This window comes from Terrimonas ginsenosidimutans (genome assembly GCF_022012415.1).
Lineage (GTDB): Bacteria > Bacteroidota > Bacteroidia > Chitinophagales > Chitinophagaceae > Terrimonas_A > Terrimonas_A ginsenosidimutans.
Genome location: NZ_JAKLTR010000023.1, coordinates 1 through 91,015, shown reverse-complemented (window position 1 = coordinate 91,015; position 91,015 = coordinate 1). Strand labels below are relative to the sequence as shown.

The following is a 91,015-nucleotide window of genomic DNA, read 5'->3' as shown; positions in this document are numbered from 1 at the left end:
TCAACGCCCCCGGCCTTGGAAAAAATGGCGTTAAGAAAATGGGAGGCTGGCACCGTCTGAGCCACACCTAAGGTGTGCGAAGGCGCCAAAAACTGTTTGAGCCCAACACGCCAATCAATCCTAAACCTGGACGGGCGAGTTTTTTTGGTGCAGGTGACATCCTCCCATTTTTAGCCAGTTTTTCCCAGCCTTGATCTTTTTTTGTTACTTTTTTTGCATCAAGGCAAAAAAAGTAAACAGAGTCTTTCGACCTCCCGTCGAAAAATAGCGCCCTTGCCCGCCCGGCAAAATGCAAACAGTTCCTTCAACCCTAATCTCCTTAAAGAAAGGGCATAAGCTTAAACTAACTGGCCCCGGATAACATTCCGGGGCCAGTCAATTTAAACTTCTGTCCTTCTTCTTTTGAACTTGTCCATCAGCGTTTTCCCTGACGAAGTCAGCCTGTTATGAGAAGTGAGATAATGTATTACTTTGTGCTCCACCCAATGGTGCAACGGCAATAGCAGCGCCGCCAGCGCGATCATGAACATGAGATCTTTCCAGGGTTCTCCTTCGGTGATATAAGCAATATTTTTCTTGAATATGAGAAAGATGAACTCGAAGAACATCAGGAAGGTAAAGAATCCGATCATCTTGATCGTCGCGGCAGATACTTTGAACATACCCATCATCACCAGCACGATCAATAAAGTGGCAATGCCGATGGTGATCGCCAGGTACTGGATATTGTAACGCTTTCTTTTTAATTCAAGTCGTTCTTTTTCCAGTTGCGCTTCGCGCTGTTGTTCTTCTGCAATCTCTACCTGGCTGATCTCTTTCTCTTTGTTGACAGTCTCTAAACTGTCTTTATATTGATGGTAAATACTGTTATAAACACTTGCCTGCTGATAATCACCCTTTCTTCTGTATAAAGAATCCAGGCTCTGCACAGCTTTTTTTGAAACCTCCAGCTGTCCCACCTTATCAGCGGATTCCCTTGCTTTCCTGAAGAGTTCAATAGCCTTATCCAGCTGGTTGATCTGTGAATAATAATCGGCAAATTGAGAAAAGAAAGTTGCTTTTGAAAAATCGCTGGCGGTCTTTTCATAATAGGGCGCTGCTCTTTCGAAATAGATCTTTGCTGAATCGTACTGGCGAAGCTGGTGATAAATATAACCATACCCCTTATCCACCTCACCACTGAATCCGAAATTTGCGAGGTATTGCTTCAGTTCAATCCCTTCAGCTGAATTGAAATATTCCAGGGCCTTTTGAGGCTCATTCATCCGCAGGTATTCATTCAGCAGACTTGAATACCCGGGAACTTTCAGCGTAGTGAATTTGAGGGAATCGGCTATCTGCACCGATTTTCTGAAATACTTGATCGCCATATCGTGGTTCCCTTTCTGCGCGTACAGGTTCCCTATATAATTCTGATCCATCGCGTTGACGTAAGGCGTATTTTTCTCTTTCATCGATGAAAGCTTTTTGTTTGCTTTCATATAGTAATCGATGGCCTGGTCAAAGTCGCCGACACTGCTGTAGAACACAGACAGGTTGATCATGCTGCTTCTCTCAAGGACCGGTATCTTCAATTGCTCTGCAATACGTGCAGCGGTAAAGTAATTCCGCAATGCGATGATCTTTTCATTTCTTGAAATATAAACATCGCCATACAGGTTGTAAGCTTCAGCTTTCAGTGAGTCATTGTTCAATGTAGATACAAGGGAGAATCCCTGGTTGGCAAGATTCAGGGCTTTGTCGTTATCAGGAACTGCAAGGTAGATATGACTTAGCCGGAGGAGAATGCCGGCAGTCTTGTCATCCATTTTATTCTGACGGGCAATAGCCAGCGCCTTGTCGTAGAAACCGATCGATCGTTTTACATATTCTGTATTGCCTGGTTGGTAGGAGCATCTTACGCCATTGGACGTATAGGCCCTGATCATCAATTTCCGGTCGCGGGACTCTTCAGCAACATCGATCAGTTGCTGACCATAATCATCAGCCTGTTTCAGGTCGACGTTCATCAGGGTGCGGGACAGGAAGTCAAGCCAGTATATTTTGTCTTCTGTCGTCTTGGCTTTTGCCAGCTCTCTTTTCATCGAATCGACAGCGGCTGCCTGCTGAGCGTGTGCTGAAGTGAAAATCAGTAAAAAAATCAGGGATAACACCAGGTATCTCATATCAAGTATGGTTGCGGGGTCAAGATAGGGCGATTTTATGAAACCATAAGGAGAGGCGCCTGTAAAGTTTACAACAGTGCTATAACGGGCTTCCCGGATGCGAAACAACGATCAGGAGATCTCTGTAAATAGTCTGACGGAGGTTCCTGCACGTTTAGCAGAAACATAGTTAAGATCAAATCAGCGCGGATCAGTAAGGCTATCTCCAGCGAAGCGTATTGATCAGGTGCTTAAGGTCCTGTTTGAGAAAGTCGTTTACAATACTTAAAGAGTCTTCGTTTGGCGCGGCATTATAATACAAGGCTCCTCGCAGAAAATGACGGGTACTATCTGTTACGAAGAACTGGTTAGCCGTTGCCGTGTTTCCTTTCAGGGAGAAGTAGATGCCTTCAACACCGGACGGCGTATTGATGGCACTGTCTTCGATTCCGGTAGCAATATCGGTATGTTGTTTATAGGCCATCTTGAAACCATCATTAACCAGTGAATCAAAATTCTTTGGAGTAACACCTTTGTAGCTGATGTAGATCCTGCCATTGAAACGGGGAAAATCTATATTGATCCACCAGTCACCGGCTTTTGTATCAAAAAAAGAGGTGTCTTTTGCAACCGTGGCATATACCGGATATTCAAATGTATAGGGGTAGCCCGGCTCATCAAACGTTTGATATTTTTTTTCCGGGAACGTGATATTGAAATAACCTTTCTTCTTGTATGTGTAAGGGCTGTTGCAGGATAACAGGAATGTGGTACACAGCGCACAACCGAGAAGTAAAAAGAAATAATTACGCATTAGTTTGGTTTGCTTGTTCAGGCTTTCCTGTTATTGTTAACGGTTACTTTGATCAGCTTGACCCTTACATTATCTGCTTCCAGAACGGTAAAGTCAAAATCACCGCTGGTCACCACATCATTGACGGCGGGAAACTCTCCGGCCATTTCGAGTACCAGTCCGCCAAGCGATTCACTGTCACCACGAACATCGTCAAATACATCGATAGGGAGGTGCATCACTTTGCATACGTCATGAATCATCGTCTTGCCTTCAAATATGTAGTTATTGTCATCGATCTTTTTATCATGGCTTTCTTCTTCATCAAATTCGTCCCTTATCTCTCCGATCACTTCTTCCATCACGTCTTCCATGGTCACAATGCCGCTGGTCCCGCCAAATTCGTCCACCACTACTGCAAAATGAATATGACGTGATTGGAAATCTCTAAGCAGATCAGAGATCAGCTTGGATTCCGGAACGAAATAAGGCTGACGCATCAGCCCGTGCCAATCAAAACTTGCCGGCTGCTGCAGGGACGCGACCAGATCTTTTGTATTGATAATACCAACCACTTCGTCCATGCTTCCTTTGTAAACGGGTAGTCTTGAATAATGAAGTTCTTCCACTTTACTGATCAGATCGTCAAATGTCGCGCTATGACTGATGCCATTCACTTCAAGACGGCTTCTCATGATCTGCTTAACAGTGATCGATCCAAATTTCACGATCCCTTTCATGATATTCTTTTCCTCCTGCGACGCTTCCTCATCAGTTTTTATGTCGATGGCATCATCCAGTTCCTGCATATTGACCGCCTCAGATTTGTTTGCTCCGAGTTTTCTCCCGATGGAGTCTGCAAAAGATACGGCCCACTTACTGATGCGTCGAAGAAGAAGATGTACGGCTTCCACAACAATGGCAGATCCATAAGCAAAACGAAGATTGTTTTGAGTAGCCCACACTTTCGGAAGTACTTCCCCAAAGAATACAAGTACGAAAGTGATCACAAGTACTTTGGATAATAATTCCAGAATAAAATGAATATGCTGAAAAGAGATGAAGTGCCCGATCAGGAAGTTTGTTAGTACGATTATGGAGATATTGATAAAAATACTGGCGATCAGCAGCGAGGCGAAAACCTCTTTTGGCTCATCCAGAAAGTTGATGATGCGCCTTGCAGCCGGATGCTGTTTCGTTTTCAGCATATTTATATCCTTATCATTCAGCGAAAAGATTGCTACTTCGGCGCCGGAGATCGTAAATGTCAGTAAAAGTAATGCCACCAGCAGGATGACCATAAGGGTGATCCCCTGGGTATTAGCAACAAGGAAAATATGGGCTGGGAATTTGCAAAGTAATTGAATGGCCGAATGACTCTCCAATGCAGTGTTTTTTTCGGTTGAATGATTATACAGGCAAATGCCTGTTCCGCAAAAGTATTACTTTAAACTAAAAGGGAAGGTTTTCTGAGGGGTCTCCAAGTGAACTATCGTGATTTCCCAGGTTTTCGATGCCGCTTTCGCCGTGATTCGACGATCCTTCCATCCGTTTATCCAGCATTATCAGGTTATCACCAACGACTTCCGTGGCAAACTTCCTGTTTCCGTCCTTATCTTCCCAGCTGCGGGTCCGAAGACGCCCTTCGATGTAAACAAGGCTGCTCTTGTGAAGATATTTCTGGGCCAGTTCGGCAAGACCGCGCCATAAAACAACTGTATGCCATTCCGTTTGTGATACCAGCTTTCCTGATCTGTCTTTGAATGTTTCTGTTGTTGCAAGGGGAAATTTCGCAACAGCGATATTACCTTCCAGGAATTGTACGTCCGGGTCTTTACCCAGGTTGCCGATCAGCATCACCCTATTTACTCCTCTCATACGATTTCTTTTTATCTGATTTTTAGAACCTTCCGGCCTTTACTCTAAAGTTAATTTTTTTATATGGAATGGAAAAATGTGCCAATCTCCAGGACCGGGTCGGTTTCGTCTACACTTAATCGGAATCTAATCGATCCCGGGAAAGAGAATCACCAAGGACGCTGACCACCAGAAATGGGTGCTAAGCTCTCTTTATGTTCCTTGTGGCCATCCGTGGTTCTTTACGATGCTCTCCTGTGTGAATGGTTCTTCAAAACAGCGTCTGATCAATAGCGTCCCTTTTTTCCAGGAACTGGTTGATGAACTTTGGGAACGGATACTCCGCCATTTCTTTTTTTGAAACCCATGCAGCTCCTGCCGGCAGCTTTCCCGATCTATCCGCTTTGATAGAAATAAATCTTCCGGCGATCAACTGATGCGATAATTGTTGTTTGAACAATGGAGAAACAAACGACAACGAGTACTTATCGGGGATTATCCATTCCTGTTGTTCCGCCATATCGATCAAAGCAGCTGTTTCCTGTTCTGCTGTTGTTTCAATAACAGGGAATTCATACAGTTGATTCCAGATATCTTTTCCGGTTCTTTGCCTGATCGCCAGTTTGCCCTTGTGTTCGATCAGGAGATAATAAAACCAACGCTTTTTTATACTCGTCTTTTTTTCTTTGACCGGCAGCTCATTCACCTTATGTTCCAGGTAAGCATAACAGTCTTTATTGTATACACATGTTGGGCAAAGAGGCAGTGCTGGCTTGCAAACGACGGCGCCAAAATCCATGATCGCCTGGTTATACAATCCGGGGTTCTTCTTATCGAGCAGTTCATCGGCAAGTTCCGTAAAATATTTTTTTCCTTCTGTCGAATCGATCGGTGTCAATATGCCGAATATGCGTGAAAGAACACGGAATACGTTGCCGTCAACAACTGCATGCGGAAGATTATACGCAAATGAAGAAATTGCTGATGCAGTGTATGGCCCTATTCCTTTGAGCGCCCTGATATCATCATACGTATCGGGAAAGACACCATTAAGGTCACTGGAGATATATCGTGCTGTTACCAGAAGATTTCTGCAACGGGAGTAATAGCCAAGTCCTTCCCACAGTTTGAATACAGTTGTATCCGGAGCTGCTGCGAGATCTTTGATGGTTGGAAATTTCGCGATGAATCTTTCGTAATAGGCAAGTCCCTGCTCAACCCGGGTCTGCTGGAGGATGATCTCGCTGAGCCAGATCCTGTAGGGGTCTTTTTCGCCTTTCCAGGGCATGTCCCGGGTATTCTTTTCCTTATTCCACTTCAGCAGCAGGGTCGAAAACTCGTCTGTAGGCCTCTTTTTAGCTGTTTTTTTCATGTTTGGGTGGTCCCGGACCTAAATATCCGGCATTTTCGGGATCAGAAAAGGAAATTTTTGGTAAAATTTTTGCCTATCCTGTTGACAATCATATTATTTTGTTATAATTTGGCATAAAAAGAAACCATTAAACCCAGATAAAATGAGAAAAGCAGATCTCGTTAATCAGATATCTGAGAAAACAGGTATCCCCAAAGTGGATGTTCTTGTAACACTGGAAACTATGTTCAAGGAAGTGAAAGATACTCTCGCCGGTGGTGAGAATATTTACATCCGTGGATTTGGAAGTTTCATTACAAAAAAGCGCGCTGCCAAGATAGGCCGTAATATTAAAAAGAATATTGCTGTGCATATTCCTGAGCATTACATTCCTGCGTTCAAACCTGCTAAAGAGTTTGTTGCAGAAGTTAAGAAGTTGAAAGAGCCAAAGCCTGATGAAGGTCCTGGAGATGATGGTGTTTAATCCTCGTATTGGGTTTAATGCCGTTTCAAAGTAAAAATTCAAAAGTCAAAAATTCTCTATCAGTTTTGACTTTTTACTTTTGAATTTTTACTTTTTACTTAATACGCTGAACTTTATCATCCCGGATACGTTCCATGTCGGTAACTTCGCCCACCAAATTGTAAAGATGTGAAGAAACCGCAATGGATCACTATCGCAATAGCCACTGTTCTGGTGGCAGGTATATATTTATTTGGCCGCACAGTGCCCACCAAAAGTGAAACGCCTGTTGCTGCTGCACATGATGAGCATGATGGACATGATCATGGAAGTGCTGCAACTGCTGCTGTTTCAACTGACTCCATCCTACATTTTGCCAAACAACAGCTTACGCCAGAGCAGGTAACCAGACTGAATCTGTTAGAGAATTCTATCACCAGAGGTGATGTTAAAACACAGCAACTCAGGGTTTACCATCAGCTTTCGCATTTCTGGGTAGACAGTATTGGTTTTTTTCAGCCATATGCCTGGTATGAGGCGGAAGCAGCAAGATTGGAAAATTCAGAAAAAAGCCTCACCTTTGCAGCCCACTTATTTTTGGAAAACCTGCAACAGGAGGAAAATCCCGGTCTACGTCAATGGGCCGCAGTGCAGGCCAAAGATTTGTTTGAGAGGTCTTTGAAGTTGAACCCGGATAGTGATTCGTCTAAAGTCGGACTTGGAGCAACCCTCATTTTTGGAGGTCTTTCCGAAAACCCGATGGAGGGCCTGAAGTGGATCAGAGAAGTAGAACAGAAAGACAGCACGAATGTGTACGCACAGATGACGCTGGCTCGTGGAGCAATAATATCCGGACAATTAGACAAGGCTGTGTCCCGTTTAATGACAGTGAACAGGATCCAGCCCGATAACCTTGATGCTATTTTAATGCTGGCAGATTTGTATGACAGAATGAAGGAAAAGAAGAAAGCAGCTGAATGGTATCAGGGAAGTCTGAAATACGTCACACGGCAGGACGTCAGGAAAGAGATCGAAAAAAGGATTGCCGAATTGAGTAAATAAGTTTCAAAGTTCAAATGTCGAAAGTGCAATAGTTTAAGAGTTCAAATGTTTAAAAGTTTAAATGTTGATTACTAACGCTAAAACTTTAAAACGGTTAAACTTTAAAACCTTTAAACTGGAGTTGAACTTTCAAACCTCATTTTTATAAACTGTATTTAAAAATTATTTGAGTATGCCTTGTGGTAAGAAAAGAAAGCGTCATAAAATTGCGACGCACAAGCGTAAAAAAAGACTGAGAAAGAACCGTCACAAAAAGAGAAACAAGTAATTGACTTTACATAGAGTTAAGCTATGTAGACCCTATTCCGGTACGCCGTGATAGGGTCTACCTTCATAAATAGCCAGCTCTGTGAGTCATATTGATTCTACCTTTTCAGTTAACTGGTTGCTTCTCGTACGTACTAGTTTGCACTCCCATCGACCTGCTGCAAAACCCTCCCTCCTGCATCCATGTACGCATTTGCCGGCAACCGGTATTTACAGCACTAAAGGTGATTCATATTATGTAAGCTGTAATGAACAAAGAACTCATTATTAATGCAGCCCCGCAGGGCGTAGAGATTGCCTTGCTGGAAGACAGGAAATTGGTAGAACTGCACAGCGAAAAAAGCGATGCACGTTTTGCCGTGGGAGACCTTTACCTTGGAAAAGTCAAAAAACTGATCCCGGGCCTGAATGCCGCCTTCGTAGAAGTCGGATTCGAAAAAGATGCATTCCTTCACTACACAGATCTGAGCCCTTACGCAAAGTCTTTATTGAAATTTACCAACCTCACCGTTAACGATAAATCGGAAAATGGTGCTGATTTCGGCAAGTTCGAGAACGAAGCCGAGATCATCAAAACGGGTAAGATCAATGAAGTGCTTGGCGGTAAGCCAAACATCCTGGTTCAGATCCTGAAAGAACCTATTGCGGCCAAAGGGCCCCGTCTCAGCTGCGAGATCTCCCTTCCCGGTCGCTTCGTCGTCATCACCCCCTTCAATAACATCGTGGCAGTAAGCCGTAAGATCCATTCTTCTGAAGAAAGAAAAAGACTGCAGAAGATAGTGGAAGCGATCAAGCCAAAAAACTTTGGTGTGATCGTGCGTACCGCTGCTGAAGGGAAGAATACCGCAGAATTGCATGAAGACCTTTCTGCGCTGGTAGAAATGTGGAAGACCATTCAGAAAAATCTGAAAGGCGCTGTTGCTCCTGCAAAAGTTCTCAGCGAGCAAACAAAAACGAACAGCATCCTGCGCGATCTGCTGAACGCAGATTTCAACAAGATCGTTGTAAACGACCGCACTATATTTAACGATACAAAAAACTATATCCAGCGCATCGCGCCGGAGAAAGTTGATATCGTTTCCTACTATCAGAATGGCGCAACCATCTTCGATTCATTTGGTATTACCAAACAGGTGAAATCCTCGTTTGGCAAAACCGTTAATCTTAACAGCGGAGCTTATCTGATCATCGAACACACTGAAGCCCTTCATGTGATCGATGTGAACAGTGGTTACAAAAGCGTAAGCAATAACCAGGAGCAGAACGCCCTGGAAACAAACCTGGAAGCCGCAGACGAGATCGCACGCCAGCTTCGACTGAGAGATCTGGGCGGTATCATCGTTGTCGACTTCATTGATATGAAACTTCCGGAGAACAAACGGAAGCTGATGGAGAAAATGGAAGAATTCATGAGTCCGGACAGAGCTAAACATGCCGTACTCCCCATCTCCAAATTCGGCATCATGCAGATCACGCGTCAGCGTATGAAGCCTGAAGTAAATATCAATACGCAGGAAATTTGCCCAAGCTGTAACGGCACAGGAAAGATCACCTCAACCCTGCTGCTGGAGGATGAAATAGAAAAGAACCTTAACTATCTCATCACCCACAAACATAAAAACCTTAAGCTGGTGGTTAACCCCATCATGTACGCTTATCTCACAAAAGGCTGGCCATGGTCAACCAAAATGGCCAAATGGAAAAAGAAGTTCGGCCAGAAAACACGTGTAGAAGCGGATACCGCCTATCATCTGACAGAATACAAATTCTTTGATCAGCATGATGAAGAAATCAAGCTTTAGCAAATTAAAAAGTAAAAATTAAAAAATTACCCTGGCCGGATTTAAACCTCCGGTATCAGGGTAATTTTTTAATTTTTACTTTTTAATTAATCACTGCCCGACCATGAACACGGCATTGCAGAACATCAGCTTGCCATTTTCCCAGAAGTTGCGGAATAAGACGTCGTCTGTGAGGTAAGTAACTGATCCTCTTCCGAGGTCCTGCGTAGCAAACAATAAACCATCTTTCAGTTTCTTTTTTAATTTATAACCAACAAAGCCTGCAAGCTGGTTGTCTTTCTTTATAACACCCGCATTCCATCCGGCGCCATCTTTTGTGAATTCATATAATACGTCATCCATTTTCAGGGTGTAGTAATAACTTGGATAGCCATACATCAGGGGATGAGAGCTGTCAACATCAACACGGAAAATAGAACCGGGTGTTGTGTTTTCGATGCCATCCCTGTCGCGGTCATTGAACAGTTTCAAAGCAGCATACGGATCTTTTTTTCCGGAACTGTCTTTATCCTCTTTTTTTACGGCAATCACGCTCCAATCCTGGCGGGACAATTGACCTGCTGCTGATTCAAGCGCAACCACACGGCCGCCATTGCGGACCCAGAGAACAAACTGCTCAGCACTACCCTTGTCCGAAAGAAAACGATAGTTTCCTTCAGGCATGATCAGCACATCTATATCACTCCATTTTGCCCGGCTGATATCAGCTGCGTTGATCAGCGTAACCGGATAGCGCAATTCCTTTTCGAAGAAATGCCAAACCTCTCCGGCACCCAAAGAGCTTACGCCATCACCTGTAAGCATTGCTACTTTAACAGCTTTCATCGGATGAACTTTACCACTCCCGAAATCATACCCTTTATCAACAAAGCCTGTACTAACAGGCTGCATGGCAACATTATTCTGGTCGCAGATTTTTGCCACCTCGCTCCAAAGTGAATTGCCGAACTTTTCATTCCCTTTTTTAAGTACGATCACTGCTCCTCTTGCAAATGACTTACCACTTACTTCGAACGGAGATTCCGAAAAACGCATTTTAATTCCTGCACTCATCAGCTGACCAATTGCTCTCGCAGATGATACACCCAGCCATGGGATCACATAGCCATAGCTATCCGCAGTGCTGTTCTTTACTGAATCTTTTGAAAACGCACCGCCTGCAACAACAGCCGTTTTACTGGCAAACGCTGTAAGGCCATACGCATAAGGCATTGACCAGGCTGTGATATCATAGGTAGCAGAATCAACCAGCTTCGATTGCGGCTCAAATAATAAACGTACCATCGTAGATCTCGGCTGTGCAGCACTGATCACAATATCACCCTGACCAATAGAAAATGCTTCTTCCTTTCCTGAATGATAACTGTAACCACGGCCGGCCCCGGAACCGGTATTATATTGTATGCCATTCTTATCCAGCAATGTCAGCAATGCGCTGATGCGCTCTTTATCTTCAGGCTTGTTCTTGATCACATAAGACTTGTATTCTGAATTTGCCGCCGATACTGCATCATTGAAGAACTTGCGGTATTCTTTGAGCAGATTTGTTGCGTTAAGAGAGCTGATCTCAACCGTGCTTAATGATGTAGTGAAGTGATGCATAGCACGATCATACAAGGTAAGCGTATCACCTTCGTCGGTATCAGAACCCAGGCCGCTCGATCCCCCACCACCTTGTTCATACGTCATGCCGATCGCTCCGTTATAGATCGGATAGGTATCTCCGTAAGATGGATAGAAGAGGTCAAACACTTCCTTCGTAAAATAAAGCCAGTTGTTCCTGTCAAAATACTTTGCATGATTCTTTCCGATAGTGACCTGGAAATCACGCTGCCATTTTGTGATCGCATCGTGATAAGGCTGAGCTGCCGGGGCAAAGTAGTAAGGCGAATTGATCGACTGCTCATGAAAATCGACGTGCACCTGTGGCATCCATTGATTATATAGTTTTATACGTTGCTGACTTTCGATCTGAGTCTGCCAGGCCCAGTCACGGTTCAGGTCAAAGTTGTAATGATTCGATCTTCCACCCGGCCATGGCTCCCTGTGCTCTCTTGAATCAAGACGGGGATTGTATTGTGCGCCCACGATCGAATTGAACCAGTTGACATAGCGGTCACGTCCATCAGGATTCACACAGGGATCCATGATCACCACGGTATTCTTCAACCATTCTTTTGATTGTGCATTGTTCGGGTCGGCCAGTGCGAAAATGGTCAGGAGACCCGCCTCCGAAGAAGAAGTTTCGTTCCCATGCACGTTATAGCTTAGCCAGACAATCGCCGGAGCACCATTCTCGGATGGCATTGCTTTATCTTTTGAAAGATTTGCAAGCCGGAGGTTGTTCATACGGATATTCTCCAGGTTGGATATGTTCTCCGGAGATGAAATAAAAGCAGTATATAGCGGACGGTGTTCATTGGTTTCACCATACTGAACAAGCTTTACGTTTGCGGGCAGTGTTTGCGCCACGTACTGATAATAGCTTACCACACGCCAGTGCGGCGTATAGCGTGTTCCGATCTTATAGCCGAGGTAGGCTTCGGGAGATTTTAATTGAGCGAATGAAAACAGCGACAATGAAACTGCGCTCACAAGAAGTAAGATCCTTTTATGCATAGTGTTCTTATTATATAGAGTTTTTTAGCAGTCTTCAGAAGATAAGGTTCCAGGCAAAAATTATGTGCGGTTTAGCGATCACTAATATATCTCATTAATCGATACATCCGCGAAGGATATCTCAAATTACGAGATTGGGCCGGCATTTCGCCAGCCCAATAGCTTATGCATATTCAAAAAAACCTTAGAAGTAGCCAGGGTTCTGACCAACGTTATAAAGGTTGGTTTCACGTTGAGGAATAGGGAACACCATTTTGTTATCATCATAAGGCAGAGCATCAGTGGTCAGTTTAAGACGCTTTACATCGAGCAGCCCCTGGCCTTCGAAAGCCAGTTCTTTTTCACGTTCAGCCAGCACATCGCTTAGGGTTGGCGCGGCGAGCGGCAGCAGCCCGGCCCTGCCCCTTGTCTGATGGAGGTCACTGGAAACTGTAGCGCCTACAGCTGTTCCGAGGCGAACATTGCCTTCCGCACGGATCAGGTAAGCCTCGGCAAGCCGCAGAACTTTTACGTTCTTGTAAGCATCTCTCCATTTTCCACAGTAGAACGTATTAACTTCCTCGAAGAAAAGGTCAAGCCTCAGATCATTAGGCGCATATTTAGCAAGATGCTTGTCCGTTACCTGGATATCACCATCACGTGCACCATATGTGGTAGTACTGAAAAAGGTAAAGCAGGAGTTTGATCCTCCCTGTGTATTTACCTGCATGGAAAAAAGATCTTCAGTAGTGTTTACATCTGTGTTGAACTCATCTTCATAATCACCAACCAGGGCGAAGCCATTGGTTGTAGCGGTTCCAATACACCTGTTTGCCGCATCACGAGCTTCGGCAAACTTGCCTTGCTGGAGATAAACTCTCGCCAGCGCAAGAGACGCTGAGGGTTTATTTGCATAGAAACCATTTTTTGCAGGAAGCAATGTCTCTGCTTCGGTAAAGTCTTTTATGATCTGCGTATACACCTGTTCAATTGTGGCACGTTCTACGAAATTGTCGATAGACAGCGGGTCGGCAGGCCTTGGATCCAGAACAAGCGGCACTCCTTTCAATGCTGTATTACCAAAAGAATATGGCTTCTCTCCAAAGAAAGTGATCAGGTTGAAGTAAGCAAGCCCACGAAGAAATTTTGCTTCTCCTTCCACACGCGCTTTATCTGCAGTGTTAACGACACTCAGGTTTGCAAGAATGTTATTGCAGTTGAAGATGGTAATATAACTTTGCTGATAATTTGCCCGCACGTAGCTATTATTAACCAGGATCACCTTTCCCCAGATCTGTTTTGGATCAGGAAATGTTCCAACCCAGTTAAGCTCGCCATCACTAGCCATAAGCTCGCTCATCCAGATAGCGTCACCGCCAAGGAGTGAACTGGACCCCGCCACTGCGTATGTTCCGACAAGAACCCCTTTAACGCGGCTATCTGTTGTGAAGATCACTCCTGCATCAATTGATTGCGGGTTTACAAGATCCAGTTTTTTTCCGCAACTGAAGATACCCGCCGCCAGTATAAATGTTGTTGTATATAAAAGTGCTTTTTTCATTTCTTGATTTTTTGAGGTTAGAATCCAACTGTCAGGCCTACAACTACTGATTTGATCTGAGGCGCAGCATAAAAATCACTACCCTGGTTTACGTTACCCGATCTGTAATCTGTATTTACTTCAGGATCCCATCCAGGGTAAGATGTAAGCGTTAAAAGATTCACACCGCTTACAAAAACACGTGCATTGCTCAGCTGCAGTTTGTTGAGGATATTCTTTGGCAGCGAATAACCGAATGTAACAGTTTTCAAGCGCAGGTAAGATGCATTGTATACATAGCGGCTGCTTATCTGCGGGCTGGCAAAATCGCCGAACCTGTTCAAACGCGCCTCAGGAACCATCGTGATGTCTCCTGGTTGTTTCCATGCATTCAACTGATCTCTTGTCTGGTTATCAAACCAATCCGCAGACGCACTCATAAATCCGCCTGCTCCGTCCTGAACCTGGTTACCAAGCACTCCCTGGAAAAGGAAAGAGAACTCGAACCCTTTATAGGAAAAAGTATTGTTCAACCCACCGATCCAGTCTGGGTTAGGATCTCCGATAATGAAATCAGTACCTGCAAGACTGTAATCGTTAGTAGTGGTTTTGCCATCAGCAAGATAGTAGATTGGATCTCCGTTTGCCGGATCAACACCAGCATACTTCACACCATAAAAAATGCCGATCGGTTGACCCACAACGATAGAGTTGGCGAAACGCGCATCACCCCTGATCACGGTTTGTTCCCCATCAAGCTTCAGCACTTTGTTCTTGTTCTTCGCGATGTTCAGGCTCGTCGTCCAGCGGAAATCTTTCGATGCAATGTTTGTTGAGTTCAGTACGAGTTCAACACCTTTGTTCTCCATTTCTCCGATGTTAGATAACAGGGAAGTCACACCAGAGATACTTGTTACAGGGCGGTTGTAAAGAAGGTCTTTTGTCTTTTTGATATAGTAATCAAATTCACCGGTCAAGCGATTATTGAAGAAGCCAAATTCAACACCAGCATCGAGCTGACTTGTTGTTTCCCATTTCAGCTGCGGGTTACCCGGATTTCCAACGGCAAATCCCGGGAGTCTCGCATAGGACGTGGGATTATAAGAAGCTGCCGATTGATAAAGAGAGATCGCATTGTTACCGGTAATACCATAACTGACTTTTGGCTTCAGAAAGCTTAACCAGGTGGCACCACTCATAAATTCGCTTTCCGTCATTACCCAGCCAAGAGATGCGGCCGGGAAGAATCCGTAGCGATTATCCTTACCAAAACGGGCAGAACCATCGACACGTGCATTCAGGCCAACGATGATCTTTTGATCAAATGTATAGTTAACACGTCCGAAATAAGAGACGAGGTTATCCTGATTATAGTCACCACTACCACCCGTGATCTCAGATGCACTTGTTACTGTCTGCAATGCTTCATCTGCAAAGCCCTGACCCTCTACATAAGTATACGTATTCTTTGTGCTTTCATAGCTCATTCCCAGGGTTGCATCGAACTTATGTTTTTCAGCAAACACGTTCTGGTAGTTGAGGTAGTTGTTCACCACCCATCTGTTACTGCGGAACCACTGGTTTCTTGCAACGCCTTTGACATCGGGGCTAACATTGCCGGTCAGTGTCTGCGGACCCCAATAACGGTCTTCATCCTGGTTGGTCAGATCAACACCAAACTCGGAATGGAAAACAAGGCCTTTTGTAAGGTTCACATCCGCGAAGATCTTACCCTGGTTACGCCATGATTCAAGTTTCCAGCGTCCATACTCGAAATCAAGAAGCGGGTTATAGTATGTTGTAGTCGGAGTGTTATTCAATACACCGGCGGCATTGCGTGTCGGAGTGATCGGCGCGAGAGCTACGATCTGCATGGGAGTTGTGAACTGGTTGTCATCAGGGACACGGTCGCGGCTGATCTTCGTGATCGAAAGGTTCAAGCCAAGCTTCAGCCATTTATTCACTTCGTTGTCAATATTTGCCCTGACACCAGAGCGTCCAAATTTGTTACCGACAAGAATACCGTCCTGGGTATTGAAGAATCCACTGATATAGAATTTTGTTTTGTCATTACCACCCTGCGCACCAATCTCTACCTGTCCTGTATTTGCTTTTTGGAAAGCCTGTTTTTCCCAGTCGTTATCTACAGCATTATTTCTCCAGTCAGCACCACCGCTGTAACGTGTAAAGCGACCTTCCACGTAAGTGATCATATCATTGATGGCGGCCTGCTCTGAAGCATAGTTGCGCCAGTTGCCAGCTCTGTTAAAGTGATATTTACCGGCATTGATCGCAGCTGTTCTAAAGTATTCAACGTATTCTGCGGCATTCAGGAAACCCCGGTTGTCGTTTGTCGGACTGTTCCATCCATATTGAGAATTGACCGTAAATCTTGTTTTGCCCGCTTTACCACGTTTTGTAGTGATCAGCACCACACCGTTTGAAGCACGGCTCCCGTAGATTGCTGCAGCAGATGCATCTTTGAGAATATCGAAAGATTCAACATCGTCGAAATTAATATCCGCAGTACCGCTTCCATAAAGGGTTCCATCAACCATCGGCACACCATCCACCACATATAACGGGTTATTATTTCCACTGATTGAAACGCCTCCTCTTATTCTTACCTTAATACCGTCTCCCACTTTGCCATTCTGAGATTCTACAAATACGCCGGCAGCCCTTCCCTGTAATGCCTGCGACAAGTTTGGAACAGGCAGGCCCTGCACTTCAGCACCTTTGACGCGTGCGATATTTCCAGTGACTTCACGGCGCGAGTTGGTACCATATCCTACTACAACAACTTCATTCAGGCTTTTGGACTCACCCGAGCCCATAGAAACATTCACCGTAGTTTCCTTCACAACAATCTCCTGGGTTTCGAATCCAAGTGAAGAAAATACAATAGTAGAGAGTTTGTCAGGGAGAAGAACACTGTAGTTGCCGTCTGCATCAGTTACAGTGCCAGTTCTTGCACCCTTTACCGTTACCGAAACGCCAGGCAATGCGGAACCATCCTTCGAATCAGTAACTTTTCCCGTAATAGTCTTCGCCTGAGACCAGGCCAAGTGGCAGCAAAACAACATTGCTACCAAAAACAGCAGTTTTAGGTGTCTCATGTCAGTTAGTTTAGATTATTGATTTAAATATATGACCTTTTAAGGCCATTTTAACAAAATCACAACATCTAATTTAGACTATTTCCAAACCAACTGACAAAAAAAGACCCCAGATGATACTCATCTGGGGTCAATAGACATATAAATTTTAAATTTAATTAGTTTCTATCCCGGCTACCCATATATATTAATATATACTGCACGAGTGTTACCACCGCCGCAAAAGCCGCAACAACATAGGTAGTTGCCGCCCATTTCAATGCATCTTTCGCCTGGGGGTATTCTGTATTATTGGTAATATTTGTGCGGTCCAGCCAGGCAAGTGCCCGGTTACTTGCATCAAACTCCACAGGAAGTGTGATTAATGAGAAAAGAACGGTCACAGACATCAGGATGATCCCGATCAACAGAACTGTGGGGTTGTTACCGGAGACCGCCATGAACACGCCGATCATTAAAATGATGTTGACCAGAGACGAGCTGATCTGTACTACCGGAACCAATTTGCTCCTGAAAGTCAACCAGGTATAAGCTGTTGCATGCTGAACAGCGTGCCCGCATTCATGGGCAGCTACCGCCGCGGCTGAAACACTGGTCCCATTGTACACATCGGGGCTCAGGTTCACCGTTTTATTGGCGGGATTATAGTGATCGGAAAGAAATCCGTCAACAGAAACCACTTTTACGTCGAAAATGCCGTTTTCCCGGAGCATTTTTTCAGCCACTTCCCTGCCCGTCAGGCCCGAAGAAAGACGCACTTTACTATACTTTTTGAACTTGTTTTTCAATACCATTGAGACAAGCATACTGATCCCTAAAAAGATCAGCGAAACGATCAAAATTCCTGGTGTCATGCTGGTTATTTTTTTTGAATTTCTATCCTAATATAACAAACTTACGGCCACTTGGATCACTCTGAAAAATTCGGCCTTTTTGTCACCTCAAAGTTTTTTTGAGCAACAGTCCGCCGTATAGAGGCCAATTCATATAATATTCGTAAATATATGAATTACAACAAATTAAAGCCTTTTTTTTGAAAATAAAAAATGGAACTGACACGCTTTAAAAGCCTCTTCAAGTTATGCACAGGAGCAAAATTTTATTTTGAAATGTTAGCCAGAATTGTAACTTAGCAATAGAATTTAATGGGTTAGTAAGTAAGGGGGTCAGTCATGAGATTGGCCCCTTTTACATTGGTATAATCTCCGATCTTTTCCTCACTTTTTCTTCGTTTTTTTCTACGCTGCCAACAGAATTTAAACACGCTATTCTGATCTTTAACACAACCAACAATCCGCGTTGTCATTTACCTTTAGCGCATGAGTAAAGTTAAAACTGCTTTCTTCTGCCAAAACTGCGGATATGAAAGTGTTAAATGGGTTGGACAGTGTCCTTCATGTGGACAGTGGAATACATTTGTTGAAGAATTGGTACAAAAAGAAACCAAGGCAAAAAATGATTGGAAAGATTTCCAGGATGAAAAGCGGATACAAAAAACGATCGCGTTGCATGAGGTTAAAACTTCTGAAGAAAAAAGGTTATTAACTCCTGATGTTGAACTTAACCGTGTACTGGGTGGTGGCATTGTGCCAGGAAGCATTGTCCTGATCGCGGGTGAGCCAGGTATCGGCAAGTCTACGCTCTTTCTTCAAATCGGTCTATCGCTTGAAAATAATACCGTCCTTTATATCAGCGGAGAAGAAAGTGATCAGCAAATAAAAATGCGCGCGGATCGCATTAAGGAGATGCACAGGTCAAAAGAAAACTTCTTCCTGCTTACAGAAACATCAACTCAGGTCATCTTCCAGGAAATAAAAAAGTTAAAGCCACAGCTGGTCATCGTTGATTCCGTCCAAACGCTGCAATCTCCTTTTATCGACTCCTCACCGGGATCTGTATCACAGATCAGGGAATGCACTGCCGAGCTACAGCGATTTGCCAAGGAGACCAATACGCCAGTTTTCCTGATCGGTCATATCACAAAAGATGGAAGCATTGCCGGCCCGAAGATCCTCGAACATATGGTTGACACGGTATTGCAGTTTGAGGGAGACAGGCATTATGCTTACAGGATATTACGCACGTTGAAAAACCGGTTTGGAAGCACCGCCGAATTAGGCATTTATGAAATGACGGATGGCGGCATGCGCGCCGTAACAAATCCAAGTGAGATCCTCATCACTCAAAAAGAGGATCATCTCAGTGGGATCGGTATTGCTGCCACTATCGAAGGCATGCGCCCTTTACTGATCGAAGTGCAGGCGCTTGTAACACAATCTGTGTATGGCACTCCTCAGCGAACCGTCAGTGGCTTTGATCTCCGTCGTCTGCAACTACTTCTTGCCGTACTCGAAAAGCGTGGTGGCTTTCATTTTGGGATGAAAGACGTATTTCTAAATATCGCCGGCGGATTGAAAATCGAAGACCCTTCGATCGACCTGGCTGTACTGTGCGCGCTCTTATCCTCTTATGAAGATGTGCCGCTGCCGCAGCAGATCTGTTTTGCTGGTGAGGTTGGCCTGAGCGGGGAGATCAGGGCAGTGAACAGGATCGAGCAACGTATTGCCGAAGCAGAAAAGCTTGGATTTGAAAAGATCATTGTCTCAAAATACAACCAGGCACTACGCCAGGCAACTGCCAAACAGAAGTTCAATATTGAAATAATTCCGATGGGGCGGGTAGACGAAGTGTATGCTTTCCTGTTCTAGCGGCAAGGGTTTCCGGTATGCAAAGCCTATGCATACCGGTAGCTTTCCTTTCATCGCTAAAACATTATAATATGTCTCTTGTGAAAACGATTTCAGAATCACTGCTTCATTTCCTGTTTCCGCACATTTGCAGCGGATGCGGAACTGACATAATAAATAAAGATTCCCTGCTCTGCCTCCGCTGTATCGATGAACTGCCTTCAACAAATTTTAGTTCCCGGTCAGACAATCCTATAGAAAAGAAGTTCTGGGGACGGATACCGGTTACATGCGGCATGGCTCAATATTATTTCACGCCGCAATCGCTCCTGCAGCGGCTCATGCATTAGCTCAAATACAAAAACCAGCCAGACCTGGGTTTGCAACTTGGACGCCTTATGGGCGAATCCCTTCTTGCAGCCAACTGGCATTTTGTTGATGCACTTATACCATTACCCCTGCATCCTGTCAAACAAAAACTACGTGGCTATAACCAGGCAACGCTTCTTTGCGAAGGGATTGCCGAAAAGCTGCAACTCCCGATCCTGCATAACGCAATTATAAGGCATGAAGCCACCGAAACCCAAACTCGTAAAAACCGGATCGAAAGATGGCAGAATATGGAAGGGCGGTTCCATCTCCACCAACCGTCCGAGGTAAGACATAAACATGTGCTCCTCGTCGATGATGTGATCACGACCGGTGCCACACTCGAAGCCTGCGGCTCTGAGCTTCTAAAAGGCGAAAACGTACAGTTGAGCATTGCATCCCTTGGGTACGCTGCCAAAACTTAGTTAAGTGCAAAAGAGGCTTCGATCATTTTCCCATTCCTCTTTTTTCTCTTTTAAACTCTTAGATTTGGGGGAATGAAAACACCCTTCCGGTCAATTTTAATGCGGCCATGCGTGGTTGCCTTCAGCGCGATCATAATGCTGTTGTGCTCGTGTAGTAAAAGTGGATTTAATACTTCTCCGGATGCGCGTGTGACCTTTAGCACAGATACATTGAGATTTGATACAGTGTTTACCAGTGTGGGCTCTGTGACGCAATCATTCAAGATCGTTAATGAGAATGATCAGAAATTGAAATTAAGTACCGTCCGCCTGATGGGTGGGAATAACTCTGCATTCCGCATTAATATTGACGGAGCGGCGGTATCTGAAGCAAGTAATATTGAACTGGCAGCAAATGACAGTCTGTACGTTTTCGTTCAGGTTACAGTAAATCCCTCTGCCGCAAATCTTCCATTTGTGATACAGGATAGCATTCAGGTTGTCTTTAACGGGAATGAAAGGTTTGTCCAACTGGAAAGCTGGGGGCAGAATGCGCATTTCCTGCGAAACACAACAGTCACTGCAAACGAAACATGGACGAATGATCTTCCTTACGTGATACAGGGCTTTCTGTATGTTAATGAAGGAGTGAGTCTGACACTCAACAAAGGTTGCAGGGTTTACCTGCATGCCGATGCGCCGGTTGTAGTGGAAGGCTCATTGATCACACACGGGGAAAAAGATACAGCGGACAGGGTATATTTTTCCGGAGATCGCCTGGATGCTCCTTACAGGGATTTTCCTGCAAGCTGGCCAGGAATTTATTTCACGCCATTAAGCGTTAATAACTCATTGAGATATACAGTTATCAAAAACGCATACCAGGCCCTGATCGTTGAAGCGCCTTCGCTGAATGGCAATCCGAAATTGAGGCTGAGTGAATGTGTGATCGATAATGTGTTTGATGCGGGTATCCTTGCAACAAATTCGAGCATTATTGCTACCAATTGTCTTATCAGCAACTGCGGGCGTAATATTTCGCTTTCCGGCGGCGGCACGTATCAGTTCACCCACTGTACAGCAGCCACTTACTCCAGCACATTTATCAATCATAAAGAACCGGTGTTGTCCGTGTCAAATAGCGTTGCCAACACGACAGCGGCATTGCAGGCTTCCTTCAGAAACTGCATTTTCTGGGGCGAAGGTGGATTGGTTGATAACGAAGTAGTGGTCACCCGTACAGGCTCCACGCCTTTCAATGTTACTTTTGATCACAATCTCTGGAAGGTGATGAATCCTCCCGCAAATGTTACGCTCAATCAAATGATCAACGATCAGAACCCGCTGTTTGACAGCACTAATACCGGCACCCGGTATTACAATTTCCGTTTAAAAGCAGAATCTCCCGCCCTTGGTAAAGGTCTCGCCGCAGGCATTCTTACAGATCTTGACGGTAAGGCTAGACCGGCAATACTGCCTGATCTTGGCTGTTTTGAACGCTAAACAACAGGGGCTTAACGAACTCACAAAATAAAAAGTAAACCATTTTACCAGGCCTCCGCTCTGCATGACCAGATTAAACTACTTTGGCTTAACTTTATTCTTCATTAGTATTATTCAACTCTAACACAAATAATTATGAAAACACTTTTGCTTACGTTGCTGTTATCTGTAACGCTTGCCGGAAGTCCTATATACGACTTCAAAGCACCGGGGCTCGATGGAAAGACGATCAATTTCAATGACTTCAAAGGAAAGAAAATACTCATCGTTAATACAGCTTCTAAATGTGGGCTTACGCCTCAGTATAAAGATCTGCAGGAGCTTTACGACAAGCATAAAGACAAGCTCGTGATCATCGGCTTTCCGGCTAACAATTTCAGAGAGCAGGAACCAGGTACAAACGTTGAGATCGCGGAGTTCTGCAAAAAGAACTATGGCGTGACCTTCCCGATCGCAGAGAAAGTATCGGTAAAAGGAGATGATATCGCCCCGATCTTCAAATACCTTGTAGATGAAGCGGCTAAAAAAGGGATCAAAGACCCGATCACCTGGAACTTCACCAAATTCCTGGTGGATGAAAAAGGTGAGCTGATCACCGTATTTGCTCCCAAAGTGAAACCAACAAGTGAAGAAGTGATCAAGTACCTGAATTAAACGATACGACGCCTTAACACATACTTTTTAAAGCCCCGCCCGGACAGGTGGGGCTTTAATTTTTTATTACGGCCATTAGAACTAAATTCATAGTTCTAAAACCTTCTTGACATGAAAATCCAAAACACCAAACTGCTTCTACTAATACTGTTGAGCATTCTCTCTTCTGCCAGCTTTGCACAGTATAAGCTCACCGATCCCGTTCCTCTCGATCCAACGGTAAAAACAGGAACCTTGCCAAATGGCCTCCGGTACTACATCCGGAAAAACCCCAAACCTGAAAAAAAAGTTGAACTGCGCCTTGCGTTGAACGCCGGGTCTGTTCAGGAAAACGACAACCAACGTGGGCTTGCTCACTTTATGGAACACATGGGATTTAACGGATCAAAACATTTTCCCAAGAATGAGCTGGTTGACTTTCTCCAGAAGACAGGCGTTGACTTTGGGGCAGACCTGAATGCCTATACCAGCTTTGATGAAACTGTATACATTCTTTCATTACCAACAGATGAACCAGGCATGCTGGAAAAAGGCTTCACGGTTCTGGAGGATTGGGCATTCAATAATCTCCTGGACAAGGATGAGGTCGAAAAAGAACGGGGCGTTGTGCTGGAAGAGTCACGCCTCAGCAAAGGCTCATGGGAAAGAATGAGCCGTCAGTATTTCCCAAAGCTTCTCAACGGATCAAAATATGCGGAGCGTCTTCCTATCGGTAAAGACACTGTTCTCAAAACTTTCAGCTATGCAACACTAAAGGATTTTTATACGAAATGGTACCGGCCAAACCTGATGGCCGTAATAGTTGTGGGAGATATCGATCCGGCACAAGCAGAGAAAGACATTATCGCCCATTTTGGAAAAGCAAAGAACCCGGCTAATGCACCTGCCCGCGCAGCGCTGACACCGATAAAACCCAGAACTGCTCCCGAGGCCATCGTTCTCACAGACGAAGAAGCTACCAACACCACTGTTCAGATCTATAATTATGTCAAACCCGCTACGCCTGTAAAAACATGGGCCGACTACCGCAATGGGATCATTGAAGGTCTTGTGAGCTCCCTCATCGGTCAACGCCTGTCGGAGCTCGCGCAAAAAGAAAACCCGCCATTCATTTTCGGAGGAACATCCTTTCAGCAGTTTATCCGCGGATACAGTACACTCTCTTCATTCGCAGTAATCGGGCAGGGGACAGCGCAGGAGGCGATCAACGCGTTAATGGCTGAAACAAATCGTGCAAGACAGTTTGGATTCCTGGAATCTGAATTGAACCGGACCAAGTCATCACTGCTGAATGGCGCAGAAAAAGCCTTTAATGAAAAGGATAAGTCTGAATCAGGCCAGATCATCTTTCAATACGTAAACAACTTTTTACAGGGAACCGCTACACCTGGCGTTGAAAACCGTTACAAATTCCTGCAGCAGGTGCTGCCCACCATTACACTTGCGGAAGTTAATGCAGTAGCGAAGAAAATGCCGGGAACAGAAAATGCATTCGCGATGATACAGGCTCCGGCAAAGATGAAGGATAAACTTCCCGACAATGCAGGGCTCCTTTCTGCACTGGTAGCAGCCAATAAGCAAGCAGTGACTGCTTACCAGGAAAAAGCAGTTGCGACAAAGCTCTTGGATAAAGAGCCGGTCCCCGGTAAAATTCTCAGTGAAACTGTCAACGAAAAACTCGGCACCACCGATATTACTTTTGAAAACGGAGTGACCGTTACGCTAAAACCAACCACGCATAAAAATGATGAGATCATGATGGACGCATGGCGCTGGGGTGGCTTTGGAAAATTTGCTCTTGCGGATAAAGAGAATGCAGAAAATGCGGCAATACTCGTTAATCAAATGGGTATTGCAGATATGACTCCTACTGATCTTCGAAAGTTCATGGCAGGAAAAACAGCTTTCGTGAGTCCATATATTAACGATAACGAAGAAGGCATCGAAGGACGAAGCAGTGTAAAAGATCTTGAGACCTTCTTTCAGCTGACATATTTATACCTTACACAACCCAGAAAAGATGTCGCACTGTTCAAATCATTTGTCACCAAACAAAAAGCGCAGCTGGAATTTGTAAAACAAAATCCAGAGTCGTTTTTCTCCGATACGGTTTCCAAAATAGCCTACAATAATAATCCATGGGCTCCGGGAATCCCATCTCCGGAAGATTATGATAAGATCAGCCTGGATAAGAGCTTTGCGATCTACAATGAGCTGTTCAGCAATGCATACGGTATGCATTTTACGTTCGTTGGCAAACTCGATGGAGCTGAAGTAAAACCGCTGTTGTTGAAATATATCGCATCACTTCCTGCAAAACCAAAGGACGTTTCATTTAAAGACAATGGGGTACGCCTTACCGCAGGTCCGCGCACGATCAATATTCAACGTGGCAAGGAATCGCAAAGTTTCATCAACCTGATGTTTGAAGGACCGATCGAAGATACACGCGAGGCTAAAATGCAATTGAATGCGCTGGTAGAGGCGATCAATATCAAGATCACGGAAAAGCTAAGGGAAGAAATGAGCGGGATCTATGGAGGCGGCTTATACGGACAGGTTGTAAAACGCCCCTATTTGCATTATACTGTTTCGGCGAATATTCCCTGCGGCCCCGAAAACGTCGGGAAACTGACAGATTCTCTTTATGCGCTGATCAAACATGTTCAGGAAAAAGGACTTGAACAGAAAGACCTTGACAAAGTGAAAGAAACATGGAAAAAGCAGTATCGCGTCGGTGTTCAAAACAACAACTACTGGCTCTCCGCCCTGTCAAACAGCTGGATCAACAAAGAGGATCCTGAAAATATCCTGACATTCGAACAGAAAGTGGATGCATTAACCCTGGAGGACATACAGGCAGCAGCAAAGAAATTTCTGCCACTTGATAAAGCGGTGAAGGCCGTCCTTTACCCGGAGAGTGTGAAGATCCCGGATGAACCGAAAAAAGCTTTCTGATAATTTATTTGTAAAAGCGGGACCAGCAGGTCCCGCTTTTTTATATGCCGATGATCTGTCAGACACACAGGTAAGTAACTAATTCACCACTTAAACTCAATTCGTCGGCATATATGTCAATTCATCGATGATCCGGATTATTCTATCGGGTAAACTTATAGCTTACCGCCCGACATGACTAATCTTCCAACCGCGCGTTTACTATGGGGAGTCCGTGTAAAAGACTTCCTGGCGTGGTCAATTTTCTTCTGGACTTTTATCTGCATTTACCTGAGCGTGCTGGTGTTTTCAATGATAGTACCTCCAGCGGAAAAGTCATACTGGGCATGGCGTGTGCTGAAGGAAACATTGATCATGGATGGGATCCGCTTCTTTATGATGATAGGGATCTGGTGGTTGTTCTTCCGGAAGCTCCGCAATGTCAGTTTTGTTAAAAAGATGTGGCTTCATCTACCGATGCTGTTCATCTACCTGGTAGTTGCTTACAAGATCGGTTCGACAACACTGATGCTGATCGGGCAGCCGATGAAGGCAACACGGAACATCGGGTTGTTTGATTGCTACATGCCCGGGATCCTCTACCTTGTTCAGATCGGTGTATTCCATACATATCATTTCTGGCGCGAATCGAAAAAGCAACTGGAGCGCGAAAAAGACCTGATGGAGCTGGCGTATCAAAGTGAGATCAATGCGTTGAAAGCACAGATACAACCGCATTTTCTTTTCAATACCCTTAATAGTATCAGCGCGTCCGTAAGTCCGCACCAGGAAAAGACAAGGATCCTGATCGCCGAACTCGCAGATACCTTTCGTTACGCGCTGCGATCTTCGCAGGAAGATCTTGTTCCGCTTTCCAGCGAACTGCAGTTTATCAGCACCTATCTTGATCTGGAAAAAGAACGGTTCAGAGAACGGCTCCACGTCAGCATTGAAGTTGATAAACAAGTGGAAGAGGCAAAGATCCCTCCGATGTTATTACAGCCATTGGTCGAGAATTCGCTGAAGTACGGCATCTCTCCCATGATAAACGGGGGCTCTATAAAGATCGTTTGCCAAAAGCATGGAGGACATTTACTGATCACGGTAAAAGATACCGGAGGCGGCTATCCCGGTAATTTACAGGACCTGAAAAACACTACGGGAGTTGGCTTAAGAAATATCCGGAAGCGTTTGGAAAAGCTTTATGGCGAAGAGATCCGTATTGAACGGAATCAGCCGCAGGGTTTAAGCGTGATCTTTAAAATCCCCATGTAGCGCACAAAAAAAGGCTGGATATCATCCAACCTCCGGAAAGAAACCGTCCAAGTATCTAACGAATTAAAAATGTAGTGTTCAGCTGTCCTTTTAACGAAAGTGCGAAGCTAAGGCTGTGAAGCGGGAAGGCGATAAATTAATAACCCTTTTTTGCACCGTTATTTCACGGTACCGGGAAGAAATAAAACACCCGGAGGAGAATATCAGTGAGACTTATTTTCTGACATTGCCTGATAGCAGGCAAAGTGATAAGGAATATGTTACCTGAAACAGGCTATAACTCATTAGTGAGTATCTCGATCATACTGTTCGAGTAGATAGCAACCTGTTTTGTAATGCTGTTAAACGTGATCGCAGGTTGTAAATTGTCTGCAACAATAGAAGAGTCCTGCCGGCCAGAGAATACTTCCCGGCATTCATCAACGATCTTTCCGGTTGCGAAATCGATGATCTTGGGATAGTCATGCATATCCCACGCAAGACAATCATTGATCGCGTAGAGATTGCAATCAAACGGACAAGCTGATTTTACCGGCTGAGACAAACTGTTTTTTTCTATATTCCATATAGCCATCGAGCCGGGGACAATTTGACTGCCGTTCGCTTCATCGTTGAAAAGATCGGCCCTTTGATGTGATGCCAGTAATATACGCTCGTTATCAATAAAACTGGCGCAGGCTAATTCTGATGAAAGGTCGTGATACCCCATACCTTCATCCAAAGAACAGGGTTCTTTGACGGCAAGTTCCAGATCGAAAATCTTTACATCACTATACGGATGCCAGGCCCATCCGCGGCTAATAAGTTTTGAATTGTCCGGGCTTACCAAAAGTCTTGAATGAAAAAAATCTGCTGCGTTACGATCTTCTCTGTTTGTAACAATTTCCCCCGTTTCCACATTCTCTAAATCTATTCTGCAATATTCAACAGGGCAGTGTACGAGATAAGTAATGCCGTCTGATAATGAAGCAAAACATACGGGATACTCGTATTGATCTGCATAATAATCAGAACGATTGATTTCTCTTAAAAATTGTCCATTCTTTAATAACAGACCCTTCGTGCCTGTTCTACAATAAATGAACGCATACACCCCGTCATCTGAAGAAATTGCTCTGTCAAATGAATAGGGGTATGAGTAATGAAACAAAACTTCGCTTTGCTCACCAGAAGTGTAATATCTTTTGGCGGAGCTGCTCCAGTCAATGACACTGTCGTCAAACCAGCAAAGCGTATTGACAATACCTGGTTTATGTGATACTCTTTTCATGAGTCAGATAAAAATCAAAGATGCTGTTTTTCACAAACATTCTTCTGTCTTCCCCCTGTAAGTATATTGTTGTTGCAACGAAAGCCTCTGACAGCTGATATAATGTGCGGGGAGCTAACCAAACAGCGAAAATCCCGGCGAAAACCAAAAATCTTCCGAAGCGATTGAAACAAGCTTTTCTTTTAACATCCCGGACACGAAGACCTCCCCATTGTAAACCCAAACTTTATAACCTGAAAAATCCTGACCCCCTATTGTTTCTACAGAAATAGGATTCACGATATCCATACTCATATATGCCCTCGTTTCTGTTTGCAACTTAAAATCGTGAATTATTGCGGATTTAAATAAGACTTGTTCAGTCATTCCATCAAATGCAGGCTGAAATTTTATATGGATGAGAGTATAAGTTGGATTCGTTAACAGACCGGTATAGTTGCCGGCTTCCGACACGCGAAAGTTATGTGCGTCCATTGGCCAAAGGCGGATCTGTGACGATAGCCGGTTCTCCACGTGCCAGATCCCGATCCTATCTTCCTGTTCTTTGGACAATTTCAAATCATACCTCATTAGTACAATATTATATCATTCGTTCTCAACTCCCGCTTCAGCAAAAAAGCGCTGGGATAAAAGGGCAGGCTCAACAGCACATCCGCACCGCAGTAATAAAGGAATATATCTCTTTGTGAAAGCAGGCAAAGCAGGCAGGACGTAATTACTGAAAACACATACCAGATCATTCTTTTACGGTAGAACTTTTCATACTGAACCCGCCTCAGCTCAAAGTCGGGAATGGAACAAACCCTCATCAAATGTTTTCTCTGCTGTAACGCATGGATCACCGCTACCAGAACAATAAATATCAACAGTGGATTTGTGAGGTTCTTTCCTGCCTGATAACCCGGTATCAACGGGACCTTATTCTTAAAAAGTATAAAGGTGATGGCTGTAAGAATGATATTAGCGACCAGTACGAGGAAAAAGATGTTCCTGATTTTTTTAACGGGTACCAGATATAATTCCATGGTCATTAAATTATAGATCACTTCCTGATTGGATGGTTACGGTAGATCAGATCACATGTCTATCAATATCGCCTTTATCTCGTAAAGACATATAATTCAGCATATCCTCTTAAAAGGCAATATTGCCGCAATTTATTCAGGAATTTCAGATAAAATTTCGGAGGCATGAATTAAATTTATTCATAAGCATCACTGTCTGACCAGCCACATCGATGATCGGATCAAAGAACTGACGCTTTATATTCTTAAGCAACAGAAAGAGATTGACGAATTAAAAAAGACAGTTTCAAAACATTAAACCAAGGGCTTTCATTCAAGGGCATTACAAATTATCCCGGCCCGGGGTTATCGCAAAGTTGCCGCAAGAAAGGCAGGCAAATGCCTAACCCCCAGTCGGCTACTTTGGGTTTTTAGATATTCCTGCACTGATGCTGCTGAGTGAGGTGCGTCAGAAGATCCGGATATCCTGTCCCACTGCATCATTCTGCTACATCCCGCTTATCTTTGCGCGATGCAATTCGCAGATATTATCGGACAACAGGAGCTGAAAAAGGAATTACCAGAATTGATGCAGGATAATCGTCTTGCACATGCCCTTTTATTTCTTGGAAAAGAAGGCAGCGGCGGTCTTTCACTCGCATTGGCCTTCGCTCAATTTGTGGTTTGCGAAAAGGTCAACGGTAAAAAGGCAGATGCGGGGCCTTCACTTTTTGGTGAAGCGGAACCTGCCGCGGCAGCAGTTAGAATGACCGATGCCTGCGGTCAATGCCCCGCCTGTCTGAAAGCAAAACAATTCGTTCACCCGGATATACATTTCTCTTACCCTGTCGTGACGAAAAAAGCAGGGTCTCCACCACTAAGTACAGATTACATCACGGAATGGAGAGAGTTTATAACGCAGTATTCCTATGGGAATGTGTACGACTGGCTGCAGTTCATCGGGGCTGAAAACAAGCAGGGAAATATCACGGCGCAGGAGTGTAATGATATAATCCGGAAGCTTAACCTTAAAAGCTTCGAGAGTGAATATAAAGTGCTGGTGATGTGGTTGCCGGAATACCTGGGGAATGAGGGTAATAAGCTGTTGAAGCTGATCGAAGAACCTCCGCCCAATACACTGTTTATTTTGGTTGCGGAAAATGAATCACTGATCCTTCAGACGATCCTGAGCCGTTGCCAGCTGGTGAAGATCCCGATGCTGGAACCTGCGGATATCGAGCAGGCGCTCGTTGCCCGGAATAATACCGACCTGAATATCGCACGCCAGGTTGCCGGCGTGGCGGAAGGCAATTATCGCGAAGCGCTGCAAATGGTGCAACATGCTGATGAAGACTGGCAGACACTTTTGCGCGACTGGCTGAATGCGATCATGAAGACTGGTCCTGTTGCCCAGGTAAAATGGGTGGAAGAGGTCAGCAAACTTGGCCGTGAAAAGCAAAAACAGTTTCTCCGTTATTTCAATCACCTGCTTGAGCAGTCCGTCCGGCTCCGGATCCTCGGGGATGCCGTGGCTGGCCTGATCGGCGAAAAAGACCGGGATTTTGCCTTGCGTTTGAATAAGATCACAGAAATAGAGCAGCAGCAGGCGATCATCCAGGAACTTGACAACGCGGCTTATTATATCGAACGGAATGCGAATTCGAAAATGCTTTTCCATGCGCTGACGATAAAAGTCTATCATATTATCCGGGATAAAGTGGTGGTCGGATAAGTAAGCGAGAAGTATCGCAATGAACGCAAAGAGCCGTAAAGGACGCCATGTGGGTTTAGCCCTGAAATGACTCTTTGCGTACTTTGCGCGCTTTGCGATACTCCTGTGCCGGTCAGACCTGTCCCGACTTCAATAATGCTGCGCCGGTCTCAGCACCCGAGAAACTGGAAAGGTTTCATAATAAAATTGTATTTTCGGGCTAAGAGGTTAGGTGTGAGAGAGAAATGTGCTTATGACAGGATACCTGATCTATTAAGAACTGAGCTGCGGGTTGTCTCTATATATATCAATTATCTCTGCTGTCCGGCAAGCGGGCATGCATTTGAGAACCTTCGCCTTCTGGCGGCGCTTCAGCCTTAATAGCATCTGCCAACCTCTATAGTTTTTTAATATATTAATTGTCAACAGAATGGGATGTACTAGTTGTGGTACCGCCACCGGCGGAAAACCAGGCGGTTGCAAGAGCAATGGAGGTTGCAGCACAGGCGGGTGTAACAGGATGAACACCTATGACTGGCTTCATAATTTGCCCATCGCCGACATAGACAGTAGCTGTAAAGTGATCGAGGTAAGCTTCAATAAAGGAACCCGTAAGGATTTTTTTCGCAATCCGACATTACAGCAATTTGAGAAAGGTGAGATGATCGCGGTGGAAGGGATCAGCGGTTTTGATGTCGGAGAGGTATCTCTGACCGGCGAGATTGTCCGCCTCCAGATGAAAAAAAGGAATGCCCGCGAAGAAAATCCGGAAATGAAAAAGGTTTTGCGGATCGCTACTGATCGTGATATTGATATCATGAAACAGAATAAAGCCCGGGAACCGGAAGCCGTGATCCGCAGCCGCGCGATCGCCAAGCAGCTGAAGCTCGACATGAAGATCAGCCAGGTGGAAATGCAGGCCGACGGCAGAAAGGCAACTTTCTTCTATATCGCGGATGGCCGGGTCGATTTCAGGGAACTGATCAAAGTATACGCTTCGGAATTCAAGGTAAAAGTCGAAATGCGTCAGATCGGTGCCCGCCAGGAAGCCGGCAAAGTAGGCGGTATCGGAAGCTGCGGCCGGGAACTTTGTTGCAGTACATGGCTGACCGACTTTAAGTCGGTGAATACCGCAGCAGCCCGCTATCAGAACCTTTCCATCAACCAAACAAAACTCAGTGGCCAGTGCGGCAGGCTCAAATGCTGCCTGAACTACGAACTCGATACTTACCTGGACGCGTTGCAGCATTTTCCTGATAACTGCGACCAGATCCAGGTGGCAAAAGGCAATGCTTACCTCATCAAAAAAGATATTTTCAAGAACCTGATGTGGTATACCCTGCCGGACAGCAATAAACAATACCCGCTGACGATTGAACGTGTGTTGAAGATCAAGTCTATGAACAGGCAGGGCATGGTACCAGACGAGCTTGAAGCTGTAGAGATCACTTCTCAGAAAGTAAAAGAAGTTGAGCCGGAATTTGTGGACGTGGTTGGACAGATCAGTTTGCGCAGCCTGGAGAAGGCGGATAAAAAACGCAAGCAGCAGCATCAGCAACAGAAAGGCCAGGGCCAGCACCAGCAACGTGGTGGTCAGCAGCAGGCAAGACCTCCGCAACAGGGTGGTCAACCGCAGCAGCGTCAGGGAGGTGCTCCGCAACAAAGACAAGGCGGGCAGGGTCAGCAAGGCCAGGGCGGTGGACAGCAGCAAAAAGGCCAGCAACCTCAACGTCCGCAGCAACAAAGACGGCCTCAACAACAGGCTGGTCAGGGTCAGCAAGGTGGAGGACAGCAACAAAAAGGCCAGCAAGGTGGGGGACAACAAGGCGGAGGTCAGCAACAACGGCGACCGCAGCCACCAAGAAATCCAAACCCGCCAAAGCCAGGACAGGAACCTAAAAAAGATGCATAATAAATAAACAAAGAGGCGGTCTCAAAAGTAATTTTTGAGACCGCCTCTTTGTTGTATACGCCTTTACATTATTTATCAATTCATTCCAACCGCCTTGTAGATCGCATCCTGGATCTTAGACCTCACCAGCAATGTCGATAATTTCGAATTCTCCCGTGTAGGATAAACCCTGTTCGAAAGGAAAATATAGATCAGGTTATTCTTCGGATCAGTCCATACACAGGTCCCGGTATATCCGGTATGCCCGAAAGTTTGCGGTGATGCCAGCGAAGACGGGTATGGTTCTTTTCTTGTTGCATTATCTTTCTCCGGCTTATCATAACCATAGCCACGGCGGCTGAATTTGCTTTGATAGGCAGTAAACAGGCGGATCGTTTCAAGATCCAGGAAACGCCGGCCATTGAGCTCGCCACCATTGAGCAACATTTGGTACAATTTTGCCAGATCGTACGCATCAGAAAAGAGCCCCGCATGTCCTGCAACACCCCCAAACATAGACGCGCCCTCATCATGCACATCTCCGGTTAAAAGTTGCTGGCGGAAAAAATTATCGTTCTCTGTGGGAATGATATTTTCTTTCGCGAACCGTGTCAGCGGAAGAAAACCGGTCGTTGTCATATTCATCTTTGCATAGAAGCTATCCTGCATGTATTTATCGAGTGGCATTTTTGTAACAGCTTCTACAATTTCTCCAAGAAAGATAAAGTCGAGGTCGCTGTATACATAAGCATTCTTTGCCCCAAGCCTACTATCGACGATCCGCTTGTGCAGGGTATCCCGCCAGTCTTTCCGGATATACATGCCGCTTGCAACGCGTTGGGGAAATTCAGCTGAATAAGATGTTGCATAGATGGATGGATTGGGCAAACCGGAGGCGGTAAGTGTTTCTTTATAAAACTGTATGAACGGGATCAATCCCGCCTGGTGCAATAGAACATCTTTTACCAGCAGGTTTGCTTTATTTGTCCCTTTCAGATACGGCAGGTAGGTACTAAGTTTTTTATCCAGCCCGATCTTATCATCTTCATACAGTTTCATCACGGCAACAGTAGTGGCGGAAATTTTTGTTACAGAAGCGAGATCATAAATGCTCTCGAGCGTTACCGGCTCAGATGGCTCATATCTATACTGACCGAATGCTTTATGGTAAACGATCTTTCCGTCTTTTGCTGCAAGGATCACACAACCGGGAAAAGCCTGTTTGGCGATCGCATCGGTAGCAATTGAATCAACGGCACTGAACTTCGATTCTCCCACCGGGAACAAATTCATTTTTCCCAAAGGAAATTTCAGCCCTTCGCCATATTTAAAATTACACACCCGGACAGGTAATGTTCCTTCTGACACAAATTGTCCCTGGAGCCAGTCAGCCGCTGTATTTTGAAAAATATCGTCATTCTCATTGCAGGCAACAAGCGATTGTGCGGCGCAGAAATTAGCCATTGACAATACATTACCAAATACCATCGTGATCGCATTTCCCGCGTTCAGTTGATTCCACACACTGATCGCTTCTTTGCTGATGCCATAGTTATTTGAACGGCCAAGGTTAACTCCATGAATACCTAACACCACCGCATCATACTTTCCCTCATAGATCGCCTTTACAAGAGCACCACCTTTGGACATTCCGTCTTTATAAGAATAGAAATACGTGTCTGCGCCAAGATCATCTTTCAATCGCTTTCCGAACGCATTAAGTTCCGTTGTACCAAAGCCAACATAGGCGATCTTCTTTTCCCTGCCAAGCGGCAGGCTGAGATATTCCTTACGGAAGCCGAGCGGATTGACCATCCTCACCCAGGTGAGCGCTTTTCTTGACACTTCCTTTCTTATTTCATCCGTTTTTGAGTTGATATCATTCAACAGGTTATTTGTGTCAATGGGTTTGATATTCGCCATTCCAAGTTTGTACTTCTCTACCAGCACTTTTATGCATTTGGCATTGATGTCATCCCAGGTAAGTTTTTTTTCCGTGATCGCTTTCTTTACCGCATCAATTGTTTCTGGGACACTTGCCGGTAAACAAAGCATATCATTCCCGGCGATCAGCGCCTCCACTGAAATAGTTCCTCCCGGAAAGAATTTGGCAACACCTTTCATCTCCAGTGCGTCGGTAAATGTAAGTCCATCATAACCGAGATCTTTTCTCAGAATGCCGGTAATGCTGGCCTTTGAAATAGATGTAGCTCTGTTAGCCGTCTTATCTATAGCGGGAATGAACAGGTGAGCCACCATCATGCTGCCAACGCCGGCTTCGATCATTGCACGGAACGGGACCAGTTCCAGCGAGTCCAGCTGGCTGCGTACTTTTTTAATGACAGGAAGATCAAAATGTGAGTCAACATCCACGTCACCATGACCCGGAAAATGTTTGGCGCAAGCCATGATGCCTGCATCCTGCATACCGCGCATGTAACTCACCCCTAAGCGGGATACTTTGTATTTATCCTCACCGAATGATCTGTAACCGATCACCGGGTTATTGGGATTATTATTGATATCAACTACGGGGGCATAGTTAACGTGCACACCAAGTCTCTTGCATTGTTCTCCAACAGCAATTCCCATTTTATAGACGAGCGCGGTATCCTGCATAGCGCCCAGCGTGATCTGGTAAGGGAATCGTGTTACACTATCCAGGCGCATACCTAAACCATATTCCCCGTCGATGGTCACCATGATCGGTGTTTTCGCCAGGCTTTGATAAAGGTTTGTAAGGTTCGCCTGCCGGACAGGACCGCCCTGGAAAAAGCAAAGGGCTCCAACGTTATACTGCGTGATATCACTTTTAACTTTTGCCACGTGATCTGCCCCAAGATTGGAGTGAGCCCTGATCACGATCAGCTGTGCAATACGTTGTTCTTCCGTCAGACTTTTAAACACACTGTCTACCCATTCCTGCTGACCGAGCGAACTGGAGCGTTGTGCATCAGCGAAAAGCGGGGTCGTCACCAATAAGGCAAGTAAGAGCCGGTACATCCTCATCATATTAAAATTAATCGTCAGAATTAATAGCGATAAAATTAACCCTTTTGATGCGATTACGGCCTTAATAGTTGCTTAAATATTCGATGGCGGATGACCGATGGCGGATGGCCTGGCTCCGCCTTTCGATGGAGTTTCTGTTGAATAAGTCCTTCAGATATCAGAAACAACTCATTCTGTTTTTCATTGTTAACTGCCCGGCCCAGAGCCATCGGTCATCCGCCATTGAATTAAGACTCTTCACTAAACGGCATTGGCATCAAATCGCTATTTTTGACGCCGGAGAAAACAAATCGTGACAGATAAAATATTCTTATTACCAGATAATATAGCTAACCAGATCGCAGCGGGTGAGGTGATCCAACGCCCCGCAAGCGCGGTGAAGGAGTTGATGGAGAATGCAGTAGATGCCGGCTCTACGGCCATTCACCTGATACTGGCAGACGCAGGAAAATCATTGATCCAGGTGATTGATAACGGTGGAGGAATGAGTGAAACCGATGCCCGTATGTGTTTTGAACGTCATGCCACGTCCAAGATCAAGAGTATCGACGACCTATTCCATATCCGCACCATGGGTTTCCGGGGAGAAGCGCTGGCATCCATTGCTGCTGTTGCGCAGGTTGAATTGAAATCGAAACGTGCCGGGGATGAAGCTGGTGTTTATATCGAAGTGGAGAACAGCGTTGTAAAAAAACAGGAACCGATCGCTACACCAACCGGTACCAGCATCGCGATGAAGAACCTCTTCTTTAACGTTCCTGCCAGAAGAAATTTTTTGAAAAGCAATGCAGCTGAGATGCGGCATATCGTGGATGAATTCACCCGCGTTGCCATGTCATTCCCGCATATTCTGTTCACTCTTACCAATAATGGACAACAATTGTTTCACCTCGAAGCAGGAAGTCTGAAACAACGGATCATCCAGCTACTTGGCAACAATTATAATACAAAGCTTGTCGCAGTAAAGGAAGAAACGGATTACATGAACATCTCCGGTTTTGTTGGCAAACCTGAAACAGCCAAGAAAACACGTGGTGATCAGTATTTCTTTGTCAACAACCGCTTTATTAAAAGTGGCTACCTGAATCACGCGGTGATGAATGCCTACCAGGAAATGATCCCCGGAGACAGCTTCCCGATGTATGTGTTGTTCATCGACCTCGACCCCACGCAGGTTGATGTGAACGTGCATCCGACAAAACAGGAGATCAAATTTGAAGATGAAAGGATCGTCTATGCTTTTGTACAGGCAGCGGTAAAACATGCGCTGGCGCAATTCAGCGTAACACCTACGCTTGATTTTGAGCTTGACGCATCAATACAGCAGCTTTCTTCCATTCAGCAGCCATTTACAGAAGAGCGTAAAACGGCCGTATCTTCTTCTTCTCTCTTCAAAGGTTTTACGCAGAAGCATCAGGCACATTTTATCGAAGCTTCACAACAAAAACAGGAGTTGAAGCACTGGAAAGATTTTTATGAGCCGCTTCCGGAAACATCAAAAGATGATGCTCCCGCTCTTCATCCGGCAGATCCGCGTGCAAAGCGATTTGAAGAAGTAGATCTTGCCCAGATCCTGAACAGCTATATCACTGTCCCCTCCGGAAACGGATTTATGCTCGTGCACCAGCAGGCGGCGCATGAACGTATTTTGTATGAACAACTGATCACTGCCAGCCACGGAAAATCCATTCCCAGCCAGCAAAGCATGTTCCCCTCAACACTGGAACTTACACCCGCCGATGCGGTGATCCTTGAAGAACTGATGCCGGACCTTCAACAGCTCGGATACCAGATCGAACCATTCGGGAAAAATACTTTTGTGATACAGGGCACACCAGCTGATGTGGAAGCCGGTCATGAGAAACATATTATCGATATCCTCATCGAACAATACAAGCATTTCAGTAATGACGTGAAGTTCTCCAAGCGCGAAAAACTCATTCGCTCCCTGGCGAAACAACAAGCGGTAAAAACCGGCACTCGACTTACTGAAAGAGAACAACGGCAACTGATCACCGACCTGTTCAGTTGCGAACAACCGAATATGTCTCCGGATGGTAATCCAACCTACCTTGAATTCCGGCAGGATCAGTTGGAGCGGATGTTCCGCAGCTAAGAGGTTAAAAGAAGTGAAAGAGGAAAGGAGGTTTCTAATCGAAGCCTCCTTTCCTCTTTTTATTACTTTAAACTTTTAGTCCAGAGGTTGTACCGGATAAAGAACTGGAGAGATTGATTCCTTTCTCTGCGTTCGGCTTCCCCGGGCAAAGTGAACCGCAGATAGGGTGTTAGCCCGAATGTATAGCGTGCTCCGAAGGAGAATTTCTTCCACTGGTATTGTGATTCGATCAAACCCTGGAAGTAGGAGCTGGAGAGTCCCTCTTTTGCCGCGTCTTTGCTGACCATTGTTTCCTTTACATGGAAAGTATCGAATGGATTAAGCGGATCCCGTTGAAGCTGATCTTCTTCAAATACAGATTTGCTGAAGCGGTTCCAGACGAGGCCGGCGCCAAGCGCCCAGTTGCGTGTGAGATAATAATTGAAACTCACTGGCAGTTGATGATAGTAAGTTTTCTGTAAGGTCTTTTCTGTGCGCGCTATCGGAGCGGTCCCGTTCGTATCTGTTAGTATTGAATACGTGATCGGCTTCGTGTATTGAGGAGCGCCATAGCGGAATTCACCCTGGACGAACCAACGGTCTTTTTTGTTGAACCTGAAATAAACGGAAGGGATATAATCAGCCAGACTAAACTCCCTTCCCTGGGAGGCATAAGGAACTGCTTTTTGACCTGCGATCGGTAACTGCTGGGTCAATGCAATTCCTGCAGACAGAAAATACGCTGTCTCTGTCGTATCTGTTTTTTTGATGGAGCTATCCACTGACGGTAAGCTATCAGTCTTCAAAGCTACAGCATCATTGGAACGGTTTGTTGCTGTATCTCCTTTAACAAAGGCTTTGATGCTATCGATCGGCCAGTGTTGCCGTGAAAGCACGGTAGAGTCATTGTTCTGTTGAACGATCGTATCACCAGTGACAAAGGCCCTGATACTGTCAAGCGGCAATGTCGGTGATGATGCAGCTACCGTCTGCGGTTGGCGGATTTGTGGATCTCCCGCAATGAAGCGCCTGATGCTGTCTGTGGTAGGATTGCTGAGTACTTCGAGCGGGAGATCGGACCGGGTGATCGCAGTATCCGGTGTTGGCTTCTTCGCAGGCGCCTGCAATACTTTTGCTTTTCCTTTAACCGGAGCAGGATCTGCAATTTTTTTCCTGTTTACCTCAGTTGGAGACGCCGTTTCGCCGGATGCATTTATTTCAGCTGAAGATACGGCTTCCTTCTGCTGTTGTTCCCATTTATTGATGGCTGCATTTCGCTTTCGTGCGGAAGAAATAGTATCTACCCGCGGCAGTATTTCTGTTTGCAGTTTTGGTGATCCGTGAAGGGAAGTATCCTTGTCGCGGGTTTTAACGTCGTCTGCAACGGGTCGATCATTTATTGTCTGTCCGCTTGCAACACGGTCATTCTTTTCCCTGTTAAAAAACCACCATCCCGTAATAAGCAAAGCAGCGATGAGCAGCAGGCCGGCCCATAGTGCACACCCTTTCCTCCACCACACAATGGCGCCATTGTCTTCGTCTTCATCAAGACGGCGCTTCATATCCGCCCATGCCGCATTCTCATCCGGCAGGGGGAAGTCACGCAGATGCTGCGGCAGTTGTTCTTCGTATGGTAACCGTTCACTCATTCAACTGGCGGATCATTGTTTTTAATTGTTTACGGGCTTCGCTGAGATGCCATTTGCTGGTTCCTTCGCTGATCTGGAGAAGCTGCGCTATTTCCCTGTGCGCATACCCTTCCATTACATACAAATTGAAAACGGTCTGGGTTGCAGGTGGCAGCTTACGTATGACACGGAGTATTTCTTCCGAAGACATCTTACTAAACACCTCAGGCGACAGGTCAACACCTGCCGCCTGATCCAGTTCCTGCTGTACTATTCGCCCGTTTTTAGTTTTTATAAAATCGATACAGGTGTTCAACACTATTGTGCGGATCCAGGTATAAAGCGCTGCCTTCTGCTCATCGTACTGGTGTATATTCTTAAAGACTTTATAAAAACCAGTGTTCAAAACTTCGAGCGCATCCTGTTCATTTTGCGTATAGCGCAGACAAAAAGACATCATGGCCCCATAGAAATTCCTGTACAAGAGCTCCTGGGACCTGCGATCGTTATTTCTGCAACCGCTGATGATGCTATTTATATTCTCTCCGCCGTGATGCAATAAGGGTTTGTGTTTTCCGAGGCACCAAAATACGTCTTTTCACTGTTGTCTTCTCAATCTGAAGCTGCCGTTTATTCTATGGACCGGATCCTGGCCTACCGAATCGCGGAAACTGCCCGTGAAAGTACCTTCGATATACTGCCCGATGACCTGTGGATATTTCGTTACAGAAACGGTTGCAGGGCTGATCACACTTGTGTTGCCATACTGATTTACAGATAAACGGCCAAGGGGATAAGTACCCGCCGCTGCTCCCGGGCTGATGAATGACAACCACAGCAATCTGCCTGTTGCCAGATTAGACGCTCCCATACTGTGACCAACTTCGGTTGCGGGTTGCTGCATTGGGAAAACATAATGAGTGAATGAATCTGCAGCATTGAAATTATTCAGCTGATAACTCACTCCATCTATTGTATAGTTTACAAATTGAGTAGCGGAGACTCCACAAGCAACTACATTACCGGCATTCAACTCCAGTGATGTTCCTGTGTTGAAGCTTACGGCAGTGCCCTGTTGCATTGCTCCGTTATCAATTCCTATGATCGATACGGCCTGTGCATTGTTTCCGCATTTTATATAGGCCATTGAGAATTCACCCTGCTGATCTGTGCTTACGTAATAGCTCGCGTTCTCCACACTGATCATTGCAGTGCCATTTGCAATAGTGACGCCTGAACAGTTGAGCACTTTTCCCCTGATCGTTAAGACAGAAGCAGCGACTGACGGAATAGTAATAGTTCCGATGTCAGTATTTGTTTTGAATGGCCCGACTGTTGTCGTGTATGCAACGCTATTGCACTGGTCGTTTAAAACTTCCAGTGTGAGCAGCTGACCGGCAAGCACCAGCCCGCTTACGCTTCCGAGTGAATCGGTAAATCCATGGCCTTGTGTCAAAGCACCGTTCGCCGTTCCCTTCAGGCGTACGGCAGTATGGACGAGCGGCAGTCCCTTTTCGTTTTTCAGCGAAAGTGTAAGTGTGACGGTTGGCAAGCCGATATCACAGTTCCAGAAAGAAAAATGTTTTACTCGTCCCGTGTAGGTATTGCCGGAACGGTCGGCTTTTCCTTCTTCTTTCCATACACCCGTTTCTTCGTTCACATACCAAAGGCTGATGGATGCCGGTGCGCTGGTTTGTAATGACGCCGGTATCGGCATTGTCAGTACCGCCTCTTTCCCTTCTGCGATCTGTAATTTTTCTGACGCAACAGATTCAAGCTCTACGGCCATCATTCCATAAGAGGCGAGGATCACGCGATCACCTCCGGCATTATCTGCCATGAATGAACCGGGAACAGCATCACCTATATCATTCGCCGTAGGATCAATATAAGCAGCATAAACACGCACATCACCTGCATAAGTTCCGCCGGCAGCCTTTATTACAGCGCCTGCAGGAAGCGAGACCTTTGATCCGTTGGCAAGCGTTACTTCACCACCGGAGGCACCGATAGTTCCGGCAAGTTTTCTTTTTACCAGTTTTATCCTGATATGATTTGCAGCATCTGTTGCCTGAAATGTTCTATACGATTTGAAGTATCCTGACTTATCTGCTGTTACCAGTGAGGCTATTTTATCAAGGGAGGCATTGATGATCCGGAAATAACCTTTTGAATCGGTTTGCACCATCGTATTGCCCACTTTGATGGATACGCCGGAAGCAGCTGCGCCATTCTCGTCAATTACATTTCCCTGTACAGTGGCAGTGATGGGATCTTTCGAGTCGACGCCGGGTGTGTCGCCAAATCCGTCGGCACTTGTTTCTTTCTGGCAGTTAAAGGAAAGGACAGATAGTAGGGCAAAAAGGATGATATATGATCGTTTCATAAAAGATCTTTGGGATCATATACAGGGAGAAAAGGAAAAGGGTTGGGGGCGGGAAGAAGAATTTTTCAAAGAGGTTCGATTCCTGACATCAGGATCTGCGTTGAAGTATCGCAAAGCCAGCAAAGTAACCGCAAAGGACGCCAAGTCTTTCTGCGTCAATAAAATTGATTCAACTCCTTAACGCGGCGGGCATGCAAGCTTAATTATGTAGAAGAGGTTGCGGCTATTTAATGCTTCGTGTTTTACGAATAAATCTTTCAACAGCTCTTCTCACATCTGTTGCCGATCCGTTATGATTATTAACCAGCACAGAGAACAATAAGAGCTTTCCTTTTTTTGTATACAGGTAACCACTCAGGGCAACCACCCCGGAAAGCGTACCTGTTTTTGCAAAGATCTGCCCTTTCTCTTCCTGGTAATAGCTGCTGATCGTTCCTTCGCCGCCGGTAGGGAAAATGGTTTTGATCCTTTCCATGCCGAACTCCGACCGCATCTTATCAAGGATCATTACAAAATCCTGCGGTGTAAATAAATTATAGCGGCTCAATCCTGACCCGTCAACCCATTTTGGTTTTTGGGGAAGAGTGGCGAGGTCTGTTTTCAGCAAAGTGTCTATGATGTCAGCATCGTTCATTTTACCGAGTAGTTGCTGGCTTACCATCAGCAGCATTTGTTCCGCGAAGAAGTTATCGCTGCGATGCATCATGGGAGCAAGTACGGAATCAACGGATCTTGATCTGAAATATGCAGCCGTCTTACCCATTTGCCTGATCTGCGGCTCAACACTGACATGTAATGTATCGGCTAATAAAGCTGCAAGGTCTTCGATATCAGGTGTAAAAGGTATTTCAGCAGAGGTCTTCGTGCCGGGTATGAAAAAGAAATGATTAAGTTGAAACCCTTTCATAACGTCAAACGCCGGCTTTAAATCGTTCGGCGGCACCTCGTTCTTTTTAAAATACGAAGGGATGACGTGCAAGCTGCCGTTTTTCCATTTAGCGAAAACAATATTGCCGTATAAAGGAAGTTCTCCACGGTTTGCCATATAAGGTTCCATGTAGTCATTCCATGCCCATCCATTTCCCAAAAAATCATCGAAGTTCTGATGGGAAAGTATGATATGGCGATATTTTTTTAAAAAACTGAACGCTTCCTGGTCTTTAAAATCCGGGTGAAGAAAATCAGGATTGCCCATCCCCTGAATTACGATAGTATCCTTTCCTTTTTCTTCATAAATAAATACTGGCAACTTGTTCCCGAGGTATTTCATAGCTGCATAGCACGCAGGTATCTTTGTATTGCTGGCAGGTACGAAATATTTATCGCCATCATGGTCAAAAATAAACTTACGGGAATCTACATCATAAATAGAAATTCCGATGTGCGCCGATCCAATAACGTTTTCGTTTAAAAGATCCTGTTTAGCAGAGCGAAAGACTTTTGAAGAGCTACATGAAAAAAGAAAAAAAGGCAATAATATCCACCCATACTTCCTTGTGAACTTTGGTTGTGATCTCATCAGCAGATAGTTTATCAACTCAGTATTCTTTGTGATCCTAAACTTTGACGACCTTTCCCTCTCTGGCGCTTTCTTTCGCCGCTTCAATAAGCCGTATGGATCTTACTCCGTCTTCCCCCGGAACCGGATTTGGCGCGCCATTCACCAATGCCTGGTACACGTCTTCGAAGTAGTTCATATAATTACCCGGCACAGCGGTCCTTTCTTCACGGATGTCTTTACCATCAACGGTTGTGTGAAGAAATCCATCTGGTTTATCCGGCGCCGGGCACCATGATTCAACAGAAGGCTTCACGCCTTTGAGCAGCATTGTTTCCTGCAGATCAGAGCGTTTTTGCAGGAACGTTCCCAGGCTCCCGTTAAAGATATATTCCTGTACCGGTTCCTTTACAAAGCAGGAGGCTTTTAGCCGCACACGATGTGCCGCATAATATAAAATGATCTCTACATAATCATCCACCGGACTTTTATCACGCATCGCCATCATATCCGCAAATACTGCTTGTGGCCAGCCAAACAATTGCAATGCCTGATCCGCCAGGTGGGCTCCCAGGTCATACGAGATCCCTGCACCGGGCAGATCTGATTCTTTATGCACTTTCGGGCTGATCTCCGGACGATAACGATCGTAACGGATCTCCGCCTCTTTTATATCACCAATCAGTTTTGATTGAACCACTTCTTTCACCGCAAGGAAATCTCCATCATAGCGGCGATTCTGATATACAAAAAGATGAACGTTCTGCGAATGGGCAAGATCGGTCAACTCCTGCGCCTGTGCCGATGTTACAGTAAAAGGTTTTTCCACTATCACATGCTTGCCCTTGAGCAGTGCTTTTTTTGCATAGTCGAAATGCGTTTGAACAGGCGTATTTACGATGATCAATTGTAATGAATCATCTTCAAACAACTCATCCACAGCTCGCACCAGTTTCGACTCAGGATATCTCTCCCTTGATTCATTCTTACTCCTTTCCACAATTGCTGACAATTCGAAACCCGGATGAGCATTGATGAATGGTGCATGAAAAAGTTTGCCGCTCATGCCGTAAGAGCAGATACCGGCTTTTATGATCGTTGTTCTGTTCATCATGAGTTAGATATTTTAACGCTGATCGTGACAAGGTTTTTTTAAGATGACAGTGGACGAAGTGTTCCAACTCCCTGCTATCCTCTTTCCTGAGCACGCATCCATCTTTCAGGGATCTCGTTGCTGCTGGCGAGCAGATAATCTTTATAACTGCAGGCAATGTACTTTTTATCGGGTAATTGCATCCACCATCTGCCCGTTTTTTTGCTTTGAAGGAATACGGTTTCTACCTCAGCAAAAGCGGTGTGATACTCATTGAAGGAATCGCGCTGCTCCAACAGCGCTTCCCTGCGGCCACGGCTTCTTCCATCCAGCAGATACCAGAGCATCTGGCTGATCTGCCGCGCCGTGAGTTCATCACGGTCATTCTGTGCCTGGTAACCGTAAATACCAACGCTTCCGACATTCGGGCTCATGCCGGCGTATTGCATCAGGATGCACGATTCTTCCCCGTTGAATCCATTTGGAGAGGTATTATTTGCCGGAGCATAGGCGTTGGCAATGGAAGAAATGTCAAAGGAGAATATGTTGCTGTTGCGGATCACCGGCTCCATTTCTTCGATGGTTTCTTTTACATGACCTACCCGATAGCAGTCAAAGCGCAGTTTATCCATCGTTTCCAGCATGCGCGGATGTACATAGTAACTTTGGAAACCGATATGATTGTAATGACGCATGTAATTCGGTTCGCCGGTAAGCATTTCCATCAGGAAGTTCTGATTGCGGAAAGGAGAAGTCATATCTAGGTCGATCAACGCATCCACCACCGACGCTTCCACCTGTCTCTTTTTGTCGGCATTGGCATGATACTGTGCAAGGGTAAGATCATGTGATCCCCCCAGGACTACCACAAGCTTGCCATCGTCATTCAATTCCTTGATCACCGTTTTCAAGGCAGCGTAGGAGTCGGCAAATGAGGCACCGGGCTGCAGATTTCCGATATCCGCAATTTTTATATCAGTGTGCCAGTAATATAATTGGTAGAAATGACGCCTGATGGTATCCGGGGCACGGTTTTCAGAGCCGATCATACCGCTCCCCCGCTGTTCACCACAGCCTACAATTACAATTTGAATATCATCCAGATCCGGCATTTCGCCATCGTATACAGATAAAATATGACCGAACTGCCCGTCTTTATAGCCTTCATCCTGCGATATTTCATGCAGGTTGATGGGAGAGAGGAAGTCGGTGAGATGAAGATAGTCTGACATATCCTGCAAAACTAAGGCTAAGAGAGGAAAGAGGAAAAAGATGGGAAAAAGGAGGGGGAAAAAGTTTTTTGAGTGTTTTTTTCTGAAGGATGAATTAGCGTGTTTAGCTACATTTAAAAAGATTACGTGCCGATGCAACATGGTCATCTTCAAATAAAATTTAGGATATCCTTGTTTCTGAGGGCAACTATCCGCTGAACAGTTACATAAAACAAGTCACACTTTCCCCCCATCCTCTGATGCAATCCTAAACGGCTTCCAATCAAAGAAGCTCAATAGTTGCTAAGGTATTATTTATTCACAGCTTTCTCTTTGGTGAGAGCCAAAAGGCAGCCAGGGTAGTGCCCGGCAGGATGCTGCGCGCCCATAATGGCTTCGTGCCTTGCCACTGTTCGGGACTTATAGCACCGCGCAACCTTTGCCCGGCCACAAAGTGATTGTTTTCTTTTTTTCTGCTTTTGTTTTGAAAAATATGTTGTCAGAATACCTAAAATAAATATGCCTTTTACCTATTCAAAAATTTCATTCATCACATATTAATATTCGTTAAATTCACTTTACCGCTTAAGCATAATAAAGGTGGGTTTAAAGACGCATGCCTATTGAGATCAGGCCCTATTTGATAGAAATAGCAGAGAGATCAGGGATTGAGCATGCTTTTTTATAGTTGGTACCGACTTCAGTAAAAATGCCGAAAAATATTTGTAATAATATGCGTCTTCAAAACACAAAGGCCATATAAATATTTCTCAATTTTCTGAATCAACAGAGAAGATCAGGGAAATCTGGCTTAGGTAGCCTGTTTACAATCGAGCTGGTAGATAGTTATGTCAATCTCTAACTTTTGTGTCTTTATTCAGCGGCAGCAGTTTAGTCTGATGCTTTTCAGGTGCCGTCATATTGAATGAATTTCCACTAAACCCAGTATGATGAAATCATTTTTAATTATTTGTTGCTATTTGTTTCTCTCAACTGTCTCAAATGCTCAGTCGGACAGTATTTATCAAACATTGGTAGCGAAAGCCAGTTTACTACATCTTCAGAAAGATTATAAAAAGGCGATTACTTATTATGACCAAGCTTTTCGAATAAAAGAAGCCGATGCACTAACTGCTTATAAGGCCGCAGGCATGTATTCGTTAGACGGTAATGCCAATAAAGCTTTTGAATTCCTGCAACTTTCGATCGCTAATGGGTGGACGGAGGCCGATTGGCTACTGTCTGACCCATACTTTGATCAATTGAAAAATATCTATCCTACAAAATGGAAGACGATCCAAGTAGCAGCGTCTTCAGCGGATAGCCGATATGAGAAGACCCTGGCGCTGCCTGCGCTGCGCAAAGAAATCAACTTAATGGCATTGTTTGACCAAAAACTCAGATACCAAAAAGTCCAGGCCAAAAATGATAGTGTAAAAAAGAGTATCAACGAGCAGATCATGAGATCCGATCTGCGGAATATGAACAGAGCAAAAGAAATCATCATTCAATATGGATGGCCCAAAATATCACAGATAGGGAAAGATGGGCAAAATAATTTATGGCTGATCGTTCAACATGCAGACCAGGATGTTTTGTTTCAGCAAACGGCCCTGAGCGCCATGGAAAAGTTAAATGGAACGAAAGAAATCAATATGGAGAATTACGCTTTCCTATTTGACAGGGTTCAATGCAACCTCAATTATAAACAACGTTATGGAACTCAGGTAGAATGGACGAGTAATGGTAAAGCTTCTGCATTTAGACCTATTGCAGAAGAATACATGACAGATGAGCGAAGACAAAAAATTGGACTAATACCATTAAAAATCTATGCACTAACTTATGGATTCGACTATCATAACATAAGTATGGACAAATCAACCGCAAACGACGCTGATTACAAGGCACAGGTGCAACTACTTATCGATAGTGCAAAATATAGCTATGAAAAAAATGAGTTTCAAAAAGTATATGACTTTTATAATAGTGCCTCTACGTTTTTAGGCGGCATGAGTAACGCAGACAATTTTGAGGCAGCAATTATTTTTTCAAAAATTGCAATGGTAAACAAAGATGAAAAATATAAAAGTATAGCATTAGACTTTTTAGATCTGCTATTTCTTAGAAGCAGTTTAAACAAAAAACAATTATTGCAACAACCTTCGTTCAACATACTACATAAAGAACCGCGATGGCTTAATATTCATAAACGGGTTGATTAAAACTCAGTGTACAAGTCGGATGAATCAGGAGACACAAACAGTAGCAAAATGTCACCCTATTATTTAACATCTAATGGTAAAGAGCTAATTGGCAAGTTTATCTGGTAATCCTACCCGAATCAATGACTTGTTTGAACTCTAACATATAGGTGTCTTTCACTTAATCTAATTCACTCTCGACAATTAATATTCGTTAAATTCGCTTTACTGCCCAGGTCTAATGAAGACGGGTTTATAAAAGTGACGAGGTCTTTATTTCATATTTCAAAGACTTCATTTTATTACCAATATCTGTTTTTCTCTATCATTTGCAGGAATCTCAGTTAATCTATCGCATGAAAATTCTAAAGACATTTTTGTAAAAAAGTAATGTCTTTAGAATAATACTCTTTAAATTAAAAAGAACATATGAAAGCATTGGTTTATCACGGCGACCACAATATCGCTTTGGAAGAAAGACCAAAGCCGACTATTTTAAATCCAACAGATGCGATTATCAGGGTTTTAAAAACAACTATTTGCGGTACGGACTTAGGTATTTACAAAGGCAAAAACCCAGAAATTGCTGATGGGCGCATCTTGGGACACGAAGGTGTAGGATTGGTGGAAGAAGCAGGCGAAAGCGTAACACAGTTTAAGAAAGGTGATAAGGTTTTAATTTCCTGTATTACGTCTTGCGGCTCCTGCGAGTATTGTAAAAAACAATTGTATTCGCATTGCAAAGATGGCGGTTGGATCCTGGGTTATATGATCGATGGTGTCCAGGCAGAGTATGTTCGTATTCCACATGCAGATAATAGCCTGTATAAAGTACCTGCCTCAATTGATGATGAGATAGCGGTTCTACTAAGTGATATCTTGCCTACCGGACACGAAATAGGCGTGCAATATGGTCAGGTGAAACCCGGAGATGCAATTGCCATAGTTGGTGCAGGACCGGTTGGCATGTCAGTGTTGCTAACCGCACAGTTTTATTCGCCATCAATTATTATCATGATTGATATAGATGAAAACAGATTAGATCTGGCCAAGGAACTAGGCGCAACCCACATAATTAATTCAGGGTCGGAAAATGTTTTGGAAACCATACAAAGTATTGTAGGCGACGGCGTAGATGTTGCTATTGAGGCTGTGGGTATTCCTGCGACATGGGATATTTGCCAGAAAATAGTAAAACCGGGGGCACATATAGCAAATGTAGGTGTACACGGAGTAAAAGTTGATTTTGAAATAGAAAAGCTTTGGATCAAGAACCTGACCATCACTACCGGACTTGTAAATACAAATACTACCCCAATGTTGATTAAAGCAGTATCTGCGAATCGTTTTGATTTGAAGAAACTTATTACCCATCATTTCAAATTGGGTGAAATTGAAGAAGCATATCAGATTTTCCTGAATGGAGCAAAAGAAAAGGCCCTGAAAATCATCATTGATAATAACTAGTCATTTCGGCCAGGTAAAAAGTCAACTCCCCCTGTTGAACCTGAAACACGGACTGCTTCTAACTTCAGAGTCGCCCATATGAAAGATGGCAGCCGCCCAATCTTTAACAACCGGGGAGGAGGCGAGCCTGACACCTCCCATTTTCCAATAAAAAAACATTTCCGCCATAAACCCTCTCTTCTCCTCCTTTTCCTCCTTATCCCTCTTAGGCGTATATTTGCGGCATGGATTCACTGTTACAACAACTCGAAGCATACAAATCGGAGATCGCTTCCGCTACAGCCCCTGACGAAAAGCAGCTGGAGGAGTTCCGCATAAAATACCTGGGAACCAAAGGACTGGTGAAGTCGGTGATGGGGGAAATGAAAAATGTTCCGGCCGATAAGAAAAAGGAATTTGGCCAGATCCTGAACGAATTCAAACTTTTTACGGAACAACGTTATGAAGACCTCAAGCTTGCGGCCGATAGTGGTCCTGCAAGTGTGGGTACCAGTATCGATCTGAGCCTTCCGGGCGATCCGATCCCGATCGGCAGCCGTCACCCGATCACGATGATGAAGAACAGGATCGTTTCGATCTTCCAGCGTCTTGGCTTTGCGGAAGCCGAAGGGCCGGAGATTGAAGATGACTGGCATAACTTCGGTGCGCTCAATCTTCCGCCACATCACCCCGCCCGCGATATGCAGGACACGTTCTATATCCAGCAGAATCCCGACTGGGTATTGCGAACACACACCAGCAATACACAGATCCGTGAAATGGAAAAAGGCAAACTGCCCATCCGTGTGATCTGCCCGGGACGTGTTTACCGTAATGAAACCGTTAGCGCGAGAAGCCATTGCTTCTTTCACCAGGTTGAAGGGTTGTATATCGACGAGAATGTTTCCTTTGCCGACCTGAAGCAAACACTTTATTTCTTCGTAAAAGAGATGTATGGTAAAGATGTGAAGGTCCGTTTCCGCCCATCTTATTTCCCGTTCACAGAACCAAGTGCGGAGATGGATGTCAGCTGTTTCATTTGCGGCGGTAAAGGCTGCAATATCTGTAAGAAGACCGGTTGGGTAGAGATCCTTGGATGTGGAATGGTCCATCCCAACGTATTGCAGAACTGTAATATCGATCCGAACAAATACACAGGGTTCGCATTCGGCATGGGTATCGAGAGACCGGCCTTGCTGAAATACGATATCAATGATATAAGACTCTTCAGTGAAAATGATATCAGGTTCCTGCGGCAATTCACCCCGGCGATCTGACGAAAAAGTTTGGCTGTATAAAAATTTAAAGGTTTTAAAGTTGGGAGCAGACCTCTCCAAACTTTAAAACCTTTAAACTTTTATACTATTGCAGCTTTTAGGTTTTCATCCGCTTATAACTGAAATAGGCGGCCAGAGCAAAAGAGACGATGGAGATATAGAACCACGGGGTGAAATCGACCGCGATACTCACATCTGAACTTACCCCATCAAACTTCATTTCTGATTTCAGCTGGCGGTTCACGTCTATCATCAAACCGATAAGTGCCGCGGCAGCCAGTGAGCCGGTCAGCACACCCCCAATGCCAGCCGCTTTGATATTGGTAAATGACAATATCAACCCTAGCCCGCCCAACGCGAGCGCAGCTAATGCATACAAATTCGGCTCCTTATTTTCATCCTTCGAAATACCGGGTTTATTGTCCGTGTTTTCTCTTACCAATCCTTCAAACAAGGTATTCTGGGATCCCGGCCCTTTGATCTTATAGCCAGTAGCCAGTTCGGCCCCGCTGAGCTTCTGGAGCGACATATTATTACATTTTATTTCGAGAAAGGGAAGGAAGAATAGCAAAGCGCCAACGGCAAATGCAATGGAAGATGGTGTTTTTGAACTCGTATGCGTTTTTTGCGGAGCAGGATCATTCGGAATGTCTGCAGGTGCGGCGATCGTTTCATTCATAGAAAAAATTTGTTTCAAGGTAGAATATGTTTTTGAAGAATAAAAACATGCCTTCAGATTGATGTGGTTTAGATCATTCCGTGGCATCATGCAGAATTATCGGTAGGGGAGCGCGGCGGTGACATTTTAAAATACTCCTTACTCTGCGGGCAATGTATCTTCGTAACGGATCACGTGACCAACGCCGAATGACATTATTCCTGTTAGCCGGTGAATGAGGTAAACATTTCAATCACCAAACGAATATCTTTACCACCTAAAAACAGCCATTGTGGAAATCAATACTATTTGCGTTTGCGGCGCCGGTACGATGGGAAGCGGCATTGCACAGGTAGCTGCACAATCGGGGTTTTACACGCTGCTATACGATCTCAATCCTGAGATGCTGGACAAGGCAAAAGCAGGTATAGAGCGAAGTCTTCAAAAATCCGTAGAACGGGAAAAGATCAGCGTCGAAGAAAAGCAACAGGCGCTGGAACGGATCTCTTTCACATCAGACCTTCAAACCTGCCTGGCAGATCTTTTCATCGAAGCCGTTGTCGAAAAACTTCCTGTAAAGATCTCACTGTTCAACCAGTTGGCGGAGTTGAATCACAGCGAATGCATTTTCGCAAGCAATACATCATCTCTCAGTATCACAGAAATTGCCAATGGTGTAATACAGCCGTCACGCGTGATCGGTCTGCACTTCTTCAACCCTGCACCACTGATGAAACTGGTAGAGATCGTTACAACGCCACACACTGTGCCCGGGCTGGCAGAAATAATGGTAAAGCTTACTCAGCGCATGGGAAAAACACCGGTGGTGTGTAAAGACTCCCCTGGCTTCATTGTAAATCGCGTAGCACGTCCCTACTATATTGAATCGCTGCGATTGATCGAAGAAGAGAAAACGAATTTTAAACAACTCGATCAGCTTCTCGAAGCAACCGGCTTTAAAATGGGACCATTCAAACTGATGGACCTGATCGGTAACGATATCAACTATGCGGTCAGCTGCTCTGTGTATGAACAGATGCATCAGCCCGAACGTCTCCGGCCATCTTACGTACAAAAACAAAAAGTAGAGGAGGGGAAATTGGGGCAGAAGGCGGGGATAGGATATTACGAGTATCGTTGATCGTTCACCGTTGCCCGTTCACCGATCAGGATGAAGAATAACATACGGCAACGAACAGACAGGTAACAGAAGCGAAAAATCCGGTCAACGGACAACGGTGATCGAGCAACGATCAAGGCTACCCGTTCCACAGAATGTCCCCTTTCCTGACTATCTTCGCATCCTCTTATCAACAACTAAACGAATTTGTCCAGCAAAGTCCTTGTTACAGGCGGAACCGGATTTCTCGGAGCATACATCATCAAAGAGCTGGTGGAGAAAGGCTATGCGGTGAAAGCGATCCGCAGGGAGAGATCGAGGATGCCATTCTATATTTCGTCGTCCATTCTGGAAAAAGTGGAGTGGATCGAGGGCGATATTCTTGATGTGATCTTTCTTGAAGAAGCGATGGAGGATGTGGACACGGTGATCCATTCAGCGGCAGTTGTTTCTTTTTCCCCGAAGAACAGGCATGAGATGTACCAGGTGAATGTTGAGGGCACGGCAAATGTTGTCAATATTGCGCTGGAACAAAATATCCGCCGACTCGTTTACATAAGTTCGGTAGCTGCACTGGGAAGAACGCTTCAGGGCCAGTCTGTCAGTGAAATGAGTAAATGGGAAAATAACAAATCGAATACCCATTACGCGAAAAGCAAACACAAGGCAGAGCTGGAAGTATGGCGCGCGATCGGCGAAGGACTCGACGCTGTTATTCTAAACCCCGCAACCATCCTTGGCTATGGCGATTGGAATACCGGAAGCAGCGCGATCTTTAAGAGCGTTTACAAGGGATTCGACTGGTACAGTCCGGGAAAAAACGGATTTGTTGCGGTAGAGGATGTAGCCCGGGCAACTGTATTACTGATGGAAACCGATATCACAGAGCAACGGTTCATTATTGCGGGTGATAACTGGACCTTCAAACAGTTGCTTGACACCATGGCCGAAGGATTTGGCAGACCTCATCCAAAGAAACAGACAACACCATCAATGATGGGTATTGCCTGGAGATGGGAAAAGATCAAATCATTCTTTACCGGTCACTCCCCTGTATTAACAAAAGAAAGCGCAAAAGTGGCACACAGCAATACTACTTTTGAAAATGCCAAAATTTTACAAACCCTTCAGGGCTTCCGTTTTACCCCACTGAATGAGGCGATAGATCATGCCTGCAAAAAATACCTGGCGCAGGTGTCTTCAAAAACAAACTGATCGGGTTTTAAAGTTTAACTGTTTAATTGCCGAACGTTTAAAAGTGTGGTCTCCGAACCTGTTTTGAAAATCCTGCTGTTGAACCATCAAACATTTAAACCTGACACTTAAACCTTTGAACCCGGAAGTCTCTGGCATCAGGTTTGACCCGTACCGGCGGGATGTTAAAAAACCGTTGAAGCGAAGATTTACGCTGGCCGGGGCCATCCTTAAAATGTATCTTTAGACATTAATTCAATACTATGCAAAACACCAGGTTTCTATTCTTCCTGCTGTTCACTATTCTTTCTGTTGCAGCAAATGCCCAGTTCAACATATCCGGAAAAGTAATTGATGCAGAAACAAAGGAGCCCTTATCCGGAGCCTCCGTCTATTGCCAGAATACGACATCTGGTACTACCAGCAACAAACAGGGCGAATTTTCTTTAGCATTGAAATCCTCCGGAGGATACGAATTGATCATCAGCTTCACCGGCTATCAGACCCACCGCCTGCAGATCAGTCATACTGACGCTCATCTTCCTGATATTGAAATGGCGCGTGAGGAGAAAAGTATGACCGAAGTGATCATAAAAAGCAGCAATGAACTGAAAGACGGATGGGAACGGTACGGCAGCTTTTTTGTCGAGCAATTCATAGGCACCACTCCCAACGCAGCCAAAAGCAGTTTTCTCAATAATGATGTGTTGAAGTTCTACCTGCTGAAGAAAAGCAATAAGCTTCGCGTGCTTGCCACTGAACCTCTTCAGATCGAGAACAGGGCACTGGGATACAATATGCGCTATCAGCTCGATTCGTTTATCTATGATTACAACACCGGTATCAGTTCTTACAGCGGCTTCTGCCTTTATTCGGAAATGGAAGGAACCGATAGCCTGAAGAAGGTTTGGGCACAAGCGAGGGAAAAGGCTTACCTCGGCTCAAAGCTTCATTTTATGCGGAGCTATTACGATAGTACCGTTGCTCAGGAAGGTTTTACCATCGATCTGTTGGATGAAAACAAAGACGCCAGCTTCAGCCGCATTACTAACCCTTACGACACACTTTACTATGGTGCGCTGGACAGCACCATGCAGGTGGAGATCTGGTATCCGCGTAAGATCAGCGTAACATATACCGCTCAACGCCCCGACCCGGAATACCTGAAACAGTTCAAGCTTCCCAAAAACGTTGCCGTACAGATCTCGTATATCGATATCAGGAACAGCATCGCCATCAAAGAAAATGGCTACTATTACGAACAAAAGGATTGGGTGAACCAAGGCTACTGGAGCTGGAAGAATATTGCGGATCAGCTACCCCTGGATTACTAAACGCGAACGCGAATGCACGCGAATTGCCACGAATGCACACGAATAATGTACTATAGGAAAGAACTTGTTGGCACGTTGAAACAATAAAGCCATGCAATAATGCATGGCTTTATTTTATTGCGGCGGATATTTGAGCCGGCTGGCTGTGTAGCACGCTATTCGTGGGCATTCGCGGCCATTCGCGTTCTATTCGCGTTCGCGTTCTATTCGCGTTCGCGTTCGCGTTTCTGTTTCATTACAAGGTCCCAGAGTTGCGGGATCCTCTTGATCCAAACAAATTCTCTTTTCTTTTGTCCGGCATCTTCAGCGGGATAGCCGAAGTATGTTTTGCCGCCCGGGAGTGATGAAGGAACTCCGCTTTGGGCGAGAACAACAGCATCTTTGCCGATGGTGAGTGTTTTGCTGACGCCAACCTGGCCCCAGAGAATGACATTGTCTTCAATAGTGGTTGCTCCGGCAATGCCTACCTGTGCGGCAAACAGACAATTTTTGCCTACAACGGTATCATGTCCTATATGAACGAGGTTATCCATTTTTGTACCGGCTCCGATGAATGTATCACCACTTACGCCGCGGTCGATCGTACAACCTGCACCGATCTCGACACCATTGGCGATGACAACACGTCCGCCGCTGAGCATCCGTTTGTAGTGGATCTCACGGTTCGTTTTCTTGTTATAGTAGAATGCATCACTGCCAATTACAGTTCCAGCCTGGATCACCACCTCATCTCCCAGCACACAGTGATCCATGATCGTAACGTTGGGATGGATCACACAGTTCGCTCCGATGGTTACATGATTGCCGATGTACGCGCCAGGCATGATCACGGTACCTTCCCCGGCAGCAGAGGTCTCACTGATCATCTTCATCGACGGATTGAACGGTCTGAAATGACGGATGATCGTCTGGTATGCCTCAAAAGGATCGCTCGTGATCAGTAATGCTTTGCCTTCCGGAAAGTCAACCTGCTTATTGATAATGATAAAACTTGCAGCAGACTGTATACAGGCATCGTAGTACTTGGGGTGATCTACAAAAACCAGGTCACCATTTTCAACCTTATGGATCTCATTGATACCAGTAGCATTTGCTGTTGTATTACCTATAAGCTCTGCGCCGATAAGAGATGCGATTTCGGAAAGCGGAACAGGTTTATCAAACTTCATAACAGGAATATTTGTCCGCAAAGTTAACAGCATTCACCCGCCAAAGCATAAACCGGGCATTTTTAAACGCCCGGCGGGTCTTTGGTTTAAAAAATTTTTTTTGCCCCGGGCGACCGCCTTTTAAACCGTTTGAGCATAAAAACTTTGATCAAAAATCATCGCATCAAGTGCAGCAACATTACATCATCATAACATTACGTTAGAATTATCATCGCTTGAAACATGCGCCAGTCAAGCATTTCAGCACATCATATTATTTACATACATTGTTGCATCAATTCTATGAAGTGTTAAGAGACCATTGAAAAATCATCACAGATCATTGAAAAAGGCCGGTCCATTATCCACAGCCTGTTTTAAAATGTGAATAAAATTGTTATTGATTTTTTTTTGGATAGTAAAAAATATATTTAATATTGTGATGGGAAATTTATTTCCCTGTACTTACTAACCCATCCATTATAATGATCCCTTCGATACTTCGAAGGGATTTTTACTTTCAGCAACTCCATCATTATCGCTCTTCTTTCTTTATCTACATGGGGGGATAGGTTCCATAGGTTTGATAGGTTCCATAGGTTTGATAGGTTCCGTAAGCTTGATCGGTCCTGTTCTTATTGCTGTAAAAGTTCTTGCCCGTTTGGAAACTGTTTCGTCTTTAAGAAAAACGTACCCGCCTGTAAAACCCATCAAACCTACCAAGCCTGCCAAACTTATCAAACCTATGGAACTTATGGAACCTATGAACCCTCTCACCTCACCCTCGCCCGCAACCATCTCCTTCAAATTAGATCGCTCCGGTAAGCAATAATTCGAATACCTTTGAAACACATCAAAAAGAAAGTACCTCATGCTAAAGTCCATGACCGGATTTGGAAGAGCCGAAAAAAACGCCGGCGATAAAACCTTCCTTGTAGATATAAAATCTCTGAACGGTAAACAATTTGAACTGCAGCTCAGACTTCCAGCCATGTTAAGGCCATTTGAATTTGACATCCGCCGTTTACTTTCTGAAAGACTGGGAAGGGGTAGTGTTGACTGTACGATCAGCCTGAAGGATACCGGTAGTTCGAAACCTGTTACGATCAATACCGATCTCGCAAAAGCTTATTATAAACCGCTGGCCGAACTTTCAGCTGCGCTTAACCTTGATCCCTCTCATATTCTGAGCACACTGGTCAAGCTCCCTGAAGTGATCACGCCAAGTGCCGAAACGCTTAGTGATAAAGAATGGAATGAACTGCAGCAGATCATCAACCTGGCAATTGACAACCTCAATGCACACAGGACTGATGAGGGCAGATCTCTTGAAGCCGACCTTCTGTCCAGGATCAATAATATCACCACACAGCAACAGGAAGTGATCCGGCTCGAACCTTTGCGTCAGCAAAAGATCAGGGAAGGACTTGTGAAATTGCTGGAAGAGCAGGTGGGTAAGGATGCGTATGATACCAACCGCCTGGAACAGGAGCTGATCTATTATATAGAGAAGATCGACATCAGCGAAGAACAGGTGCGCCTGAAAAATCACTGCGATTATTTCAAGACCCTTTTGGACGAAGCAGAAGAGGCAAAAGGAAAGAAGCTATCATTCATCCTCCAGGAGATCGGCCGTGAGATCAATACAACCGGCTCCAAAGCCTATGATTCCACTATTCAGAAATGTGTGGTACTGATGAAAGACGAACTCGAAAAGGCAAAAGAACAGGTGCTCAACGTTCTTTAATGACATACTAAAGGAAAGGGGAATCCGTAAAATTCCCTTTTCCTCTTTCTCCTCTTAGCTTAGCTTTGTTAAAATTTGACCATTGAAAAAGCTTTTCCCCCTTTACCTGGTTGCCGCCCTTTTAACCGGTTTTCTTTACAGCTGCGCCACGATCGATCTTTATGAGAAAACAGTGGCAATTCCCGATCATGCATGGAAAAGCAGTTTCAAACCGGGATTTGACTTTACCATCAAAGACACCGCGGCTTCATATACCGTCTTCCTGGTATTAAGACATAATGAGAAATATAGTTTCAGCAATATTTTCCTGAACCTGTATGTCAAAGGTCCCGGACAGGATTCCACTATCAAGATCCAGAAGGAGCTGACACTTGCTACAAACGAAAAAGGCTGGCTTGGAAGCGGCATGGATGACATCTATGAACACCGCATTGCCATGGCAGCGCCCCAGAGTCTCAAAGCGGGCACCTATACTTTTACACTGGAGCAGATCATGCGCGAAGACCCGCTGGAGAACGTCCTGAATGCAGGTATCCGGCTTGAAAAGAAACCCTAAACTATGGCCGACAGCAGCCGAAGACAGATAAAGAGAGCCACGTTCATTTACTGGCTGATGTTAAGCTATATCGTTGTAGCGCTTATCTGGTGGTTCATTTCCCTGGAAAAACAAAATCATGCGCTGGCAGATTTCCGGATCAAACAGCTGAATGCAACGATCGACTCCTCCATCTCCCCTTCTTTTTACAAGAAAGAACTGATCCAGATAGATTCTGCGAAAACCCGGTCCAGGATCATGCACCTCAGTGAAGGGTTGTTCTTTCTTGCCCTGATCATTATCACCGCCGTATTTGTATTCCGTTCGGTACGCCGCCAATTCAGACTTCAGCAGCAGCAGCAGAATTTTATGATGGCCGTTACCCATGAATTGAAAACACCGATCGCCGTCGCCAGGCTGAATCTCGAAACCATGCTGAAGTACACACTGGAACCGGAAAAGCAAAAACGGTTGATCCGTACAACACTGGAAGAAACGGCCAGGCTGAACTTTCTCACCAATAACATCCTCATCTCATCTCAATTAGAAGGCGGGAGATATTCTTTTGCAAAAGAAGAACTCGACCTGTCTGACCTGCTGAAGGATTGTCTTCAGGACTTCCGCAACCGTTTTCCCGACCGCATCTTCCATGGCGACGTTGAAGCGGATGTTGATGTAAAAGGAGATGCCATGCTATTGCAGATCCTGATCAACAATTTGCTGGAAAATGCCATAAAATACGCACCCCGCGAAAGCCCGATCAAAGCAACTTTGATACACGAAGGCAAAACGGTGCGGCTGAATGTAACTGATGAAGGACCAGGCATCCCCGAAGAAGAGCGGAAAAAGATCTTCGAAAAATTCTACCGCATCGGAAATGAATCAACCCGCAAGACGCAGGGCACCGGTTTAGGCCTGTATCTTTGCAGCAAGATCGCCCACGATCATAATGCGGACATTTCGGTGACAAACAATATCCCGCATGGGGCTAATTTTGCGGTCACATTTAACCCTTAAGAGAGGTTATGAGCGACGATAAGAAAACATCAATACTACTGGTAGAAGACGAAGAGAATCTCCACGAGGCATTAAAGCTGAACCTGGAACTGGAAGGCTATGATGTTACATCTGCTTTTGATGGCGCTGCCGCCCTTAAAGCTGTTGAAACCGAATACTTCGATCTTATTATACTCGACGTGATGCTTCCTGAAATGGATGGCATCAGCGTTGCCGAAAGCATCCGCATCGGCAATAACGAAGTTCCCATTCTGATTCTCAGTGCTAAAAATTCAAGTGCCGACAGAGTGCTCGGATTGAAAAAAGGCGCCGACGATTATCTTACCAAACCGTTCAACCTGGAAGAACTCTTACTCCGCGTCCACAAGCTCATCAATAAGAACAAAAAGCTGCAGGATAAATCATCTGTTGGGAACAGTTACACGTTCGGCAACAACCTGATCGACTTCAAGGCTCAGGAGGCAACAACGCATACCAATGGTAAAATTCAGCTGAGCAAAAAAGAAACTATGCTGCTGAAACTCCTGATCGAGAATAAAAATGAAGTGGTACCGCGCGAAAAGATCTTACAGGCTGTCTGGGGATATAACGTTTATCCCACCACACGCACCATAGATAACTTTATTCTGAATTTCCGCAAATACTTTGAAGAAGACAGCAGGAACCCGAAGTACTTTCATTCAGTGAGAGGTGTAGGGTATAAGTATTCGGAATGATGATCGATGTCCGTTGCCATCTCCGTTAGCCGACTCTGTTTCCCTTTGCGGAGGATAAAATTCCGCCCTGACGAACGGGCTTAGCGTAGTCCGGCTATCTTCAGCATGACGTGTCTTGTTTCCTCCAGCAATTGCTGTTTATCTGTAATAGCCGAAGCTCCGGTGAACATGCCGGTTTCACAGGTATCAAGTATACGCAGAATGGATTGCTGATCAACCTCAGCAACCTGTCGCAAGTCAAGTTCCTGCATTAATGCACGCTTATTCATCAGACTTCCGGTTAAGCCAAACTGCTGACCGGCGAAATCCCAGATCGCGTTACGCAACGCCGTATAGAAAGTTGTTTCATCTGCCTGCAACAAGATCGTTACCGGCTTCAACAGTTCTGTTATACCTGGACGCGGCGTTGCCAGAACAGGCTGTTCAACAGGTTTTCTCTTTGTCTTTTGCATTTTGCGGACAGCAAACATAACTATCACCAAACACAAGACAAGTCCTCCTCCGATCCATACTTTTGCCGGAATAGCAGATGCAGGCTTTACGGCGGACATCTCCGCTTTGATATCCTCGGTAGCTTCCCCTTTACTGATCTTTACAACCAGGGGATTGGTTGATGCAGTTCGATACCGGTTACTATCGGGATCAAAAAAGCAAAAGCTGATCGCAGGAATAGTATACTCTCCGGGTTTTGTAGATATAAATCTGAAACGGAATATCCGCTTACCTTCCAAGGGAGAAACTTCTTTATGAAGTGTGTCCCGGATCTCCGGGGCAAACCCTTCCATATTGGCAGGCCAGTTGACCGCAGGTGCGGCCAGTTGCAAAAAGTTGCCTTTCCCGGAAACCGTCACTAACAGATCGCCTTCCCTGTTGGTACCTATCTCGTCCTCTTCCAGCGTTGCAGCAATACTGAACTTACCGGTTGCTCCATTGAATGAAGCTGGCCTGTTCGTGTCCGGCAACGCGGTCACCTTCACCGTTACAGGTTCTGTACGCATACTGGTTTCCGCGAGCTTGAATCCCGGTTTTGAAAACAACTCATCTTCTGTGGGCATCACGCCCTCCACTATCTCCTGCTCGGTCCGCTTCACGACAGAACTGGTAGAGAACTCAACCTTATTCTGCACTTCCATCGGATCGATGGTAAACGTGCCGGCACTTAAAGGATAAAGCTGAACTTTCCTGATCGTATGCACTTCAAACTTCTTCCCATTCACCACTTCTGTTGCCGTGATCCGGTCACCAAGACCGATCATTTCCTGGATCGCAAAGCCATAAAAACCCGGGTTCTTTACGATGTCTGAATGCGAGTTGAGACGTGAGTATAATTTAAATGTGGCAGTGACCGGCTGACCAACATAACATGTTTTACGATCTACCGATACTTTCATGAAAATATTCTTCCGCATTTTTTCAATCGGGTCTTCACCTGGGGCGAGGTAGGTCCCTTCCGCGGGTGGGGTCTTGTCGGATAAAATACCCCTGGCAATTGCCGACGCTTTACTGATCACCTGCAGAGATGCCGGCTGGCTGCGCACGATCTGTCCACCAACTTTAACACTCGCTGCGGGAATCGCATACAGACCTTCTTTTGTAGCTAAGAGCGTAAAAGTGATATTCTTTACGTTAATGGCGCCTTTATCACCGTAGTTAACTCCCGCATAGGCATTCGGGCCACTGATGACGCGGAAGGGCTTGAAGTCTGGTTGAAAAAAATCAGCTTCCGAACCTTCATCTTCCAGTACGTATTGCACCTGAAATGACTCTCCCGCAACGACCGGACCCTGTGTTACGATCGTTTTCAATGATACCTGTGCGTTGAGCAGGCAGAGGATCATTAATGCAGGAATAAGCAACAGGCCCTTTTTCATATCTTATAAAAATAGACTCAGATATGCTAAAGTTATTCTAAAATAGGAGGAATGGGGGCGGCGATTGAACGTAATGTTGTGGTTTAAGCCTGGTTTGGCGTAGGTTCCCGCTGATTACGCAGATTTATTTTTACAACGCGTGAAAATTCTTACACTACTGCAGCTATCTTTTAAGGCATGCGCCGATTACGCAGATCAGTTCAAATAACCAAAACATCTGCGAAATCCCGCACCCTATAAAACTGTTTCCTGTATTCGATTACTTCCTTCTTTCAAAAAGATAAATCTGCGGAATCAGCAGGAACCTACGCCAGACACTACCCGGCTCAGGTGCAATCTCCGAAGGCGCGCTACAGATCTCCCAGCTGTGGCCGGATCACAATATCTTCTACACAAGCCTGTACAGAAAGCTGAGAAGACGCATACACCATCATTGCAATATCCTTTGCTTCCATGATCCTTCTGCTGCTATTGTCATATCCTTCCCAGGAATCAGTAAGCGTTGCACCGGGCATCACAGCCGTCACTTTTATTCCATGCGGCTTCATCTCTTCCCGCAGATTCTTACTAAACCCATACAGCGCAAACTTGCTGATGCTGTATGCACCGCCATTGTCATACGCCTTCAATGACGCGATGGAGCACATGTTGAAAATATGACGCCCCTGACCGTTCTTCATCATCAATGGCAATAGCGCCCGGGTCAAATGATAAGCGCTAAAAAGATTAATCGATAGTTGTCTTTCCAGTACGCCGTCCGCCTCATTGTGAACGCTTCCCGGCTCGAAGCTTCCCGCATTATTGACCAGTATGTCCGGAGCTCCGGCTGATTGCTCCATCCACTCTGCCAGTGCGAGTGCGTCTTCTTTCCTCGACAGATCGAACGCCTTGCAATGAACGGTTGCCTGCGGATATTCCGCCGCAATCTGATCAGCCGTCCTTTCCAACGCTTGCTCATTCCGGCTGCTGAGGAACAATTGATGTCCCTGCTTCGCAAAAACATTTGCGATCGCCTTGCCGATACCCCTTGAAGCTCCTGTAATTAAAACTTTCATCTGACTCAATTTATAAATGCGAAGTACGCAGTTTTCCCGTTATTTATTGAATCCGCTGTGAACACCCTTTTTTAAAAATGATTTATCATTAAAAAGCAGGCCGGGAACTGCCGATGACCGAAATTCGCAGGTATGAAATACCGGCACCTGTTCTTCGATCTTGATCATACCCTGTGGGACTTTGACTCGAATGCACGCGTAACGCTTGAAGCTATTTATGAAGACCTTCAACTGAAAACAAGAGGCATAGATGATTTCGAATTATTCTACCGCAATTATCTTGGACATAATGAAAAGTTGTGGGAACGCTACCGTCGCGGGTATATCCGCCAGGATGAGCTAAGAGTAAAAAGGATGTGGCTCTCCCTTCTTGACTTTAAGATCGCGGATGACGCCCTTTCAAAAGCAATGAGCGTACAATTCCTTGATCTTCTCCCGACCAGGACGATCCTGTTCCCCCATGCAAAAGAAGTGTTGCAGTATCTGAAAGACAAGAACTATGAACTGCATCTGATCACCAATGGATTTGAAAAAGTACAGCATAGCAAGCTCCGCAATTCAGGGCTGGATATTTTCTTTGGAGAAGTGATCACTTCTGAAGGCTCTAACAGTCTTAAGCCCAATAAGGAGATCTTTGATTATGCATTCAACAAGACCGGTGCAGTTGCTGCAACGAGCATTATGCTGGGAGATACGCTTGATGTAGATATACAGGGAGCTATTAATGCGGGAATGGATCAGGTATTTGTCAACCATCTTGGTATTAAGCCGGAGATCAAACCAACTTATATGGTGAATTCACTGAAAGAACTTGAAGAGATCTTTTGAGAAGGCGGCCGCTTTGATATCAACCGGCGTAGGAGTATCGCAAAGAGCGCAAAGGACCGCAATGGACGCAACGAAATCCATCTTTAAATGAGTTATACGTTGCGCTCTTTGCGACCCTTTGCGCTCTTTGCGATACTCCTACGCAGATCAAATTAGAGTTAATAGCACCCTACCATTCTGCAACGACTGTTACCCCACCCTGCGGTTTATCACCAATCTTCACCTTCACTTTTGCATCCAGGGGAAGCAAGAGATCCACACGGGAACCGAATTTGATAAAGCCCATCTCTTCATTCTGCTTTACCTGTTGACCAGCCTTCAGGTAGTTAACGATCCTTTTTGCCAGTGCACCGGCGATCTGCTTTGTCAGTACTTCTTTGCCGCCTTTACGATATACTGTGGTATGGCGTTCATTCTCTGTAGAGGATTTCGGATGCCAGGCAACAAGATATTTTCCTTTATGATACTGGTTGTAGACAACATCGCCCGTAACGGGGTTACGGTTAACGTGTACGTTCAACGGGCTCATGAAGATTGAAACCTGGATGCGGCGATCTGTAAAATATTCGTCAGCCTGCACTTCTTCGATGGCCACAACAGTACCATCAGCGGGAGCGATGATCTGGTTGTCGCTGTATGTAAGTGTGCGGTTGGGTATTCTGAAAAATGAAATGATAAAGATAAGCAGGCCGAGGGTTACGATCGAGATCAGACCTGTCAGCAGGGGATAATTAAAGCTCAGGAAATAGAATGAAAGTAAATTGATGATGCCGAAAATGATGGCGGCAACGGCAATCGAGGTATAACCTTCTTTATGGATTGTCATAAGATTGAAATTGAGGAGCAAAGATAAGGTTTCGAACGTTTATATATTATTGAGGAATAGAGTAGGTTGGTGTTGTGATCGTCAGCATATTTTTTAATACCAGCAGCAGAACCCATACAAATGGAACTGCTATGAGAAGTGAATCAAACCTGTCGAGAAATCCGCCATGTCCGGGCATGATGCTTCCGCTGTCTTTCACACCCGCCATTCTTTTTAACTTGGATTCAAGAAGATCACCGAGCGTTCCCGTGATCGCGGCTACCAGGGCTATGGCCGCCAGCACAGGCGCGATCCGGGAAGCATAGCCGTCGTTGTCACCCTGAAAAAGTATCAGCGGAGAGATCCATCCCACTATACCGACCGCCAGAATGACTCCGCCGATCGTACCTTCCCAGGTTTTCTTCGGAGAGATGGAAGACAGCGGTCTTCTTCCAATGAAAGACCCTACTATGTAAGCCATCGTATCATTGATCCAGATACTGGCAATGATCACGATCGGAATGAAAGTGGAACCTACCACATACATTGTATCATGCAGATGAATATCTATAGTAGAAGAATACAGGTCGATCAGCAAACCCCAGCTCAGGGAGATATAGATGATCCCCAGAAATGCTGCCGCAAATGATTTGAGCTTGATCTTCTTGCTCATAAAAATTCCGAACACAAGCATGATGAACCCGGCGACTGAAACGGGAAGAAATACATTTTGCTTCACGCCATATCCCGCAATACGGTACACATCTCCGCAAAACCAGATCATCAATCCATAACCCAGCAGCATGAACCCCATTTTGACATACACATCATAGCTGACCTTATTGATCTTTTCCAGCAGGTTGAAATATTCCCACCAGCAGCCAAAGTGAATGACCGAAAACAATACAAGAAAGCTCCACTGGTTCCAGAATAAGCCAGTAAGCATAACTGCTACAAAAACGATCGCAGTGAGCGCTCTTGTACGGAAGGTTGGCCAGTTAAATGCCATGGGTAAAAGTTTTAAGCGTGTCTCCGCCTGCTTTTTGCAGTAGAGTCTTTGAAAATGATAAACAATATGACGAGTGGGATCAACGCGAAAACACCCCAGTAACTGTCTGTTTTCTCGCTTAGCATCTCCTTTAATGGTGCACCACGCATCGCATAGACATGTAGCATTGTAACCAGGAACGCATTGTAAAGGAAATGCGCGATAATAGACCACCAGATCGTTCCGGAATAATAATAGATCGCCCCCAATACAATGCCGAGTCCTACACGGGAGAAAAAGCCGTAAAAGGAAGAGTGCATCAGGCTGAAGATGATGCTGACGATAATGATAGAAGCCCATGGATTCCTGGTTCCCCTTGTCAGAAAGTTCTGCAACCCGCCGCGGAAAAGCACCTCTTCACCAAGTGCAGGGAACAGTGCCATTACCAATACCGCCACCAGATACTCCCCCACAGACTTCGCCGTTATGAGCGTAGCCACCTGACCGCTATACCTGTTTTCCAAGGCATCAAAATAGGCTTTTGTTGAAGGAGGAAGGGGGATCAGCTGTGTAAAATAAGATAGTGAATTGGAGAACAGAAGACCTGTTGCCATGATCAGGATCACAAGCCCAAACTGTTTTGCATCCATGCCACGATTCTCAAAACCGATCAGTTTCAACGGGCGGCGGTTCAGCATGTGAGCAGTAACTAGCGTTGGTAGCATAAACGCTCCCAAAGCATTGATCACCTGCATGATCTTCAACGCCGTTCCGTCTGCTGCGGTGAAATCCCCCTGGGCAAGCGCTTCGAGGCTTTTCCCGGTCATATTGGTCCAGATCGGCTGCGCGATCATAGCGGCAAAGATCGATCCGCCCAACACAAATGCGATCAGGATAAAAAAACCGGCGGTGTAAGAAATGCCCTTCGAATCGTTATCGTACATAATAGTCCGTTGATGATGAACGCTTTGGTAAAATTCCAGGATCCGGTAAGGCAGCTGCTTTGCCAGCAATGACCACCGGTATAATTTTGGCTTTTTACTTTTAATTTACCAGCAGATAAGCCGTAAATTTGCAGGCGCAAAAATAACTGAGAGTTCGCAGATATGCCTGTTTTTTTATGGACGACTCCGGTATCAACAGCAGCAGCCATGGTAAAAATAGACAACATATCACTTCCTGATTTTCCGCTTCTTCTGGCTCCAATGGAGGATGTAAGCGATCCGCCTTTCCGTGCCGTGTGCAAGGATAATGGCGCAGACCTCATGTATACAGAATTCATTTCCTCCGAAGGGCTGATCCGTGACGCCATCAAAAGCCGGAAAAAACTGGACATTTTCGAGTACGAAAGACCCGTTGGGATCCAGATCTTTGGTGGTGACGAAGAAAGCCTTTCCCTCGCCGCAAAGATCGTAGAGGTAACCAACCCTGATCTGCTCGACATCAACTTTGGCTGCCCCGTAAAAAAGGTGGCCCTCCGTGGTGCCGGCGCTGGCGTGTTGAAAGACATCGACCTGATGGTCCGTCTCACTTCTGCTGTTGTTAAATCTACTTCGTTGCCGGTAACAGTTAAGACCCGCCTCGGCTGGGATAGCAACTCGCTCAACATTGAAGAAGTGGCAGAGCGCCTGCAGGATGTTGGTATCAAAGCCCTTGCAATCCATGGCCGAACCCGCACCCAGATGTACAAAGGTGAGGCTGACTGGACACTGATCGGCAAGGTCAAAAATAACCCCAGGATTAAGATCCCCATTTTTGGCAACGGCGATATTGACAGTCCGGAGAAAGCCGTAGAATATAAGAACCGTTATGGCGTAGATGGTATCATGATCGGCCGCGCCGCCATTGGCTATCCCTGGATCTTTAACGAGATCAAGCATTTCGTAAAAACAGGCGAAACCCTTCCCTCTCCTACAGTTGAAGAAAGGGTGAATGTTGCCCGCAAACATCTTCATAAAAGCGTTGAATGGAAAGGACCTATCGTTGGCATCAACGAAATGCGCCGCCATTATGCTAATTATCTTAAAGGCCTTCCGAACATCAAAGAATTCCGCGGCCGCCTGGTTACCCTGCCTACCGTGGAGGAAATTGATGCAGTACTCGATGAGGTAGTAAAAGCTTATAGCGGATTCTCCATTGAGAAGACACCTATCGAGTTGGTGAATTACCACGAGAACTGCCCCGTAAACTAACGGCTAAGAGACAAGGAGTTTGAACGTTTATTTGTTTAACAGTTGGGCGCTTCCCCGATCAATGCTTACACATCTAAACTTTCAAACTATACCATGCATGAGAAATGTTCTATCAGCGTAAGCGAAAACCTGTTTGATCGTTTTCGTTTGAAAGTGTCCTTAAACCAACTTTCAAACCTTTAAACAATTGAACTTTTAAACTTATTAAACCATCTTCCGTGAGTGCAGTGAACATTTACAAAAGCTTCTTATCTACCTATACCACAAAAGCAGAAAAACTTAAGCAACAGCTGGGCTGGCTCAGTTTCTTCCGCTTGCTGCTCTTCTGCGGTTTCCTGTTTCTAGGGTATCAGTCGCTGGTTACCGGATCCGGAATGTTTATCATCGGCACCCTGTTATTGCTGGCGGTATTCCTGGTAATGATCCGCGTGTACGACCGCATGCAGCAGCAAACGGCTTTTTACAAGGCATTGGTAAAACTTAATGAAGATGAGATCAGTTTTTTGGATGGCAGGCCTTCTGTTTACAGCACGGGAAAAGAGTATACGGATCCACATCATCCCTATTCATATGATCTCGATATGTTTGGGGAAGGCGGGTTGTTTCCTTATCTGAACCGTTGCAGCACATCATTCGGAAAAGAGGCGCTGGCAAAGGATCTGCTTCATCCTGATACAACTGTTATTGAAGAACGGCAACAGGCAATTGCTGAGTTGAAAGATAAGATCGAATTCAGGCAACATCTTCAGGCCCATGGTTCATTGCTGGATACGAAAGAAAAAGAAATGCAGCAGTTGAAAGCATGGTTGCAATCGCCCGCTACATTTAAGAACAAAGCGCTCTACTACCTGCTGATGTTATTGCCGCTGACATCAACCGCATGCCTGGTTTATTATTTTATTTCAGAAGAAGAGCCGGTGCTGAATATGTTCTACAACCTTTTCGTGCTGAACCTCGTTGTAGCGGTGCTTTTCGCACGGAAGATCTCCAATCATCTCTCCGTATCAACATCAGTAACAAAGATCCTGCAGCAGTTTGCCGGTCAGTTGAAACAACTGGAAGAGCAATCGTTCCAATCACCTTTATTACAAAGATTGCAGCAAGGTCTGCGGGCGGGAAACGATACATCCTCGAAGTCGATTTATAAGCTTGCGTCGCTGTTCAACTATCTTGAAACCGTGGTCAACCTGATCGTAAGTATGTTGCTGAATGGGCTGTTCCTGTTTCATATCCATATCCTGTTCAGGTTGGAGAACTGGAAACAACATCATGGGCAAAAGATCCTTCCCTGGTTGAAGTTGCTGGGAGAAGCCGAATCATTGAATAGTTTCGCCAATCTCGCTTATAATAATCCTTCGTTCACTGTGCCGGCAGTGAGCAGAACGGAAACGATCGAAGCGGACAATATGGGGCATCCCCTGATCCGTGCAGCAAAGCGTATCAACAACAGCATTTCATTCCGTGAGCATCGTTTTGTGATCCTTACGGGTTCAAATATGTCTGGCAAAAGTACATTTCTGCGTACACTCGGGATCAACCTCGTGCTCGCAAGAACTGGTAGCGTTGTATGTGCGGACCGTTTTGCATTTTTCCCATATCCGGTACACGTGAGCATGCGCATCACTGATTCATTGCAGGACAGCGAATCGTTCTTCTATGCAGAGCTGAAACGCCTTCAATCGATCATACAGGAACTCGAAGAGGGCCAGAAGACATTTATCATACTTGATGAGATCCTTCGCGGCACCAACAGTAATGACAAACATAATGGCACAGTCGGCCTGATCCGCAAGCTTGTAGGTGCACACGCATGCGGCATCATCGCCACACACGATCTCACCGTGTCTGAGCTGGCAGATGTCTACCCCGGCTATATCAGCAACAAATGCTTTGAATCAGCCATTATAAATGATGAGTTGATCTTCGATTACAAATTGAAAGACGGCGTTTGCACACGGCTTAGTGCATCTTTCCTGATGACCAAAATGGGCATTATCAATAAAGATGTGTAGAATTAATGCGACGACACTACTTTTAGTCCAACAATAGAACCTACCAGCGTACAAAGGAAAAAGATCCTCCACAATGTTGCAGGTTCTTTAAACACGATGATGCCGACGATCGCAGTGCCTACGGCTCCGATCCCTGTCCACACTGCATACGATGTTCCCAGTGGGATCGTCTGTGATGCTTTGAAAAGCAGATACATACTGGCAGCCAGACAAACGCCAAATCCGGTGAGCCATGCTGCTGTGTTAGTATGTTCTTCACGTGCCTTACCCAAACAGGTTGCAAATCCTACCTCAAAAAGTCCTGCAATGATCAAGATTATCCAATTCATAGCTGCGTATTTTGCGTTAACAATAAATGCGTTGACCTCCTTAATACAGGAAGTGCCCGGGAAACCCGTGCGAGAATAAACAAAAAAGCTGCCAGCACTTCCGTAGAAGCGCAGCAGATATGCCTCAGAATTGATAAAAGATTATTCCTGTTCTACCGCCTGCTTAACATCAGGATTGGAAGGGGAGATACCCGGGTCGAAATACTTGATCAGTATTCCTTTTTCATCAACAAGATATTTTGAAAAATTCCAGGTTGGCTGTTGATCATTCCACCCATTCTTTGATGGATCACTTAACCAGCTGAATACCGGGTTCTGCTCTGCGCCTTTGATAACGGAGCTCTTCTGCGCAAGAGGAAACGTGACGCCAAAGTTGATCTTGCAAAACTCCGCGATCTGTTCGTCCGATCCCTTTTCCTGCTCTTTGAAATCATTGGCAGGAAAACCGATCACGACCAGTTTGTCCTGGTAGGTTGTATAGAGTTTTTGCAGGTCTTCGTATTGAGGAGTATAACCACAATCGCTGGCGGTATTCACAAAAAGGATCTTCTTTCCTTTGAAATCTCCAAGCGATTGTTGCTGACCATTATTCAATGTAACAGAAAGATCATAGATCGATGCTGGCGGAGTAAGTCCGTTGGTGTTGTCCATAGATTTTCCATTTTTTCCGGTGGTCTTGCTGAAAAACATCAGAACAGGGTAAAATGCTTTCAGCAGCTTCTGCCGGTAGGTCATGTTTTTATGATTAATGGTTACAATTTCAACATATCCCAATAATGTTACCAAAATTAGCACTATAACCAGCAGTATCCGTTTTAAACGGCCTCTTTTCTTTTTCTCTGTCATCATGATCAGTATTACCGGATGATTTTCTTAAACAGATTTAATTTCCCTTTAAATGGCGGATACTTGATGGAAGGATCAAGCCAGGTTGGCGTTTTTAATATTGACTTATGATGTGAAAAGGTATCGAAAGTGAACTTGCCGTGATAGTTTCCGATCCCGCTGTTTCCTCGTCCGCCAAATGGCAGACGGCTGTTGGTAAAATGCAATGCTGTATTGTTAACGCAACCTCCTCCGAAAGGAACATCATTCAGCCATTCTATCTCTTCATCCCGATCCTGTGTGAAGAGATAGAACGCAAGCGGGTCCGGATTTTCTGAAATGATCTGTTTGGCTTCTTCATTAGTGCTGAATGTAATCACGGGAAGCAGCGGACCGAAGATCTCCTCCTTCATGATCTTCGCATTGCTTTCAGGATTCACGATTATCGTTGGTGAGATGTATAGTTCGTCACGGATGTATTTCCCACCGGCGATCACCTCTCCTTCAGACAGATAAGCTATGAGCCGGTCAAACTGTTTTTCGTTAATGATCCTTCCGTACTCCTCACTTTGCAAAGGGTCATCACCAAAAAACCGGAGGATTGCTTTTATTAATGCGTCCTGTAAAGACTGTCGTTTTGATTCATGTACCAATACATAATCCGGTGCAATACACATCTGACCGACATTGGAGAACTTGCTGAGTGCTATTCTTCTTGCAGCCACATCAATGTTTGCGTTTTTGGTAACAACGCAGGGACTCTTGCCGCCAAGCTCCAACGTTACAGGGACGAGTTTATCAGCAGCCATTTTATAAACAGCGCGGCCGACACTCGTGCTTCCGGTATAGAATACATGATCGAACCGGAATGTGTTCATCAGCGCAGGTACGGTTTCGGCTCCATCTCCCTGAACAAAGAACACGTACTCCGCAGAAAATATGCTGTGTATGATCCTGCCCATTACGGCTTCCGTTGCAGAAGCATATTCACTCGGCTTCACTACCACACAATTGCCTGCGGCTATCGCACCGACCAATGGGTTCATAAGTAATTGAAAGGGATAATTCCATGGAGCAACTATCAATACAACACCAAGGGGTTCTTTCAGGATCCTGCTTGAAGAAGGGATATTCAACAGGTTGGTCATGACCCTTTCGGGCTTCATCCACTTTTTGAGTTTCGCGAGTGCTTCGTTGATCCCGGCGATAACGATCCCAAGTTCCGTTACCCAAACCTCCTCCCGGCTCTTATGAAGGTCTTTGTAAAGCGCCTGGTAGATCTCTTCTTCATGATCGAGTATCGACTGACGAAGAAGGAGCAGTTGCTTCCTCCGAAATTCATAGGAACGTGTATTCCCGGAGGAGAAATACTTTTTCAAAGAAGTTAATGTCTCAAGATAGTTGGCAGCCACTATTAATTGTGTTTGTGGGTTCAAGTTAATTAAAACGTTTCTAATGCCGGTTGATCATTCATTGTAGCATTTTTGTAGAAAATATGCCACATTTAACGGGTGCACATAAACAAAATAGCCGCATCGGGTGTACTTTTCAAAAGTGGACGAATTTTTGTAACTTACTTATTCATCAAACGACCAAAGGACAAATGAAAAACAAGATCAGCATCTTCCTCACTTGCATCCTGTTAACTGCAAGTATCGCGAACACCTATGCCTCTACCATCGAAGATAAGCGCCCGTTGAAAGAGCGGATCGCAGCGATGACAGAAGAAGAAAAGAAAGCACGTGCGGAAGAGATCCGAACGCGTGTTGAAGAGATTAAGTCAATGGACAAGTCAACCCTCACCCGTGCTGAAAAAAAGGCGTTGAAAAAAGAATTAAGGTCCATGAACAGAGAGGCGAAAGAGATCAGAGGGATCTATCTTTCTTTTGGTGCGATCATCATCATCATTCTCTTATTAATTCTCATTCTTTAAGATATTACATTGTGTTTTTTCGGTTTGAGTCGTTGCCCTGTAAGGTAACAAGCTTCTTGCCCGTGAGTCTTCACGGGCTTCCGCTTGCATATACCTTACCTGAATACGCGGCCGAAACTGATTATTCTCAAAATAGAAAAAGGGTAAATGATGATCATTTACCCTTTTTTGTTACGTTAAATGGCAGGGATCAACTTACTTCGTTCTGATATGCTTTCGCTTGTCTCACACCTTCATCAACCAGGTCTTCAGCATCTGCTTTCAGTGAGTCAAATTTATCTGTCATAGAATCGACGAGATCGTTGAATTTATCTTTCAGCTCGTTACCGCGGCGGGCGATCGTTTCACGGGTTTCAGATCCCTTTGCTGGAGCGAACAGGATTCCAACAAGTATTCCCGCAGTAAAGCCAACTAATACTTTGTTCATACTGGTGTTTTTTATGATGAATTAATGATGATACAGTCAAAATATCATGCCATACCTTCGGTATGCGGGCACACCATTTGACAGTGTAGAAGCAACGCAGAGGGCGAAATGCCGGTGCCCTTTGGTTAATCCCTGCGCCAGTAAGGCTTCATCACCTTTCTAAATTGTTTGTACTTTCACCGCCTATGACAGACGAGTATTACATGACGCTGGCATTAAAAGAAGCCAGGCGTGCATTTGATGAAGATGAAGTTCCCGTTGGCGCGCTGGTTGTTCTCAATGAAAAGATCATCTCAAGGGGCTATAATATGGTAGAGCGCCTGCAGGATCCCACTGCTCATGCAGAAATGATTGCCCTTACTTCGGCTTTTAATTCGCTGGGTAGTAAATATCTCCCGGAAGCCACGCTGTACGTTACGGTGGAACCCTGCTTTATGTGTGCAGGCGCACTGTACTGGAGTAAGGTTGGTAAAGTAGTATACGGCGCGGAGGACGAGAAAAACGGATACAGAAAAACAGCGGGAACGAACTGGGCATTTCACCCAAAGACTGAACTGGTGAGGGGGGTTATGAAAGAAGAGTGTGCCGCATTAATGAAGGAGTTTTTCAGAAGAAAGCGATAAGGCCGGAATGATAAAGGGCGCGTGCAGACAAACTCCCGAAAAGGTAACATCAATACAATTGACCGCACAATTCATCTGTTCAGCTTACTCAAACATTCTCCGTAACTTTGGCCTCGAATTCGCTGAGATACTTTATTCAGCATAACCAAACAAAAACATATATATGGCATTCACTTTACCTGCGCTCCCATACGCGACCGAGGCACTGGAGCCGCATATCGACAAACAGACAATGGAAATCCATCATGGTAAGCATCATCAGGCTTACGTGGATAATCTCAACAAAGCTATTGCTGGTACTGAGCATGAAAATAAATCTATCGAAGAACTGGTAGCAAATGCCGGTAAGATCTCTCCTGCTGTTAGAAACAATGGCGGTGGTCACTGGAATCACAGCTTCTTCTGGGAACTGCTTTCTGCAAATGGCGGTAAACCATCCGGCAAACTGGCTGAAGCTATCACTTCTACTTTTGGCTCACTTGAGGCTCTCCAGGAAAAGATCAGTGCGGCTGGCGCTACACGTTTCGGTTCAGGCTGGGCATGGCTGATCCTAAAAGATGGCAAACTCGAAGTAAGTTCTACTCCTAACCAGGACAACCCACTGATGGATGTTGCTGAAGTAAAAGGCACACCGATCCTTGGTATCGATGTGTGGGAACATGCATACTACCTGAAGTATCAGAACAAACGCCCTGATTATCTGAAAGCGATCTGGAGTGTGATCAACTGGGAGAAGGTTGGTGCAAACTATGATGCCGCTTCTAAATAAGTAAAAATTAAAAAGTCAAAATTAAAAAATGGTCTCCCGATACGAGGACGCTATTTTTTAATTTTGACTTTTTAATTTTTAATTGATCATGGCACCGGATCATATCCACTCCCGCCCCATGGATGGCATCTTCCGATCCGTTTGATTGACAGCCACAGTCCCTTGAACACACCATGTTTCTTCAGCGCCTCTGCGGCATAATGAGAACAGGTTGGGGTATATCTGCACTTTGGCCCAAGCCATGGAGAAATGACCACCTGGTAAAATTTGATCAGTAAGAGAAAAGGGATCGCCAGTATGCGCAATATCGTTTTCACTTGAGTTTTCCTCCGATTTTTTTTATTACTTCAGCTACCGAAGCATACATCTGCTGATAATCCGGCAGTTCTTTACCGGTATAAATAATAAAAACATCCAGCGCCTTATTCAGTTCTTCCAATTGCAAAAAGAATGGTTCCTTTTGCAAGCGCCAGGCTTCACGTCCCAGGCGTTTGATCCGGTTACGGTCAACCGCGCGCTTAAATGTCCGGCTGCTTGCTCCAACACCAAACTGTAGCCGTACAGATCTCTCACTAACCGAAAATGGCCTGACCACATAGAACGCCCTGAGCAGCGGTACATTCAACCGCAGCCCTTCCTTAAACAGCTTATCAATCTGCTTCCGGCTTTTTAAACGTTCCTTCTTGCTCAAACTCTTCTTCATCTGCATAAAATCTGTTCGGTGTTATCCGTAGTCTCTGACTACGGATCATAGTCTAACCACGGATCATCATTTTTTATTTGTAGCCAGACACTACAAATAACAACAAAAATAGCTCCCGCGATTAACGGGAGCTATCAATATTTGCTATTTGTGATCCGTAGTCCGGAGACTATGGATAGTGCTCTATTTTAATTTCCTTTCGTCAGAAACAGTCAGTTTCTTACGGCCTTTTGCACGACGGCTAGCCAATACCTTGCGGCCATTAGCGGTTTGCATACGTTTACGGAAACCGTGAACGGTTTTACGACGGCGACGATGAGGTTGAAATGTACGTTTCATAATCTTTTACTTTTCTATCCGCCGGAGCTTAAGCGGAGGCGAATTTTCGCTTTTAGCTAAGTCTGACGGGCATTTTTGAAATATGGTTCGGGAGAACGAACCTGGTTTCATTTTTCGTAACCTGCGAGTCACCACACCCGCTGGCCGTGAAAGGACGGCAAAGGTAGTGTAAGGAGGGGATATTTTGAGGAAAAAATGAGGAAAAGTGAAAGAAATCGATGGGCGATGATCCTTAGCCCACGGCCGACAGGGTCGCCTGTTCAGGTAAAAGTATATTTATTTGAGTGTCAGGCATAAAAGCGAATCGCTGACTCAAACGACCGTTTCGGCCATCGGCCATCGGTCACCGGCAATCGGTTTCCAGGTTCATATGCTGCGATCTCACCGCTTCCCCAAAGAAAACCGTCGCATGATTGTCAAAATCATCCGGGGAATCCGTTGTATAAAACGACCTTTCGCCATTTTTGCTGCAGAGTTTTTCGATTTCCGGATGTCTTTCCAGGTAATCGGCCAGGCTATTGGCCACAATTTCTCCCTGGCTTATGAGCTTAACGCCCGCCGGCAGGTATTCGGAGATCTTGTCTTTCAGCAAAGGATAATGGGTACAGGCCAGCAGGATCGTGTCGATATCCTTTCCCTTCTGAAAGATCTCCCGGAGATTCTTTTTGATAAAAAAATCAGCGCCGGGGCTTTGATGTTCATTATTCTCTATCAATGGCACCCACATCGGACAGGCTTCCTGGAATACATTCAGTTCAGGAAAGAACTTTGCTATCTCCACCGGGTAGGAGTTCGACGCCACTGTTCCGTTCGTTGCCAGCACACCAATGCTGTTAGTCTCAGAAAATGAGCCGATGACTTCGGTGGTGGGTCTGATCACACCGAGCACTCTTTTGTCCGGGGCGATCTCCGGCAGATCGTTTTGCTGGATCGTTCGGAGCGCCTTTGCCGACGCGGTATTGCAGGCAAGGATCACCAGCGAACACCCCTGTTCAAAAAACCATTCCACGCATTGAAGTGTGTACTGATATACGGTGTCAAATGAGCGGTTGCCATAAGGCGCACGTGCATTATCGCCCAGATAGAGATAATCATATTCCGGCAGTCGCTGAACGATCTCTTTTAAAACCGTCAGACCGCCATAACCTGAGTCAAAAACACCGATGGGGTTTGCTTTCTGCATATTGCAAAAATAAGCCCCGTCCTGCATGTAGCGGAACGGGGCGAATTATTTATGAGCGATCAGCTTAAATTAACGGATACCGCCACCAGCTGCCGGTTTGAAACCAGGCTGAAGTTGCGGAGGAACAGTCACTTTCAGTTTTGCAGCAACCGGCATCAGCAGGTTATCTGAATCCGGAGCAACAAGCAGGCTTTCGCGTGTCAATACATAAGTATACCCTTTCTCTTTCGCTACTGCGTTGATAGCGTCATTGATCTTTTTCATAACAGGAGCAAGCAATTGGTTTTGCTTGTTCTGGTAAGCCTGCTGAGCAATTTCCTGCCAGCTGGTCAATGTCTGAGTCAGTTGCTGAAGGTCTCTTTCATACTGAGCTCTTACTGCAGCCGCCATTTTCTTTGTACTGTCAGCACGCAGCAAGCTGTCTTTGTGCTGGTAGTTCTGCATCAGGTTGGTGTATTCTGCACCAATAGAATCGACCTGATACTGACGCATTTGCGTATCGATCTTAGCTACATCAGGCATCAGGTATAAAACCGTCTCAGCATCGATATAGCCGATTTTTGTTTGAGCCTGGGAAACGTTGGCTACTAACACCAAGCAAACCGCCGCTACTACTACTTTCAATTTTTTCATGGTTGTTTTTTTCTTTTTCCTCCTTTCAGAGGATTTGTCAATTTTTGTTCTAAACAGATAATATAGGTTGAAAAAAAGTTGCGTGTTCAAGATCATTTAACAAATTAAAAAGTCACCCCGCTTCCAACTTGTCAGTATCCCCAGCCATTAAGCAGGGTTGATTTTTATTTATTTCACCCCCAATTCTTTCAGCACATCCTCACTCTTGTCCAGTTTGGGGTCGGCAAATATAATGGTAATTCCTTCACTTTTGTCGAGGACGAAATCGTAGCCCCTGGCTGAAGAAATTTTCGCTACAGCGTTATAAACCCTGTCCTGGATAGGCTTGATGAGCTCCTGGCGTTTTTTGAACAGATCGCCTTCAAAACCAAAACGTTGGCGTTGAAGATCGCGGAGTTCTTTCTCGGTTATGAAGAGTTGGTCCTGTCTTTTTTTCTTCAGATCATCACTCAGCATCACTTGCTCCGCATCAAAATTCTTGTATAACTGGTCCAGTTTGGCCTGTCTTGAATCGATATCCTTCTGCCAGTCCTGCGCAATATTATCCAGTTGTGCCTGAGCGGCTTTGTAATCAGGCATTCTGTCCAGGATCATACGCGTATCGATGATCGCATATTTCTGACCGAACACGCCGAAGCTTCCCATCAGGGCAATAATGACGAATAAAGTGATCTTCTTCATGGTGAGTAAGGTTTTTAAATGCTGAATTATTCCGGTTCAAAGCCAAGCATGAAGGTGAACCTGGATGCGTTTTTAAAGCCCTGACCAGGCTGCATACGGTCGAGACCGATACCATAGTCAAATCCAAGTAAACCGAACATTGGCAGGAAGAACCTCATACCCACACCCACGCTACGACGCAGGCGGAACGGGTTATAATCTTTGTAACTATACCAACCGTTGGCCGCTTCAAAGAATGTAAGACCATAGATCGTACTTCCAGGATTCGTTACCAGTGGGTAACGCAGCTCCAGCTGGTATTTGTTGAAGATGGTAAAGAAGTTTGAGGCCGAATTACCATTATCAGGGTTCACCGTTGGATCAGATGTCTGATAGATCGGGTAACCGCGATGTGCGATGATATCATAGCCCAACAGACCGAAGTTGTTTGTCAGACCGGCATCACCCACCTGGAAACGCTCAAATGGTGAGTAGTCAAGTTTATTGTTGTAACGGCCCATGAAGCCATACTTCGCAGCCATTTTCAACACGAACTGACGGTTCTTGTCAGCCCCCATTGCTCTTCCGATCGGAACATACCATTCCGCATTGAAACGCCATTTATGGTATTCAGGGTTTTTATACGGATCGTCTGAATTGACCAGGTCCGGGTTAAACAATGAATAGGGAGGCGTGAACTGAACGCTCGCCATGATATTCGATCCACTTCTTGGGAAGATCGGGTCAAATACAGAGGAACGCTGCAATGCGATCTTCAGGCTAAGGTTATTTGAACGGCCTGTTGCACCCACACCCTGGAAGATGGCATAGTTACGGCGGATGTACTGTGTGAAGTTCACAGAGTATACAAGGCTGAAATAGTCATCAGGCCATTTCAATTGTTTACCCAAAGCCACGGAGAACCCGTTTACTTTCAGATAGTTTGTATCAGATCTTTTCTGATCGATACGACCCGTCAACGGATCGAATGCGTTGGAGTATTTACTGTTGTTATACGCCAGCGTCAAAGAGTTTCTTTTCTTACCACCCAGCCATGGCTCAGTGAAAGAGAAGTTATAAGAACGGAATGCACGTCCATTCGACTGCACACGCAAACTCAGCTTCTGGCCATCACCTGTTGGCAACGGATCCCATGCTGATTTTTTCCAGATATTCTTAATCGAGAAGTTGTTGAAGGTAACACCGAGTGTACCGGTCAGACCGATACCACCACCCCAACCGGCGGAAAGTTCGAGCTGGTCAGAAGATTTCTCTTCTACTTTCCAGTTGATGTCAACCGTACCATCCGATGCATCCGGAACAACACCGGGATTGATGGTTTCCTGGTTGAAGTAGTTCAGGTTGCCCAACTCACGTTGAGAACGGATCAGATCCGAACGGCTGAACAGTTCACCAGGCATGGTGCGGAGTTCACGGCGGATCACGTGATCTTTCGTGCGTTCGTTGCCCGCGATGGTCACATTCTTGATCCGCGCCTGCGGACCTTCGGTGATACGGATCTCGTGATCGATCGTATCATTATATACAGCGGTTTCCACCGGTTCAACACGGAAGAACAGGTATCCATCATCCTGGTAGTAGCCACTGATATCACCACCGTCCTGTGACATTTCTTTTCCAAGACGCTTATTCAGGATGTCTACATTATATATATCACCTTTATGAATACCCAGGATGGCGTTGAGCAGTGAATCCGGGTATTTCGCATTTCCTTTCCAGGAGACATTACCGAAATAGTATTTATGCCCTTCGCTCACTTTCACGTTCACATAAAGACGGGCGCTAGCTGTATCTGTTACCAGCGTATCATCTACGATCTGCGCGTCACGATAACCGAGCGAGTTATAATATTTCAGCAGCTTTTCTTTATCCTCTTCATACTTGGTCGGATTGAATTTAGCAGAGCTGAACAATTTGAAACGGAAGTAAGGATCAAGTACTCGTTTTGTTTTGCTTAGGGAAAGGAAGCCCCAATCTTTCGCATACTCTTTAAAACTCATGCGGTCTTTGGAAGCGCCGTAGGGGCCAACATATTCAGAGGGGTTAAGAGTGATCTTGGTCATCTCTTTTGTACCCTTCATTTGTTTTTTCAGTTTCTGACCATCCACCATTTCGTTACCATAGAAATAGACTCCATCGATACGGACTTTCTTGCCTTTGTCTACATAGATCATCAGGGAATTTGAGTTCACATAGGCAGCATCCGGTTTCTCTTCGATGCGGATCTTAATGTTCTGGAACCCTTTTTCCTGGTAGAATTTAGTGATGATCTCTCTGATATTACGACGGATATTCTCTGTAATGATCGTCTGTTTGGTGAGGCCTATCTTACCCTGGAGCTCTTCTGCATCAGCTTTTTTAATACCGATGAATTTAAAGTTCCCGAGTCGGGGCCGTTCCGTTACGGCGAGTTCTATACTTACATTATCTCCCTGGATGCCGGTCACATAGATCTGTACTGTGGAGAAGAATTTCTGGCGCCAAAGGTTTGCGATCGCTTTTGAAAAGATATCAGCCCCGGGGTGCATGAATTTATCGCCAACCTGAAGTCCGGCGATAGACAGAACAATTGAGGTATCCAGGTGTTTTATACCTGTGATCGCTACGCTGCCGATCTTATATTCTTTTGGGATGCGGGCATTTTCCCATTCAAGGATAGCCGGATCAACAGAAGTGATAGTCGTATCCTGGGCTTGTACAGAGAGCACAGCCGTAAGCGTCATTACCAGTAAAGCACAGATCCGGAGTGAAATTCGTCGCATGGTTGATTTTATCTAAAGAAGTAAAAATTAAAAAGTAAAAAGTAAAAAGATCTTCTTACTGGAATTGTATTGCTTTACTGTAGCAGTCAGCGCGTTAAGCATCTTGGTTTTATTTTGACTTTTTAATTTTGGCTTTTTAATTTCTTGCCGTGGTCGGCAAATTAACGGTAAAAATCGAAATCCTTTGTTAAAGAAAATGCCGGAAACCTCCTGTACGCGCAGGGTTCAGGAAAAATCTACCACTGCGCATTTGGAGCCGTCCATTAGCCATTTACTACCTGTGCACTTGTTTTGCCAAAACGTCTTTCCCTGTTCTGGTAGTCAAGAATGGCCTCATACAGATTTTCTTTGCGGAAATCCGGCCAGCGAACATGTGTAAAATACAGTTCGGCATAAGCCAGTTGGTATAGCAAAAAGTTACTGATCCGGAATTCCCCGCTGGTTCTGATCATTAGTTCAGGATCAGGGAATTCGCTGGTAGTCAGAAACTTTTGCAGTGTTTTTTCATTAATGGCCTCTACTTCCAGCTTGCCGGTCTTTACTTCAAACGCGATGTTTTTCACTGCGTTGAGCAATTCCCAGCGTCCGCTGTAGCTTAGGGCCATGATCAGGTTCAGCCCGGTATTATCTTTTGTAAAATCAAGCGATTGCTGCAATTCATTTCTCGCGTAGTCCGGCAGCATATTCATATCCCCGATCACGTGCAGCCGGATATTGTTCTTATGCAGGCTTTCCACCTCTTTACGGATGGTGGTCACGAGCAATTCCATCAAACCGATCACCTCATATTCGGGCCTGTCCCAGTTCTCTGTTGAAAATGCATAGAGGGTGAGATAGCCCACGCCCAGTTCGGCACAGCCTTCCACTATATTACGGACGCTTTCCACACCGTGGAAATGCCCGTAGAGCCTGTCCTGGCCCTGCTCCTGCGCCCATCTTCCATTGCCATCCATGATGATAGCTATGTGACGGGGAAGCCGTTGCTTGTCGATCTGTTGCAATAATGCTGACATAATATTTTAGATCAGGGCAGCAAAGGTATTGATTTGGACGGGAATTGGAGCGGGCATTTCCGTTGTTCGTTCACCCTTGTCCGATAACCGTTGTCCGCCTGATTAAAACCCTCAAAAAAACAGCCCTTCCGATGCGGAAGGGCTGCCCTTTGATATTTTATAGCAACAGACGACGGTCAATGCAGAACGAACAACGGATCAGTTCGCTGTCGGGCAGCGATAAGACTGCAAATTGAACGTCAGATGCACCATCGCGGTAACGAAATGATCCTTGGACGTGCTGGTACCTCTTTGCCGGCCTGGAAGACCGATGGGTGTGCCGCGTTCGAAAGAGCGGTCGCTGAGCAGAAGGGCAGCCGAAGGAGTGCCATCGGGGTTTGCCGGGAATGCTTCGGGACTAACATAAGTGGTGCTTACATCGTCCAGATAATCTGTATTGGTAAAACGGTAAAGAATTTCGAATCCGATGTTAAAGCGTTCATTCAGTGCATATTTGACACCAGCGCCAACAGGAATGCTCATGGCCATCGTGCTGTATTGCTTGCGGTCAGGATACAAAGCGCTGCCCTGGCCTTCTGTGCCTAAGGGGCGCAGATAATATTTTTCGCCACGCAGGTAGGCAAACGGATCATAACTGAAGATGCCGATCCCGAGCGTTACATATGGTGTGAAACTATAGTCGCGCTCACCGGGCAGGAAACGGAAAAAGTTGAAATCTCCCTGCAGCGACAGCTCCCATACATTTGTATTGAAGCTGAGGTTACGTCGATACATGTATTCGTTCTTCGAATTGTAGGCATCGGAATAACCCAGCCGGGCGAAAGACGCCCCGATCCTGCCGGAGATATAGTTATTGAAGTTTTTACGGAAGAACACAGTAGCCGCAGCTTTTGGCCTTCTTAAAGAGGCACGGGTGTTCAGATCGCCAAAGTAATGAGCAGCGCCAAGGCCAACCCCGAATTCACCTTCCTGAACGATTGCATCCTGTGCCAGGACGCGGTCTGGAAATGCGACAATTGCCAGAGCGAGACTTACTAATAATGAGAGCTTTTTCAACATGTCCGGATAAAATAATGTTCGGTAATTAGTTTACCGCAGTGGCGCAAGGGGTCACGGATAAATAAATTTATCATGAAAGCGGGTCCTGGCGTCTGTCTGGGGGTTTTCCTTAGAAATCGGGGCGTATAGAGAACGGAAAAATAGACATTTTCTTTTATCCCGCATAGCATTAATTTCTCTTATCAAGGCCCCAGGTGAGTTTATTTTGGAGGGTTTGGAGGAAGCTATTCTCGCCCAGTCGTAACAAGTTGATGGTGAAGCTCTCTTTACGAACGGCAAGAGAAACGTTCTTTCCAACGATCTCCCGGCGTGAGTCCAGCGAGCAGATTATATTTTCTGAGCGGCTTTCCACTTCGAAAGAGATCACGTTGTCGTCCGGAACGATCAGCGGGCGTACATTAAGATTGTGGGGAGCCACGGGAGTGATCACGAAGCTACCGGAGTCGGGGAAAACAACGGGGCCTCCGCAACTGAGTGAGTAACCCGTTGAGCCTGTCGGTGTGGCAACGATCAGGCCATCGGCCCAGTAGGTATTCAGAAATTCACCATTAAGGTAAGTGTGGATCTTGATCATTGCAGCGGTATCGCGTTTGTGTACAGCGAATTCGTTCAGGCCATACGGTACATTCCCGAAGAGCGGAAGATCTGCATCGAGGTGGATCATTGTCCGTTTGTCGATGATATAGCCCCGCCTGGCGATCGCCTGCACGGCCTCCGTGATCTCTTCCTTTCCAATGCCGGCAAGAAAACCGAGCCGTCCAAAGTTGATCCCCATGATAGAGATGTTCTTTTCACGTACCAGCGTTACGGTATCAAGCAAAGTACCATCACCTCCCAGGCTGATGATAAACTCGGTATCCCTTGTGAGATGTTCTGACAAGGAAAACGTAGCTGCGTTCTCCGGTAGCCGGATCACATCTCTGATCTGATCAAAAAAATGTTGAAAAATTACGGGTGTGATCTTCTGTTTCTCCAGCTCATCAAAAAAGATCTGGATATCATCTTTCTGAGCCTGTTCAAATACCCTGCTATAGATTGCTGCCTTCATACGCGAATAGTGCACGAATGGCCGCGAATAGACGCGAATACCCTCCGATAATACGAATTACGTTAATTATGCCGAATAATTGAATGATAATTTAGCCCAGCCATGTTAAATGATCGCACGATGGGAGGATAACAGCATTCGCGGCCACTAGTGTGCATTCGCGGCATTAGTGTGCATTCGCGTTTAGAAGATGGAGCGGCGGTGGAAAAAAAGTCCATTCTGGCCAAGCTGGTTAAATGACCAGTCGAGTTTGAAAACGAAATCATAGAAGGTAACGATGTCTATGCCGATACCCGATGAAAAGAGCATCCGGTTGGCCAGGAAGTTCTTGCCTGGCTGCGGATCATAGATATAGCCGGTATTACCATAGACACGCCCGTAGATATTGACAGGAATACGGAGCGGTGCGATTTTTTTCGTCCCCTTGAAATTAAGATTGAAGTTGAGCAGACGCGTTGTTGCTGAAGCTTTCAGGTAGCCTCCGGCAACGCCATCGACCACATAATACTCGTATCCCTGCATGAATGTGCTGGAATAACCAAGCAGGCGCCGGTTATAATAAGGTTGATCGAAGGGAAGTTTTACCGTCGCAAAACTATTTAAACTGACAAAAGTCTTTTTTCCCACCGGCCAGTTTCCCGAGCCTTTTATGCCCATTTCCCACGAATTAAGAGATTTGTCGATCCCTTTCTTGCTGAAATAAAGCTCAGCGGCATACCCTTTTGTTGGATATGGAATATAGTCGAGGAACGTATAATTAAAGAAATAATACAGTTCCGGGAATGCGATCTTTTTCCTGCCTCCGGGGAAGTAATCCGGATTGAGCTTGACGATCGTATCAGCAAGCTCTTCTGTCGCATATGCAATCCCGAGGCGGTGCCTTGTGCGGATCGCTTTCCGGTAGGATAACTCCATATAGCCACGCCAGAAATTACGGAGATAGCCCTTGTCCTTTATGAACACCTGCTTATCATCGACGGTGTTGTAATTCATCTCGCGGTTCTTCCCGAGAGACATACCAACGCTTAAGCCGATCCTCATTTTTTTATCGATATATGGCCTGTCATAGTTCAACAAGAGCTGGCGGGAATAACCACTGATAACAGTGGCGCGAAGTTTATCATTGCGCCCCGTTGCGTTATTGTACATGAGCTTCATGCCATAGTCCACGCGGTCAAGGCTGGCTTTTTGCTCAACGATCCATTGATTGAGGTTTCTGTCAACCGGTCTCAGATAAGGAATGGGAAACAGGTACCATCTTTCGCGGACAGTTACGGCGACATCTACCTTATAGCCGTCAAAACTTTTCAATGCAACGGTCACTTCATGGAACAGGGCCAGGTTCATGAGTTGCTGACGGGCGAGTTCAAATTTATTGACGAGATCCTGGAGAAGGTATGCATCTCCCGATTTGAAAGAGAGTTCGCGAAGAATGATATTATCGCGGGTTTTCCGGTTGCCGGAAATAACAATGTTGCGAACGATGAAAGGAGATTCTCCTGCGGGAACGACATAGGTGTCTTCCGATTTTTTTTCGTGTTTTTCTTTTTTAGGCTTTCCCTCTGTCCCACCAGATTCCTGTGCGAGCAGGGACTGGTGGCAGGCAAGCGCTAATAAAAGCCACAGGCAATATTTGGCAACACGATACATCAGGCCGGATGAGCTAAGGATATCTAAATTAACCGGATTTCACACAAGCGCCAAACACTGGGCTGTTTTAGTTTTAGGAGGTCAGGTGGCGGGTTCAGGTTCAGCCTTCGCCAAAGCGTCGGCTGAGGAAGAGTCGGCCATTGGGTCAGGAGCCATTAAATCTTCAGGTAGTTCATCAGATTATCATAATTATTCCGGAGTTCGTTCGCATAGAGTTCTTCTCCGAAGTAATATTTTACGTTGTATTCGTAGCGTTGGAAAGTGGCAACGATGTCTGAAACCTCCGGCTTATTGATACGGATGGTTACCTGCATCATCCCGGTTTCGCCATCATTGTGCGTATTCAGCTGCGTGATCTGCGCATCGTTGGTCTCAACCAGTTTGCTGATCTCGTTGAAGGAGTACTGGTTGCTCTCCATTTCCAGCACGATCAGCCCTCCTGGTTCATTGAGGCTCATGAATTCAGATGCATTTTTGAGCAGGTCGCTGTAGGCTACCGCGCCGGTCAGTTCATTTGCATCATTAACCACGGGTACAACGCTAAGGCCATTTTCAGCGGCCAGTTGAATGGCTTTCAGAAAATGTTCAGAGTTTTTAACCGAAGAGTTGCCAAATGATTGCTGTAGAGATGCAAGTGCGTCATGATCGTTGTCAACCTGAAGAAGATCATCTTCGCCGATGATACCGACATATTTTTCCCCGTCCACGATCGGAAGATGTGTTACCTGGTTGTCATTCATCAGCTGAAGCGCCTGGTACACTTTATCCTGCAGATGCAGATAGGGCAGATTTTGAGATCGTAATTCTCCTGTCAACATGGATAGCGGCTCCTTATTTTTTTACAAAGACCTCAATGATCAGCTTACTGTTGCAGGCTCATTGAGTTTTTTCAAAAATTTGTGAAGGATCACATTGAATTCGTCCGGCACCTCCATCATTGGTGCGTGGCCACATTTGTCTATAAAGTAAAGTTCGCTGTTGGGTATCAACTTATTAAACTCTCTTGCTACAAATGGAGGGGTGATGGTATCATTATTTCCCCATATAAGTAACGTAGGAAGTTTGATCTGATTGAGTTCTTCACCCAGATTATTCCGGATGGCACTTTTTGCCAGTGCGATGATCTTGATCACCTTCAGGCGATTGTTGGTGATGCCAAAGACCTCGTCAACCAACTCTTTCGTCGCCATTGCAGGGTCGTAAAAAGTCAATTCTGTTTTTTTCCTGATATATTCATAATCTCCGCGTTTGGGATAAGAATCTCCCATGCCGTTCTCAAACAGACCTGAACTACCGGTAAGAATGATCGACTTGATGCTGGTTGGTTCGTTCTTTAAAACATATACCAATCCCACATGTCCACCAAGGGAATTACCCAGGAGGTGTACATTTTTATAGCCTCGTGTTTCGATGAATTTGTGAACAAACTTCGCCAGTCCACCCACTGATGTGTGCAGAATATCCATATCCAGCAGAGGAAGGATGGGCACGACAACTTTGTTGTACTGTTTGAAGTAATCAATCAGTGGTCCAAAATTGCTCATCGCCCCAAACAGTCCATGCAGCAATACGAGCGGTTCGCCCTCGCCTTCTTCAATAAACCTGAACTTATCATCCTGTTTTATCTCGTAACTCATTCCGCAGTAACCGTTAATTTTTGCTAAAATAATCGTTTTGCAGCATATAACCAGCCCAGTGGCTGAACTCTTTACTTGTTGATGCAAAGATAACAGACTGAGTCACACCCCAAAACAATCAGATAAGGTAAACTGCGGGGCCTCGCTGGCTTATGTATATAAAATCCTGAAATAATAACGCCGTATAGCACGAAAGTACCAGGTCAGTAATGCTACCGCTGCGAAGATCCCTGTCAGCAGCCATCCGTTAGGATAATAGACGCCGACTGCGATCATAACCAGCACAGCCCGTGCATACTCCAGGTAAAAGATCCACTTTCGCTGATCAAGTACTGCGCCGCTATTGATCAGGCTTATAAATATAAACGCTGACGACAAAAATAGTTGTAATCCATTCAGATAATGTTCGAATAAAATAACGCCAAACAACAACACCATACAGAAAATCGTCTGTGCGGTCACATACTGCCTGATCGCCGGAGTGGCGGGTCGGTTGTGTAACCGGACATTCAACAACTTTCTTTCCAGTATCGAACGGTATCTTGGATCCAGGTCGTCCGGCTTTCCAAACAACACTTTCCATTTCGCTTTAATGCCTTTGGCATACCGGAAGTTCATATAGATCTCCAGGGGGAAATGAAAATGCTGCCATAAAAAGCTATGACTGTTCAGTGGTTTCGTTAACCCATAAACAATCTCCACTTCTTTCTTTTCTTCAACAAAAGTGCCGAATAACTTGTCCCAGATGATCAACACATCTCCATAGTTCTTATCCAGGTATTCCGGGTTCGATGCATGGTGAATTCCATGATGGCTGGGCGTTACCAGGATTTTCTCAAACCAACCCCATTTTCCCAGCGCGCGGGTATGTATGAAGAAGGGATAAATCCCATGTATCAGTAAAAAGATCGAGATCATTACCGGAGGAAAACCGAGCAGAGGCAGTACAGCCCAGAACATACAGCGAACGACAGCCTGAAACACGGTAATGCGGGCAGAAACGGTGTAATTGAAGTCCTCACTCTGATGATGCACCACATGGACCGCCCAGAACGCATTGATCTCATGTGCCAGCCGGTGATACCAGTACCATACAAGATCGGTAGCGAGGAAAAGTAAAACCCAGGTGAACCATCCGGCTTTGATATCAAAAATGGCAAAGTGCTCATGAATGTACACGAACACACCAAAGAACAAAGTAGTGGTGAAAATATCCAGCAAACGCTCGGCTATACCGACGTTCAGATTTGCGACGGATTCAGCATACTGAAAGAAATTCTTTCCCTTTCGCTTTGAATAGAGGTATTCAAGACCAATGAAAAACAGGAATAATGGAACGGCAAAACCAAGATAGTTCAATTTCATCTGGATGGATTTGTAGTCTACTAACCTAATGGACTAATCAAAGATATAGGAAACTGTGTGTACAGGCAAGTTAAAAGTGCGGGGTTAGTGCTGTCTTTTTTCTGAATGATCCTGCCTGGAATTTTACCGTTCCTGCCTTTTAAGGTTTCTTTTTATCCGTGGCAGTAAGGAGGTACTAAAATCCCCGTTCAGCGACCTTTTTCCAGCCGGGATGCAGGAAATGACGGAAAATGTCTTAAGGTGTGACGAACCCGCAGGTGAGTATGACGAGTTCTGATTTCTTCTCTTTGCCTTCTCGGATCTACCCCGGTTCTCCTATGGTTGGTTCCCGATTCCGAGGACCCAAAGAGGAGGAATAGAGGAGGAAAAGAGGAGGCATCCCGAACGAACCCTGCTCAGAGCAGCCGCCCTGACTGAAATTCAGCCGTGGCCCGGTCATCTTGTACTCAGACGGGAAGACCGGCACTTTTCGAAGCTTCGGGTGAGGGATCAGGCACTGTGCTGCTGAAGCTGGTTTGCACCGGATTCAAAAAAATCTTCCAGTTCTTTGAACATGTCTTTAAAGAAAGGTAATACGGCGCCGATGGCATCGATCAGGGCAGGCCCCCAGGGCGCTATGATCCCGTATACGACAGATTTTTCCGCTGTTTCCGGGGAAAGCAGCTTTAGCTGTGTGGCATAAAAGAGAAGAATACTGTAAACGATCGTATAAATAGCAATGTAGAAAATAATACCGCCCAGCCTGTTTGCCCATCCCATCATAACGGCTTCAACAGACTTTTGCAGCAGGTTTGCGCCAAGCCTGATCAGCAATACAACGCCGATGAATACGATGAGAAAAGAAAGCACCGGCAGCCATTGTTTTGACACGTTGGTGTTTTCGCCAAGATAATCAGCCGCTACCGCAGAAAGTTTGATCGCCGCGGCAAGACCGACGATAATTGCAACGAAAGAAAAGATCCCCACGATCAATCCTCGCTGGAACCCGCGGATCACAGCAAAAACAAGAAGTATTATGAATAAGATGTCGAGAATCATAAGGAGAAATCTCTGACGGATGACCAATGGCTGTTGGCCGAACCAGTGAAAAACATCTTCCTGATTACGCCACCGGCCATTGTCATCCGTCAGAGAGCTTCTAACGGCTTTGCAGCCAGATTTATTTCGCCAGCAGTTCTTTCACCAGTGCGGAGATGGCTTTGCCATCTGCTTTACCTGCGAGTTGCTTTGTCGCAACCCCCATCACTTTACCCATATCAGCAGGAGAACTGGCTCCTGTTGAGGCAATGATCGCCGCAACTTCTGCTTTCAGTTCTTCGGGAGATAATTGTTTTGGCAGAAATTTTTCAATCACTTCCAGCTCTTCTTTTTCTTTTTCAGCGAGGTCCGGACGGTTTTGCTGCAGGAAGATATCCAGCGAATCTCTACGCTGCTTTACCAGTTTCTGCAACAGTTTTGTTTCGTCGTCTTCAGTAAGATCGCCTTTGGAGCCTTCAGAAGTTTTTGCAAGCAGGATCGCAGCTTTTATTGCACGGAGGCTACGGAGAGCGCCTTCATTTTTAGCGATCATCGCAGCTTTGAGTTCTGTCATTATTTTTTGCTCTAAGCTCATATTTCCAGAAATTTTGAGAGATTATAGAAGTCTGATTACTGTTCCTGATCAGGACGCTTTATTTTCCTTCAATTGCTTTTCGCGGAATTTTTCATAAAATTCCTTTGCGAAGTTTTTCATATCCACTACGAGTTCCTGGTGTTGTGTTGCGCGGCCATAGGTGTCCGCCATTGTCATCAGGGTCTGGTAAAAGAAGTCGGCCATTTCATCTACCATCATTTCTTTTGTCCACAGGTCGATCCTCAGCGCGGTTTTTTCCGCACCATCCCAGAAGGCGAGCATCATGGCTTTTGCTTTCTGTGCGTTCTCCATGGTAGAGTCGGTTGCTTTCCAGCTAATGGCGTCGGGAACTCGTTTGTCGTCGGTATTTACGTCGATAATAATACTTGATGAAGCCATAGTGTTTTTTAGTTGAAGGGGCAAAGGTAATGATTTCGGGGAAGGTGGTTTTATTCGACGGGAGGTCGAAAGACTCTTTTTTGCCGGGCGGGCAAGGCGCTTTTTTTCGACGGGAGGTCGAAAGACTCCGTTTACTTTTTTTGCCTTGATGCAAAAAAAGTAACAAAAAAAAATCAAGGCTGGGAAAAAATGGCTAAAAATGGGAGGATGTCACCTGCACCAAAAAAACTCGCCGGAGGAGTGTTTCAGTTCGT

At 45.3% G+C, this 91,015-nt stretch carries 75 protein-coding genes; 28 read left to right on the top strand and 47 right to left on the bottom strand.

The genetic code is table 11. The features are described from left to right. Positions 1–380: 380 nt before the first annotated feature. The 5 genes from LZZ85_RS25360 to mutY all read right to left on the bottom strand — a co-directional run bounded on the left by LZZ85_RS25360 (position 381) and on the right by mutY (position 6,166). Positions 381–2,165 carry a tetratricopeptide repeat protein gene (locus LZZ85_RS25360; protein WP_237876456.1) on the bottom strand — a complete coding sequence of 595 codons (1,785 nt, stop codon included), beginning with the start codon at positions 2,163–2,165 and terminating at the stop codon, positions 381–383. Between the two features lie 199 nt (positions 2,166–2,364). After that, positions 2,365–2,958, bottom strand: coding sequence for a gliding motility lipoprotein GldD (gene gldD, locus LZZ85_RS25355; RefSeq protein ID WP_237876454.1), 594 nt, complete (start codon positions 2,956–2,958; stop codon positions 2,365–2,367). 17 nt (positions 2,959–2,975) lie between these two features. Continuing rightward, positions 2,976–4,322 carry a gliding motility-associated protein GldE gene (gene gldE, locus LZZ85_RS25350; RefSeq protein WP_237876453.1) on the bottom strand — a complete coding sequence of 449 codons (1,347 nt, stop codon included), beginning with the start codon at positions 4,320–4,322 and terminating at the stop codon, positions 2,976–2,978. Positions 4,323–4,389: 67 nt separating this feature from the next. Next, positions 4,390–4,815, bottom strand: coding sequence for a single-stranded DNA-binding protein (locus tag LZZ85_RS25345; RefSeq protein WP_237876452.1), 426 nt, complete (start codon positions 4,813–4,815; stop codon positions 4,390–4,392). Positions 4,816–5,065: 250 nt separating this feature from the next. Further along, the gene (gene mutY, locus LZZ85_RS25340; protein ID WP_237876451.1) at positions 5,066–6,166 is read right to left on the bottom strand and encodes an A/G-specific adenine glycosylase; all 1,101 of its coding nucleotides are present in this window, start codon (positions 6,164–6,166) and stop codon (positions 5,066–5,068) included. Positions 6,167–6,308: 142 nt separating this feature from the next. Between mutY and LZZ85_RS25335 the strand changes: the two genes are divergently transcribed. The 3 genes from LZZ85_RS25335 (at position 6,309) to LZZ85_RS25320 (ending at position 9,739) form a co-directional block, all read left to right on the top strand. After that, positions 6,309–6,629 carry an HU family DNA-binding protein gene (locus LZZ85_RS25335; RefSeq protein ID WP_237876450.1) on the top strand — a complete coding sequence of 107 codons (321 nt, stop codon included), beginning with the start codon at positions 6,309–6,311 and terminating at the stop codon, positions 6,627–6,629. 168 nt (positions 6,630–6,797) lie between these two features. After that, positions 6,798–7,670, top strand: a complete 873-nt coding sequence (locus LZZ85_RS25330; RefSeq protein ID WP_237876448.1) for a tetratricopeptide repeat protein — start codon at positions 6,798–6,800, stop codon at positions 7,668–7,670. Positions 7,671–8,185: 515 nt separating this feature from the next. Next, entirely contained in the window at positions 8,186–9,739 is a 1,554-nt protein-coding gene (locus LZZ85_RS25320) for an Rne/Rng family ribonuclease (RefSeq protein ID WP_237876446.1), read from the top strand. A gap of 90 nt (positions 9,740–9,829) precedes the next feature. On the opposite strand, the gene LZZ85_RS25315 is transcribed toward LZZ85_RS25320, so the two are convergent. The 4 genes from LZZ85_RS25315 to LZZ85_RS25300 all read right to left on the bottom strand — a co-directional run bounded on the left by LZZ85_RS25315 (position 9,830) and on the right by LZZ85_RS25300 (position 17,850). Beyond that, a complete protein-coding gene (locus LZZ85_RS25315) occupies positions 9,830–12,358 on the bottom strand; it encodes a M14 family metallopeptidase (RefSeq protein WP_237876445.1) in 2,529 nt (842 codons plus the stop codon). 184 nt (positions 12,359–12,542) lie between these two features. Then, positions 12,543–13,898, bottom strand: coding sequence for a RagB/SusD family nutrient uptake outer membrane protein (locus tag LZZ85_RS25310; protein WP_237876443.1), 1,356 nt, complete (start codon positions 13,896–13,898; stop codon positions 12,543–12,545). Positions 13,899–13,915: 17 nt separating this feature from the next. Further along, the gene (locus LZZ85_RS25305; RefSeq protein WP_237876442.1) at positions 13,916–16,996 is read right to left on the bottom strand and encodes a SusC/RagA family TonB-linked outer membrane protein; all 3,081 of its coding nucleotides are present in this window, start codon (positions 16,994–16,996) and stop codon (positions 13,916–13,918) included. A 158-nt stretch (positions 16,997–17,154) separates the two neighbouring features. Beyond that, positions 17,155–17,850 carry a zinc metallopeptidase gene (locus LZZ85_RS25300; RefSeq protein ID WP_237876441.1) on the bottom strand — a complete coding sequence of 232 codons (696 nt, stop codon included), beginning with the start codon at positions 17,848–17,850 and terminating at the stop codon, positions 17,155–17,157. Between the two features lie 465 nt (positions 17,851–18,315). Between LZZ85_RS25300 and radA the strand changes: the two genes are divergently transcribed. The 6 genes from radA to LZZ85_RS25270 all read left to right on the top strand — a co-directional run bounded on the left by radA (position 18,316) and on the right by LZZ85_RS25270 (position 26,825). Next, complete coding sequence (gene radA, locus LZZ85_RS25295) at positions 18,316–19,704, top strand: DNA repair protein RadA (protein ID WP_237876440.1); 1,389 nt, start codon at positions 18,316–18,318, stop codon at positions 19,702–19,704. Positions 19,705–20,081: 377 nt separating this feature from the next. After that, positions 20,082–20,477: a ComF family protein gene (locus LZZ85_RS25290; protein WP_237876439.1), complete on the top strand. Its 396-nt coding sequence runs from the start codon at positions 20,082–20,084 to the stop codon at positions 20,475–20,477. Positions 20,478–20,549: 72 nt separating this feature from the next. After that, positions 20,550–21,959: a hypothetical protein gene (locus LZZ85_RS25285; protein WP_237876438.1), complete on the top strand. Its 1,410-nt coding sequence runs from the start codon at positions 20,550–20,552 to the stop codon at positions 21,957–21,959. Between the two features lie 135 nt (positions 21,960–22,094). After that, on the top strand, positions 22,095–22,613 hold the full coding sequence (locus LZZ85_RS25280; RefSeq protein ID WP_237876436.1) for a glutathione peroxidase: 519 nt from the start codon (positions 22,095–22,097) through the stop codon (positions 22,611–22,613). A 111-nt stretch (positions 22,614–22,724) separates the two neighbouring features. Further along, positions 22,725–25,571 (top strand): M16 family metallopeptidase, encoded by a 2,847-nt coding sequence (locus tag LZZ85_RS25275; RefSeq protein ID WP_237876435.1) that lies wholly within the window; start codon positions 22,725–22,727, stop codon positions 25,569–25,571. A gap of 174 nt (positions 25,572–25,745) precedes the next feature. Then, a complete protein-coding gene (locus LZZ85_RS25270; protein WP_237876434.1) occupies positions 25,746–26,825 on the top strand; it encodes a sensor histidine kinase in 1,080 nt (359 codons plus the stop codon). A 274-nt stretch (positions 26,826–27,099) separates the two neighbouring features. Here the strand turns inward: LZZ85_RS25270 and LZZ85_RS25265 are convergent, their stop codons facing one another. The 3 genes from LZZ85_RS25265 to LZZ85_RS25255 all read right to left on the bottom strand — a co-directional run bounded on the left by LZZ85_RS25265 (position 27,100) and on the right by LZZ85_RS25255 (position 29,120). Further along, positions 27,100–28,095, bottom strand: a complete 996-nt coding sequence (locus tag LZZ85_RS25265; protein WP_237876433.1) for a hypothetical protein — start codon at positions 28,093–28,095, stop codon at positions 27,100–27,102. Positions 28,096–28,209: 114 nt separating this feature from the next. Next, positions 28,210–28,548 (bottom strand): hypothetical protein, encoded by a 339-nt coding sequence (locus LZZ85_RS25260; protein ID WP_237876431.1) that lies wholly within the window; start codon positions 28,546–28,548, stop codon positions 28,210–28,212. Between the two features lie 116 nt (positions 28,549–28,664). After that, positions 28,665–29,120 carry a hypothetical protein gene (locus tag LZZ85_RS25255; protein WP_237876430.1) on the bottom strand — a complete coding sequence of 152 codons (456 nt, stop codon included), beginning with the start codon at positions 29,118–29,120 and terminating at the stop codon, positions 28,665–28,667. A 511-nt stretch (positions 29,121–29,631) separates the two neighbouring features. Between LZZ85_RS25255 and LZZ85_RS25250 the strand changes: the two genes are divergently transcribed. Beyond that, entirely contained in the window at positions 29,632–30,831 is a 1,200-nt protein-coding gene (locus tag LZZ85_RS25250) for a DNA polymerase III subunit (RefSeq protein ID WP_237876429.1), read from the top strand. 409 nt (positions 30,832–31,240) lie between these two features. Beyond that, positions 31,241–32,722, top strand: a complete 1,482-nt coding sequence (locus LZZ85_RS25245; RefSeq protein ID WP_237876428.1) for a PSP1 domain-containing protein — start codon at positions 31,241–31,243, stop codon at positions 32,720–32,722. Between the two features lie 75 nt (positions 32,723–32,797). Here LZZ85_RS25245 and LZZ85_RS25240 read toward each other — a convergent pair whose 3' ends face one another. Beyond that, positions 32,798–35,704, bottom strand: a complete 2,907-nt coding sequence (locus tag LZZ85_RS25240) for a serine hydrolase domain-containing protein (protein ID WP_237876426.1) — start codon at positions 35,702–35,704, stop codon at positions 32,798–32,800. A 301-nt stretch (positions 35,705–36,005) separates the two neighbouring features. On the opposite strand from LZZ85_RS25240, the gene mutL reads away from it, so the two are divergent. Continuing rightward, the gene (gene mutL / locus LZZ85_RS25235; protein ID WP_237876425.1) at positions 36,006–37,829 is read left to right on the top strand and encodes a DNA mismatch repair endonuclease MutL; all 1,824 of its coding nucleotides are present in this window, start codon (positions 36,006–36,008) and stop codon (positions 37,827–37,829) included. Positions 37,830–37,891: 62 nt separating this feature from the next. On the opposite strand, the gene LZZ85_RS25230 is transcribed toward mutL, so the two are convergent. From LZZ85_RS25230 to LZZ85_RS25205, 6 genes are all read right to left on the bottom strand, one after another. After that, complete coding sequence (locus tag LZZ85_RS25230; protein ID WP_237876423.1) at positions 37,892–39,457, bottom strand: PorT family protein; 1,566 nt, start codon at positions 39,455–39,457, stop codon at positions 37,892–37,894. Beyond that, positions 39,450–39,995 (bottom strand): RNA polymerase sigma factor, encoded by a 546-nt coding sequence (locus LZZ85_RS25225; RefSeq protein WP_237876422.1) that lies wholly within the window; start codon positions 39,993–39,995, stop codon positions 39,450–39,452. Before LZZ85_RS25225 ends, LZZ85_RS25230 begins: the two co-directional genes overlap by 8 nt. Positions 39,996–40,034: 39 nt before the next feature. Further along, entirely contained in the window at positions 40,035–41,822 is a 1,788-nt protein-coding gene (locus LZZ85_RS25220) for a carboxypeptidase-like regulatory domain-containing protein (protein ID WP_237876421.1), read from the bottom strand. A 223-nt stretch (positions 41,823–42,045) separates the two neighbouring features. Then, positions 42,046–43,341, bottom strand: coding sequence for a D-alanyl-D-alanine carboxypeptidase/D-alanyl-D-alanine-endopeptidase (locus tag LZZ85_RS25215; RefSeq protein ID WP_237876420.1), 1,296 nt, complete (start codon positions 43,339–43,341; stop codon positions 42,046–42,048). A gap of 37 nt (positions 43,342–43,378) precedes the next feature. After that, positions 43,379–44,434 carry a Gfo/Idh/MocA family oxidoreductase gene (locus LZZ85_RS25210; RefSeq protein ID WP_237876418.1) on the bottom strand — a complete coding sequence of 352 codons (1,056 nt, stop codon included), beginning with the start codon at positions 44,432–44,434 and terminating at the stop codon, positions 43,379–43,381. A 74-nt stretch (positions 44,435–44,508) separates the two neighbouring features. Then, positions 44,509–45,645 (bottom strand): formimidoylglutamase, encoded by a 1,137-nt coding sequence (locus tag LZZ85_RS25205; protein WP_237876417.1) that lies wholly within the window; start codon positions 45,643–45,645, stop codon positions 44,509–44,511. Positions 45,646–46,574: 929 nt separating this feature from the next. On the opposite strand from LZZ85_RS25205, the gene LZZ85_RS25200 reads away from it, so the two are divergent. The 3 genes from LZZ85_RS25200 to LZZ85_RS25190 all read left to right on the top strand — a co-directional run bounded on the left by LZZ85_RS25200 (position 46,575) and on the right by LZZ85_RS25190 (position 50,551). After that, positions 46,575–47,849, top strand: a complete 1,275-nt coding sequence (locus LZZ85_RS25200) for a tetratricopeptide repeat protein (RefSeq protein ID WP_237876416.1) — start codon at positions 46,575–46,577, stop codon at positions 47,847–47,849. Between the two features lie 408 nt (positions 47,850–48,257). Beyond that, positions 48,258–49,295, top strand: a complete 1,038-nt coding sequence (locus LZZ85_RS25195; protein ID WP_237876415.1) for a zinc-dependent alcohol dehydrogenase family protein — start codon at positions 48,258–48,260, stop codon at positions 49,293–49,295. A 224-nt stretch (positions 49,296–49,519) separates the two neighbouring features. Beyond that, positions 49,520–50,551: a phenylalanine--tRNA ligase subunit alpha gene (locus LZZ85_RS25190; RefSeq protein ID WP_237876413.1), complete on the top strand. Its 1,032-nt coding sequence runs from the start codon at positions 49,520–49,522 to the stop codon at positions 50,549–50,551. A 97-nt stretch (positions 50,552–50,648) separates the two neighbouring features. Here LZZ85_RS25190 and LZZ85_RS25185 read toward each other — a convergent pair whose 3' ends face one another. Further along, complete coding sequence (locus LZZ85_RS25185) at positions 50,649–51,230, bottom strand: hypothetical protein (protein ID WP_237876412.1); 582 nt, start codon at positions 51,228–51,230, stop codon at positions 50,649–50,651. A 271-nt stretch (positions 51,231–51,501) separates the two neighbouring features. On the opposite strand from LZZ85_RS25185, the gene LZZ85_RS28715 reads away from it, so the two are divergent. From LZZ85_RS28715 to LZZ85_RS25170, 3 genes are all read left to right on the top strand, one after another. Continuing rightward, entirely contained in the window at positions 51,502–52,350 is an 849-nt protein-coding gene (locus tag LZZ85_RS28715; protein ID WP_237876411.1) for a 3-hydroxyacyl-CoA dehydrogenase family protein, read from the top strand. A gap of 186 nt (positions 52,351–52,536) precedes the next feature. Further along, positions 52,537–53,544, top strand: coding sequence for an SDR family NAD(P)-dependent oxidoreductase (locus LZZ85_RS25175; RefSeq protein WP_237876410.1), 1,008 nt, complete (start codon positions 52,537–52,539; stop codon positions 53,542–53,544). A 242-nt stretch (positions 53,545–53,786) separates the two neighbouring features. Next, entirely contained in the window at positions 53,787–54,857 is a 1,071-nt protein-coding gene (locus LZZ85_RS25170) for a carboxypeptidase-like regulatory domain-containing protein (protein ID WP_237876408.1), read from the top strand. A gap of 203 nt (positions 54,858–55,060) precedes the next feature. On the opposite strand, the gene LZZ85_RS25165 is transcribed toward LZZ85_RS25170, so the two are convergent. Then, positions 55,061–56,026 carry a UDP-3-O-(3-hydroxymyristoyl)glucosamine N-acyltransferase gene (locus LZZ85_RS25165; RefSeq protein WP_237876407.1) on the bottom strand — a complete coding sequence of 322 codons (966 nt, stop codon included), beginning with the start codon at positions 56,024–56,026 and terminating at the stop codon, positions 55,061–55,063. Between the two features lie 850 nt (positions 56,027–56,876). On the opposite strand from LZZ85_RS25165, the gene LZZ85_RS25160 reads away from it, so the two are divergent. The 4 genes from LZZ85_RS25160 to LZZ85_RS25145 all read left to right on the top strand — a co-directional run bounded on the left by LZZ85_RS25160 (position 56,877) and on the right by LZZ85_RS25145 (position 60,020). Continuing rightward, a complete protein-coding gene (locus tag LZZ85_RS25160) occupies positions 56,877–57,752 on the top strand; it encodes a YicC/YloC family endoribonuclease (RefSeq protein ID WP_237876406.1) in 876 nt (291 codons plus the stop codon). 82 nt (positions 57,753–57,834) lie between these two features. Beyond that, positions 57,835–58,308, top strand: coding sequence for a gliding motility lipoprotein GldH (locus LZZ85_RS25155; RefSeq protein WP_237876405.1), 474 nt, complete (start codon positions 57,835–57,837; stop codon positions 58,306–58,308). A 3-nt stretch (positions 58,309–58,311) separates the two neighbouring features. Then, positions 58,312–59,304, top strand: a complete 993-nt coding sequence (locus LZZ85_RS25150; protein ID WP_237876403.1) for a sensor histidine kinase — start codon at positions 58,312–58,314, stop codon at positions 59,302–59,304. Positions 59,305–59,312: 8 nt separating this feature from the next. Then, positions 59,313–60,020 (top strand): response regulator transcription factor, encoded by a 708-nt coding sequence (locus tag LZZ85_RS25145; protein ID WP_237876402.1) that lies wholly within the window; start codon positions 59,313–59,315, stop codon positions 60,018–60,020. A gap of 80 nt (positions 60,021–60,100) precedes the next feature. Here the strand turns inward: LZZ85_RS25145 and LZZ85_RS25140 are convergent, their stop codons facing one another. Then, entirely contained in the window at positions 60,101–61,891 is a 1,791-nt protein-coding gene (locus LZZ85_RS25140; protein WP_237876401.1) for a BatD family protein, read from the bottom strand. Positions 61,892–62,241: 350 nt separating this feature from the next. Then, a complete protein-coding gene (locus tag LZZ85_RS25135; RefSeq protein WP_237876400.1) occupies positions 62,242–62,946 on the bottom strand; it encodes an SDR family NAD(P)-dependent oxidoreductase in 705 nt (234 codons plus the stop codon). 132 nt (positions 62,947–63,078) lie between these two features. Between LZZ85_RS25135 and LZZ85_RS25130 the strand changes: the two genes are divergently transcribed. Continuing rightward, positions 63,079–63,774 carry a YjjG family noncanonical pyrimidine nucleotidase gene (locus LZZ85_RS25130; RefSeq protein ID WP_237876399.1) on the top strand — a complete coding sequence of 232 codons (696 nt, stop codon included), beginning with the start codon at positions 63,079–63,081 and terminating at the stop codon, positions 63,772–63,774. Between the two features lie 169 nt (positions 63,775–63,943). Here LZZ85_RS25130 and LZZ85_RS25125 read toward each other — a convergent pair whose 3' ends face one another. The 3 genes from LZZ85_RS25125 to LZZ85_RS25115 are packed head-to-tail and all read right to left on the bottom strand — an operon-like array spanning position 63,944 to position 66,511. Beyond that, a complete protein-coding gene (locus tag LZZ85_RS25125) occupies positions 63,944–64,600 on the bottom strand; it encodes a phosphatidylserine decarboxylase family protein (protein ID WP_237876397.1) in 657 nt (218 codons plus the stop codon). A gap of 46 nt (positions 64,601–64,646) precedes the next feature. Further along, positions 64,647–65,588 (bottom strand): phosphatidate cytidylyltransferase, encoded by a 942-nt coding sequence (locus LZZ85_RS25120; protein ID WP_237876396.1) that lies wholly within the window; start codon positions 65,586–65,588, stop codon positions 64,647–64,649. Between the two features lie 11 nt (positions 65,589–65,599). Beyond that, positions 65,600–66,511 carry a CPBP family intramembrane glutamic endopeptidase gene (locus LZZ85_RS25115; protein WP_237876395.1) on the bottom strand — a complete coding sequence of 304 codons (912 nt, stop codon included), beginning with the start codon at positions 66,509–66,511 and terminating at the stop codon, positions 65,600–65,602. Between the two features lie 207 nt (positions 66,512–66,718). Between LZZ85_RS25115 and dusB the strand changes: the two genes are divergently transcribed. Together dusB and LZZ85_RS25105 are read left to right on the top strand one after the other, a co-directional pair. Beyond that, positions 66,719–67,759 (top strand): tRNA dihydrouridine synthase DusB, encoded by a 1,041-nt coding sequence (dusB, locus tag LZZ85_RS25110; protein WP_237876457.1) that lies wholly within the window; start codon positions 66,719–66,721, stop codon positions 67,757–67,759. 218 nt (positions 67,760–67,977) lie between these two features. Then, the gene (locus LZZ85_RS25105; protein ID WP_237876394.1) at positions 67,978–69,771 is read left to right on the top strand and encodes a MutS-related protein; all 1,794 of its coding nucleotides are present in this window, start codon (positions 67,978–67,980) and stop codon (positions 69,769–69,771) included. Between the two features lie 2 nt (positions 69,772–69,773). Here LZZ85_RS25105 and LZZ85_RS25100 read toward each other — a convergent pair whose 3' ends face one another. From LZZ85_RS25100 to LZZ85_RS25090, 3 genes are all read right to left on the bottom strand, one after another. Then, positions 69,774–70,100: a DMT family transporter gene (locus LZZ85_RS25100; protein WP_237876393.1), complete on the bottom strand. Its 327-nt coding sequence runs from the start codon at positions 70,098–70,100 to the stop codon at positions 69,774–69,776. A gap of 141 nt (positions 70,101–70,241) precedes the next feature. Next, complete coding sequence (locus LZZ85_RS25095) at positions 70,242–70,835, bottom strand: glutathione peroxidase (RefSeq protein ID WP_237876391.1); 594 nt, start codon at positions 70,833–70,835, stop codon at positions 70,242–70,244. 122 nt (positions 70,836–70,957) lie between these two features. After that, entirely contained in the window at positions 70,958–72,361 is a 1,404-nt protein-coding gene (locus LZZ85_RS25090) for an aldehyde dehydrogenase (RefSeq protein ID WP_237876390.1), read from the bottom strand. A 167-nt stretch (positions 72,362–72,528) separates the two neighbouring features. Between LZZ85_RS25090 and LZZ85_RS25085 the strand changes: the two genes are divergently transcribed. Then, on the top strand, positions 72,529–72,858 hold the full coding sequence (locus tag LZZ85_RS25085; protein WP_237876389.1) for a hypothetical protein: 330 nt from the start codon (positions 72,529–72,531) through the stop codon (positions 72,856–72,858). 190 nt (positions 72,859–73,048) lie between these two features. On the opposite strand, the gene LZZ85_RS25080 is transcribed toward LZZ85_RS25085, so the two are convergent. Continuing rightward, positions 73,049–73,285 carry a YtxH domain-containing protein gene (locus tag LZZ85_RS25080; RefSeq protein WP_237876388.1) on the bottom strand — a complete coding sequence of 79 codons (237 nt, stop codon included), beginning with the start codon at positions 73,283–73,285 and terminating at the stop codon, positions 73,049–73,051. Between the two features lie 185 nt (positions 73,286–73,470). Between LZZ85_RS25080 and LZZ85_RS25075 the strand changes: the two genes are divergently transcribed. Both LZZ85_RS25075 and LZZ85_RS25070 read left to right on the top strand, forming a co-directional pair. Beyond that, positions 73,471–73,908, top strand: coding sequence for a nucleoside deaminase (locus LZZ85_RS25075; protein ID WP_237876386.1), 438 nt, complete (start codon positions 73,471–73,473; stop codon positions 73,906–73,908). Positions 73,909–74,071: 163 nt separating this feature from the next. After that, positions 74,072–74,677, top strand: coding sequence for a superoxide dismutase (locus LZZ85_RS25070; protein ID WP_237876385.1), 606 nt, complete (start codon positions 74,072–74,074; stop codon positions 74,675–74,677). Positions 74,678–74,763: 86 nt separating this feature from the next. Here LZZ85_RS25070 and yidD read toward each other — a convergent pair whose 3' ends face one another. The 17 genes from yidD to gldC form a co-directional block, all read right to left on the bottom strand. Beyond that, a complete protein-coding gene (gene yidD, locus LZZ85_RS25065) occupies positions 74,764–74,994 on the bottom strand; it encodes a membrane protein insertion efficiency factor YidD (protein ID WP_237876384.1) in 231 nt (76 codons plus the stop codon). After that, complete coding sequence (gene rnpA, locus LZZ85_RS25060) at positions 74,991–75,380, bottom strand: ribonuclease P protein component (RefSeq protein ID WP_237876383.1); 390 nt, start codon at positions 75,378–75,380, stop codon at positions 74,991–74,993. The genes yidD and rnpA overlap by 4 nt, the downstream gene beginning before the upstream one ends. 183 nt (positions 75,381–75,563) lie before the next feature. Further along, on the bottom strand, positions 75,564–75,719 hold the full coding sequence (gene rpmH, locus LZZ85_RS25055) for a 50S ribosomal protein L34 (RefSeq protein ID WP_026309617.1): 156 nt from the start codon (positions 75,717–75,719) through the stop codon (positions 75,564–75,566). Between the two features lie 343 nt (positions 75,720–76,062). Continuing rightward, positions 76,063–76,902 (bottom strand): glutamate racemase, encoded by an 840-nt coding sequence (murI, locus tag LZZ85_RS25050; protein WP_237876381.1) that lies wholly within the window; start codon positions 76,900–76,902, stop codon positions 76,063–76,065. A gap of 69 nt (positions 76,903–76,971) precedes the next feature. Continuing rightward, the gene (locus tag LZZ85_RS25045) at positions 76,972–77,535 is read right to left on the bottom strand and encodes an OmpH/Skp family outer membrane protein (RefSeq protein WP_237876380.1); all 564 of its coding nucleotides are present in this window, start codon (positions 77,533–77,535) and stop codon (positions 76,972–76,974) included. Between the two features lie 168 nt (positions 77,536–77,703). Continuing rightward, complete coding sequence (locus tag LZZ85_RS25040; RefSeq protein WP_237876379.1) at positions 77,704–78,216, bottom strand: OmpH/Skp family outer membrane protein; 513 nt, start codon at positions 78,214–78,216, stop codon at positions 77,704–77,706. 26 nt (positions 78,217–78,242) lie between these two features. Then, the gene (locus tag LZZ85_RS25035) at positions 78,243–80,978 is read right to left on the bottom strand and encodes a BamA/OMP85 family outer membrane protein (RefSeq protein WP_237876378.1); all 2,736 of its coding nucleotides are present in this window, start codon (positions 80,976–80,978) and stop codon (positions 78,243–78,245) included. 263 nt (positions 80,979–81,241) lie between these two features. Beyond that, positions 81,242–81,991 carry an undecaprenyl pyrophosphate synthase gene (uppS, locus tag LZZ85_RS25030; RefSeq protein WP_237876377.1) on the bottom strand — a complete coding sequence of 250 codons (750 nt, stop codon included), beginning with the start codon at positions 81,989–81,991 and terminating at the stop codon, positions 81,242–81,244. Between the two features lie 198 nt (positions 81,992–82,189). Next, entirely contained in the window at positions 82,190–83,050 is an 861-nt protein-coding gene (gene porG / locus LZZ85_RS25025; RefSeq protein ID WP_237876375.1) for a type IX secretion system protein PorG, read from the bottom strand. A gap of 169 nt (positions 83,051–83,219) precedes the next feature. Next, positions 83,220–84,098, bottom strand: coding sequence for an NAD kinase (locus LZZ85_RS25020; RefSeq protein WP_237876374.1), 879 nt, complete (start codon positions 84,096–84,098; stop codon positions 83,220–83,222). A gap of 183 nt (positions 84,099–84,281) precedes the next feature. After that, a complete protein-coding gene (locus LZZ85_RS25015) occupies positions 84,282–85,748 on the bottom strand; it encodes a POTRA domain-containing protein (RefSeq protein ID WP_237876373.1) in 1,467 nt (488 codons plus the stop codon). Between the two features lie 155 nt (positions 85,749–85,903). Next, positions 85,904–86,566, bottom strand: coding sequence for a CBS domain-containing protein (locus LZZ85_RS25010; RefSeq protein ID WP_237876372.1), 663 nt, complete (start codon positions 86,564–86,566; stop codon positions 85,904–85,906). 39 nt (positions 86,567–86,605) lie between these two features. Next, positions 86,606–87,385: an alpha/beta fold hydrolase gene (locus LZZ85_RS25005; RefSeq protein ID WP_237876371.1), complete on the bottom strand. Its 780-nt coding sequence runs from the start codon at positions 87,383–87,385 to the stop codon at positions 86,606–86,608. Positions 87,386–87,535: 150 nt separating this feature from the next. Next, positions 87,536–88,750, bottom strand: coding sequence for a sterol desaturase family protein (locus tag LZZ85_RS25000; RefSeq protein WP_237876369.1), 1,215 nt, complete (start codon positions 88,748–88,750; stop codon positions 87,536–87,538). 489 nt (positions 88,751–89,239) lie between these two features. Next, the gene (locus LZZ85_RS24995) at positions 89,240–89,788 is read right to left on the bottom strand and encodes a CvpA family protein (protein WP_237876368.1); all 549 of its coding nucleotides are present in this window, start codon (positions 89,786–89,788) and stop codon (positions 89,240–89,242) included. Positions 89,789–89,909: 121 nt separating this feature from the next. Beyond that, complete coding sequence (locus tag LZZ85_RS24990; protein WP_237876367.1) at positions 89,910–90,362, bottom strand: GatB/YqeY domain-containing protein; 453 nt, start codon at positions 90,360–90,362, stop codon at positions 89,910–89,912. Positions 90,363–90,410: 48 nt separating this feature from the next. Beyond that, positions 90,411–90,761, bottom strand: coding sequence for a gliding motility protein GldC (gldC, locus tag LZZ85_RS24985; protein ID WP_237876366.1), 351 nt, complete (start codon positions 90,759–90,761; stop codon positions 90,411–90,413). Positions 90,762–91,015 lie beyond the last annotated feature (254 nt).

Bases quoted from the DNA above. Each gene is read 5' to 3' on its own strand.
- LZZ85_RS25360 (WP_237876456.1), bottom strand. From the start codon at position 2,165: ATGAGATACCTGGTGTTATCCCTGATTTTTTTACTGATTTTCACTTCA.
- gldD (WP_237876454.1), bottom strand. From the start codon at position 2,958: ATGCGTAATTATTTCTTTTTACTTCTCGGTTGTGCGCTGTGTACCACA.
- LZZ85_RS25345 (WP_237876452.1), bottom strand. From the start codon at position 4,815: ATGAGAGGAGTAAATAGGGTGATGCTGATCGGCAACCTGGGTAAAGAC.
- mutY (WP_237876451.1), bottom strand. From the start codon at position 6,166: ATGAAAAAAACAGCTAAAAAGAGGCCTACAGACGAGTTTTCGACCCTG.
- LZZ85_RS25335 (WP_237876450.1), top strand. From the start codon at position 6,309: ATGAGAAAAGCAGATCTCGTTAATCAGATATCTGAGAAAACAGGTATC.
- LZZ85_RS25320 (WP_237876446.1), top strand. From the start codon at position 8,186: ATGAACAAAGAACTCATTATTAATGCAGCCCCGCAGGGCGTAGAGATT.
- LZZ85_RS25315 (WP_237876445.1), bottom strand. From the start codon at position 12,358: ATGCATAAAAGGATCTTACTTCTTGTGAGCGCAGTTTCATTGTCGCTG.
- LZZ85_RS25310 (WP_237876443.1), bottom strand. From the start codon at position 13,898: ATGAAAAAAGCACTTTTATATACAACAACATTTATACTGGCGGCGGGT.
- LZZ85_RS25305 (WP_237876442.1), bottom strand. From the start codon at position 16,996: ATGAGACACCTAAAACTGCTGTTTTTGGTAGCAATGTTGTTTTGCTGC.
- LZZ85_RS25300 (WP_237876441.1), bottom strand. From the start codon at position 17,850: ATGACACCAGGAATTTTGATCGTTTCGCTGATCTTTTTAGGGATCAGT.
- radA (WP_237876440.1), top strand. From the start codon at position 18,316: ATGAGTAAAGTTAAAACTGCTTTCTTCTGCCAAAACTGCGGATATGAA.
- LZZ85_RS25290 (WP_237876439.1), top strand. From the start codon at position 20,082: ATGGGCGAATCCCTTCTTGCAGCCAACTGGCATTTTGTTGATGCACTT.
- LZZ85_RS25285 (WP_237876438.1), top strand. From the start codon at position 20,550: ATGAAAACACCCTTCCGGTCAATTTTAATGCGGCCATGCGTGGTTGCC.
- LZZ85_RS25280 (WP_237876436.1), top strand. From the start codon at position 22,095: ATGAAAACACTTTTGCTTACGTTGCTGTTATCTGTAACGCTTGCCGGA.
- LZZ85_RS25275 (WP_237876435.1), top strand. From the start codon at position 22,725: ATGAAAATCCAAAACACCAAACTGCTTCTACTAATACTGTTGAGCATT.
- LZZ85_RS25270 (WP_237876434.1), top strand. From the start codon at position 25,746: ATGACTAATCTTCCAACCGCGCGTTTACTATGGGGAGTCCGTGTAAAA.
- LZZ85_RS25265 (WP_237876433.1), bottom strand. From the start codon at position 28,095: ATGAAAAGAGTATCACATAAACCAGGTATTGTCAATACGCTTTGCTGG.
- LZZ85_RS25255 (WP_237876430.1), bottom strand. From the start codon at position 29,120: ATGGAATTATATCTGGTACCCGTTAAAAAAATCAGGAACATCTTTTTC.
- LZZ85_RS25250 (WP_237876429.1), top strand. From the start codon at position 29,632: ATGCAATTCGCAGATATTATCGGACAACAGGAGCTGAAAAAGGAATTA.
- LZZ85_RS25245 (WP_237876428.1), top strand. From the start codon at position 31,241: ATGGGATGTACTAGTTGTGGTACCGCCACCGGCGGAAAACCAGGCGGT.
- LZZ85_RS25240 (WP_237876426.1), bottom strand. From the start codon at position 35,704: ATGTACCGGCTCTTACTTGCCTTATTGGTGACGACCCCGCTTTTCGCT.
- LZZ85_RS25230 (WP_237876423.1), bottom strand. From the start codon at position 39,457: ATGAGTGAACGGTTACCATACGAAGAACAACTGCCGCAGCATCTGCGT.
- LZZ85_RS25220 (WP_237876421.1), bottom strand. From the start codon at position 41,822: ATGAAACGATCATATATCATCCTTTTTGCCCTACTATCTGTCCTTTCC.
- LZZ85_RS25215 (WP_237876420.1), bottom strand. From the start codon at position 43,341: ATGAGATCACAACCAAAGTTCACAAGGAAGTATGGGTGGATATTATTG.
- LZZ85_RS25210 (WP_237876418.1), bottom strand. From the start codon at position 44,434: ATGATGAACAGAACAACGATCATAAAAGCCGGTATCTGCTCTTACGGC.
- LZZ85_RS25205 (WP_237876417.1), bottom strand. From the start codon at position 45,645: ATGTCAGACTATCTTCATCTCACCGACTTCCTCTCTCCCATCAACCTG.
- LZZ85_RS25200 (WP_237876416.1), top strand. From the start codon at position 46,575: ATGAAATCATTTTTAATTATTTGTTGCTATTTGTTTCTCTCAACTGTC.
- LZZ85_RS25195 (WP_237876415.1), top strand. From the start codon at position 48,258: ATGAAAGCATTGGTTTATCACGGCGACCACAATATCGCTTTGGAAGAA.
- LZZ85_RS25190 (WP_237876413.1), top strand. From the start codon at position 49,520: ATGGATTCACTGTTACAACAACTCGAAGCATACAAATCGGAGATCGCT.
- LZZ85_RS25185 (WP_237876412.1), bottom strand. From the start codon at position 51,230: ATGAATGAAACGATCGCCGCACCTGCAGACATTCCGAATGATCCTGCT.
- LZZ85_RS25170 (WP_237876408.1), top strand. From the start codon at position 53,787: ATGCAAAACACCAGGTTTCTATTCTTCCTGCTGTTCACTATTCTTTCT.
- LZZ85_RS25165 (WP_237876407.1), bottom strand. From the start codon at position 56,026: ATGAAGTTTGATAAACCTGTTCCGCTTTCCGAAATCGCATCTCTTATC.
- LZZ85_RS25160 (WP_237876406.1), top strand. From the start codon at position 56,877: ATGCTAAAGTCCATGACCGGATTTGGAAGAGCCGAAAAAAACGCCGGC.
- LZZ85_RS25150 (WP_237876403.1), top strand. From the start codon at position 58,312: ATGGCCGACAGCAGCCGAAGACAGATAAAGAGAGCCACGTTCATTTAC.
- LZZ85_RS25145 (WP_237876402.1), top strand. From the start codon at position 59,313: ATGAGCGACGATAAGAAAACATCAATACTACTGGTAGAAGACGAAGAG.
- LZZ85_RS25140 (WP_237876401.1), bottom strand. From the start codon at position 61,891: ATGAAAAAGGGCCTGTTGCTTATTCCTGCATTAATGATCCTCTGCCTG.
- LZZ85_RS25135 (WP_237876400.1), bottom strand. From the start codon at position 62,946: ATGAAAGTTTTAATTACAGGAGCTTCAAGGGGTATCGGCAAGGCGATC.
- LZZ85_RS25130 (WP_237876399.1), top strand. From the start codon at position 63,079: ATGAAATACCGGCACCTGTTCTTCGATCTTGATCATACCCTGTGGGAC.
- LZZ85_RS25125 (WP_237876397.1), bottom strand. From the start codon at position 64,600: ATGACAATCCATAAAGAAGGTTATACCTCGATTGCCGTTGCCGCCATC.
- LZZ85_RS25120 (WP_237876396.1), bottom strand. From the start codon at position 65,588: ATGGCATTTAACTGGCCAACCTTCCGTACAAGAGCGCTCACTGCGATC.
- LZZ85_RS25115 (WP_237876395.1), bottom strand. From the start codon at position 66,511: ATGTACGATAACGATTCGAAGGGCATTTCTTACACCGCCGGTTTTTTT.
- dusB (WP_237876457.1), top strand. From the start codon at position 66,719: ATGGTAAAAATAGACAACATATCACTTCCTGATTTTCCGCTTCTTCTG.
- LZZ85_RS25100 (WP_237876393.1), bottom strand. From the start codon at position 70,100: ATGAATTGGATAATCTTGATCATTGCAGGACTTTTTGAGGTAGGATTT.
- LZZ85_RS25095 (WP_237876391.1), bottom strand. From the start codon at position 70,835: ATGACCTACCGGCAGAAGCTGCTGAAAGCATTTTACCCTGTTCTGATG.
- LZZ85_RS25085 (WP_237876389.1), top strand. From the start codon at position 72,529: ATGAAAAACAAGATCAGCATCTTCCTCACTTGCATCCTGTTAACTGCA.
- LZZ85_RS25080 (WP_237876388.1), bottom strand. From the start codon at position 73,285: ATGAACAAAGTATTAGTTGGCTTTACTGCGGGAATACTTGTTGGAATC.
- LZZ85_RS25075 (WP_237876386.1), top strand. From the start codon at position 73,471: ATGACAGACGAGTATTACATGACGCTGGCATTAAAAGAAGCCAGGCGT.
- LZZ85_RS25070 (WP_237876385.1), top strand. From the start codon at position 74,072: ATGGCATTCACTTTACCTGCGCTCCCATACGCGACCGAGGCACTGGAG.
- rnpA (WP_237876383.1), bottom strand. From the start codon at position 75,380: ATGAAGAAGAGTTTGAGCAAGAAGGAACGTTTAAAAAGCCGGAAGCAG.
- rpmH (WP_026309617.1), bottom strand. From the start codon at position 75,719: ATGAAACGTACATTTCAACCTCATCGTCGCCGTCGTAAAACCGTTCAC.
- murI (WP_237876381.1), bottom strand. From the start codon at position 76,902: ATGCAGAAAGCAAACCCCATCGGTGTTTTTGACTCAGGTTATGGCGGT.
- LZZ85_RS25045 (WP_237876380.1), bottom strand. From the start codon at position 77,535: ATGAAAAAATTGAAAGTAGTAGTAGCGGCGGTTTGCTTGGTGTTAGTA.
- LZZ85_RS25040 (WP_237876379.1), bottom strand. From the start codon at position 78,216: ATGAAGAAGATCACTTTATTCGTCATTATTGCCCTGATGGGAAGCTTC.
- LZZ85_RS25035 (WP_237876378.1), bottom strand. From the start codon at position 80,978: ATGCGACGAATTTCACTCCGGATCTGTGCTTTACTGGTAATGACGCTT.
- uppS (WP_237876377.1), bottom strand. From the start codon at position 81,991: ATGTCAGCATTATTGCAACAGATCGACAAGCAACGGCTTCCCCGTCAC.
- porG (WP_237876375.1), bottom strand. From the start codon at position 83,050: ATGTTGAAAAAGCTCTCATTATTAGTAAGTCTCGCTCTGGCAATTGTC.
- LZZ85_RS25020 (WP_237876374.1), bottom strand. From the start codon at position 84,098: ATGAAGGCAGCAATCTATAGCAGGGTATTTGAACAGGCTCAGAAAGAT.
- LZZ85_RS25015 (WP_237876373.1), bottom strand. From the start codon at position 85,748: ATGTATCGTGTTGCCAAATATTGCCTGTGGCTTTTATTAGCGCTTGCC.
- LZZ85_RS25010 (WP_237876372.1), bottom strand. From the start codon at position 86,566: ATGTTGACAGGAGAATTACGATCTCAAAATCTGCCCTATCTGCATCTG.
- LZZ85_RS25005 (WP_237876371.1), bottom strand. From the start codon at position 87,385: ATGAGTTACGAGATAAAACAGGATGATAAGTTCAGGTTTATTGAAGAA.
- LZZ85_RS25000 (WP_237876369.1), bottom strand. From the start codon at position 88,750: ATGAAATTGAACTATCTTGGTTTTGCCGTTCCATTATTCCTGTTTTTC.
- LZZ85_RS24995 (WP_237876368.1), bottom strand. From the start codon at position 89,788: ATGATTCTCGACATCTTATTCATAATACTTCTTGTTTTTGCTGTGATC.
- LZZ85_RS24990 (WP_237876367.1), bottom strand. From the start codon at position 90,362: ATGAGCTTAGAGCAAAAAATAATGACAGAACTCAAAGCTGCGATGATC.
- gldC (WP_237876366.1), bottom strand. From the start codon at position 90,761: ATGGCTTCATCAAGTATTATTATCGACGTAAATACCGACGACAAACGA.